This window comes from Bacillus sp. FJAT-53060 (assembly GCF_037104745.1).
GTDB lineage: Bacteria > Bacillota > Bacilli > Bacillales > Bacillaceae > Bacillus > Bacillus stratosphericus_B.
Map to the genome: position 1 here is coordinate 57672 of NZ_JBAWSW010000002.1, position 98787 is coordinate 156458.

The 98787-nt window shown below is 40.9% G+C and carries 87 protein-coding genes, 5 pseudogenes and 3 other annotated features (1 of these 95 cut by a window edge); of the genes and pseudogenes, 64 read left to right on the forward strand and 28 right to left on the reverse strand.

The annotated features are described in order from the left end of the window. On the forward strand, positions 1-240 hold the 3' portion of the coding sequence (gene ccpA, locus WAX46_RS01765; protein WP_226566520.1) for a catabolite control protein A. The gene continues 762 nt to the left of window position 1, outside the view; the window shows 240 of its 1002 coding nt (coding positions 763-1002); its start codon lies beyond the left edge, outside the window; the stop codon is at positions 238-240. Between the two features lie 44 nt (positions 241-284). On the opposite strand, the gene WAX46_RS01770 is transcribed toward ccpA, so the two are convergent. From WAX46_RS01770 to WAX46_RS01780, 3 genes are read right to left on the reverse strand one after another with little or no spacing between them, the layout of a single operon-like run. After that, a complete protein-coding gene (locus tag WAX46_RS01770) occupies positions 285-1445 on the reverse strand; it encodes an acetoin utilization protein AcuC (protein WP_336493267.1) in 1161 nt (386 codons plus the stop codon). Then, the gene (locus WAX46_RS01775; RefSeq protein WP_226566518.1) at positions 1442-2083 is read right to left on the reverse strand and encodes a CBS and ACT domain-containing protein; all 642 of its coding nucleotides are present in this window, start codon (positions 2081-2083) and stop codon (positions 1442-1444) included. The genes WAX46_RS01770 and WAX46_RS01775 overlap by 4 nt, the downstream gene beginning before the upstream one ends. Before the next feature lie 38 nt (positions 2084-2121). Beyond that, a complete protein-coding gene (locus WAX46_RS01780; protein WP_226566517.1) occupies positions 2122-2754 on the reverse strand; it encodes a GNAT family N-acetyltransferase in 633 nt (210 codons plus the stop codon). Positions 2755-2909: 155 nt separating this feature from the next. Between WAX46_RS01780 and acsA the strand changes: the two genes are divergently transcribed. The 6 genes from acsA to WAX46_RS01810 all read left to right on the forward strand — a co-directional run bounded on the left by acsA (position 2910) and on the right by WAX46_RS01810 (position 12786). Then, positions 2910-4634, forward strand: a complete 1725-nt coding sequence (gene acsA, locus WAX46_RS01785) for an acetate--CoA ligase (RefSeq protein ID WP_336493268.1) — start codon at positions 2910-2912, stop codon at positions 4632-4634. Between the two features lie 58 nt (positions 4635-4692). Then, positions 4693-4930: a binding site (T-box leader), on the forward strand. Positions 4931-4983: 53 nt separating this feature from the next. After that, a complete protein-coding gene (gene tyrS, locus WAX46_RS01790) occupies positions 4984-6252 on the forward strand; it encodes a tyrosine--tRNA ligase (protein WP_336493269.1) in 1269 nt (422 codons plus the stop codon). A gap of 363 nt (positions 6253-6615) precedes the next feature. After that, entirely contained in the window at positions 6616-8208 is a 1593-nt protein-coding gene (locus WAX46_RS01795; protein ID WP_336493270.1) for a type I restriction-modification system subunit M, read from the forward strand. Further along, on the forward strand, positions 8198-9436 hold the full coding sequence (locus WAX46_RS01800; protein ID WP_336493271.1) for a restriction endonuclease subunit S: 1239 nt from the start codon (positions 8198-8200) through the stop codon (positions 9434-9436). The genes WAX46_RS01795 and WAX46_RS01800 overlap by 11 nt, the downstream gene beginning before the upstream one ends. A 19-nt stretch (positions 9437-9455) precedes the next feature. Continuing rightward, a complete protein-coding gene (locus tag WAX46_RS01805; RefSeq protein WP_336493272.1) occupies positions 9456-12614 on the forward strand; it encodes a type I restriction endonuclease subunit R in 3159 nt (1052 codons plus the stop codon). 19 nt (positions 12615-12633) lie between these two features. Then, the gene (locus WAX46_RS01810; protein ID WP_336493273.1) at positions 12634-12786 is read left to right on the forward strand and encodes a hypothetical protein; all 153 of its coding nucleotides are present in this window, start codon (positions 12634-12636) and stop codon (positions 12784-12786) included. A gap of 29 nt (positions 12787-12815) precedes the next feature. On the opposite strand, the gene WAX46_RS01815 is transcribed toward WAX46_RS01810, so the two are convergent. The 3 genes from WAX46_RS01815 to WAX46_RS01825 all read right to left on the reverse strand — a co-directional run bounded on the left by WAX46_RS01815 (position 12816) and on the right by WAX46_RS01825 (position 15022). Further along, entirely contained in the window at positions 12816-13367 is a 552-nt protein-coding gene (locus WAX46_RS01815; RefSeq protein WP_336493274.1) for a hypothetical protein, read from the reverse strand. Between the two features lie 250 nt (positions 13368-13617). Next, entirely contained in the window at positions 13618-14220 is a 603-nt protein-coding gene (gene rpsD / locus WAX46_RS01820) for a 30S ribosomal protein S4 (protein WP_226566509.1), read from the reverse strand. Positions 14221-14524: 304 nt separating this feature from the next. Further along, on the reverse strand, positions 14525-15022 hold the full coding sequence (locus WAX46_RS01825) for a GAF domain-containing protein (RefSeq protein WP_336493275.1): 498 nt from the start codon (positions 15020-15022) through the stop codon (positions 14525-14527). Positions 15023-15148: 126 nt separating this feature from the next. Between WAX46_RS01825 and refZ the strand changes: the two genes are divergently transcribed. Beyond that, the gene (refZ, locus tag WAX46_RS01830; protein WP_336493276.1) at positions 15149-15814 is read left to right on the forward strand and encodes a forespore capture DNA-binding protein RefZ; all 666 of its coding nucleotides are present in this window, start codon (positions 15149-15151) and stop codon (positions 15812-15814) included. On the opposite strand, the gene hisJ is transcribed toward refZ, so the two are convergent. Beyond that, positions 15784-16599, reverse strand: a complete 816-nt coding sequence (gene hisJ / locus WAX46_RS01835) for a histidinol-phosphatase HisJ (protein ID WP_336493277.1) — start codon at positions 16597-16599, stop codon at positions 15784-15786. The two genes, refZ and hisJ, sit on opposite strands and share 31 nt — an antisense overlap. Positions 16600-16939: 340 nt before the next feature. On the opposite strand from hisJ, the gene ezrA reads away from it, so the two are divergent. Next, the gene (gene ezrA / locus WAX46_RS01840; RefSeq protein ID WP_226566506.1) at positions 16940-18643 is read left to right on the forward strand and encodes a septation ring formation regulator EzrA; all 1704 of its coding nucleotides are present in this window, start codon (positions 16940-16942) and stop codon (positions 18641-18643) included. A 41-nt stretch (positions 18644-18684) separates the two neighbouring features. Here the strand turns inward: ezrA and brnQ (WAX46_RS01845) are convergent, their stop codons facing one another. Both brnQ (WAX46_RS01845) and brnQ (WAX46_RS01850) read right to left on the reverse strand, forming a co-directional pair. Next, positions 18685-20028, reverse strand: coding sequence for a branched-chain amino acid transport system II carrier protein (gene brnQ, locus WAX46_RS01845; RefSeq protein ID WP_226566505.1), 1344 nt, complete (start codon positions 20026-20028; stop codon positions 18685-18687). A 204-nt stretch (positions 20029-20232) separates the two neighbouring features. Continuing rightward, positions 20233-21576, reverse strand: a complete 1344-nt coding sequence (brnQ, locus tag WAX46_RS01850; protein ID WP_226566504.1) for a branched-chain amino acid transport system II carrier protein — start codon at positions 21574-21576, stop codon at positions 20233-20235. A 198-nt stretch (positions 21577-21774) separates the two neighbouring features. On the opposite strand from brnQ (WAX46_RS01850), the gene WAX46_RS01855 reads away from it, so the two are divergent. From WAX46_RS01855 to WAX46_RS01875, 5 genes and pseudogenes are all read left to right on the forward strand, one after another. Then, a complete protein-coding gene (locus WAX46_RS01855) occupies positions 21775-22917 on the forward strand; it encodes a cysteine desulfurase family protein (RefSeq protein ID WP_336493278.1) in 1143 nt (380 codons plus the stop codon). A gap of 4 nt (positions 22918-22921) precedes the next feature. Then, complete coding sequence (gene thiI / locus WAX46_RS01860) at positions 22922-24127, forward strand: tRNA uracil 4-sulfurtransferase ThiI (protein ID WP_336493279.1); 1206 nt, start codon at positions 22922-22924, stop codon at positions 24125-24127. An 89-nt stretch (positions 24128-24216) separates the two neighbouring features. Continuing rightward, on the forward strand, positions 24217-24429 hold the full coding sequence (locus WAX46_RS01865; RefSeq protein ID WP_226566501.1) for an alpha/beta-type small acid-soluble spore protein: 213 nt from the start codon (positions 24217-24219) through the stop codon (positions 24427-24429). 222 nt (positions 24430-24651) lie between these two features. Beyond that, entirely contained in the window at positions 24652-26229 is a 1578-nt protein-coding gene (gene mbcS, locus WAX46_RS01870) for an acyl-CoA synthetase MbcS (protein WP_226566500.1), read from the forward strand. Between the two features lie 136 nt (positions 26230-26365). Next, positions 26366-26625: pseudogene (locus WAX46_RS01875) on the forward strand (amidohydrolase family protein); the annotation flags it as partial. Positions 26626-26669: 44 nt separating this feature from the next. Here WAX46_RS01875 and WAX46_RS01880 read toward each other — a convergent pair. From WAX46_RS01880 to WAX46_RS01925, 10 genes and pseudogenes are all read right to left on the reverse strand, one after another. Further along, positions 26670-28610: an ABC transporter permease gene (locus WAX46_RS01880; protein ID WP_336493280.1), complete on the reverse strand. Its 1941-nt coding sequence runs from the start codon at positions 28608-28610 to the stop codon at positions 26670-26672. After that, complete coding sequence (locus WAX46_RS01885) at positions 28600-29361, reverse strand: ABC transporter ATP-binding protein (RefSeq protein WP_226566498.1); 762 nt, start codon at positions 29359-29361, stop codon at positions 28600-28602. The genes WAX46_RS01880 and WAX46_RS01885 overlap by 11 nt, the downstream gene beginning before the upstream one ends. A gap of 101 nt (positions 29362-29462) precedes the next feature. Continuing rightward, a complete protein-coding gene (locus tag WAX46_RS01890) occupies positions 29463-30467 on the reverse strand; it encodes a sensor histidine kinase (protein WP_226566497.1) in 1005 nt (334 codons plus the stop codon). Beyond that, complete coding sequence (locus tag WAX46_RS01895; protein ID WP_226566496.1) at positions 30467-31156, reverse strand: response regulator transcription factor; 690 nt, start codon at positions 31154-31156, stop codon at positions 30467-30469. Before WAX46_RS01895 ends, WAX46_RS01890 begins: the two co-directional genes overlap by 1 nt. Positions 31157-31266: 110 nt before the next feature. After that, positions 31267-31458, reverse strand: a pseudogene (locus tag WAX46_RS01900) (ABC transporter substrate-binding protein); the annotation flags it as partial. Between the two features lie 156 nt (positions 31459-31614). Further along, positions 31615-32214, reverse strand: coding sequence for a response regulator transcription factor (locus WAX46_RS01905; protein ID WP_226566495.1), 600 nt, complete (start codon positions 32212-32214; stop codon positions 31615-31617). Further along, positions 32211-33347 (reverse strand): sensor histidine kinase, encoded by a 1137-nt coding sequence (locus WAX46_RS01910; RefSeq protein WP_226566494.1) that lies wholly within the window; start codon positions 33345-33347, stop codon positions 32211-32213. Before WAX46_RS01910 ends, WAX46_RS01905 begins: the two co-directional genes overlap by 4 nt. Positions 33348-33474: 127 nt before the next feature. Next, positions 33475-34524 carry a fatty acid desaturase gene (locus WAX46_RS01915; RefSeq protein WP_226566493.1) on the reverse strand — a complete coding sequence of 350 codons (1050 nt, stop codon included), beginning with the start codon at positions 34522-34524 and terminating at the stop codon, positions 33475-33477. Between the two features lie 189 nt (positions 34525-34713). Next, positions 34714-36153 carry a DEAD/DEAH box helicase gene (locus WAX46_RS01920; RefSeq protein WP_226566492.1) on the reverse strand — a complete coding sequence of 480 codons (1440 nt, stop codon included), beginning with the start codon at positions 36151-36153 and terminating at the stop codon, positions 34714-34716. Positions 36154-36266: 113 nt separating this feature from the next. After that, the gene (locus WAX46_RS01925; RefSeq protein WP_226566491.1) at positions 36267-37070 is read right to left on the reverse strand and encodes an NAD kinase; all 804 of its coding nucleotides are present in this window, start codon (positions 37068-37070) and stop codon (positions 36267-36269) included. Between the two features lie 430 nt (positions 37071-37500). On the opposite strand from WAX46_RS01925, the gene sppA reads away from it, so the two are divergent. The 13 genes from sppA to WAX46_RS01990 all read left to right on the forward strand — a co-directional run bounded on the left by sppA (position 37501) and on the right by WAX46_RS01990 (position 50017). Further along, complete coding sequence (gene sppA / locus WAX46_RS01930; RefSeq protein WP_226566490.1) at positions 37501-38502, forward strand: signal peptide peptidase SppA; 1002 nt, start codon at positions 37501-37503, stop codon at positions 38500-38502. Positions 38503-38516: 14 nt separating this feature from the next. Next, complete coding sequence (locus WAX46_RS01935) at positions 38517-39041, forward strand: RDD family protein (protein ID WP_226566489.1); 525 nt, start codon at positions 38517-38519, stop codon at positions 39039-39041. A 116-nt stretch (positions 39042-39157) separates the two neighbouring features. Further along, on the forward strand, positions 39158-39847 hold the full coding sequence (locus WAX46_RS01940; RefSeq protein ID WP_226566488.1) for a DUF2953 domain-containing protein: 690 nt from the start codon (positions 39158-39160) through the stop codon (positions 39845-39847). 14 nt (positions 39848-39861) lie between these two features. Continuing rightward, positions 39862-40314: a GerW family sporulation protein gene (ytfJ, locus tag WAX46_RS01945; RefSeq protein WP_226566487.1), complete on the forward strand. Its 453-nt coding sequence runs from the start codon at positions 39862-39864 to the stop codon at positions 40312-40314. A gap of 110 nt (positions 40315-40424) precedes the next feature. After that, positions 40425-40925 (forward strand): thiol peroxidase, encoded by a 501-nt coding sequence (tpx, locus tag WAX46_RS01950; protein WP_226566486.1) that lies wholly within the window; start codon positions 40425-40427, stop codon positions 40923-40925. 87 nt (positions 40926-41012) lie between these two features. Continuing rightward, complete coding sequence (locus WAX46_RS01955) at positions 41013-41987, forward strand: class I SAM-dependent methyltransferase (protein WP_336493281.1); 975 nt, start codon at positions 41013-41015, stop codon at positions 41985-41987. 229 nt (positions 41988-42216) lie between these two features. Next, complete coding sequence (locus WAX46_RS01960; protein WP_226566484.1) at positions 42217-43404, forward strand: acetate kinase; 1188 nt, start codon at positions 42217-42219, stop codon at positions 43402-43404. A gap of 93 nt (positions 43405-43497) precedes the next feature. Beyond that, positions 43498-44013, forward strand: coding sequence for a MogA/MoaB family molybdenum cofactor biosynthesis protein (locus WAX46_RS01965; protein WP_336493282.1), 516 nt, complete (start codon positions 43498-43500; stop codon positions 44011-44013). A 169-nt stretch (positions 44014-44182) separates the two neighbouring features. Next, the gene (locus WAX46_RS01970) at positions 44183-45394 is read left to right on the forward strand and encodes an argininosuccinate synthase (protein ID WP_226566482.1); all 1212 of its coding nucleotides are present in this window, start codon (positions 44183-44185) and stop codon (positions 45392-45394) included. Next, a complete protein-coding gene (gene argH / locus WAX46_RS01975; protein WP_336493283.1) occupies positions 45391-46764 on the forward strand; it encodes an argininosuccinate lyase in 1374 nt (457 codons plus the stop codon). The genes WAX46_RS01970 and argH overlap by 4 nt, the downstream gene beginning before the upstream one ends. A gap of 282 nt (positions 46765-47046) precedes the next feature. Further along, on the forward strand, positions 47047-47802 hold the full coding sequence (locus tag WAX46_RS01980; protein ID WP_226566480.1) for an SDR family oxidoreductase: 756 nt from the start codon (positions 47047-47049) through the stop codon (positions 47800-47802). Positions 47803-47867: 65 nt separating this feature from the next. After that, positions 47868-48554: a metal-dependent hydrolase gene (locus WAX46_RS01985; protein ID WP_226566479.1), complete on the forward strand. Its 687-nt coding sequence runs from the start codon at positions 47868-47870 to the stop codon at positions 48552-48554. Positions 48555-48694: 140 nt separating this feature from the next. Beyond that, positions 48695-50017, forward strand: a complete 1323-nt coding sequence (locus WAX46_RS01990; RefSeq protein ID WP_226566478.1) for a CBS domain-containing protein — start codon at positions 48695-48697, stop codon at positions 50015-50017. A 37-nt stretch (positions 50018-50054) separates the two neighbouring features. On the opposite strand, the gene WAX46_RS01995 is transcribed toward WAX46_RS01990, so the two are convergent. Then, complete coding sequence (locus WAX46_RS01995) at positions 50055-50357, reverse strand: YtpI family protein (RefSeq protein WP_336493284.1); 303 nt, start codon at positions 50355-50357, stop codon at positions 50055-50057. Positions 50358-50503: 146 nt separating this feature from the next. On the opposite strand from WAX46_RS01995, the gene WAX46_RS02000 reads away from it, so the two are divergent. Beyond that, entirely contained in the window at positions 50504-51439 is a 936-nt protein-coding gene (locus WAX46_RS02000) for a DHH family phosphoesterase (protein WP_336493285.1), read from the forward strand. A 50-nt stretch (positions 51440-51489) separates the two neighbouring features. Here WAX46_RS02000 and WAX46_RS02005 read toward each other — a convergent pair whose 3' ends face one another. From WAX46_RS02005 to WAX46_RS02015, 3 genes are all read right to left on the reverse strand, one after another. After that, positions 51490-51675 carry a hypothetical protein gene (locus tag WAX46_RS02005; RefSeq protein ID WP_226566475.1) on the reverse strand — a complete coding sequence of 62 codons (186 nt, stop codon included), beginning with the start codon at positions 51673-51675 and terminating at the stop codon, positions 51490-51492. A 109-nt stretch (positions 51676-51784) separates the two neighbouring features. Further along, a complete protein-coding gene (gene ytrI, locus WAX46_RS02010) occupies positions 51785-52288 on the reverse strand; it encodes a sporulation membrane protein YtrI (RefSeq protein WP_336493286.1) in 504 nt (167 codons plus the stop codon). Continuing rightward, on the reverse strand, positions 52285-52626 hold the full coding sequence (locus tag WAX46_RS02015; protein ID WP_034320977.1) for a YtrH family sporulation protein: 342 nt from the start codon (positions 52624-52626) through the stop codon (positions 52285-52287). The genes ytrI and WAX46_RS02015 overlap by 4 nt, the downstream gene beginning before the upstream one ends. A gap of 137 nt (positions 52627-52763) precedes the next feature. On the opposite strand from WAX46_RS02015, the gene dnaE reads away from it, so the two are divergent. The 7 genes from dnaE to WAX46_RS02050 all read left to right on the forward strand — a co-directional run bounded on the left by dnaE (position 52764) and on the right by WAX46_RS02050 (position 63184). Beyond that, positions 52764-56096, forward strand: a complete 3333-nt coding sequence (dnaE, locus tag WAX46_RS02020) for a DNA polymerase III subunit alpha (protein WP_226566473.1) — start codon at positions 52764-52766, stop codon at positions 56094-56096. A gap of 141 nt (positions 56097-56237) precedes the next feature. Next, positions 56238-57470 (forward strand): NAD(P)-dependent malic enzyme, encoded by a 1233-nt coding sequence (locus WAX46_RS02025; RefSeq protein ID WP_226566472.1) that lies wholly within the window; start codon positions 56238-56240, stop codon positions 57468-57470. 305 nt (positions 57471-57775) lie between these two features. Continuing rightward, complete coding sequence (accD, locus tag WAX46_RS02030; RefSeq protein ID WP_336493287.1) at positions 57776-58651, forward strand: acetyl-CoA carboxylase, carboxyltransferase subunit beta; 876 nt, start codon at positions 57776-57778, stop codon at positions 58649-58651. Next, positions 58636-59613, forward strand: coding sequence for an acetyl-CoA carboxylase carboxyl transferase subunit alpha (gene accA, locus WAX46_RS02035; RefSeq protein ID WP_226566470.1), 978 nt, complete (start codon positions 58636-58638; stop codon positions 59611-59613). The genes accD and accA overlap by 16 nt, the downstream gene beginning before the upstream one ends. Positions 59614-59951: 338 nt before the next feature. Next, on the forward strand, positions 59952-60911 hold the full coding sequence (gene pfkA / locus WAX46_RS02040; RefSeq protein WP_226566469.1) for a 6-phosphofructokinase: 960 nt from the start codon (positions 59952-59954) through the stop codon (positions 60909-60911). A 27-nt stretch (positions 60912-60938) separates the two neighbouring features. Then, on the forward strand, positions 60939-62699 hold the full coding sequence (gene pyk / locus WAX46_RS02045; protein WP_226566468.1) for a pyruvate kinase: 1761 nt from the start codon (positions 60939-60941) through the stop codon (positions 62697-62699). 98 nt (positions 62700-62797) lie between these two features. After that, positions 62798-63184 carry an FxsA family protein gene (locus WAX46_RS02050; RefSeq protein ID WP_226566467.1) on the forward strand — a complete coding sequence of 129 codons (387 nt, stop codon included), beginning with the start codon at positions 62798-62800 and terminating at the stop codon, positions 63182-63184. Positions 63185-63208: 24 nt separating this feature from the next. On the opposite strand, the gene ytvI is transcribed toward WAX46_RS02050, so the two are convergent. Further along, positions 63209-64327, reverse strand: coding sequence for a sporulation integral membrane protein YtvI (gene ytvI, locus WAX46_RS02055; protein ID WP_226566466.1), 1119 nt, complete (start codon positions 64325-64327; stop codon positions 63209-63211). Positions 64328-64427: 100 nt separating this feature from the next. Here ytvI and WAX46_RS02060 point away from each other — a divergent pair, with 100 nt between their 5' ends. From WAX46_RS02060 to WAX46_RS15700, 20 genes and pseudogenes are all read left to right on the forward strand, one after another. After that, positions 64428-64892 (forward strand): DUF441 domain-containing protein, encoded by a 465-nt coding sequence (locus tag WAX46_RS02060; protein ID WP_099681438.1) that lies wholly within the window; start codon positions 64428-64430, stop codon positions 64890-64892. Between the two features lie 374 nt (positions 64893-65266). Next, positions 65267-66385, forward strand: a complete 1119-nt coding sequence (gene citZ / locus WAX46_RS02065) for a citrate synthase (protein WP_226566465.1) — start codon at positions 65267-65269, stop codon at positions 66383-66385. 147 nt (positions 66386-66532) lie between these two features. Further along, the gene (gene icd / locus WAX46_RS02070; protein ID WP_226566464.1) at positions 66533-67804 is read left to right on the forward strand and encodes an NADP-dependent isocitrate dehydrogenase; all 1272 of its coding nucleotides are present in this window, start codon (positions 66533-66535) and stop codon (positions 67802-67804) included. A 34-nt stretch (positions 67805-67838) separates the two neighbouring features. Continuing rightward, positions 67839-68777 carry a malate dehydrogenase gene (gene mdh, locus WAX46_RS02075; protein ID WP_226566463.1) on the forward strand — a complete coding sequence of 313 codons (939 nt, stop codon included), beginning with the start codon at positions 67839-67841 and terminating at the stop codon, positions 68775-68777. Between the two features lie 187 nt (positions 68778-68964). Continuing rightward, entirely contained in the window at positions 68965-69693 is a 729-nt protein-coding gene (locus tag WAX46_RS02080) for a response regulator transcription factor (RefSeq protein WP_226566462.1), read from the forward strand. Further along, a complete protein-coding gene (gene pnpS / locus WAX46_RS02085; RefSeq protein ID WP_336493288.1) occupies positions 69686-71428 on the forward strand; it encodes a two-component system histidine kinase PnpS in 1743 nt (580 codons plus the stop codon). Before WAX46_RS02080 ends, pnpS begins: the two co-directional genes overlap by 8 nt. Positions 71429-71684: 256 nt before the next feature. Then, positions 71685-74312, forward strand: a complete 2628-nt coding sequence (polA, locus tag WAX46_RS02090; protein ID WP_226566460.1) for a DNA polymerase I — start codon at positions 71685-71687, stop codon at positions 74310-74312. 27 nt (positions 74313-74339) lie between these two features. After that, a complete protein-coding gene (gene mutM, locus WAX46_RS02095) occupies positions 74340-75173 on the forward strand; it encodes a DNA-formamidopyrimidine glycosylase (RefSeq protein ID WP_226566459.1) in 834 nt (277 codons plus the stop codon). A gap of 175 nt (positions 75174-75348) precedes the next feature. After that, positions 75349-75981, forward strand: coding sequence for a sporulation membrane protein YtaF (gene ytaF / locus WAX46_RS02100; protein ID WP_226566458.1), 633 nt, complete (start codon positions 75349-75351; stop codon positions 75979-75981). Positions 75982-75994: 13 nt separating this feature from the next. Then, positions 75995-76597 carry a dephospho-CoA kinase gene (gene coaE, locus WAX46_RS02105; RefSeq protein ID WP_226566457.1) on the forward strand — a complete coding sequence of 201 codons (603 nt, stop codon included), beginning with the start codon at positions 75995-75997 and terminating at the stop codon, positions 76595-76597. Positions 76598-76768: 171 nt separating this feature from the next. Then, the gene (locus WAX46_RS02110) at positions 76769-77791 is read left to right on the forward strand and encodes a glyceraldehyde-3-phosphate dehydrogenase (protein ID WP_336493289.1); all 1023 of its coding nucleotides are present in this window, start codon (positions 76769-76771) and stop codon (positions 77789-77791) included. 235 nt (positions 77792-78026) lie between these two features. Next, the gene (speD, locus tag WAX46_RS02115; RefSeq protein ID WP_226566455.1) at positions 78027-78407 is read left to right on the forward strand and encodes an adenosylmethionine decarboxylase; all 381 of its coding nucleotides are present in this window, start codon (positions 78027-78029) and stop codon (positions 78405-78407) included. Positions 78408-78591: 184 nt separating this feature from the next. Continuing rightward, a pseudogene (locus tag WAX46_RS02120) lies at positions 78592-78954 on the forward strand (cytosolic protein). A 4-nt stretch (positions 78955-78958) separates the two neighbouring features. Further along, complete coding sequence (gene nrdR, locus WAX46_RS02125; RefSeq protein ID WP_003216720.1) at positions 78959-79417, forward strand: transcriptional regulator NrdR; 459 nt, start codon at positions 78959-78961, stop codon at positions 79415-79417. 102 nt (positions 79418-79519) lie between these two features. Next, positions 79520-80950: a replication initiation and membrane attachment family protein gene (locus tag WAX46_RS02130; RefSeq protein ID WP_226566454.1), complete on the forward strand. Its 1431-nt coding sequence runs from the start codon at positions 79520-79522 to the stop codon at positions 80948-80950. A gap of 17 nt (positions 80951-80967) precedes the next feature. Beyond that, the gene (gene dnaI / locus WAX46_RS02135) at positions 80968-81897 is read left to right on the forward strand and encodes a primosomal protein DnaI (protein WP_226566453.1); all 930 of its coding nucleotides are present in this window, start codon (positions 80968-80970) and stop codon (positions 81895-81897) included. Between the two features lie 33 nt (positions 81898-81930). Continuing rightward, the gene (locus WAX46_RS02140) at positions 81931-82569 is read left to right on the forward strand and encodes a TVP38/TMEM64 family protein (protein WP_226566452.1); all 639 of its coding nucleotides are present in this window, start codon (positions 81931-81933) and stop codon (positions 82567-82569) included. 60 nt (positions 82570-82629) lie between these two features. Continuing rightward, positions 82630-83499: a putative sporulation protein YtxC gene (ytxC, locus tag WAX46_RS02145; protein WP_336493290.1), complete on the forward strand. Its 870-nt coding sequence runs from the start codon at positions 82630-82632 to the stop codon at positions 83497-83499. 43 nt (positions 83500-83542) lie between these two features. Then, positions 83543-83791, forward strand: a binding site (T-box leader). A 45-nt stretch (positions 83792-83836) separates the two neighbouring features. Continuing rightward, on the forward strand, positions 83837-85777 hold the full coding sequence (thrS, locus tag WAX46_RS02150) for a threonine--tRNA ligase (RefSeq protein ID WP_226566450.1): 1941 nt from the start codon (positions 83837-83839) through the stop codon (positions 85775-85777). 162 nt (positions 85778-85939) lie between these two features. Beyond that, positions 85940-86591 (forward strand): annotated as a pseudogene (locus WAX46_RS15700) (methyl-accepting chemotaxis protein). 51 nt (positions 86592-86642) lie between these two features. Here WAX46_RS15700 and WAX46_RS02160 read toward each other — a convergent pair. Next, on the reverse strand, positions 86643-87422 hold the full coding sequence (locus tag WAX46_RS02160) for an HAD family hydrolase (RefSeq protein WP_226566449.1): 780 nt from the start codon (positions 87420-87422) through the stop codon (positions 86643-86645). A gap of 422 nt (positions 87423-87844) precedes the next feature. Continuing rightward, positions 87845-87977: a sequence feature (ribosomal protein L20 leader region), on the forward strand. A 71-nt stretch (positions 87978-88048) separates the two neighbouring features. On the opposite strand from WAX46_RS02160, the gene infC reads away from it, so the two are divergent. The 4 genes and pseudogenes from infC to WAX46_RS02180 form a co-directional block, all read left to right on the forward strand. Then, complete coding sequence (infC, locus tag WAX46_RS02165) at positions 88049-88564, forward strand: translation initiation factor IF-3 (protein WP_226566546.1); 516 nt, start codon at positions 88049-88051, stop codon at positions 88562-88564. A gap of 24 nt (positions 88565-88588) precedes the next feature. After that, complete coding sequence (rpmI, locus tag WAX46_RS02170; RefSeq protein WP_003216324.1) at positions 88589-88789, forward strand: 50S ribosomal protein L35; 201 nt, start codon at positions 88589-88591, stop codon at positions 88787-88789. Positions 88790-88820: 31 nt separating this feature from the next. Then, entirely contained in the window at positions 88821-89180 is a 360-nt protein-coding gene (rplT, locus tag WAX46_RS02175; protein WP_007501659.1) for a 50S ribosomal protein L20, read from the forward strand. A gap of 61 nt (positions 89181-89241) precedes the next feature. Then, a pseudogene (locus tag WAX46_RS02180) lies at positions 89242-89453 on the forward strand (DUF1294 domain-containing protein); the annotation flags it as partial. A 45-nt stretch (positions 89454-89498) separates the two neighbouring features. Here WAX46_RS02180 and WAX46_RS02185 read toward each other — a convergent pair. After that, a complete protein-coding gene (locus tag WAX46_RS02185; RefSeq protein ID WP_226566448.1) occupies positions 89499-89903 on the reverse strand; it encodes a sigma-w pathway protein ysdB in 405 nt (134 codons plus the stop codon). A 175-nt stretch (positions 89904-90078) separates the two neighbouring features. Between WAX46_RS02185 and WAX46_RS02190 the strand changes: the two genes are divergently transcribed. Together WAX46_RS02190 and cstA are read left to right on the forward strand one after the other, a co-directional pair. Next, the gene (locus WAX46_RS02190) at positions 90079-91167 is read left to right on the forward strand and encodes a M42 family metallopeptidase (RefSeq protein ID WP_226566447.1); all 1089 of its coding nucleotides are present in this window, start codon (positions 90079-90081) and stop codon (positions 91165-91167) included. A gap of 271 nt (positions 91168-91438) precedes the next feature. Next, positions 91439-93235 carry a carbon starvation CstA family protein gene (gene cstA, locus WAX46_RS02195; RefSeq protein ID WP_226566446.1) on the forward strand — a complete coding sequence of 599 codons (1797 nt, stop codon included), beginning with the start codon at positions 91439-91441 and terminating at the stop codon, positions 93233-93235. Between the two features lie 48 nt (positions 93236-93283). On the opposite strand, the gene sspI is transcribed toward cstA, so the two are convergent. Continuing rightward, positions 93284-93505: a small acid-soluble spore protein SspI gene (gene sspI / locus WAX46_RS02200; RefSeq protein WP_024425725.1), complete on the reverse strand. Its 222-nt coding sequence runs from the start codon at positions 93503-93505 to the stop codon at positions 93284-93286. A gap of 113 nt (positions 93506-93618) precedes the next feature. Between sspI and WAX46_RS02205 the strand changes: the two genes are divergently transcribed. The 3 genes from WAX46_RS02205 to pheT all read left to right on the forward strand — a co-directional run bounded on the left by WAX46_RS02205 (position 93619) and on the right by pheT (position 98198). After that, positions 93619-94362 carry a TrmH family RNA methyltransferase gene (locus WAX46_RS02205; protein WP_226566445.1) on the forward strand — a complete coding sequence of 248 codons (744 nt, stop codon included), beginning with the start codon at positions 93619-93621 and terminating at the stop codon, positions 94360-94362. A 371-nt stretch (positions 94363-94733) separates the two neighbouring features. Beyond that, a complete protein-coding gene (pheS, locus tag WAX46_RS02210) occupies positions 94734-95768 on the forward strand; it encodes a phenylalanine--tRNA ligase subunit alpha (RefSeq protein WP_226566444.1) in 1035 nt (344 codons plus the stop codon). 15 nt (positions 95769-95783) lie between these two features. After that, positions 95784-98198, forward strand: a complete 2415-nt coding sequence (gene pheT, locus WAX46_RS02215) for a phenylalanine--tRNA ligase subunit beta (RefSeq protein WP_336493291.1) — start codon at positions 95784-95786, stop codon at positions 98196-98198. A 107-nt stretch (positions 98199-98305) separates the two neighbouring features. Here pheT and WAX46_RS02220 read toward each other — a convergent pair. Further along, positions 98306-98787 (reverse strand): IS3 family transposase (locus WAX46_RS02220; protein WP_336493292.1); only part of this gene is annotated, 482 nt, incomplete at its 5' end.

Genomic DNA, 98787 nt, shown 5'->3' on the forward strand with positions numbered 1-98787 from the left:
GTTATTCACGGAGCGCAGGACAGAGGTGTATCGATTCCTGAAGACCTAGAAGTCATTGGCTTTGATAACACAAGACTTTCCCTTATGGTACGTCCTCAGCTGACAACAGTTGTTCAGCCGACATACGATATTGGGGCTGTCGCAATGAGACTGCTCACGAAGCTGATGAACAAAGAACAAGTGGAAGATCAAATTGTCGAACTGCCACACAGAATTGAAGAAAGACAATCAACAAAATAAAAACAAGAAAGCAGGCTCACCTTATCAGTGAAGGCCTGCTTTTCTTATGCATTTTTCTTTTCTCTTCTAACAGGCATGAGTGCTTTTTCTACCGTTTGTGTATTTTTTTCTGTGATTTCTGCTCTTCTTGGTATCGGTGGATATAAATCTGCAGGATCTGACCATGTCGATGGAAGGGTGACAGGTGATTGCTTATTCCATGCTAGAATCCAGTCCTGTGGAAGCTCAGCTGGCGGTGTGATGCCTTTCATCTCAAGCCAAATGCGGCTCCATGCCCTTGGGACAACGCGCCAAATATCATACCCACCCCCGCCAACAGCAATCCATTTTCCGTCACAATATTGATGAGCAAGCTCATGGGCAAGTCTAGGAATTTCCTCATATATTTTCATGGTGGCAGATAAATGGGTTAAAGGATCATAATAGTGAGCATCCGCCCCATTTTGCGTTAAAATCACGTCTGGATTAAAAAAAGTAGCAATCTCAGTTACTGCTGTTCGGTATGCTTCGAGGAACGATTCATCTTCTGTAAATGCATCGAGAGGGATATTATACGCATAGCCATAGCCTTTATCGTGGCCTCTTTCCTGTACTTGTCCAGTTCCAGGGAACAAGTAGCGACCTGTTTCATGAATGGATACAGTACATACCTCTGGATCGTCATAGAAGCTAAACTGCACACCATCCCCGTGATGAGCATCAGTATCGATATATAAAATCCTTGCGCCATATGTCTTTTGAATGTATTGAATGGCCACAGAGCTGTCATTATAAATACAAAAGCCAGAGGCACGCCCTTTAAATCCGTGGTGAAGCCCGCCGCCAAGGTTGAGCGCATGATGCGAATGACCCAGCATCACTTGATCAACTGCTGTTAATGTTCCGCCGACAAGGAGAGAAGCCGCCTCGTGCATCCCTGCAAACATCGGTGTATCCTCAGTGCCAAGGCCATAGCGTTCGCCCTCTGCTGTAGACAGCTTTCCTTCACTTGCCCGCTGCACAGCTTGAATATAATCTGCCGTATGAACAAGCTTTAATTCATCGAGCGTCGCCATACGCGGTGCGATGATCTCATCATTCGTTAACGCTTTCATTTTTTGAAGAAGATCGTATGTTAAATAGACGCGAAGCTGATTGAAGGGATGATCTTGATGAAACTGGTACGTTTGAAAAGATGGTGAAAAAACAAAGGTCGCTTCTTTCATTTGATTGTCTGCTCCATAGGCCAAAGCACCTTGTAGCCTTTTGCTCGAATCAGCTTCGTCACATGATCTGCATGAATGGTTTGAAGGCGGAATACGAGCACTTTAGAGGCTTCATTTGCATGTGGGTACACAAGCACACTCAGCATTTGAATATGCTGCTCCTTTAAAATGGCCGTAATATCTGCGAGCCCCTCTGTCATTTGCTCCACTTCCACTTCTAAGTGTGACCCAGGCTGATCTGCACCTGTCAGTCTAACAAACGTACGAAGTAAATCTGTCTTCGTGATAATGCCTACAAGCTTGCCGCGTCTAACAACTGGAAGACAACCAATTCCGTGCTCAAAAAAGACACTTGAAATCTCCTCAACGAAATCAAGCGGGTGAGCGGTGATCGTCTCTAGCACCATGATCTCTTCAACCGGACGCTGAATAAAAAGCTGTCTTTTTTCTGTTTCGAAAATACTTGGACTGGCGTTTTTAATATCCCTATCTGTCACCATCCCAATGACAGATCCTTGATCAGATACGATGGGAATATGCCGAATGTGATGAGCACTCATTTTTTGAATGGCTTCTTCGATCGTATCGGTTTTTCGCAGCGTGATCACATCACGCTCCATAATTTGTTCAATCATCATGTTTACCAATCCCCTTTGCCAAAAAAACGAATTGAACGTTAATACATAAAGCGCTGATGGAAGCGAAGACGATCAAAACGCTCGATCGAATCAGGACTCACATTTTTGCCGATTCTCGCCATCAAACAATTGGCAGGATGTGAGCTGATCTCTGGCTCGTCTGTTGCAAACCAGACAAGACCACCTGCGTTCATCATTTTCTCCATCATTTTGCGGTACTCCCAAACGTTTTTCTTTGTCCCCTTTAAATCCCAATGCCAGTAATATTCAGTTGTCATGATGATGTAGTTCTCCATTTGCTCATCCATCATGCTCACATTCAGTAAATGCTTGCCGAGTGAGCAACCTCTAAATGGAGGAGCGACTTCAATGGCACCAAGCTCAATTAAATTGTCCATGTTGCCTTCTGACCAGCGCTCAAGTGGATCAGGATACAAATACGTGACATAGCCTGCGACAAGCTCATCCACTCTTGCAATGATCACACGTCCTTCAGGTAGATCTGCTATTTCAACAAGTGCTTGTTTCTGTTCCTCAGGCGTGCGAAATGCCGTTAGTCCTTCATGAAACGTGTAGTTCGCAAGCTCTGATGCAGGTACTGGGCCTTCAATAAGGATGTTACCTGTTTCTCGCTCAATTGTTTTTGAATAATAAGTTTTAGGATGCTCCACGTATCCACCGCCTCAAATTCTAGTGAGTCGTTTCTATTTTATCTTAAATCTTGAAAGAATTAAAATGGTTTCATTATAAGTTTTTTAAAAATTGAGAAAAAAAGTCATCTATACTATAATGATCATTGTAAACGTATGCAAAGGGGGACTGTTTGATGCAAGTGGAAACGCTACTATCAGTAAAAGGGAACTATCATTTAAATGATTATGAGCAGGCATACAAAGAATTCACATGGGAGGAAGCGAGAAAAAACTTCTCCTGGTATGAAACAGGAAAAGTAAATGTATCCTATGAAGCGATTGACAGACATGCGGACTCGTTTCGTAAAAACAAGGTGGCACTTCACTACAAAGATTCACAGAGGGATGAAAAGTATACATTCAGGGATATGAAAATCAACACAAACAAAGCGGGAAATCTATTAAGAGAAAAAGCGCATGTGCAAAAAGGGGATCGTGTCTTTATCTTTATGCCAAGATCACCTGAGCTCTATTTTCTTCTGCTTGGCGCTGTCAAAATTGGTGCGATCGTTGGCCCGTTATTTGAGGCATTTATGGAGGGAGCCGTCAAAGATCGTTTAGAAAATAGTGAGGCAAAAGTGATTGTGACGACGCCTGATTTGCTGGAGCGGATACCATTTGCAGACCTTCCAAAACTTGAATCTGTCATCATTGTCGGCGGTGACAAGGAAGACGTGGATGGCGTGCGGACGATTCACTACGAAGAATCGTTTAAGCAGGCAGCAAAGGAACTCGACATTGAATGGATGGATGAAAAAGACGGCTTCCTGCTTCATTACACATCAGGGTCAACCGGTACGCCAAAAGGTGTCCTGCATGTCCATGGCGCAATGGTGCAGCAAGGCCAGACCGGGAAATGGGTACTTGACCTGAAAGAAGATGACGTCTACTGGTGTACAGCTGATCCTGGCTGGGTAACGGGTACGGTGTACGGCATTTTTTCACCATGGTTAAATGGGGCGACGAATGTCATATTAGGTGGCCGGTTCAATCCTGATACGTGGTATGAAACCATTGAATCACTTGGTGTGACTGTTTGGTACAGTGCGCCGACAGCCTTCAGAATGCTGATGGGGGCAGGGGACGACTTCATTCAAAACTATGACCTCAGCTCGCTCCGTCACGTTTTAAGTGTAGGGGAGCCTCTTAATCCTGAAGTCATCCGTTGGGGAGACGCTGTGTTTGGCAAACGAATTCATGATACATGGTGGATGACGGAAACAGGAGCACAGCTGATTTGTAATTATCCATGCATGGACATCAAACCAGGTTCAATGGGGAAACCAATTCCAGGCGTAGAAGCAGCGATTGTGGATAATGCCGGGAATGAACTTCCGCCATACCGAATGGGGAATCTTGCAATTAAAAAAGGCTGGCCATCCATGATGCATACGATCTGGAACAATCCTGAAAAATATGAATCTTACTTTATGCCGGGAGATTGGTATGTTTCAGGAGATTCAGCTTATATGGACGAAGACGGATACTTTTGGTTCCAGGGACGTGTCGATGATGTCATCATGACATCAGGAGAGCGAGTCGGTCCATTTGAGGTTGAAAGTAAGCTGGTTGAACATCCGGCCATTGCAGAGGCTGGTGTCATTGGAAAGCCAGATCCAGTCCGCGGTGAAATTATCAAAGCATTCATTGCTCTCAGGAGCGGATATGAGCCAACAGATGAGCTGAAAGAAGAGATTCGTACATTTGTGAAAAAAGGACTCGCTGCACATGCAGCACCGAGAGAAATCGAGTTTAAAGAAAAACTACCAAAAACGCGAAGCGGAAAAATTATGAGACGTGTGCTAAAAGCGTGGGAGCTGAATTTACCTGCTGGCGACCTTTCGACAATGGAAGATTAATTTCTCCGTCAGTTGACTTGAAATCAAAAGTATGTTAAAAATGACCTTAGTTGAATATGAAAAGGTTTTGACTGAGATTCAGTAGAATCATCTTTCCCTGTTTAAGAGAGCTGACGGCTGGTGCGAGTCAGTACAAAGAGATATTCGAATTACCCTCACGAACCGCTTTTACGAAAAGGAGCATAAATGCTGCCTCATTAGTGAAAGAACGGATCTGTCCGTTATCAGTGTAAGTGAAAAGACGTGATGTGTTGTCTTTTAAGCAGGGTGGTACCGCGATATATATCGTCCCTTCGTTCATACGAAGGGGCGTTTTTTATGTTGAATCGTAAAAAAAGGAGATTTGGATATGAGCGAATTGATGGAAGATTTATCGTACAGAGGTTTAATTCAGCAGCAAACAGATGAAGAAGGTTTGACAAAATTACTAACAGAAGAAAAAATCAAGCTATATTCCGGCTTCGATCCAACAGCTGACAGCTTGCACATTGGTCATCTCTTGCCAATTTTAACATTGCGCAGATTCCAAGAAGCAGGCCATCACCCGATTGCACTTGTTGGGGGCGCAACTGGACTGATCGGCGATCCAAGCTTCAAAAAAGCAGAACGCTCTCTAAACCCAGCAGAAATCGTGGAACAGTGGTCAGAGAAAATCAAAGGCCAGTTGTCTCAATTTCTTGATTTTGAAGCAGGTGAAAACCCAGCAGTTATCGTCAATAACTATGACTGGATCAGCCAAATGAATGTCATCACGTTCCTTCGTGATATTGGAAAGAACTTCGGAGTGAACTTCATGCTGGCAAAAGATATCGTCAGCTCTCGTATGGAGACAGGGATTTCGTACACAGAGTTCAGCTACGTGATCCTACAATCTTTAGACTTCTTAAACCTTTACAGAAATGAAAATTGTAAGCTTCAAATCGGTGGAAGTGACCAGTGGGGAAATATCACCTCTGGACTTGAGTTGATCCGTAAGTCTGAGGCAGAAGGTGAAAAAGCATTTGGTCTCACGATGCCGCTTGTCACAAAAGCAGATGGCACGAAGTTTGGGAAAACAGAAGGAGGCGCGATCTGGTTAGATAAAGAAAAAACGTCACCATATGAATTCTACCAATTCTGGATCAACACAGATGACCGTGACGTCGTGAAATACTTAAAATACTTTACGTTCTTATCAAAAGAAGAGATCACATCGTATGAAGAAAAAGTGCAAACAGCCCCTGAAAAGCGTGAAGCGCAGCGCCGTTTAGCAGAAGAAGTTACAACGCTTGTACATGGCCGTGAATCACTAGAACAGGCTGTGAACATCTCAAATGCGCTATTTAAAGGCGAGATCAAATCTCTTTCACCTGAAGAAGTAAAAGTAGGCTTTAAGGATGTCCCTTCGATGGAAAAAAGCAGCACAGAAGAGCTGACACTTGTCGATGTACTTGTTGAATCAAAGCTGTCTCCTTCAAAACGTCAAGCGCGTGAGGATATTACAAATGGTGCAGTTTACATCAACGGAGAGAGACAAACCGATAAAGACTATGTTCTTTCAGACGAAGACCGAATTGAAAACCAATTTACCGTCTTAAGAAGAGGGAAAAAGAAATACTTCCTTGTCACTTACAAGTAAGACTCAATGTGTAGCCGGGCTGAGAGAACCGGCTGCATTTTTTTATGACAAATAAGGTCACAGAGTCTAACAGACTTTTAGCAGAACGAATCTCTAGTCTTTTGGCATCGGCTCATACGAAACAAACAGTACCTTGTTCACTTTTATCATATTTTTTTTGAAATAGAGTCTAGATAGATTTTTAATGAAGAAACATGCCAGTATCTATTGAGTATGTTCTATAAATTAATAGTAATTCCTGTGAATACTTGAAATGATTGTCGATGAAATAAGACTATGATACGATGAATTCGTATGATAAAAAGTAATTCATACGGAAGGATTAAAACAACATGATCAATAAAGAAAAGCGAGGAAATAACGATGGCTGTATTACATACAAAATTATTTAGTGCCGCAGATGATCTTAGAAGCAAAATGGACGCTTCAGAGTATAAAAACTATTTATTAGGTTTGATTTTCTATAAGTATTTATCTGACCAATTATTAGAAAAAGTCATCGAAGTTGCATATGAATCGCCGGAAGTATACGATACACAGGATAAACAAGCGCAATTATACAAAGAGTTATTATCAGATGAGGATATTCAAAAAGACTTAATCGAAACATTAGTCGATACGATAGGATATGATATCGAGCCAGCGTATTTATTTAGTGAGTTAGCGAGTCAGGCAAAACAGAATACCTTTCAATTAAATGATTTAAATAAAGCATTTATTGATTTATCGACGAAATATCTTCAATTTAGTGGCTTGTTTGATGATGTGGATTTGAAATCGAAAAAACTAGGATCAGATGATCAGCAGCGAAATATCACGATAACAGAAGTATTGAAAAAGTTAAATGATGTGGATGTCATTGGCCATAATGGAGATGTCATTGGAGATGCCTATGAATATTTAATCAGTCAATTTGCCTCAGAAGCAGGGAAAAAAGCGGGAGAATTCTATACACCACATGAGGTGTCTATCATGATGGCTCGTATTGTGGCAATGGGACAAGAAGAGAAAAAATTATTCAGCGTGTATGACCCTACAATGGGTTCTGGTTCTTTAATGTTAAATGTTCGTAATTATATTAAATATCCAGAAAGTGTGAAATATCACGGGCAAGAACTGAATACAACGACTTATAACTTAGCAAAAATGAACTTGATCTTGCACGGTGTTGATTACGAAGACATGCGCCTGCGTAACGGGGATACATTAAATAAAGACTGGCCGACCGATGAGCCATATACATTTGATTCAGTTCTAATGAATCCGCCATATTCAGCCAAATGGTCAGCAGATGATACATTTTTAGATGATTCACGTTTCAATCGCTATGGGAAATTAGCACCGAAATCAAAAGCGGACTTTGCTTTTCTATTGCACGGCTTATATCACTTAAAAGATTCTGGAACCATGGCGATTGTCCTGCCACATGGTGTTCTTTTCAGAGGCGCAGCAGAAGGTGTCATACGTAAAAAATTACTAGAAGATGGACACATTGATACGGTGATCGGTTTACCAGCAAACTTATTCTTTGGTACAAGCATTCCAACCACTGTCATCATTTTAAAGAAAAACCGTACAACGCGTGATGTACTATTTATTGATGCCAGTAAAGAATTTACCAAAGGAAAAAATCAAAATAAATTGTCTACAGAAAACATTGATAAAATCGTAGAGACATATCAAAAACGAGAAGATGTAGAAAAGTATGCACATGTCGCAAGTTTTGAGGAAATCAAAGAAAATGACTTCAACTTAAATATCCCAAGATATGTCGATACATTTGAAGAAGAAGAGCCTGTCGATATGGCCGCCATCGGAGCAAAAATTCAAGAGATTCGAAAAGAAAAAGAAGAGCTAGAGTCTAATTTATATGACATGATTTTTTCCATGAATTTTGATGAAAAAGACGCAGAATGGATGAAAGGTGCGTTAGAGGTGTTTAAGCGTGGGAAGTAAAAGAGTGCCAGAAGTGAGGTTTAAGGGATTTAGTGGGGAGTGGGAAGAACGGAAGTTAGAAGAAGTTGCAAATGTATATGATGGTACACATCAAACTCCAAAATATAAAAATGAAGGCGTTATGTTCTTAAGTGTTGAAAATATAAAAAACCTTAAGTCCTCAAAGTATATAAGTGAAGAAGCATTTAACAAAGAGTTTAAAATTAGACCTGAAAAAAATGATGTGTTAATGACTAGAATAGGTGATATAGGAACAGCGAATGTCGTAGATGAAGATATTCCTATCGCTTATTATGTTAGTCTTGCTTTATTTAAATCCCAATTATTAAATCCATATTTTTTACAAGCCAATATTCATGCTCCAACAATGCAAAAAGAACTATGGAGAAAGACACTGCATATTGCTTTTCCTAAAAAGATTAATAAAAACGAAATCTCCAAAATCCCATTCCTATTTACATCTTTAGAAGAACAAATGAAAATAGGATACTTTTTTAAGAAGTTAGACGAAACAATTGCTATTCAACAACAAGAACTAGACATCTTAAAACAAACGAAACAAGGATTCTTACAAAAAATGTTTCCAAAAGAAGGAGAGTCCGTACCGGAAATTCGTTTTTCTGGATTTAGTGGGGAATGGGAAGAAAGAAAATTTTTTGATAACATTAATAGTATAATTGATTTCAGAGGAAGAACGCCAAAAAAACTTGGGCTTGATTGGAGCAAAAGTGGCTATTTAGCTTTATCAGCTTTGAATGTGAAAAATGGATATATAGATTTAAATGTAGATGCCTATTACGGTGATGAGGAACTTTATAAAAAGTGGATGGGGGATAAGGAGTTAAAACAAGGGCAAGTATTATTCACTACGGAAGCACCCATGGGAAATGTGGCTCAAGTACCTGATAATAAAGGGTATATTCTTAGTCAAAGAACAATAGCTTTTGATGTAGACGGTGCTAAGATCACGGATGATTTTCTTAGTACATTGCTTCGGTCGCCCATTGTTATTAATAAACTATATTCAATGTCCAGTGGGGGAACAGCTAAGGGTGTTAGTCAAAAGTCTCTTTCAAAATTTAAAATAGTAGTGCCTAAATCATTAGATGAACAAACCCAAATCGGCAACTTCTTCAAACTACTAGACAAAACAATCGCTTTACATCAAAAAGAACTAGATATTCTAAAACAAACAAAAAAAGCCTTTTTACAAAAGATGTTTGTCTAGCAAAAAGGGGAGAAATATGATGGTCAAGAATGGTCATAGAGATGAATCAGAAATAGAACGTCAGTTAATTGACGTACTTGGTGAAGAGAGTAACCAATGGAACTATCGGCCTGATTTAAAATCAGAAGCGGATTTATGGCAGAACTTGCGAAAAATCATCACACAAAACAACTTATCAGAAATTGGGGAACATCCGATTTCTGATAAGGAATTTGATAAAATTAAAACGGAAATTTTAAAAAAAACGCAAACACCTTTTGATGCAGCAAAGTGGCTAAAAGGTGAAAATGGGATTGCTCGCATTATGATTGAACGAGATGATGTAACGCTAGGTTCGATGTCTCTCGTTCTTTATTCAAATCATGATATCGGTGGAGGCATTTCTACATATGAAGTAGTTCATCAAATAGCGAAAAAAAGAGAGAGCATTGACGAACGCGACCGTCGTTTTGATGTGACGTTATTAATCAATGGGTTACCCATTGTGCAAATTGAATTAAAAAAGGTTACGGCAAAAGATGGTGTGTTTCAAGCATACAATCAAGTGAAGAAGTATACAGAGGAAGGGCTATTTCGTAATAATATTTTTTCTACTCTTCAGTTATTTGTTATTTCAAATGAACAAACGACTCGTTATTTTGCCAATGCTCTGCCAAAAGAGATGCATAAGAAGTTTGTCTTTAGTTGGCGGACAAAAGATAACCGAAAAGTCAACAACCTCTATGAATTTGTGAAACAAGTACTCAGAATTCCAAATGCACATCGTCTAATCGCTCAATATACCGTTGTGAGCGAAGAAAATGATCAAAAAGCGTTAATGGTTTTACATCCATATCAAATACACGCAATTGAAGCATTATTTACGGCGGCGATGAAGCATCAATCTGGATATGTATGGCATGCAACAGGGTCAGGAAAGACACTAACGAGTTTTGTTGCGACCAAATTATTAGCAAGGAAACCTGGCGTTGACCGAACGATTATGCTCATTGATCGAAAAGATTTAGATAATCAAACAACGACAGAATTCACAAGGTTTGCGTCTGAATTTAATACAGGTAACTCTTCAGGTAAGGCAAAGTCTAATAGTTTAATCGTTGGAACTGGCAGTGCAAAAGAACTGAGTGAGACATTATTAGCGGATGCCAATTCAAATACCATTATTATTACGACTCGTCAGAAGCTAGAGAATGCTATCAATTATGCAAAAAAACAAGAAGCGCAGGAGGGAAAGAACCGATTTCAAAAACTGATCGGACAACATATTGTCTTTGTCGTTGACGAATGTCACCGAGCATTAAGTGCAGAGGGGATGGAATCCGTGAAGAAAACGTTCCCTAATTCTACTTGGTTTGGCTTTACTGGTACACCCATTTTCGATGTTAATAAAAAACAACCAAAAGGGCAGCTAGCACGTACGACTCGTGATCAATATGGTGAAGAGCTTCATACATATACGATTAAAAATGCTTTAGACGATGGTGCAGTTCTAGGATTCCAAGTAGAACATGAAGATACGATTGAACCAAACTCTCTTAGCAATCATATCTTTTCTCAGCTTCGTCAAAGTGACAAATACGCTCATCTCAGTGATGATGAATTAAATACGTATATTGATCAAATGGATGGGATGGAGAAGGAATCCCATTTGCCATCCACTATCTATGAAAGTGATGAGCATATTCAAAAGGTCATCTATAAGATGTTTCGACCGGATAATGCTTATACAAAGTTTGATTTCAAAAACGGCCGACCGCAAAAGTCCGCTATTTTGACAACAAACTCTATTGCGATGGCCAAACGATATTATGATGCGATAAAAAGAATGACGAAAGATCTTGATTGGATGGTAAAAGAGTTTAAAGGTCATCCGATTCGTAAAGGGCGAACGATCGAGGATGAGGATTTTCCTAGAATCGCCATCACCTACTCATTAAATGATAATGAAGAAACTTCAAAAATAGATCAAGAAGATATGTTAAACATCATCAAAGACTATAATCAATCCTATGATACCGCTTGGTCGATTCAAGATATTGAGCGGTATAATGGGGACATTAACAACAGATTAGCCCGAAAAAAAGCGGAGTTCAAACAATTTGGAAAGCATATAGATTTAGTGATTGTGGTTAATCGTCTATTAACTGGATTTGATGCGCCTACCATACAAACTCTTTTTGTGGATCGGCATCTAGATTATGCGGGTTTAATTCAAGCATTCTCGCGAACAAATCGTACATATCCTGGTAAAACAAAAGGACTCATCATGACGTTTAGAAAACCTTGGACGATGGAATGGAATGTAGAGGAAGCGACTAAGACATATTCTAACGAACAGGAAGAAACGAATCTTGTGTACCCAACATATGGAGAATCGTTGAAACGATTTAAAAAGGCACATAAAACCTTAAAGTCACTGGATATCGATCCTTCTGAATTGGACGAGCATTCTCCAGTAGAGGAACGCGTTGAATTTGTCAAAGCATTTCAAGAGCTGAATAATGCTTATGAAGCTCTCGTGACGTATGACAATTACAACGACGATATGGAAGCATCGAAAGCCCTGCAAGAACAGGTGATGACGATTGAAGAAAACATCGGGATATACAATACAATCAAAGGCTCACTCTTAGAAGAAGGAACGAAAGAAGAGGAAACACCAAACTTCTCGGATATTGAATTTTATGGTGAAAATTCTGTTAAGTTATACGACATAGACTCTGCCTTTATTGATCAACTATTAGGAAATTACTCTGCCAATAATCAGGATATCCGTCAAGAAATCGAAAAAGCACTTCAAAAATTGAAAAAAGCTGAAGTGGTCAAAGAGGTATATCGTGCGATCCTCAATGAAATGGATAATAAACAGGTGAATCCAGATGAAGACATATTAGTAGTCAAACGAACATTCTTTACAAAAACGAAAAATCTCCATATAAAAGAGTTTGCTAAAACATGGTTTGTGGATGAGAATGAACTTCATTTATCATCTATTCAATATATGATAGGAACTGATCCTATTCCGAATATTGGGAACATCATTGATAGTAAACAGTTTGATCAATACAAAGCAATTCATCCAGAAGCTAAACCATTAAAATACGGACCTGAAATGAAACGAGCGTGGAGAACATTGTTAGATGAAGTAATTGTTCCTTTGGATGATGAATTAAGATAATCTTAATAAGGAGTTTCAAATGACGCAAAAGCTTTATGATTTCGAAACGATACATCGACTCTCATTTGCAACACTGCATGGTGAATTTGCTGCTGTCATGACAACAGAGCAGCTAATGACAAAATGGGCAAACCATGAAAGAACGATTGAAAGCTCCTTGAATGACATCTAGGAGCTTTTCGTCATGTGCTCGTGGATAGGTTAAGTATGCTCTTGAGTGTTCTGATGTCTTTGCTCAAAAGCTGTGAAAACATAATCAATCCCAATAAATAAAAAGCTGACAAAGAAAGATAAAATCAATGTACCGTTGTCCCAAATAGAGACGTTTACTATTTTCATATTGAGCACAAGCTTGATTGAAAGGTGCACAACAATCCATGAGAGGATAAATTCTAAAACAAACGTGAGCCATTTAGGGAATCTTAGTAAAGAGGATATTCCTTTCCCGATGAATACTAAAAAGATCGACCAAAAAAGAACAAAGCCACTGACCAATAGAGAGAACGTCAGTAATGAAAGAAGTGAATCATAGGTGATATATTCCCCAAAAAGAAAGTTCACTCCTAATGAAACGACAGAAAGTACGGCACTTGGAATGATGATTACGAAACTAAGTGAAAAAAAGATGAGGAAAATGAGGAAAATTCCAGCAATTGCACCAGGCGGTTCATCTACAACATCTGTCTTTCTTAAAATCGTGTAAATGACAATTGAAATAAACAGAAGCACTAACATGAATGAGAAGATAGACAAATTGTTTCCCCCCTATAGTTTCCTTGCATCATTGTTTTAAGCTTTAAAATCTTGAACACATGTCATTATAAGGAAAAAAGGAGAGAGAGTAAAGTCTGACCGAAGTTCTTCTTGCTTGTTTGAAAATCAACGGAAGGTGTTCGTAAAGAGTATCTTTTTCGGAGAAACCCAAACAAAAAACCCCAGTAATCCTTGAAGAATCAAGATCTCTAGGGTTTATTTGATCTCTCTCTTTGAGAGAGTAATAAAATTAACGAGAGTAGAACTCAACGATTAGTTGTTCGCTGATTTCAGGCGCTAATTCAGAACGCTCTGGAAGACGAGTGAAAGTTCCTTCAAGCTTTTCAGCGTCGAAAGAAAGGTATTCAGGAACGAAATTGTTTACTTCAACTGATTCTTTCACCACTGCAAGGTTTTGAGATTTTTCACGAAGAGAAATTGTTTGACCTGGTTTCACAGAGAAAGATGGAATGTCTACACGGCTTCCATCAACAAGGATGTGACCATGGTTGACTAGCTGACGAGCTTGGCGGCGGGTACGTGCAAGGCCAAGACGGTATACAAGGTTGTCAAGGCGAGTTTCAAGAAGGATCATGAAGTTTTCACCTTGTTTACCAGGAAGTTTAGCAGCTCTGTTAAATAATGTACGGAATTGACGTTCGTTGACACCGTACATGTGACGAAGCTTTTGCTTCTCTTGTAATTGTAAACCGTATTCAGATAGTTTTTTGCGTTGTCCTGGACCATGTGGGCCTGGAGCGTAAGGACGTTTTTCAAGTTCCTTACCTGTTCCGCTTAATGAAATGCCTAAACGGCGGGAAATCTTCCAACTTGGACCTGTATAGCGAGCCATAATGTGACTCCTCCTTATTGTTTTTATTTGTGAAAAATAAAAACCGTCTGTTCTTCCTCTTTTTCGTCATTATGTTTTCATGCATCCTCGCTCCAGCAGCAGGGAGTTACAAGATGCACCTCCAAAAAGAAGGAACAAAATGATACAAAAAAGCCGAACAAAAAGGCTGCCATATTTCACACAAAGTCTATTATATGATGCTCAATGGGAGAAGTCAACCTATTTAAAGGGAAAAAGTCAAACGTGGCGACTTTCCCCATTAGACGAAGAAAAAAGCAGACAATATGCCTGCTTTTCTAAATGATTACGCATCAGTAGAGGCTGATAAAGCGTGTTGCAGCACCTCTGTAAATTGAACTAAGTAGGTCTCATCTACTTCACTGAAACGATCTTTCACTGGGCTGTCAATGTCGAGAACCCCAATGATTTGTCCATTGACCTTAACCGGAATCACAATTTCAGATTCCGATGCTGCATCACATGCAATATGCCCAGGGAATGCATGGACATCTGCGATACGCTGCACATCACCTGTGGCAAATGCTGTACCGCAAACGCCTTTTCCAGAAGGGATACGTACACATGCAGGCAGTCCGTTAAATGGACCAAGCACAAGCTCTCCGCCTTTTGCCAAATAAAATCCTGCCCAATTGACTTCAGGAAGTGAGTGATACAATAATGCCGCAGCATTTGCTAGGTTGGCAATCAGATCTGGTTCACCGTCCGTCATCGCTTCTACTTGCTTGATGAGTAATTGATAGTCTTTCGATGGATCGCCAGACTGTTTTTCGACATGAAACATGAAAATCTCCTACTTTCTATCTAAAAAATACATAATGTACGTCTCGCATGTGGGATTTGTCGAGCGATTGAAAAAGGAACTTCCACCTTCATCTTGAAGTATGTACACATGAAGAGGGGTGAGCGGATGAAAACATCAACAACCGTGCAAACAAAAGACCGTATTATTGAAGCTGCCATCAGACTTTTTAACCAAAAAGGGTTTTCTGGAACCTCTGTCCGTGAGATTGCGAAGAAAGCAAACGTCAACGTTGCCCATATATCTTATTACTTTCAAGGAAAGGGAGGGTTGCTAGAGCAGCTCGTATCCGATTTTTATGAAGGCTATATTCATATGATTGAATCGCACATTCATCACATGGAAACCCGTCACGCAAAAGAGTGTTTACTTCATGTGGTTTTTAATATTTTATCTTATCAGCATGAACACCGTCAATTAACCCGTTTCGTTTATCGAGAGGTGACCATTGATTCAACGTTGATCAGAGAAATCATGTCAACGTATTTAACGAAAGAAAAGTATTTGTTTCAGCTCATGATCGAAAAAGGAAAAAGCACCCACGTTATATGTAAGCGGCTCTCACTCTCATCATTTATGATTCAGCTAAAATCACTTCTGATGATGCCATATTTGCAGCCACAATATTTAACAGAGGTGCTTTATTTGAACCCAAGCGAGCCTTACTTCTTTCAGACGTACTTTAAGGAACTGAGCCGCTCGCTTGATCATTTACTAGAACCAAAAGAGATGAAACTGGATACTCACCTGAAACTCATCATGTCTTCAAACTGATCATAGGCATACCCGAGATCTTCCGCTTGATGGGCATCAGACCCGAAAATAAGCGGAATTTTTTTCTGTTTTGCAAGGTTAGTCATCCAGTGATCTAAATAGATACTTCTGGCATATGTTTTACGAAGACCAGATGTATTAAAATCTAAGGACATGCCTTTTCTTTCCATTTCTTCAAGACAAAGGGTGACCCTTTGTCGAAGTTCAGGGGACATCACATATGGGAAAAGCTGCTTGAATTTCTGGACAAGGGTGATATGACCGATTCTCTTTGGCTTATAGTTACCTAAAGATGATAGAATAGAAGAATGAATTTGGTCATAGTAGCTTTGATAAACCTGTTCGATGCTACCATAAATGCTTATCAACTGCTGGAAGGCATGCTCGTCAAAATCAAGGCAAATATAATCATCGCCAGCAGGAAGAAAATGAACAGATAAAATGCCGTCATCTAATTCTGGCCCGTAGCAGTCTAAAAAGGCACTTGTTTCCTCTTCAAACGCTTTGATATAGTCAACCTCAAGCCCAGTTTTTACTATTAATTGTCCTTTGTATTCTTGCTTCAGCTGATCCAGAGCCGTCAAATACGCTTCAAGGGCTTGGAGCTTCATAGCACTATCCTTTTGAGGCGTTGGATCTCGAAACGAAGGAGGCAGCGGTGCATGCTCGGTAAAGGTGATGGAATCAAATCCCTTTTTTATGGCTTTTTCAATATAAGCATGAAAAGGATCAAGCGAGCCGTGCGGGCAAAACGGTGTATGTAGATGTGCATCTTGTTTCACCATGTCGTCACCTCTTGTTGATATTTTGAAAAACGTGATGTTTATCAGTGAAAATAATGAAAAATCATGACCAAAATGCTGGTTACATGGTATCATAATAACAATGAAAACGACAACTTCCGCATACATAAAAGCAGGTAACATCAATATGTGTGATCGAATCATAGAAAGCACTGAATCACTTTTTTGAAAAAACATACATAAAACCGTGAATGGATGGTAATGGAAAACATACGATACTGCTTATAAAAAACAAATGCAAAGCGGACACGAAAAGGGTTCTCAGGTCTACTTGGGACACTTAAACCCTGACAGCACTTAGATCACAACAAGGGGGCTCATTATGGAGTTAATCATCGGTTTAATTGTCATTTTGCTTGCTTTGTTTTCAGTCGGTTATTTCCTGCGAAAAAATATATATAAAGAAATTGACCGATTGGAAGCATGGAAAATTGAAATTTTGAACAGATCAATTGTAGAAGAAATTTCAAAAATCAAACATCTAAAAATGACCGGAGAAACAGAGCAATTTTTTGAAAGATGGCGTGCAGAGTGGGACGATATCGTTACAGCCCATCTTCCAAAGGTAGAGGAGCTATTATATGATGCAGAAGAGTATTCTGATAAATATCGATTCTCCAAAGCCAAGCAAGTTCTTGCGCATACTGGGGATTTGCTGACTGCTGCTGATTCAAACATTGCAGACATTTTAAAAGAGATTGAAGACCTTGTCACAAGTGAGGAGCAAAACCGCAAGGACATTGAAAAGGTCAAAGAGCAATACCAAACGGTTCGAAAAAATCTGCTTGCGTACAGCCATTTATATGGAACCCTTTATGACAAAATGGAGCAGGACTTAGATGAGGCCTGGGAAGGAATCAAGCAGTATGAAGAAGAGACAGAAAACGGAAACTACATGAAAGCAAGAAAAATTCTGCTTGAGCAAGACCGAAGACTTGATCAGCTTCAATTGTATATCAAGGATATACCGAAACTCATTGCCGACTGCAAACAAACCGTACCAGGTCAGCTGACTAAGCTGAAAGACGATTATCAAGAAATGACAGACAAAGGCTACAAGCTAGAGCATATCCAGATCACAAAAGAGCTGGAGAACTTAAACAAACAGCTAATCCGTGCGGAAAAACTGCTCATTGATGAACTCAATTTAGATGAGGCACCAAGCATTCTGCAAATGATCGATGATGCGATTCAGACGCTGTATGATCAGCTAGAAGCAGAAGTAGAAGCAGGTCAGGAAATCAAAAGCAAAATGCCTGAGCTTACGGAAGCATTCGAAAAGCTTGAACAAGATCACACACAAACAAAGGCAGAAACGGCTCTTGTGAAAGAAAGCTACAAGCTGACAGCAGGAGAGCTTGATCAACAGAAGGCATTCGAGAAACGCTTAGAAGAAATTGAAAAGCTTATGAAGCAAATATGTGAGAAGCTTGATCGTGAGCATGTGGCATATTCGATATTAATGGACGAAATCAATCAGTTGGAGACCTTTATCAATGAGGCAAAAGCATTGCATGAAACGTTTAAAGATCATCTTCAGTCATTACGAAAAGAAGAATTACAGGCGAGAGAAACATTGGCTGAACTCAAAACAATGCTGGCAAATACAGTTCGCCAACTGCAAAAAAGCAATATTCCAGGGATACCTGCTGACATCACGAACTGTGCTGGAAAAGCGCAGGAGATGATTCAGCAAGTTCACGAACAACTGGAGAATTCGCCTCTGAATATGCCAGCAGTAAATCAACAATTAAAAGAAGCCTCTGAAACAGTGAGAAGTGTCGCTCATGAGACACAAGAGATGCTCAGTAAAGTGGATCAAATTGAACGGATTATTCAATATGGCAATCGTTTCAGAAGTCAAAACCATATCTTATCAAAACAGTTAAAAGAGGCAGAACGAAGATTTTATGCCTATGATTATACCGGTTCATTTGATGTGGCAACAGCGGCTGTCGAAAAGGCATCACCTGGAGCCGTCCAGAAGCTTTTGGCCCAGCAAGAAAAAGAATATCAGCACCAATAAAAAAGCTGAAGTCCAGTTACAGGACTTCAGCTTTTTTTAAACTATGATGCTTGTTTCTGGCACTCGTCTGAAGAAGAAGAAGTGAAAAGAGAAATCACAAATCCAACAATTACTCCGATTAAAGCTGGCACAATCCAGCCAATCCCAAGATCATATAAAGGTAGTAACGTGTGAAAGATGTCTTTCACCGGACCAATTGGAAGCTTCGCGGCTGCTATGCCGTCAAATAAGCTCACACAGCCCGTTAAAATTAAAGAGAGTACATAAACAGGTTTTCTATGTCCAAGCCATTTATCTGCAAGTGATAGAACAATAATCATAATCGCTAGCGGGTAAATCGCTGTTAAAACAGGCACAGAGAAAGCGACAATGTGAGCAAGTCCAAAGTTTGAAATGATGAAACTAAATAATGTCACGAGTGTGACGACCATTTTATAAGAAAGTTTAGGTAATAAATTTGAAAAATATTCCCCGCACGATGTGACAAGACCAATACTCGTTGTTAAACACGCTACTGTAATGGCAGCACCTAACACAATATTTCCTAGGCTGCCGAAAAGGAATTGAGAAGACTGGGCCAAGATTTTGCTTCCATCTCCAACGAATCCAATCGCCTGTGTACTAGAAGCGCCTAAATAAGCAAGTGATAGATAAACAAATGTTAATCCGCACGCTGCAATCAGCCCTGCTTTGATACAAGCAGAAGCTAGAGCCTTTTTACTTGTGATACCGCGTCCTTTAATCACGTTGATTACGACAATTCCAAAAACAATCGAAGCAAGGGCATCCATTGTTTTATAGCCTTCTAGAAACCCTTTAAAAAAGGAACCATTGCTATAGGATGCATCAGGCGTTCCAACCGCACCCATTGGCGTCAATATCGCTTTGACAATGATGACAAAAATAATCGTAAGTTTAATCGGTGTTAACACTTTCCCTACACGATCCACAATCTTCGTTGGATTTAAAGCAAGATAATACGTAATACCAAAAAAGACAAGTGTAAATAGAAGTAGTGACAACCAAGCTGGTACACCTGTTAGAAAGGGTAATGCACCAATTTCATATGAGACCGTTCCTGTACGAGGAATGGCGAAAAGTGGTCCGATGGATAAATATAAAATGACAGTAAACACTGTACCAAAAGTTGGATGTGCTTTATCTGCAAGTCCTTTTGCATCTCGACCTGTTAAAGCAATCGCAATAATCCCAAGAAGGGGTAAACCGACACCTGTTAATAAAAATCCGCCCATTGCTTTCCACACATTTTGCCCAGCATATTGACCAAGCTCTGGTGGATAAATCATATTACCAGCGCCGAAGAATAGAGCAAATAACATAAAACCTATAATTACCGTATCTTTTGTCGACAAAGTTGCCTTCATTGAATAAAGCCTCCATTATTATGTTGAAATATTCTGTCAATTAGTTGCTAGAACCGATCATCATGAACATTCACTAATTATAAAGGATGTACGATTGATGTCAACATGTGTTTTCATACAAAAGTCATAAATTTTTCTATTTTAGTATATGAAGAACAATAAAAAAGCATCCCCTTCATCGTTGGAAGAGGATGCTTAGGCTCACTACGATGCGAGCTGTTTAGGTGGGCTAGTGAACATGGAAATAAGTAAACCAACACCTGCGCCGATCATAGCTGGTATGACCCAACCAACGCCTAAATTGTAAAAAGGAATGAATGACCCCAAGATGTCAGGTAACCCACCGAGATTGATTCCGGCAGCCAATAAGCCGTCGATAATAGCAAAAAATCCAGTAAAGATGAGGGATACGACATAAATCATGCGTCTACCGTTAATCCAGCGATCAAGGAACGACAATAAAATAATCACAATTGCCAATGGATATATCGTCACTAGTACCGGGACTGATAGCGAAATAATTTGTGCCAGTCCAAGGTTTGCAACCAATGCACTAAATAAAGAAATAATGAGAACAACTGTACGATAAGAAAGTGCTGGGAAAAGCTTTGAAAAATATTCGCCACAAGATGAGATAAGTCCGACACTTGTGGTTAGACAAGCGAATAAAATCGCTGTGCCAAGTACAATGTTACCAATAGAACCGAATAAAAAGTTAGCAGATAGTGAAAGCAGTTTACCACCTTCATTTGCTCCAACCATTCCGGTTGCATCGGGACTTGAAGCACCGACATAAGCAAGAGAGATATACACGAGTGCTAGTCCAGCAGCCGCGATAAGGCCAGCTTTTATACATGCAGCCGCAAGAGGTTTACGCTCCGTGATGCCTCTTTCTTTAACAGCTGTCACAACAACGATTCCAAATACGATAGAAGCGAGTGCGTCCATTGTTTTATAGCCCTCTAAAAACCCAGTGAAGAGTGGGTTTGCTTCATATGTCGCATCAGGCTTACCGATGATTCCCATCGGCGTAGCAATTGCTTTAACAACAATCATTGCAATCACTGTTAATAAAATAGGTGTTAATACTTTTCCAATTCGATCAACCAGCTTTGAAGGATTTAAAGCGAGCAGATACGAAATCGTGAAAAACACAAGGGTGAATAAGAATAGCGGTACCCATGAAGAAGATTGTGCTTCTGACAAAAATGGAGCTAATCCAATCTCGTAAGAAACCGTACCTGTTCGTGGGATAGCAAAAAATGGTCCAATGGATAAATACAGAATGATGGTGAAAATTGTTCCAAATTTAGGGTGAGCTTTATCCGCAAGCCCTTTTGCACCGGTACCTGTAAGGGCAACTGCAATCACCCCTAGAAGCGGAAGACCTACTCCTGTTAGTAAAAAGCCACCGATGGCGAGCCATACATTCTCACCCGCATATTGTCCAAGGACAGGTGGAAAAATCATATTTCCTGCGCCAAAGAATAATGCAAAAAGCATTAGACCAATGGCCAACGTCTCTTTTATACTTAAACTATTTTTCAAAATAGTCCCTCCTCAACAGTGTATTGTGCTAAATATAAATATTCTGACAATTAACATTTTTATGTGACAATTGCACTATGGATGATATAGTGAAAATGGAAAGTTGTCAACAGCCATTTTCAGAAAATTCTCTGTTTGACATCAATATGGTAACATATAAATGCAAGTATTTTATTAGCTTTTTTAAGGAGTTCCGATATGATTTATCTTGATAATAGTGCAACAACAAAGCCTTACCCAGAGGTTTTACAAGTATATGAGCAAGTGAGTGAGCGTTTTTTTGGAAATCCGTCTTCGCTTCACCAGCTCGGAATTGATGCGAGCCGTCTGCTAAGTGAAACGCGCAAACAAATGCTTCACTATACAGGCTTTAAACAATATGAGATTATTTTTACATCTGGCGCAACAGAAGCGAATAACATTGCCATTAAAGGGGCTGCTCTTGCTAAAATGAACCGAGGCAAACACATTGTCACAACAGCGATTGAGCACCCTTCTGTCTTTGAATCGTTTGAACAGCTGAAAGACTTATTTGGTTTTGACATCACTTATATTCAAGTGAGTGAGCATGGCCATGTAGATATGACTCAATTAAAAGAAGCCCTTCGACCTGATACAGTGCTTGTCAGTATGATGCACGTAAACAACGAGACAGGTGCTGTCCAGCCGATAGAAGAAGCTGCCGGCATCATTCGTGAATATGCAAAAGATGCACTCTTTCATGTCGACGGGGTTCAGGGGATCGGCAAGGTAGCCTTCAATAAGCAGATCGACGTGGATCTCTTGACAATGTCAGGTCACAAGATTCATGGCTTGAAGGGGACAGGTGCTCTCTTTTTAAAGAAAAATGTAGTGCTTGCACCATTCATCACAGGAGGAGAGCAGGAATTTGGTCTGCGTTCAGGTACAGAAAACCCTGCTGGTGCTGTCAGCTTAGTAAAAGCCATGAAACAATCATTTGAACTTCTTGAAAAGCATCATGATCAGATGCTGGCGTTAAAAACGGAGCTGCAAAAGCAGCTTAGAGAAATAGAAGGTGTCGTTATCAACACACCACTGATGCATAGTGCGCCGCACATTGTGAATTTTTCAGTGCCAGGTATTCAAATTGAAGTTCTTCTCCATATGCTTGAAAAAGAAGGCATTTACGTTTCTACGACATCTGCCTGTTCAGCTAAGAAAAAAGAACCAAGCCGTGTACTGCTAGCGATGGGGAAATCAGAAAAAGTCACTAAAAGCAGCATGAGAATCAGTTTGACGTATGGACAAGGTCCTGATCTTGCGCCGCACATCATCACAACTATTGCACAAAGTGTGAAAAAATTAAAAGGAATGAGATAACAATATGAAGTATGATTATATTTTAGTCCGTTTTGGTGAAATCTCAACAAAAGGGAGAAATAGAAAGAAGTTCATTGAAAAACTAAGACAGCATATACGATTCGTATTAAAAGATTTTGAAGCGTTAAAATACACATCTGACAGAGACCGCATCACCATCATGCTGGACGGAGAAAATCCTGAACCGATTTCAGAACATCTCAAAAATGTGTTTGGGATTCAGAGCTTTAGTCTTGCAGTGAAATGTGAAACCAATATGGACGCAATTAAAGAAGCGGCGCTAACGGCTGTGAAGGAAGTATACGAAAAAGGGAATACATTCAAAGTCACAACGAAGCGGTCTTACAAACAATTTGAGCTTGATTCAAATGAAATGAACCGTGAAATTGGCGGACATGTCCTCAGAAATACTGAAGGCTTAACGGTCAATGTGAAACAGCCAGTTGTTCATTTGCGAATTGAAATTAGAGAACATGCGACGTACATTACTTTTAAAGATGTAAAGGGTGCAGGCGGTTTGCCAGTCGGTTCAAGCGGGAGAGCGATGCTCATGCTCTCAGGTGGCTTTGACAGCCCGGTTGCCGGATATCAGGCTATGAAACGAGGAATTCAAATTGAAGCGGTTCACTTCTTTAGTCCGCCTTATACAAGTGAACGTGCCAAGCAAAAGGTCATTGATCTTGCTGGTTGCCTAGCTGCCTATGGAGGCGAAGTGAAGCTTCACATAGTTCCTTTTACCAAAATCCAAGAGCTGATTCACAAACAAGTACCAGAAAACTATACGATGACGTCAACAAGAAGAATGATGCTGAAAATAGCTGATAAAATAAGAGCGAAGAAAGATGCCCTTGCGATTATTACAGGTGAAAGCCTTGGCCAAGTTGCTAGTCAGACACTTGAAAGCATGTATGCCATTAATCATGTGACAAACACGCCGATTATTCGTCCCCTAATTGCTGTTGATAAAAATGACATTATTGAGGAAGCGAGACGAATTGGCACATATGATACAAGCATTCAGCCTTTTGAGGATTGCTGTACAATCTTTACACCGCCATCTCCAAAAACTAAGCCAAAGCTTGAAAAAGTAGAACGATACGAAAGCTTTGCTGATTTCGAGCCAATGCTCGACGAGGCAGTTGCGCAAATCGAAACCATCATTGTCACAAATGAAAAGAAAGCGGCAGACGAATTCGCTGATTTATTCTAAATTAAACATTTCATAATAATTACCATAAAATCAATCGCATGAAGTCATGTGTTTCTACACATTCTATATTCACAAGGAGGTGAGAACACATGGCTCAACAAAACAGACAAAGCAGTTCTAATCAATTAGTCGTTCCAGGCGCTGCACAAGCGATCGACCAAATGAAGTATGAAATCGCTTCAGAATTTGGTGTAAACCTTGGACCAGATACAACATCTCGCGCTAACGGATCAGTTGGTGGAGAAATCACTAAACGTCTTGTATCTTACGCTCAACAACATATGGGTGGCGGATCTTTCTAAGACACACAATTTAAAAGCTATGGCTTATGAGCGGGTTCATCCCCGCTCTTTTCTTTTTGTACATATAAATTGTTAGAATATTTTTAAAAAAGGAAGACGGATTGAAAAAATTATGGCATAATACTAGGAGTAGGTCCTAATTCAAGCGTTTTTCAGTGATGAGTGAATAGGTCATTTGAAACATCATTAATTTCATAGAAAGAGGCTAAAAGGAGCTGTACCATGAAAAGAGAAGACTTAATTGCACCAGAACAATATAACTTAGTCAGTGAGATTGAAGCGTTTAGTCATGACCGGAAAAAAATGGCCCTGCACTGGCAGGACGGAAATGGTGATGAGGCGCATGTGACTTATGCAGCATTAGTGGAAGAGGCGAATAAAATCGGTCATGCTTTGTTACATGCAGGCTTTAAGAAAGGCGATAAAATCATTGTGATGGTGCCGCGCATGCTAGAGGCATACAGCATTTATTTAGCTATTTTGAAAACAGGGATGGTCGTCATTCCTTGCTCAGAAATGCTTCGTGCGAAAGATTTAGATTACCGGATTGAACATGCAGAAGCAAAGGGAGCGATCGTTTACGCTTCATTCATTCAATCGTTCGATGGAACGAATCAACCAAAAGGTTTTAAAACATTCTCGATTGGCGAAAACGATCATGGCTGGGCAAACATTTTAGCTCAGAAAGAACAACAATCAAGCGAGCTTCAAATGGCACAAACAGAACGGACTGACATGGCGTTTTTATCCTATACATCAGGCACAACAGGTAATCCAAAAGGAGTTGTTCATACTCATGGGTGGGCTTATGCTCATTTACGCACAGCTGCTAAAGCATGGCTCTCGATCGATGAAGGAGATAAAGTATGGGCGACAGCAGGACCAGGCTGGCAAAAATGGGTGTGGAGTCCACTCTTATCTGTTTTGGGAAGTGGAGCGGAAGGCTTTGTATACGGAGGTAAATTTCATCCAAATACGTACTTAGAACTGCTTCAAAAAAATGAAATCAATGTCTTATGCTGTACACCAACAGAATATCGATTTATGGCCAAAGTAGATGACTTGAGTCAATATCAACTGCCAAAGCTACATAGTGCCGTTTCTGCAGGAGAGCCGCTAAACCGTGAAGTCATCGATACATTCAAAAAACATTTCGATATAGAAGTTCGAGATGGCTACGGTCAAACAGAAAGTACACTGCTAGTAGGTTTATTAAAAGGAATGAATATCAAGCCAGGCAGTATGGGAAAACCAACTCCTGGTAACGAAGTGGACATCATTGATGACGACGGCAGCATTTGTGCTCCAGGAGAAATTGGTGACATTGCCGTTCATCTCGAAACACCTGCTCTATTTAAGGAATACTACAAAGATGAAGAACGGACAAAGGCGCAGCGACGCGGAAATTACTTTATTACCGGTGACCGTGCGAAAAAAGACGAGGACGGGTATTTCTGGTTTGAAAGCCGCAGAGATGACATTATTGTCAGCTCAGGCTATACCATTGGGCCGTTTGAAGTAGAAGATGCGCTCATCAAACACCCAGCAGTGAAAGAATGTGCTGTCGTGGCAAGCCCTGATGAAATCAGAGGATCGATCGTCAAAGCATACGTCGTCCTGCGTGATGCATCTGCACAAAGTGATGAGCTCATCAAAGAGCTGCAATCACACGTGAAAAATACAACAGCACCATATAAATATCCAAGAGAAATCGAATTCATTGACGAACTGCCAAAAACACCGTCAGCGAAAATTCGTCGTGTAGAGCTGAGAGAAAGAGAGCTTGAGCGAAAAGCATAATCATGAATGAAACGAGAAGCGTTTGGATGGAAAACATCCAGCGCTTTTTTGTAGCCCGCATGAAAAAAACGCACTTTCAATCATCAGATCAGCTGTTGACTGCGTTATGTAGTATGCACATTTTAAATGTTGTCACATAGGGGACGATGCCAGGAAAATGCTTGAAGCAGCAACTATAAACGGAGCTCATGCATTGCAGCATGAATCTTCTTCGGATGACAGATCCAGCTGGGGCGGTTGTCCAAACGGCACACCCTTTAAATGTTGATTCCGTCTATATTGCTGGAAAGGCAGTGAAACGGGATGCTTGTTGGAGTGAACCGAGAAGAGGTCAAACAAAAAGCATATTCTGCTAGTGATCATATTTTATCGCACAAGTTTGAATCAACACCATTAAATAAAGTACAAAATCCCCATAAGCAGAGGCCTATGGGGATAAATTACAAGGATTCTTTAATGACTTTTTTATAATACTGGACAGACAGGAATCCAAAGACAGAATACAAAACAGTATAAATCGACATGACGATCAGCATTGGTGTCCACAGCTCCCCGCCGAATAGAAACCAGCCTGATTGAATGGCAAAGTAACTGTGCAGCAAACCGACTAGCAGCGGAATGCCAAAGTTAAATAGCTGTTTGAGTCGAATGCCTCTTAATAGATCTTTTTCAGTAAAGCCAAGCTTACGTAAGATCGTGTACGAGCTTTGTTCTTCTTCACTTTCATTCATTTGTTTGAAATATAAAATACAGCCTGATGTGACAAGAAAACTCAGTCCTAAAAAGCCTACAACAAACATCAGCAGTCCTGTCGCTTGTTTTTGCTGCTGACTCTCCTCTAAACGAGACATGCTTCCATCACTCATTTTTAAAGAAGTAAACACGTCATTGCCTTGTTCTATTTGTTTCTCATCTTTTACATTGATCGCGATATATTGGTTATTCTCAAACTGAAGCTTAGGATCTTTCTTTTGATCCAGCTGTTCAAAAACCTCTTGACTAACCACTGCAACAGGGAGGGAGCCGCTAAAAGTGAACCTGTAAGAGATTAAATAATCTCTTTTCATATCAATGACTTTTAAAGTAAGCGGCTTCTTTATTAGAAGTTGCACATCACCTGAGCTTTTAATGGGCATGAATTTTCTCATTAAATCATTGTAGCCGCTTAGTATGACTTCGTCGTTCTCTACATGAAAGTTGGGTGCATTCTTCTCACTGATCACTGGTAGTGTCAACACTCCTGGATTCTCATCCAGACTAATTAACTCTGTATCAATGATCTTCTTTACATCAAAATCGGCTTGAATGACCTTGAACTGTTGTTCTTCATAAGCAATATGCTTGTCAGAAAGTGCACGAGTGAAGGTAGCTGCTCCCTTTTCTGAACCCATGACGAAATGAGCCGGAATGTTTTGTTCTGCTGTTTTTTCTGCTGAGTAATACGAAATGTAGCTGAATGATAACAAACCAATTGCAAGTGCAGAAACTGTTGTAATAATGGTTAAAAGCAGTGCATTTGATTTTAGGCGGAACATAATCGATGACAGTGACAAGACTTCATGAATGGCAAGGTAGCCATTTTTTCTTTTTCTTACGATATTGGCAATGAATGAAACAGAGCCTTTATAGAAAAGAAAGGTACCGATAATGACAGAACCTAGAATAAAAATCATGGCTAAAAATAACGAAGGCATCGATGTGAATGAGCCATTAAAAAGCTGAGAAGAAATGTAATAGCCTGAGCTGATTGAGACAATACCCATAACCCCAATGATGATTTCAAACACAGAGATTTTTTTGACGCGCTGTTCTGTAGAAGACGTTGTTCTAAATAAAGCTAGGATCGTTTGCTTTTTAATAAAACGTCTATTTCTCAGCATAATCAGTACATAAATCAATAGAAAGACGATGATCGTTTGCAAAAGGGCCATGCCTGAGAAATGAAGGTTGGCAATGGCGTTAACGCCTGTCACTTTGAATAGCACCATCAGCATCAGCTTTGAGCCGATAAATCCGGCGAATATGCCGATAGCCATGGAGATCATGTATAGGATAAAGTTTTCTGCATTGAGAAGCTTGGTAATTTTTTGTTTCGTCATCCCTATGAGCTGCAGGAGGCCAATTTCTTTTCCTCTGCGTTTAATGAATATGCTATTTGCATATAGCAGAAAGATGCCTACGATGACAATGATTAGGATAGAAGCGGTTTTAATAGAAGCACCGCCTTTAATGGACCCTTTCACCTCATCAAGTGCTGGTGAATACTGCAAGGTGACAAAAGAAAAATAGAGTGCCACACTAAACACAAGAGCAAACACGTATAAATAGTAATTCTTCAAATTTTTCTTCAGGTTTCGGAAGACGAGCTGATTAATGTTCATGCTTCACACCGCCTAAGACACCTTGCGTTTTCATAATATCTTCGAAAAACATCTTTCTCTCTAAAGCGCCTTTATTCAACTGTGTATAGATCTGTCCGTCCTTGATAAAAATGACTCGTCTTGAATAGCTGGCTGCGACAGGATCATGTGTGACCATCACAATGGTCGCTTTTCGTTTGCGATTGAAATCTTGCAGCTTGTTGAGTAAATCAGATGCAGATTTGGAATCAAGTGCGCCAGTTGGTTCATCAGCGAAAATGAGACTAGGCTCATGAATGAAGGCACGAACCGCCGATGTCCTCTGCTTTTGTCCCCCAGACAATTCATTCGGATATTTATCTCGAAGTTCATAAATCCCCATATCCTCAGCGAGCTGTTGAAAGCGTTCAAAGGCTTCCTTTTTAGGCGTTTTGGAGATCGATAATGGTAAAAGGATGTTCTCTTTGACGGTCAGTGTATCAAGTAAGTTATAATCCTGAAAGACAAAACCAAGCTGTTTTTTTCTGAATTCAGCGAGCTGCTGATCCTTCATTTGAGTCATTTCAGCTTCTGCGATACGAATCGATCCACTAGAGACATGGTCGATAGATGACAATACATTCAGGAGTGTTGTTTTCCCTGATCCTGATGGCCCCATAATGCTGACAAACTCTCCTGTTTCTATGGTTAGATCAATGCCTTTGAGCACCTCTTGTTTATTGAATTTATTTCCATAGCTTTTATATAGCTTGCGAGCTTCTAAAATATTCATATGATGAACTCCTTTTTCTTTTGATAACTTTAGTATAAAAAGAAGCCGGACTGACTTCCTTCGATTTGGCGAACAAAACAGACGAGCATGTGACAATATTGTCACATGCTCGCAATATGAACAAATTCATTCTTTTTCGGAAAGATAAAGGTGAAGGTTGTACCTTGATCCATTGTGGAGTTGACATCGATTGTCATATGAAGAGCGTCTGTTCCTTTTTTGGTTAAATACAGCCCCATTCCCGTGGAGGCGGTGTCATTGTGATGTCTTGTGGAGGTAAAGCCTTTTTCAAAGATACGAGACAGGTCTCTCGGATCAATTCCTCTGCCTTGATCTGTAATCGTGAGAATCACTTGTTCATCCTTTTTTCTGCTTTTGATGACAATATCAGATGAATGGCTGTACTTGACTGCATTTGTCAGCACTTGTCTCATTATAAAGGATAACCATTTTGAATCACTTAATACGTCTCGTTCTTCTAATGCTAGTTCAAAGCCAATCCCTTTTTGCATGCACCATGATTGGAGCGCTTTGATTTCTTTCGCTATGATGTTTTGCAGATCCAGCTTTTCAATCAATAAATCATTTTCAATATGACGTATTCTGCTTTGGTGCAGCTGTGCATCAAGTAATAAATGAATTCTGAGCCACTCGTACGTCATATTCGATTTCAGGGGCTCCTCTGTTAAGCGGTCAATCATTAAGTGCATCGCTGTTAGAGGTGTTTTGACTTCATGTATCCATGAAAGCAGTTCATCTTTTTCTTCTTCAAGAGCGCTTTTTTGCTCAGCCGCCATCTGCCGGTAGCGGGCGATTTGCTCTGACGTTGCATCATGTACGATCTGTTCAAATGGGGAAGAGGGGCCCATCCGCATTTGAGGATCAATGTGTTCGTCCCATTCTTTCAGGCTTTGATAATAATCTGTTTCTTTTCGGTAACGGAAAAAAAGAAAGACGATCATGAGTAACGTAGACAATAAAACGATATAAAAAAGAGAAGCTACTGGAATTGTCGTATCCAAATAAGCAACAAAAAGAATGAGTGGCTGTAGGCTAAGGAAGAACAGAATCCAGCTTCTTCGTTCTTTTAAAAATGCTTGCAGCATCATTGATCATCCTTTTCCTTTGCGAGATACCCTTGACCCACTTTTGTTTCAATAAAGGTACCGAGAGAGATCTCGTCTAGTTTTTTTCTAAGGCGATTGACATTTACAGTCAGCGTATTGTCACTTACAAACCGTTCATCCTCCCATAACGCTTGGATGAGTGATTCCCGGCTGACGATATGATGTTTATGCTGAACCAATTCCTTGAGAATAAATAATTCGTTCTTCGTTAATTCAATCTCACCATGTTCATTGGTCACGGTGTTTTTTTCTAGATCAATGGTAGCGCCGCACCATACCTTTAGGTTGGCCGGTTCTGCATTATAATCATGGACGCGGCGAAGAACCGCACTTACTTTGGCGATGAGGACGTCAAAGTGAAATGGCTTCTGCACAAAATCATCGGCACCGAGCTGCATAGACATCACCATATCAGCAGGGTGGTCTCGAGAGGAGAGGAAGATGATTGGAACATTTGAATGATGCCGAATCATCCGGCACCAATGAAAACCATCGTACTTTGGGAGCTGAATGTCAATAATGACTAGATCCGGCTGAACAGAAGTGAATTCCTTCATGACCTGATGAAAATCGTGTATCCCATAGACATCATAGGACCAGTTGATTAAACGTTCTTTGATTTCTTGGAAGAGGGTTGTATCATCCTCAATCAGCAAAATTTTAAACAAAACCAGCACCACACTTTATGAATTAGCTTGTATGTAATTGTAGCGGAAAAAAGGCGTTGCCGCTAGAAGCAGACAAGAAAAAAGCAAGGGAAGAGGTCCCTGGCTTCAGCTTATTTACCTAAAAAATGCTTTTTAAAGAATGATCGTTGATATTTCAGTTTGAGTGAATCATTAAAGTAAAATTCTTCAGCATTTGCTTCGTACACTTTCACAGCAGGAATGGATTTATAGATTTCACTGTTTTGATAGGAATTGTCCATTTCGCTGTCTTTGCTAATGATCATATAGTCTCCGGAAAATTCATTTCTTCATACAGGATTTCTGTTCAATGCAAGGACAAAGATGAGCATCAGGGAATATATATCATAGGTCTGTTGTCAATTACATTTTGCCAGTTGGTGATAAAAAATAACGGAATTTTTTAGAAAGTAAAAAGGCATATGACTTGATCTTTTTTCCTATTTTAACCAGCCTTTTTCTTTTGAGCGTGTGATGGCTTCAATTCGATTTTTGACTTCTAGTTTATCTAAAATAATGGATATGTAGTTACGGACAGTGCCGCTTTTAATGCTGAGTTCCTTTGCGATTTCTTTTGTGTTTTTGCCGTGTGCGACGAGTTCAAGTACGGATTTTTCTCGTTCGGTTAAAGGATTTTCGTCGCTATATAAGTCTTCCATCAATTCAGGGGCATACACCTTTTTCCCTTTCATCACACTGCGAATGGCACTTGCCAGCTCTTCGCTTGGGCTGTCTTTCAGCATATAGCCGCTAACGCCAGCTTTCAGCGCTCTTTGGAAATAACCAGAACGGGCAAAGGTCGTTAAAATGATGATCTTTACATTTGTTTCTTTAAGTTCTTCAGCTGCATCAAGCCCAGATTTACCTGGCATCTCAATATCCATTAAACAAATATCAACTGAGTGTTTTCTGGTAAAATCAATGGCATCCTGGCCATTTGTGCCTTTCCCAACAACCTTCATATCGTCTTCTAAATCGAGAAGTGAACCGAGTGCACCAAGCAGCATTTGCTGATCTTCTGCGATAAAGATGTGAATCATTTCATCCCCTCCTTTTCTTTTGCTGATGAATCATTTGGTATGCTCATAATCAGCTTTGTCCCGTCTTTTGCCTCAATGTGCAGACGTCCATTTGCAAATTCCAATCGTTCTCTAATCCCTAAAAGACCATGCCCTTTCGTCTGAAAGGGTGGATGATCGCCTTTAAATGTTCCATCATCCTCAACTGTGATGACGGCTTCTTTTGACTTTTGGTGAATGGTGATTTTACACACAGTGGCGTTACTATGTTTGACGACATTCGTCACGGCCTCTTTGATGCACATGCTCACAATGTTTTCGTTGAGAAGAGAGATGTGTTTCGGCGCTTCCTTTTCATCATAAATCAATTCAATATCAGCCGCTTCGAGTATTTGTTTTATATTCAATATTTCATCCTTGATTCGAATGCCTTTCATGGAGGAAACAATTTTTCGGACTTCATTGAGAGACGTTCTAGCGGTTTGCTGGACGCTTTTTAGTTCGGCACGAGCCTGTTCAGGATCTTTATACACGAGTTTTCGGGCAAGGTCACTCTTTAAACCGATAAGGGAAAGCTTTTGTCCCAGGGTGTCATGCAGATCTCGTGCAATGCGCTGCCTTTCTTCAAGCTTCACAAGATCGGCGAGCCGTTCATTGGCATATTCTAATTTTTCTTCGAGCCGTTCACGTTCCTTTCTGCTCCTAATGCTTAGAGGGAGGAGGATGGCACTAATGAGTGTGATCACGACAAAAGGAATTTGTGTGAGAAACCAGCCCTTTTTTAAGATCAGACTAAAGTTCACCGCAACGGCGGCGCTTGCTAGATGGATATAGTATAAGATATAGAAAGGTACTTTTCTTTTTATATGCCCATTGAAATAGGCAATGCAAAAAGCAAAATAAATGTAGCTGTAGAGCATGACATAACCAGTAGAAATGGCGATTAATAGAAGGCCGAATACATATAACGACCAGCTTTTTGCGACAAAGGCAAAACGGTAGACAGAGAAAAAGACGACGTTCAATATAATGCCGATCACAATGCCTAAAGTCGAAGGTGTCTTAAAGATAAAATAAAAGGGTAGGATGAAAAAAATAGCCCAAATATATGGGGAAATCCCATTCAGTTTTTGAATTTTAAGTTGTTTTTTCATCCGTGATTCACCTTTTCCATTTTTTCATTCTTTTTCACTACTTTATCAAATTGAACACGTTACCGCATCTTGCAAATACAACAAAATACAACAAGCTCCTTCTATTGTAAGAAAGAGCCTGGGCTGTTTATGCATTCTTCTTGAGAATGTCTCCTTTAATGACAGGGGTAATTCTCGTCTGACGTGCTTCTTTAAAGGTAACAAATGCCTTCGTCTCTTCATCCCATAGTCTGAATTTCATTGACTCAATACTAGTTTTCAAAGTGATGGTTGGAACATTTTGAAGCGGTTCACTTTGCTGATGGGCATGCTCTAAATGATAATTTGGTACCCGTGGGCTTAAATGATGGACATGGTGGTAACCGATATTGCCTGTTAACCATTGAAGGAGTTTTGGTAATTTGTAAAAGGAACTGCCTTCTACAGCTGCCTGCACATAATTCCAATGTTCATCTGCTTCAAAGTAAGAATCCTCAAACGTATGCTGCACATAAAACAGCCACACACCAATTGATCCAGAGATGAGAAAAATCGGCCCTTGAACAAGCAGGAAGCCTTGCCAGCCAAAGAGGAGACATGTGGCTGCTGCAAATAAAATAATCGTCACGTTTGTGAAATACGTATTCCAGCGCTCTTTTTTACGAGCACTCTTGACGTTGAACCGATTTTGAATGAGAAACACAAAGATCGGCCCCAAAATAAACATCACAAAGGGATTTCGGTATAATCTGTAGCGAATTTTCGTCCATACAGCTGCTTCTTCATATTCTTTCACTGTCAGGAGCCAAATGTCACCTGTGCCGCGTTTATCTAAATTACTGCTTGTGGCATGGTGAATGGAATGACTTCTTTGCCATTGAAGATAAGGGAAAAGGGTGAGTACACCCGTTAAGAAACCGAACAGGTGATTCAGCGGCTTCTGTTTAAAAAAGGATTGGTGGCAGCAGTCGTGAAAAATAATAAAGACACGAACTAAAAAACCAGCTGCAATGACCGCAAACAAGAGGGTGAGAAGGTAGGAGATGTTCAGGCTATAATAGGCTAGAAACCAAAGTCCTAAAAATGGAATAAATGTATTGAAAAGCTGCATGATACTTTTTTTTGAATCAGCACCAGAAAATTGACCTACTTGTTTCCTTAAAGTTGCTTGCTGCTGCTTGTTTGTTGAAATCGTCATGAAAGTTCAAGTCCTTTCCGTTTCTTTCTACTTCACAGTATAGAAGGAAAGAGATCATGCTCATAGTAGCACCCATCATATATTCAATATGACAAATGTCATATTGAGCATCATAAAGGCTGATGGTACCACGGTTTGTGACCTTGTATCATCATCAATAAAAAAGTGAAGGCGCTTTGCCTTCACTTTTTATGAGCGTGCTTTGTGCACTTTTAGCTGCTTGCCTTTAATCGTTGTGTGACGCATGGCTTTTATCACAAGAGGGCCTTTGCCATTTAAAATATCGACATACGTTTTCGTTTCATGAATCGTAATAATTCCAATGTCATCAAATGCAACGTCTTCTATTTTGGCGATGGTCCCAACGAAATCAACAGCGCGCAGTTTTTTTTTCTTCCCACCGTTAAAATAGAGCTTCATAATATCCTTCTCTACACCTGCCTGCTTATTTTCCTTCTGAATAGGTGTTTCAATCTTCTCTTCGAAGCTTGCTACATGTTGCTCCGCTTCTTCCTTAGTAGGATAAGGATGAGTTTCAAAATCAATACCGGCCTGCTGCTTTAATTCATCAATAAACGGCTGCGTGTGCTTGGTCATAAAGGCAATCGTTTTCCCGCTTTTACCCGCTCTACCCGTTCTTCCAGTACGATGAATATAACGTTCTTTTTCATAGGGCAGGTCATAATGAATCACATGTGTCATATCGATTACATCAATTCCCCGAGCTGCAATATCTGTTGCGATCAGATAGCGGAACTCGCCGTTTTTGAATTCATCCATGACGTCAAAGCGATCTTCCTGCCTCATACCCCCATGAATTTTGTCGCAAGGAACATCCCAATCGTCCAGCTTCATGGTTAGTTCATTCACTCGTTCCTGCGTATTGCAGAAAATAATACAGCTATCTGGATTTTCGATAACGATCGTTCGTTGGAGAAGTGAGAATTTGGCTTCTTCCTCTGTTTCAATCACAGTGTGGGTAATTTTTTGTACAGGGATTTCCTCACGCATCTCAATCACTCTTGGCGACTGTAAAAATTGCTCACTCAGTTCCTTCATTTCAGTAGACATTGTTGCTGAAAAGAGTATTGACATGCGTTTAGGCGGCAGATGCTGAATAATGGCAGAGACTTGCTCAATAAACCCCATGTTCAGCATTTCATCTGCTTCATCTAACACAAAAAATGTGAGGTTTTCTAAAGAAAGAGTGCCTTTTTCAAGGTGGTCCAATATTCGCCCTGGTGTTCCGCACACAATATGGTTTTTTTGCGCAAGCTCTACTTTTTGTGTTTGAAAAGAGGCTTTTCCATAAATGGCTACGGCTTTGATTCGTTTAAATCGTCCAAGGCTAGTGAGGTCCTGCTTGACTTGAATTGCTAATTCTCGTGTTGGAACGAGGATGAGGGCTTGAGGTTTATTTTGGGCCCAATCCACCATTTCACAAATTGGCAAACCATAGGCGGCTGTTTTGCCGCTGCCTGTCTGAGACTTGACGATCAGATCTTGCTTTGAAAAAGCAACTGATAATGTCTCGTGCTGAACGGGTGTAGGTGTATGGAAGTGAAGCGCTTTTAACGCTTGTTTCAATTCATCGCTTAATGGATATTGATCAAAATGTTGTAATGGCATCGCGTTCTCCTTTTCGTACACTCATACTTGTGACATCATACCATATCTTTTCAAAGACAGCATGATTGTGAATGAGAAGACATGAAAAAAAGCCCCGTATAGGAGCTTTTTGATTAAAGGAATCTGCGTTTGACTTTTTCCCAGTAGGAGTTGTCTTTTAATTTAACCGTTTTAATCACTTTGCCTGAAAGACCAATGTCAATTTGGTTTACGTGTTTTGTGCCGAGTGCTTCGTTATCAAGCCCGATAATTGGATGATCGTTTCCGTCCTGCACGACCTTCAGCGACAACTTGCGGTCACTGCTTAAAATGAAAGGAGCACCAAGTGTACGGTACGAGTTGTTATTTAATGATGCAAGCTCTGTCACTTGCATACAAGGGAGCATCGGATCAACCACGGCGCCGTTAACGGATTTATTGTAGGCCGTTGAGCCGGTCGGAGTGGAAATAATTATCCCGTCGCCTCTAAAGGTTTCAAAGTGAAAATCATCTATATACACATCGATGACAAATGTTTTAATGATGCTAGAGCGGATGGACAGTTCGTTTAAGCAATGGAATTGATTGGTACTGTCGATGCTTACATCAATGATCGGATATTTTCTCACTTCAATCTGTTCGGAGTTCATGGCATCAATCATTTTATCAAAATGCTCTAATGAAAAATCGCAGTATAGATGCGAATTCTCTGTTTTTGATACCCCTACGTACAAGCAGTCATCACGGAACTTTGTTTTGCGAACTGCTTGAAGAAATGTGCCATCCCCGCCAATTGAAGCAATAATATGGGCATCCTCTGCACGATTTACGACTTGAAAGCCTTGATCGGAAGCGAGCTTCTCCAGAGAAGAAATGTGTCCATCCAATTCATGATCTTTTTTGTAAAAGAAAAATACATTGCGACGTTTGTCTGTCATTGACGTTCTCCCCTTTGTTGTCAAAAATAGATTTCCAATAGTAAAGGGCTTACATGTAAACCCTTGCTCACATTTTACACTTTTTTTATATGAAAAGTAAAAAATTTAGAAAGACGCACATAGAGATAGAAAGTTAGAAGTGATTCGAAATCGCTGACTTTGAGCATAATTTAAACGCTGTTTTTTTATTGAAGAGAAGTTAAAAGGTGTTTGTTTCGTTGCGTTGAACACCTGTGCTGTTAGACGTGGGGAGAGGAAAAAAGACAATTTCTCGTCATGGGATTCTGAGATCGAAGAGGTAAAGTTGTTCGTCTTTTAAGATCGATGCTATCATATGTTGAAATGAAATGTAAAAAAAACAAAATTCCTATGAAACATTTCATGTATGTATTCGTATGAATGAAGTGAGATAAAAAAGGAGGAGAAAGAGATGAATGCGAAAAGATGGGTAGCCTTAATCATTGCACTTGGTGTTTTCGGATTTTCAATTGTGATTAGTGTTACGATGGCCTTGTTTGAAAACTTCAATGACAATAAAATGAGCTATCAATTCGGGGATGAAATCGAAGAGAAGGTACTAGAGGATGGCAGCGGAGCGAGTAAAATTGCTGTTCTTGAGATTAATGGAACCATTCAAGATAACGGCGGTGCATCAAGCCTCTTAGGCGGAGAAGCGTATGATCATCGTGCGTTCTTAAAAGAATTAGATAAAGCAAAAGATGATGCTTCTGTAAAAGGTGTATTGCTTCGCGTCAACTCTCCTGGCGGTGGTGTTTACGAAAGTGCTGAAATACATAAAAAATTAGAGGAAGTGAAAAAAGCGAAGAAGCCAATTTACGTATCAATGGGATCAATGGCCGCTTCTGGCGGCTACTATGTGTCGACTCCAGCAAAGAAAATCTTTGCTTCCCCTGAAACATTAACAGGTTCTCTAGGCGTGATCATGCAAAGTTTGAATTATTCAAAGCTAGCGGATAATTTAGGCATTAAATATGAAACCATTAAGAGTGGAAAATATAAAGACATCATGTCTCCAGATCGTGATATGACAAAGGCTGAGCGCGACATCATGCAAAGCATGGTAGACAACTCCTATGAAGGGTTTGTCAAAGTCATCTCTGAAGGACGCGGCATGTCTAAACAGGACGTCAAGAAAATTGCCGATGGCCGAGTATATGATGGAACGCAGGCGAAGTCCAACGGATTAGTGGATGAGCTTGGATACTATGAAGATGCAATAAAAGCGATGAAGAAAAATGAAAAAGGATTAAAAGGGGCAAAGGTTGTCAGCTATTCTCAAAGCTTTGGCTGGAACTCTCTCTTGAATATGAGCGCAAGCAAGCTCTTTAAAAGCGAAATTGATTTTCTGAATTTAAAAGAAACACTGGCTGGATCAAACGGGTCTAAACCGATGTATCTCTATTCAAAATAAAGGAGGGATCATAGATGGATTCTACATTCGATGAAGTAAGCGAAAGCCGCAGCCAAGAGGAAGAATCGCAGCCGGCCCTTGGGAAGCGCGTTTCAATTGAAGCACAGGCCTTTGCAGGTTTTTGGATTAGATTTTGGGCGTTTATCCTTGATTGGCTCGTCGTCTGGGGTGTTAACCATTTGACGGTTTCTCCCATCTTTAGTCTGTTTGGCTGGTCAAAAGGAGGAGGATGGTTTTCTCCAATTTCAGTCACTACGACGATTGTCTTCCTGCTTTATTTCGCCATCATGACAAAAATTTTTCATCAAACACTCGGCAAGATGGTGTTTGGGATCAAAGTTGTCTCACTTCAGCCTGAGAAGCAGCTGACATGGGATGTCATTTTCTTTAGAGAAATCGTTGGCCGATATATTAATACGCTTTTTGTTCTCTATGCTGTTGTTGGGTTCTCACCGAAAAAGCAAGGGGTTCATGACTACTTTGCTGATACGGTGGTCGTCCATGAACATTTGTATGAAAAAAAAGAATCAAGCATGTAATCAAAGGGAGTTTGACCGAGGCCGGTCAAACTCTTTTTTTATGATTGGGTATAAAATCCAGCATGAGAGCCATAATCGTAAAGGAAGCATCATTTGTTATAGAGGAAGTGAGAACAGTGCTTTACGTTTGGATCGCAGCTATTTGTCTCCTTGTGATCTTATTGATCTTCATGAAAGTGACTATATCACTTGAGTATTCACATGCAAATGACAAAGACTATCTTGCACTGAAGGTCATCACCTTATATGGAATTGTCAGGCTCAAAAAAGAGATTCCGATGGTGAGAGTGAATAAGGAAGATCAAACAATTGATATTCGTGAAAAGAATATGGACAGCTCCAAAACGCCTAGTAATGAAAAAGAATCTATCCATAAAAAAATAGACAAAGGTGATATGAAGCAAATTCTTCATCAAATTGAGCGGATCGCAAAAGAGATTGTCGATCTAAACCGAATCATGCGCCAATTCTTTATTCATATGAAAATTGTATCTTTTCACTGGTCGACATGGATCGGTTTTCATGACGCAGCTTTAACAGGTGTAGCAGCAGGCGGTGTGTGGTCAGTCAAAGGAGCACTGCTTGCCTTTATGCAGGAGCACCTTACTTTTAAGCATAAACCTGTATATGAAGTGATTCCTGCCTTTCAGCACAATGTGTCACAGATACATTTTACATGTATAGCTTATTTTCGTATTGGACATGCTATGCTTGCAGCCATTCGATTACTTGTCCATTGGTTAAAAGGAAGAAAGGCAAGAAAAAATGCCTCTCTTCAAGCAACGAAGAATGAATCATCTGTTTAAGGAGGAACATGAAAATGGCAGATCATCCAATCCAAGGTCTGATGAAGACAGCGATGGAAAACTTAAAAGAAATGATAGATGTGAATACAATTATCGGCGATCCAGTGGAAACCCCTGACGGCAGCGTCATTCTCACTGTATCAAAGGTCGGTTTTGGATTTGCAGCCGGCGGCAGTGAATTTACCGGTAACCAAAAGAAAGAAAACCGTTCTGATGAACAAGAACGAAAAGAACCGAGACTCCCATTTGGTGGCGGAAGTGGTGGCGGGGTATCCATTACACCAATTGCCTTTTTAATTGTGGGAACAAACGGAGTTCGAATGCTTCATTTGGATGAACACACACATTTGCTTGATAAAATATTGGATTCTGCTCCTCAAGCAATTGACCGTCTTAAGCACATGTTTAAGAAAGATGAACAGGAGCATTGCCACAAAGAACGAAAACTAGATGACATCGACCTGTAAAAAGTTAGCTGCGCTGCAGTTAACTTTTTTTAAAATGGACGATTAGGCTTTGCAGTTTTTTAATTTCTCTACTAGAATAGAAGCATACATTTGATAAGGGGGGAATTGTTTTGGCAACGATCACATTTAAAGGAAGCCCTGTAACGCTTGTAGGAAATGAAGTGAAAGTAGGTGAACAGGCCCCAGATTTTACGGTATTAACGAACTCACTCGGAGAAGTTTCACTTTCTGATTTAGCAGGAAAAGTGACGATCTTTTCAGTGATTCCTTCTATTGATACAGGTGTGTGTGACGCACAAACAAGACATTTCAATGAAGAGGCAGCCGATTTAGGTCCGGTCAATATTTATACGATTAGTGCGGATCTTCCATTTGCACAAGCACGCTGGTGCGGAGCAAACGGAATTGAAAATGTAGAAACATTATCTGATCACAGAGATATGTCTTTTGGTGAAGCGTTTGGTGTATGTATCAAAGAATTGCGTTTATTGGCGCGTGCAGTTTTTGTATTAGACCCTAACGGTAAAGTGGTTTACACTGAATACGTAAGGGAAGCAACGAATCATCCAAATTATGAAAAAGCCATTGAAGCTGCAAAATCACTGTTATAAAAGCAGCATTGAAAAGAGCTCCGGCTTCGTACTGGGGCTCTTTTCAATGAAAACATATAGCTTTAACAAAGCGAGGAGAGAAAAGCATTGCAGAAAGATCAAGTGAGTACTATTTTTGAGCTGCTCGATACAGCCTCCAATCGATTGAAAAAGAAACAGAGCTTTTCCTATATTGAAGCATTGGCAGAGGCAGGTGAGGCCTTCTTTCAGGCAAACGATCGAAACTGTTTATTAAAGGACTTAATAGAGAAAGCAGATTTTGCCTCTTATGATCATGAGCAGATTCGAAAGGCGTTTCAGCTCGCCGTACTGAAAGGACAAAAGGAAATTTCACATCCAAACCGTCAAATGACGCCAGATACGATTGGGCTATTTGTCAGCTATTTGGTCAATAAATTGTTAGAAAAAAAAAAAGAGCTTGTTGTCTTTGATCCAGCAGCGGGAACAGGAAACTTACTCCTTGCTGTCTTAAACAATCTCACTGCAGAAACAAAACGCGGCTTTGCCTCTGATATTGATGATGTCCTCATTAAAATTGCTTGGGCACAGGCGAATTTAGAAGAAAAAGAAGTCGAGCTTTTTCATCAGGACAGCCTTGATCCGCTTCTCATCTCACCGGCAGATGTCACCGTATGCAGTCTTCCAGTTGGCTATTACCCAAATGATGAGCGTGCAGCAGACTTTGAATTAAAGGCAAAAGAAGGACATTCCTTTGCGCATTACTTATTCATTGAACAAAGTCTTCGTTACACGAAAGAAGGCGGTTTCTTATTCTTCATCATTCCTAACGACTTGTTTGAAGGAAAAGAAAGTGTGCAATTAAAGGATTTCATCAAAGATCACGCATATATGAATGCTTTAATTCAACTGCCAGTCTCCATGTTCAAAGACAAAAAGCACGCCAAAAGCTTATTTGTCATGCAAAAGAAAAAAGAGGGGCTAGAAGCGCCAAAACGGATGTTGTTTGCCAATCTGCCATCTTTCTCACAGAAGGAAGCGATGGTCGGCGTGATGAGAAAATTAGACCAGTGGTTTATAGAAGAAAAAGAAACGAAAGAATAGCCAGAATGATTTCTGGCTATTCTACTTTTCAGAAAATAACGACTTATTGATGTAAGCGATAACAGTTCAAAGGTGTACTTGAAATGCAAAGTTTTCAATGTTTAAATGAAAAAGTCAGATATTTTTCGGACTTATCGTTAAACTATAAAAGACCCGCCAAACAGGTTGAATATAGCACCGGAAAAAACGTGAAATTTTATATAACAACTGAGTAAAAGGAGCGACAAGAATGTCCAAAATTATTGCAATCAACGCAGGAAGCTCATCCCTTAAATTCCAATTGTTTGACATGCCAGAAGAAAACGTTTTAACGAAAGGTCTTGTTGAAAGAATAGGAATGGACAACAGTATCTTTATGATTTCTGTAGATGGAGAAAAGAAAAAAGAAATCACTGATATCCCAGATCACGCAGTAGCTGTAAAAATGCTGCTTGAAAAATTAACTGAATTCCACATCATCAAAGACTTTAATGAAATTGATGGCGTAGGACACCGTGTCGTTCACGGGGGAGAGAAGTTCAGCGACTCTGTTCTATTAACAGATGAAGTCATCAATGACATTGATCAGCTTTCTGAGCTTGCACCACTTCACAACCCTGCAAACGTTGTAGGAATCAAAGCATTCAAACAAATTCTGCCTGACGTACCAGCGGTCGCTGTGTTCGATACAGCCTTCCACCAAACAATGCCAGAGCAGTCTTATCTATACAGCCTTCCGTACGATTACTACAAAAACTTTGGTATTCGTAAATATGGATTTCACGGGACAAGCCATAAGTTTGTCACAGAGCGTGCATCAGAGCTATTAGGTCGTCCTCTTGAAGAGCTTCGTTTAATTTCATGTCACCTAGGAAATGGTGCGAGTATCGCAGCAGTAGAAGGCGGAAAATCAATCGATACATCAATGGGCTTTACACCACTTGCTGGTGTTGCGATGGGTACACGTTCAGGTAACATTGACCCTGCCCTCATCCCATTTATTATGGAGAAAACAGGACATACTGCTGAAGAAGTACTCTCTACTTTGAATAAGAAGAGTGGTCTTTTAGGCGTGTCTGGTCTTTCAAGTGACCTTCGTGATATAGAAGAAGCAACAGAAGAAGGAAACGACCGTGCAGAAGTAGCCCTTGATATCTTTGCTAGCCGTATTCACAAATACATCGGATCTTATGCAGCGAGAATGAATGGCGTAGATGCGATCATCTTCACAGCTGGAATTGGTGAAAACAGTTCAGAAGTGAGAGCACGTGTACTTCGTGGGCTAGAATTCATGGGCGTTTATTGGGATCCTTCTCTAAACAACATGAGAGGCGAAGAAGCATTCATCAGTTACCCCCACTCTCCTGTTAAAGTCATCGTGATTCCAACGAACGAAGAAGTGATGATTGCAAGAGACGTTATGCGCTTAGCGGAATAAAGATTGAGAAGTTCTTTTCCAATAAGGAAGAGAGCTTTTTTTTGAAATGCTATAATGGGTCCAATACGAAAACGAAAGGGAGCGGTACGGAAGATGAGCGTTGAAGAACATAAACGAGAAGCGAAAGCGAGGCTGCACTTAAAAGTCGTTACGGTCAGTGATACAAGGACGAAAGAAACGGATAAAAGCGGCCGTCTCATGATTGATTTGCTTAAAGAACAGGGACATCTGATTTTTGCATACGATATTGTGAAAGATGAAATTGGAGCGATTCAAGACGCCGTATTAGAAGGAACAAGTGAAGTGAAGATTGATGCCGTCTTGTTAAATGGGGGGACAGGTATTGCCGCAAGGGATGTAACCATTGAATCCATTACTCCCCTTTTTTCCAAAGAGCTGCCAGGCTTTGGCGAAATCTTTCGCATGCTAAGCTATACAGAAGACATTGGTTCAGCGGCTATCTTGTCTAGAGCAACGGCAGGGGTTATCAACCAAAAAGCTGTCTTTGCCACACCAGGCTCTATCGGAGCGGTTCGATTAGCGATGACCAAACTCATTATGCCAGAGCTCCCTCACGTCTTGCGTGAGCTTGTAAAAGATCAAAAATAGCCCAAAATGACTCTGCCAAGAAAAATTGGCAGAGTTTTTTTCATAAAGGGGTTGAAAAAACAATTTTTCCTTGTTACAGTATATACATACTAAATGCATGTTTATAAATTAAAACTTATTTTTATGCAAAAAACAGTCGCAGAATCAAAACAATTGAGAGGAGCTCTTCATGTCACAAAATAAAAAAGTCGTATTAGCATATTCCGGAGGCCTTGATACCTCTGTTGCAGTTAAATGGTTACAAGAGCAAGGATACGAAGTTGTCGCTTGCTGCCTGGACGTAGGTGAAGGAAAAGACTTAGCATTCGTTCAGCAAAAAGCACTTCAAGTCGGAGCAGTTCAATCCTACATGATTGACGCAAAAGAAGAATTTGCCAAAGAATTTGCACTTACTGCATTACAAGCACACACAATGTATGAAGGTAAATATCCTCTTGTATCTGCACTATCTCGTCCACTTATTGCAAAAAAATTAGTAGAAGTAGCAGAGAAAGAAAATGCAGTAGCAGTGGCTCACGGATGTACAGGAAAAGGGAACGATCAAGTTCGTTTTGAAGTATCCATTAAAGCATTAAATCCAGAACTAGAAGTACTTGCACCAGTACGTGAATGGAAATGGTCTCGCGATGAAGAAATAGATTATGCACAAAAGCACGGTATTCCAATTCCAATTAACTTAGACAGCCCTTATTCAATCGACCAAAACCTTTGGGGCAGAAGTAACGAATGCGGCATTTTAGAAGATCCTTGGGCTGCGCCGCCAGAAGGTGCATACGATCTGACAAATCCACTTGAAAAAACACCTGACACACCTGATGTCATTGAAATTACGTTTGAAAAAGGAAAACCAACGGCAATTGACGGTATTCAGTATTCATTGTCTGATTTGATCCTTCATTTAAATGAAGTAGCTGGACAGCATGGCATTGGCAGAATCGATCACGTTGAAAACCGTCTTGTTGGAATCAAATCTCGAGAAGTGTACGAGTGCCCAGGTGCAGTCACACTTTTAAAAGCGCATAAAGAGCTTGAAGACTTAACGCTTGTTAAAGAAGTAGCGCACTTTAAGCCAATTGTTGAACAAAAAATGGCTGAATTAATATACAACGGCTTATGGTTCTCACCACTAAAATCAGCACTAGATGCATTCTTACAAGAAACTCAAAAGAACGTAACAGGTGTTGTACGTGTGAAACTATTTAAAGGCCATGCCATTGTAGAAGGACGTAAATCACCATATTCACTTTATGATGAAAATCTAGCGACATACACAAAAGCAGATGAATTCGATCATGATGCAGCTGTAGGATTTATTAACCTTTGGGGTTTACCAACAAAAGTAAACAGCATCGTGAATAAAAAGGAGCAGGTTAAAGCATGAAAAAGCTTTGGGGAGGCCGATTTCAAAAAACACCAGAAAAATGGGTCGATGAGTTTGGCGCGTCCATTCATTTCGACAAACAATTAGTCAAAGAAGATCTGACCGGCTCCCTTGCCCATGCAAGTATGCTGAATAAATGCGGTATCCTAGACGATGAGGAGGCCACTGCGATCAAAGACGGACTGAATACGCTCATGAAAAAGGCAGAGGCGGATGAACTAGATTTCTCAGTGGATTATGAGGACATTCATTTAAACCTTGAAAAAATGCTGATTGATGAGATTGGTCCGCTTGGCGGGAAATTGCACACAGCGAGAAGCCGGAATGATCAGGTCGCAACCGATATGCATTTATATTTGAATAACCAAGTAGAGCATATCATTGAGCTGATCTCTTCTTTTCAAAAGGTGCTTGTAGAGAAAGCCGAACAGCACGTTGAAACGATTTTTCCAGGATATACGCACTTACAGCGTGCACAGCCGATTTCCTTTGCTCATCATATGCTCGCCTACTTTTGGATGCTTGAGCGGGACAAAGCGCGCTTTCAAGATTCCTTGAAGCGAATTAACGTCTCTCCACTTGGATGCGGGGCGTTAGCAGGAACAACATTCCCAATTGATCGTGAATATACAGCAAAGTTGCTTGGTTTTGACCATATTTACGAGAACAGCCTTGATGGCGTGAGTGATCGTGACTTCATTTTAGAGTTTATTTCTAATAGCAGCCTTGTGATGATGCACCTTTCACGTCTTTGTGAGGAAATGATCTTATGGTGCTCTCAAGAATTCAAATTCATTGAACTTGATGACACGTACGCAACAGGCAGCAGCATGATGCCGCAAAAGAAAAACCCTGATATGGCTGAATTGATCCGAGGGAAAACAGGCCGCGTATATGGCAACCTGATGGGTCTTCTCACCATTATGAAAGGCTTGCCGCTTACGTACAACAAAGACCTGCAAGAAGATAAGGAAGGTATGTTTGATACAGTGAAAACCATTACTGGCAGCTTGCAAATTTTCACAGGCATGATTCAAACAATGACTGTGAACGAAGATGTCATGAAAAAAGCAACGAAAGAAGATTTCTCAAATGCGACAGAGGCGGCAGATTACTTAGCGAAAAAAGGAATGCCGTTCCGTGAGGCTCACGAAATTGTTGGAAAGCTTGTGTATACGTGCATTCAAAAAGGCATCTACTTAAGTGATCTTCATTTCGAAACATTCACAGAAGCAAGCGACCTCTTTGAACAAGACATTTACAGGGTTTTTGATCCGTATGTCGCTGTTGAAAAAAGAACAAGTGCAGGTGGAACTGGATTCAAACAAATTCAGTTCGCTTTAGAAAAAGCAAAAGCCTGCCTAGCGTAACGTTTAAAAAACCATTCGTATGAGACGGATGGTTTTTTTGCTGTGATGCAGAAAGGAGATCCATTCTTCTTGGAGAACATGAAAGCATATGATGTTTTAAGCCTGAAGAAGGGGAATTGATCGTGGGATTTACAAAAGTGGATAACTCATCCTGCGTTTTTTCTTCCGCATTATGAATAGCAGACAAAGGGTTCAGAAGTGCGCCTGGTGCTGGTTTATAGTAAAGTAAAGATAGGATGAGAAACATATGAACTTGCAACCTTTGCTTTAGGAGGAGATTGTGTGCGACACGCATTAATAACAGCGGGTTCTAAAGGGCTTGGCCGGAAAGTAACCGAGTCTTTACTGAATATGGGGTATTCTGTGACAGTAAATTATCGAAGCGATGATGAAGCTGTTCGGCAGATGAAAGAAGAATTACAGCAATACGAAGAAAAGCTTCAATTTGTCCAAGGTGATGTGACAAACAAAGAAGATTTAAAAAACATGGTGGAGCTAGCAGTTGAGCGATTTGGGCGCATCGATGCCCTGATCAATAATGCGGGTCCTTATCTTTTTGAACGAAAGAAACTGGGGGATTACTCCGAAGATGAATGGTATCAAATGATGGAAGGAAACCTATCAGCTGTATTCCATTTATTCCGAATGGTCATCCCAATGATGAGAAAGCAAGGCTTTGGCCGTATTATCACGTATGGCTTCCAAGGGGCAGACCATGCACCAGGCTGGATGCACCGATCAGCCTTCGGAGCGGCAAAGGTAGGACTGGCGTCATTGACGAAAACCATAGCGATTGAAGAAGCTGAAAATGGCATCACGGCCAATATGGTTTGTCCAGGCAAAATCGTGGGTGACATGAAAGAAGCCACGATAGAGGAAGCACGCCAGATCAAAGACGATGAAACACCAATTGGCCGATCTGGTACAGGAGAAGATATAGGACGCATTATCTCATTTTTATGCGATGATCGATCAGACCTGATGACAGGGACTGTTATTGAAGCAACAGGTGGTCTGAACGTGATTCATAGGCATTAAGTTTTTCAGCTTTTTATACAGGGAATAGATGATATGAGATCAAAATCGAAAGGTGGATATACTACATGAAAGCTACATATCATGGACATTCAGTCGTACACATTGAAACAAACGGACACCATATTTGGATTGATCCATTTTTAAATGGAAATAAGCACACAGAGATCAAACCACAAGATGTCAAAGCAGATGTGATTTTGCTAACTCACGGACATGGAGATCACCTCGGTGACACTGTTGAGATTGCCAAAAACAATGATGCCCTCGTTGTCGCACCAAATGAGCTTGCCGTCTATTTAAGCTGGCAAGGGGTGAAAACGCACCCGCTTCATATCGGCGGCGGCCGTGAGTTTGATTTTGGTAAAGTCAAACTGACGCAAGCGTTTCATGGCTCAGCTGTAATTGATGAAGAATCTAAAACGATTACGTATACAGGCATGCCATCAGGTATTTTATTTACCGCAGAAGGCAAAACGATTTATCATGCTGGAGACACTGCGCTCTTTTCGGATATGAAGCTGATTGGTGAGCTGAATCATATTGACCTTGCATTCCTTCCAATTGGTGATAACTTCACAATGGGACGAGAGGATGCAAGAATGGCAGCAGAATGGCTTCGAGCAAAGCAGGTTGTTCCGATTCACTACAGTACATTCCCACCGATTGAGCAGGATCCTCATGCATTTGCAGACAGCTTGCATGGCGGAGTGGGTCACGTATTAAACAGCGGAGAATCCATCGACATTTTATAATCATTCAGATTAGCCGGTACACATGTCGGCTTTTTTTATGGCCTAAATCACGATGACGTAAAAGACAAATTGCTATTAAAAGCCTCCTGCCTTTATAATGAAACATATGAAAACGCTGAAAACAAAAAGGGTGAACGGCATTGGCGACAAAGCATGAGCAAATTTTATCGTATATTGATTCATTAGATGTCGGCGAGAAAATATCTGTCCGGCGCATAGCGAAAGAAATGAAAGTGAGTGAAGGTACCGCTTACCGGGCCATCAAAGATGCTGAAAATAAAGGGTTCGTTAGTACCATTGAACGAGTCGGTACCATTCGAATTGAGCAGAAGAAAAAAGAAAATATTGAAAAATTGACATATGCGGAAGTTGTCAATGTCATTGATGGACAGGTGCTTGGAGGACGGGCCGGCTTACATAAAACCTTAAATAAATTTGTCATCGGTGCGATGGAGCTTGATGCGATGATGCGATACACGGCAGCTGGAAACCTGCTGATTGTTGGAAACCGGATCAATGCCCACAGGCAAGCATTAGAGGCAGGAGCAGCTGTGCTGGTCACAGGCGGATTTTCAACAGATGAGCAAATCATTCAGCTCGCAGACGAGCTTGAGCTGCCGATTTTATCGACAAGCTACGATACATTTACCGTTGCGGCTCTCATTAACAGGGCCATTTATGATCAGTTAATTAAAAAAGAGATTGTGCTTGTGGAAGATATTTTAACGCCGATTGAACGGACTGTATACTTATCGCCAGAGGACAAACTTGAGAAATGGTATGAGAAGAATTATGAAACAGGACACGGCCGCTTCCCGGTAGCAGATGATCAAATGAAAATTCACGGCATTCTCACCTCAAAGGATATTGCGGGTCATGACCGCTCCACACCGATTGAAAAGGTGATGACGAAACAGCCGCTCACAGTGATTGGCAAAACATCTGTTGCCTCTGCTGCACAAATGATGGTGTGGGAAGGCATTGAGGTGCTGCCAGTTGTAGATGATCATGCGAAGCTGATTGGGATGATTAGCCGTCAGGATGTGCTCAAGGCGCTGCAAATGATCCAAAAGCAGCCGCAGGTCGGGGAAAAGCTGGATGATGTTGTCTCGAGAGGATTTAAAGAGACCGATACAGAAAAGCCAAAAACAGATGCGGTTTATCAATATGAGGTCACACCACAAATGACGAATCAGCTTGGAAATATTTCATATGGTGTGTTAACACAAATTTTAATTGAATCAGCCAATCGCTTTTTAAAGTCTCATAAAAAAGGTGAGCTGATCGTGGAAAGTCTCTCTGTCTACTTTTTAAAACCGGTTCAAATGGAATCCACGATACAAATTAAGCCGAATATTTTAGAAGTAGGACGCAAGTTTGGAAAGCTGGAAGTTGAAGTTTACCACCAATCGAATATTGTAGGAAAAGCGATGCTGATGGTACAGTTGATGGAGAGAGGATAAAGTACAAAAAAGGGCAAAATGACTTCGCCCTTCTCTATTAAGCGTGATCTTTTTCGCCTTTCTTTAAAAAGAGCGGAAGATAGTGCTTGTAGGCTTTATATCCAGCCCACGTACTGCCGATACCGACAGCAACAAAAATAAACCCAATGACAAATGCGAGTGACGAGCGGTTTAAAAATAATTGATTCACACCGAAGAGCAGGACAAAGCAGCCAAGTGCCATACTGGATTTGGCAGACCAGAATTTCTTCTCGACTGGCCGGTTCGTACGGACATTCTTTACTTTGTAGTATAAATAAAACATGGCAGAACAAATAATAAACACAACCAAAACAAGCATGTGCCAAGCCTCCATTGTAAGTGGTTACAACCCTATTTTAAACGTAAATAGGCTTGCTTACTAGAATAAATTGTCTATTCCTCACTTTTCCGTAAGGATAGATTATGATTTATAATAAAAGAAGTTTCGCATAAGAAGGAGTTTTTATGAAAAAAGAACTGATTAGAACCATATCATTATATGACACCATCATCATTCATAGACATGTAAGACCAGATCCTGACGCATATGGATCGCAGTGCGGCCTTACGGAAATCTTGCGTGCCACCTATCCAGAAAAAAAAATTTATGCGACAGGAACCCCTGAGCCATCCCTTTCATTTTTATATGAACTCGATGAGGTACCGGACGAAGCGTACAAAGGTGCCCTTGTCATTGTCTGTGATACGGCCAATCAAGCAAGAATTGATGATCAGCGCTATTCAATGGGCGATAAGCTGATGAAAATTGATCATCATCCGAATGAGGATCCTTATGGTGACTTGCTTTGGGTTGATACAGAGGCAAGCTCTGTCAGTGAACTGATTTATGAGCTGTATTTAGAGGGAAAAGAAGAAGGATATCAGCTGAATGCAAAGGCGGCTGAACTGATTTATGCCGGTATTGTAGGAGACACAGGCCGCTTCCTTTTCCCAAACACAACGAAAAAGACACTTAAATATGCAGGGGAACTGATCGAATATCCGTTTTCCTCATCAGACCTTTTCAATCAATTGTATGAGACGGATTTGAATGTCGTGAAATTAAATGGCTATATTTTTCAACATATTTCTTTGTCAGAGAATGGGGTGGCATCTGTTTTTATTAAGCGTGACATTTTGGAATCGTTCCAAACAACGGCGCAGCAAGCCTCTGAGCTTGTTGGGACACTTGGAAATATTGCAGGCATTAAGGCTTGGGTCTTTTTTGTGGAAGAAAACGATCAGATTCGTGTCAGATTCCGCTCTAAAGGCGTCGTCATTAACACAATTGCTAAAAAATATCATGGCGGTGGTCACCCGCTTGCAGCCGGTGCGTCCATATATGATTGGGTCGTGGCAGATGAGATTTTACGTGATTTAGAAGAAGTATGTAAATCGTGAGAGAGGGAAGCTTCAATTTCCCTCTCTCTTTTTGGTTATGGAGAAAAGGATTATTTGGATACAGGGATAAACCAGCAGCCGATGTCAGTTGAATCTTCATAGGCTTGGAGATTTTGATGCTTTAATTCTTTTTTGATTAAATGAGCCATCATTTCTGTTTCAGCATAAGCACACATGCCCTCTTTGATCCGGCTTGCTTTGTCTCGAGCCATTTGACGATAGCTGTAAACCTCCATTGTCCTCACCTCTTTCTATTTAAGATCTCGTTCTTCTTTTAGTGTATAAAAATTAGGAGTGAAAAGCGATCATTGAGAGCAGAAATTCATAAAAATTCCACATCATCATTTATTCAGCAAATGAAATACGTACTTCAAGTGAAAGCTTCGTATAAATCGTCAGCTCTGTGACTTTGGCGCGATATGCTTTTTCCTTAATCGTATACTCTTTGTTTTCCACTGTCCTTTTTAATAATTCCTTTGTTTTATAGACACTTTCAATATCCTTTGTGATGACCTCTGAGATATCCTCTTTGACCTGGTCTTCAAACTTTAGTGTATCTGGCTCAGGAATTTTATATTGCTCACGATTGACGAGATGAACATCTATGCTTTGGATCAGCAGCCGCTGCTTATTATCCTCATTTAACTTATGCAAATCTTCCCGATAGAGTGTGATTTGTTCTTTCAGACTATCCATATGGTGCTGCTGGCTTCTCAGCAGTGTCACCTGCTTTTCCTGAAAGGTTCCGTATGTAAAGAGGAAAATCAGCCAGCTAATGATCGCGCCGAACATCATGCCAGCAAAAAAACGCTGCCAGCCTGGGCGTTTATACAGCTCCGGCACCCTCATGAGGACACATGCTCCTGAGTGAGCCACGTAATAATGAGATATCCCGTTTGTGCACCGCCCATGGCTGAGATAATTAATAAAATTTGCTTGAAAATATCACGCGTGTTTCCTTCGAAAATGCCTCTTTCAAAGCTATAGACCGCATCGAATGTTCCGCCAATTGCGGCCACAAGCGCCCAAATTTTTAAACGGTTGGCAAGACTTGAAATAATCGATAGAGGCGGCTGGCCGGATAAATAAGCACCTACACCACCTATAATGGCACCGCCCAAAATTACCCCAAGTGCGATAAAGTAACAACTGATAAAGTTTGGAATAAAGGCTTCCTTCACATCCATTTTTTCCACCTCACTCTATTTAATATATGGCGTGTACTGGACAAGTATGAACAGGCGGAAAAGAAAGAACATTTGTTTCTTATCGCATCGCGTTTTATAATAAAAGAATGAATTTAGACGAAAGGAGTGGGTTAAGCATGTCTTATGTTCATCTTCAGGTCCACAGTGGATACAGCTTGTTAAGCAGTGCAGCTAAGGTCAAGGAGCTCGTGCAAAAAGCGAAAGAACTTGGCTACAAAGCGCTCGCTCTTACCGATGACCATGTGATGTATGGAACGGTTGAATTTTATAAGGAATGTAAAAAACATGGCATCAAACCGGTGATCGGTTTAACAGCTTCTGTCTTCGATGGACAAGAGTCAGAGGCTTATCCCTTGGTGCTCCTAGCAAAAAACAATGAAGGCTATCAAAACCTGATCAAAATTAGCAGTGTGCTGAAATCAAAATCAAAAGCGGGTCTGAAAGAAAAATGGCTGAAAAGCTATCATCGTGGGCTTATTGCTATTACGCCAGGTGCATCCGGCTATATTGAAACGCTGCTGCAAAACGATCAGCTAGCCGAAGCGCGCGAGGCTGCAAGTCATTTAAAAAACATATTTGGAAAGGGACATATATTTATATCAGTTCAGCCATTTCAGCAAGATGAGGTGCTCATCAGTAAGCTACGAGTTGTCTCACAAAGTACGGATATTCCTCTTGTAGCGACGGGTGACGTCCACTACATCAATCTAGAGGACAAAACCGCCTATACATGTTTGAAGGCCATTAAAGCGGGACAAAAGCTTTCAGAGATAGAGGAAGACCGAGGAGACAAGCATTTCAGAGCCATAGAAGAAATGATGAAATGGCATCAGGACGCCCCTGAACTGCTGACAAGAACAGGTGAAATTGCCGATCGCTGTGAAGTAGATTTAAATCTTGGACAGACAAAACTTCCGTCCTATCAGACGCCTGATCAATCAACAGCCGATCAGTTTTTACGAAGGGTTTGCTCGGATGGGATGAAACAAAGAAAGATCGCTTCAAATGAAACGTATATCAAAAGGCTTGAGTATGAGCTTAGCATTATACAAAAAATGAATTTTAGTGATTATTTTCTCATTGTGTGGGATTTTATGAAATATGCTCATGACCATGGCATTGTCACAGGTCCAGGACGGGGATCAGCAGCAGGCTCTCTTGTTGCTTATGTTCTGTTTATTACAGATGTCGACCCAATCCGTCACGGTCTTTTATTTGAGCGTTTTTTAAATCCTGAACGAATTAGCATGCCGGATATTGATATAGATTTTCCGGACACGAGAAGAGATGAAATCATTTCATATGTAAAAGACAAATATGGGGACATGCATGTGGCTCAAATTGTCACGTTTGGTACGCTTGCAGCAAAAGCAGCCTTACGGGATGTTGGACGTGTGATGGGGATTGATTCAAAGGCAGCGGACCGTCTTGCAAAGCTCATCCCATCAAAGCCAGGGACGACGCTGAAAGAAGCGGTGGCCGCCTCTTCTGAATTAAAAACGCTGCTTCAACAATCTGAAGAGCTTCGAATGGTCTTTCAAACAGCTTTAAAGGTAGAAGGCTTGCCAAGACACACGTCGACACATGCAGCTGGCGTTGTATTAAGCGAGGAGCCGCTGACGCAGGTCGTTCCCATACAAGACGGCCACGATGGTGTGTATTTAACGCAATATGCCATGAATTATTTAGAGGATCTCGGACTGTTAAAGATGGATTTCTTAGGTTTAAGAAACTTAACATTAATTGAATCCATTAAAAACCAGATTGAAAGACAGGAAAACGTCCACATTAACTTTAGTGACATTTCGTATCAAGACCAAAAAACGTTTGATTTGTTATCAGCGGGAGATACAACAGGGATTTTCCAGCTTGAATCACAGGGGATGCGACAGGTGATAAGGCGGCTGAAACCTTCTAGTTTAGAAGACATCGTGGCAGTCAATGCCCTCTACCGGCCAGGCCCAATGGAGAATATTCCGCTCTTTATCGACCGAAAGCATGGCAGAGTCAAGGTCTCTTACCCGCATCCAGATTTGTATGACATTTTAAAGGACACTTATGGGGTTATTGTTTACCAAGAGCAAATCATGCTGATCGCAGCAAAGATGGCAGGCTTTCAGCTAGGAGAGGCTGATCTGTTAAGAAGAGCCGTTTCAAAGAAGGATAAAAAGGTACTTGATGAGGAGCGAATCCATTTTGTTGAAGGATGCCTAAAAAAGGAGTATCCTGTTAACATTGCAAATGACGTTTATGACTTAATCGTCAAATTTGCAAACTATGGTTTTAATAGAAGCCATGCTGTCGCATATAGCATGATTGGCTTTCACCTTGCTTATTTAAAAGCGCATTATCCGTTATATTTTATGTGCGGACTTTTAACTAGTGTGATTGGAAATGAAGATAAAGTCGCTCAATATTTCTATGAGGCAAAGGAAAAAGGGATCTCTGTGTTAAAGCCTTCTATTAATAAGAGTGAATTTCCATTTACGGTTGAAAAAGGGGAGATCCGCTACAGCTTAAGAGCGATTAAAAATGTTGGAGTGTTAGCTGTAAAGGATATATACAGAGCAAGGCAGGAAAAGCCATTTGAAGATTTATTTGATTTTTGCGCAAGGGTATCACCAAAGAGTGTAAACCGAAAAACGATTGAAGCACTCATTTTTTCAGGGGCGATGGATGAGCTTTATCCAAATCGTGCTTCGTTATTAGCATCGATAGATATTGCGTTAGACCACGTGTCATTTTTAACACCTGAGGATCAGCTAGACTTTCTTGGGGATACAACCTTCTCCATTAAGCCAAAATATGCTGAGATAGACGAACTGCCACTTGTCGACCTCTTGCAATTGGAAAAAGAGACACTCGGATTATATTTATCAAATCACCCAGTACAAGCGTATCGTGATCGCTTAAGAGAGAAGGGCGCAGTGGAAATCATCAGACTTTCTACCTGTATTAAGGGAAAGATCTCAATAGGTGGCCTTTTAACAAAAGTGAAATCGATTCGGACAAAAAATGGACAATCAATGGCATTTGTCAAATTTGGGGATGAAACGGGAGAAATGGAAGGCGTCGTCTTTCCAGAGCAATTTAGAAAGCTGTCCCCCTTACTTGAGGAGGGCGCAATGCTTTATGTTGAAGGCAGAATAGATATCAGAAATGACAGCAGTCAAATCATCGTGCAAGAAGCCGTTCTGCTTGAAGAGATGAGCACAAAAAGAAAAGAGTCTGTCTACATTCGGGTGAAAGAAGAGAACCATACGCAGGAGCTACTTGAGCAAGTAAAACGAGTGATCTCTTTGCACAGCGGAGAAGCATATGTCTATTTGTATTATGAAAAGCAAAAAAAGACGATTAGACTTCCAGATGCATACAAAGTTCATCCAGATCATGCCGTGATCTTCCAGCTAAAAGAACTGCTTGGTGAACAAAACGTTGTGATTAAATGATGACAAATCGTCTGAATATGTTTTACAAATTCACCTATTATGTTATCATTTTAAAGATTCTGTGTATTTAAAACTGCCAGTATGTGCTTATCAACTTAGCAATTCATTAAATCATTTGCCACTTGAAGGAGTGTTCATCACATGTCATTAAGAGAAGAAGCATTACATATGCACAAAGAGAATCAAGGCAAACTCGAATCAAAATCAAAAGTACAAGTGAAAAATGCGAAAGACTTGAGCTTGGCTTACTCACCTGGTGTTGCAGAACCATGTAAAGATATTTATGACGACACAAGCAAAGTTTATGATTATACAATGAAAGGCAATATGGTCGCTGTAGTCACAGACGGAAGCGCTGTTTTAGGGCTTGGAAATATTGGTGCCGAAGCATCTCTTCCAGTAATGGAAGGTAAAGCGGTATTATTCAAAAGCTTTGCGGGCGTAGATGCCTTTCCAATTGCGCTAGCGACAAACGATGTAGACAAAATCGTTGAAACAGTGAAGCTCCTTGAGCCTACGTTTGGCGGTGTCAACCTTGAAGATATTGCAGCTCCTAACTGCTTCATGATTGAAGAGCGTTTGAAAAAAGAGACAAACATTCCTGTTTTCCACGATGATCAGCATGGAACAGCCATTGTAACAGTTGCAGGACTTGTCAATGCCCTTAAACTGTCTGGAAAATCAATGTCTTCAATCAAAGTGGTTGCAAACGGCGCTGGTGCAGCAGGTATTGCAATTATCAAACTTCTATATCATTTCGGTGTACGTGATATCATTATGTGTGACACAAAAGGCGCTATTTACGAAGGCCGCCCGAATGGGATGAATGTAGTGAAAAACGAAGTAGCTAAATTCACGAACCAAGACTGCAAAGAAGGTTCATTAGAAGAAGTCATTGAAGGCGCAGATGTCTTCATCGGGGTTTCAGTAGCAGGTGCTTTAACAAAAGAGATGGTTGGGAAAATGGCAAAAGATCCAGTGATCTTCGCAATGGCTAATCCAAATCCAGAGATCATGCCAGAAGATGCACATGCAGCAGGTGCAAGTGTTGTAGGAACTGGCCGTTCAGACTTTCCGAACCAAGTGAATAACGTACTTGCATTCCCGGGCATTTTCCGCGGAGCACTAGATGTGCGTGCAACACATATTAACGAAGAAATGAAAATTGCAGCTGTCGAAGCGATTGCTTCTCTTGTATCAGATGAAGAATTGACAGCAGAATACGTCATTCCTGCACCGTTTGATGCGCGCGTAGCACCAGCGGTAGCAAAAGCAGTAGCAAAAGCAGCGATGGAAACTGGCGTTGCAAGAATCAAAGTCGACCCAGAAGCTGTTGCAGAAAAAACAAGAAAAATAACGATTATCGGTGAATAATCAACTAGAAAAAGTGTGCACTTTCTTTCTGCATTTGGAGGAAAGACGTGCACCATTTCCTCTCTCACTTGAATATTTTTTTATCCGGAATGAGATTTTTTTGTAGACGTTCACAATCCAAATATATCAACTGCTCAGCGCCCCAAACTCATACTGATTTCTCATCAATTCCTCACTGAAAAAATTGAATGAAGGATGACAGCGTTTGACAAAAAAAGTACAATAGTTTCGGTACAGTTATGACATGTCCTATAATAGTGGATGTGCGTGTAAAGAAAAAAACCTTCAAAAAGGGAGGTAATCATTTGTCAATCAAGAACATTTTCAGTAAAAAGAAGAAATATGCATCTGTACCCTCTGAACAGGCAAGTCAAGATGTGCCTGAAGGCATCATGACCAAATGTCCGCAATGTAAAAAAATTATGCTCACCAAAGAACTAGATAAAAATTTACGTGTTTGCATGAATTGCGGCAGACATTTGCAAATGAATGCAAAACAACGTATTGAAAGCCTTGTAGACGAAGGCACATTTGAAGAATTTAACGGGCACCTCATTTCTGAGAACCCGCTCGGTTTCCCAGGCTACGAAGAAAAGCTTGAGAAAGACAGAGAAAAAACATCTTTGAATGAAGCCATTGTCACAGGTAAAGGTGAAATTGAAGGACAAAGTGCTGTGATCGCTGTCATGGATGCCACGTTCCGTATGGGCAGCATGGGCTCGGTCGTTGGTGAAAAGATCACACTGGCTATCGAGAAAGCAAAAGCGGACAAGGTGCCATTTATTATCTTTACTGCATCTGGCGGAGCAAGAATGCAAGAGGGGATTCTTAGTCTCATGCAGATGGCGAAAACAAGTTCAGCATTAAAGCTGTTTAGCGAGGATCAAGGCTTGATTATCTCTGTGATGACCAACCCAACAACTGGTGGTGTATCAGCTAGTTTCGCGTCTCTCGGTGATTACAACTTTGCAGAACCTGGTGCATTAATTGGTTTCGCAGGTCGCAGAATCATTGAACAAACCATTCGTGAAGACTTGCCAGAAGACTTTCAAACGGCTGAATTTTTAATGAAGCATGGTCAGCTCGATGCGGTGATCTACCGTGCAGACATGAAAGAAACATTAGGCCGAATCTTAGCATTACACAGCACAGGAGGTGAACGAGAGTGGCTGGAGAACTAGAATTTGAAAAACCTGTCATCGAACTTCGAGCGAAAATTGATGAATTGAAAAAGTTCACACAAAACTCAGAGATGGATTTAAGTGCAGAAATTGAGCGGCTTGAAACACGTCTGAGTAAGCTTGAAGCGGACATTTATACAAATTTAAAGCCATGGGACAGAGTACAGATTGCTCGTCATGCGATGCGTCCAACCACTCTGGATTACATTCAGGAGCTGTTTGACAACTTTTTCGAGTGTCACGGTGACCGTTTTTATGGCGATGATGAAGCCATCGTTGGAGGAATTGCCACGTTTAAAGGGCTTCCTGTCACAGTCATTGGTCATCAGCGCGGAAAAGACACAAAAGAAAACTTGCGCCGCAATTTCGGAATGCCTCATCCGGAAGGTTACCGTAAAGCATTGCGATTGATGAAACAAGCAGATAAATTTAACCGTCCAATCATTTGCTTTATTGATACAAAAGGAGCTTATCCTGGTAAAGCAGCTGAAGAACGTGGACAAAGTGAAGCAATTGCTAAAAACTTATTCGAAATGGCAGGACTTCGTGTACCCGTTGTCTGTATTGTCATTGGAGAAGGCGGAAGTGGCGGGGCACTAGGTTTAGGCGTAGGAAACCATCTATTCATGCTAGAGAACTCGACGTATTCAGTGATTTCACCAGAAGGTGCAGCTGCACTGCTCTGGAAGGACTCATCACTTGCTAAAAAAGCTGCAGAAACAATGAAAATTACCGCTCCAGACCTAAAAGAATTAGATATTATAGATGATGTTATTAAAGAAGTTCAAGGTGGGGCACACCGAGACGTAAAACAACAAGCAGCCTACATGGAAAGAACATTAACACAGTCACTTACATCTTTGCTCAAACGATCGCCAGAAGAATTAGTCGAACAAAGATATCAAAAATACAAAGCCATTGGGAAAGTATCGATTGAAAATCAATATATTGGGGTAAACTAAATAAACGTACAGCCTTATTGGCTGGCGTTTATTTTTTTATGAAAAACTCCTCATGTAAGTGTTTGTAAGTGCTATTTGAAAATAATTTTCTTTTGTTTTCATAAAATTTTACACATCTAAAAACCTTGATATGAAAAGGTTTAGAGCACTTAAACAACAGGTTTTTGACAGATTTGCTTTCATGACTATCTTAACTTTTGTTTAAAAACGGTTTATTTAATTGTATAATAAGTACGGTTTTATAAATTCGTATTGAAAACACCCGTTTTTGCTTATAATTGTTTTCAAGCAATGGGAATGGTATGTTTAATTCATATATGATCTCTGAGGTGAAAAGGATGAAGCGTATAGGAGTTTTAACGAGCGGTGGGGATTCCCCAGGAATGAATGCAGCTGTGCGCGCAGTTGTAAGAAAAGCAATTTACCATAATGTGGAAGTATACGGTATTTATAATGGATATTCAGGTCTAATTAACGGTAAAATTGAGAAACTCGAAATAGGTTCAGTAGGCGATATTATTCATCGTGGAGGAACAAAACTTTACACGGCAAGATGTCCTGAATTCAAGACAGTTGAAGGTCGTGAAAAAGGAATTGAAAACTTAAAAAAATTCGGTATCGAAGGACTTGTTGTCGTCGGTGGAGACGGCTCATTCATGGGAGCGAAGAAATTAACAGAGCTCGGTTTTCCATGTGTCGGTGTCCCAGGTACAATTGATAACGATATTCCAGGTACTGATTTCACAATTGGCTTTGATACATCACTGAATACTGTCATTGATGCCATCGATAAAATTCGTGATACAGCCACATCTCATGAACGTACATACGTAGTGGAAGTAATGGGAAGACATGCCGGTGATATTGCACTTTGGTCAGGTCTTGCGGGGGGAGCCGAATCAATTTTGATTCCTGAAGCAGACTATGACATGGACGAAATTATTGCCAGATTGAGAAGAGGGCATGAGCGCGGCAAGAAGCATAGTATCATCATCGTAGCAGAAGGTGTCGGCAGCGGTGTTGAATTCGGTAAGCGAATTGAAGAGGAGACAAGCCTTGAAACACGTGTATCTGTCTTAGGACATATTCAGCGTGGAGGTTCTCCAAGTGCGTTTGACCGAGTGCTAGCAAGCCGCTTAGGAGCGTATGCAGTCGAGCTTCTACTTGAAGGAAGAGGCGGACGCTGTGTGGGCATTCAAAGCAATAAACTTGTTCACCACGATATTTTAGAAATCTTAGATAAAAAACATACAGTCGATCAAAATATGTACCGACTTTCACAAGAGCTCTCTATATAAAACGAGAAGACCTTAGGAGGAACAGTGATGAGAAAGACAAAAATCGTTTGTACAATCGGTCCAGCAAGTGAAAGCATTGAAAAGCTGACTGAATTGATTGAAGCAGGAATGAATGTAGCCAGACTAAACTTCTCTCATGGAGATTTTGAAGAGCATGGTGCACGTATTGAAAACATTCGAAAAGCAGGTAAAGCGTTAGGCAAGGACATTGCGATCCTTCTTGATACAAAAGGTCCAGAGATCCGTACACGTACAGTTGAAAACGGCTCAATTGAGCTAGTAGCTGGTGCAGATCTCATCGTCAGTATGGAAGACATTATTGGGAATACTGAAAAAATTAGTGTGACGTATGAAGATTTAATTCATGATGTAGAAGTGGGCTCAACGATTCTATTAGATGACGGTCTCATTGGTTTAGAGGTGAAAGAACTAAACATGGACCGTAAAGAAATCGTTACGAAAGTCATGAATACAGGCACATTGAAAAACAAAAAAGGCGTAAACGTTCCAGGTGTGAGTGTGAACCTGCCAGGTATTACAGAAAAGGATGCCAAAGATATTCTGTTCGGAATTGAACAGGGTGTCGATTTCATCGCAGCTTCTTTTGTCAGACGAGCTTCTGATGTACTTGAAATTCGTGAGCTTCTTGAAAAGAACAATGCGGCTAACATTCAAATCATTCCTAAGATTGAAAACCAAGAGGGCGTTGATAACATCGTTGAAATCCTTGAGGTATCAGACGGTCTAATGGTTGCGCGTGGAGATCTTGGTGTAGAGATCCCAGCAGAAGAAGTACCGCTTGTTCAAAAAATGCTGATCAAAAAATGCAATCGTTTAGGCAAACCTGTCATCACAGCTACACAAATGCTAGACAGCATGCAGCGTAATCCTCGTCCAACACGTGCGGAAGCAAGTGACGTGGCAAATGCCATTTTTGATGGCACAGATGCGATTATGCTTTCTGGTGAAACAGCAGCAGGTACATACCCTGTTGAAGCTGTGCAAACGATGCACAACATTGCGTCACGTTCAGAGGAAGCATTAAATTATAAAGCGATTCTTTCTCGCAGAAGCGAAGAAGTAGAGGTCAGCATTACAGATGCAATTGGTCAATCTGTTGTTCATACTGCAATGAAGCTTGACGTGGCAGCGATTGTCACACCTACTGAAAGCGGTCATACAGCGAGAATGATTTCAAAATATAGACCAAAAGCACCAATCGTCGCTGTAACAGCAAACGAATCGGTTGCTAGAAAGCTATCTCTCGTATTCGGTGTTTTTGCTAAGAGCGGATCAAATACGACATCTACAGATGAAATGCTTGAGAATGCGGTAGAAAAATCAATTGAAACTGGCTATGTAAGACGTGGCGACTTAATCGTCATTACAGCAGGTGTGCCAGTTGGTGAAACGGGGACAACGAACTTAATGAAAGTGTATGTTGTCGGCGATATTATTGCGAAGGGTCAAGGAATTGGCCGTAAATCTGCATTTGGACCAGTTGTCATTGCACAAAGCGGAAAAGAAGCAGACGGAAAAATGTATGATGGTGCGATTCTCGTAGCGAACTGCACAGACCGTGATATGATGGGCGCTCTAGAAAAAGCATCTGCTCTTATCACAGAAGAAGGCGGTTTAACAAGCCACGCAGCAGTCGTTGGACTAAGCCTTGGCATTCCAGTAATTGTTGGTCTTGAAAACGCAACAACACTTTTAAAAGAAGGCGAAGAGATTACAGTAGATCCAGCACGCGGAGCGATCTACAAAGGTCGTGCAAGCGTCCTTTAAATTACACAAGAGGGAGTTGTCTGACTCCTTTCTTTTTTTATGTTACACTAAAAAGAGTAAGACAGTTTTTGTGAAAGAACCATCATGAGGTGATATGGTTGAAATATTTTCTACTATTACTGATTCTGTTCCCTGCAGTGGAAATTGGTTTATTTTTAATCTCAAGTAAAATCATTGGCATTTTGCCAACGATGTTATTTATTGTGCTTACGAGCGCACTAGGTGCTTATTTTGCGAGAAAGCAAGGAATTGAAGTGTTTCAAAAAGTACAGCGAGATTTACAATATGGCAAAATGCCAGGGGCAACCATTGTAGATGGCTTTTGCATTCTAATCGGCGGCTTGCTTCTGCTCATTCCAGGGTTTTTATCGGATCTGATTGGGGCTTTGCTGCTCATCCCGATGTCAAGAAACCGAGTCAAGCCACTCTTTGAGTGCTGGCTAAGAAACATGTCCAATCGCAAACGCTATACCATTATACGCTAAAGAGACCTTTAGATGAGGTCTCTTTTACTTTTGCACGCCATACATAATGTACTGATAAATATCCCTGAAAATACCCGCATTACGAAACGCCTGCCAAACGACAAGAGAGGCAGGACCAAGGGCAAGTCCGAGAAAACCAAACCATTTGAAACCGACAAATAGCGCCACAAGTGTTGCTAAAGGATTAAGCCCAATGGATTTGCTTAAGACTTTCGGCTCTGATATTTGTCTTTGAATTAACACCACGATATACAAAATACCTAGCCCAATGGCAAGTGAAAGATTCCCTGTCATAGCTGAGTAAATGATCCATGGTAGAAAAACGGTGCCGCTGCCGATATAAGGAAGTAAATCGACAAGTCCAATACATAGAGCGATCACCAGGGCATGCTCGACCTTTAAGATAATCAGCCCAATGAGCACGATGCCGATGGTCATGGCAACGAGCAGAAGCTGTGCCTTTATAAAGCCAGTAATGGCTTTTTTGATTTCAGATAAAATGGCGCGTGAATGCATCATCCATTTTGTGGGGAAAATACGTGAACCATATGTTTTTAATATAAACCAATCTTTTGTGATAAAAAAAGTCGCAAGGGCAGAAAATAAAAGAGTTGCTGCTGCATCGGGCAAAAGACCTAAAAAAGCCGGAATAAGTTCGAGTGTTTTTGAAAGAAAAGTTCCGATTTTCGCCGCTACTTCGTCACCAAGTGCTTGAATTTGTCCCAAAATCGATTCCTTTTGTCCTGCTTGAAGTGTATTAAATTGGGCAGTCAAATCATGATATAAAGGCAGAATCTTATCCGTGAAAAACCGTTCCACAATACTGATCATTTGATCAAGGTGGTCTGGCAGTACCTTTGCTAAATAAGCACTTCCTGAAATGATTTCCGCCACTAAAAGCGTCATGAACCCAGCTGCTGCAATGAAAAAGAGAAATAAGACAATGATCACGACAAAGCCTCTTGGCATTCCGGTCCATTCTTCAATTTTGCATACCGCAGGATGAATCAAACAGGACACAACAAGTGCGATCCAAAATGGATATAAAAGCGGAAAAGACTGACATAAAAAGACAACAGCAAAAACGGTAATGCTGATAATCATCAAACTTCGCAGAAAAATGGCCACATAGGCGTGATTCACACAATCCCCTCCAAAAAACAAGCATGTCCGATACTTCATTTTATTCAAAAAAATGAGTAATATGAAAAGGTCGCAATAAAAAGAAAGGAAGGGGCGGCGTATGTTTACACAAGCAAATTTATTTTTAGTTCTTTTACTCGTTATTGCACTCATTGCGAAGAACAATTCGTTAATTTTAGCGGTTTCTGTGTTGATTGTGATTAAGCTCATTGGACTCGATCAAAAAATCTTCCCGGTTCTGCAATCAAAAGGCATCAATTGGGGGGTAACCGTCATTACAATTGCTGTGCTTGTGCCGATCGCAACAGGTGACATTGGATTTAAACAGCTTGGAGAAGCGATGAAATCCTCCTATGCTTGGATTGCACTTGGAGCGGGTATATTAGTAGCACTTATTGCAAAAAACGGTATTGTGCTACTCGAAAATGATCCTCATATTACGGCTGCGCTTGTGTTTGGCACGATTTTGGCAGTTAGTTTATTTAAAGGTGTGGCTGTCGGCCCGCTAATCGGTGCAGGAATTGCCTACCTAGCGATGCAAGCTGTGAAATTTTTCAGCGGATAAAAAGCGAGTGGCTCATGCCACTTTCTTTTTTTATGTTTTCTTAAGCGAGCTTTTGCAAAAAAACATAATTAAATATATTAAAAGAAGCAAAATCCCTTCATTCCATGCCCTAAACGGAAGGCTAAAAAAAAAAATATCAAAAAAAATTATAGTTAAACATTTAACAAATGTCTGATTATTGTTTATAATGGGAATAGGCTTAATTTTGAACTCATTGATCACACAAGAGAAATGAGGCTAAAAGCGCTCTAACCGGATAGGTAAATGTAAGCATTTTCTTTTCTAAACCTGCTAACGTATTCGGATTGGATAGCGCTTTCAAAAACCGAGAATTTTGCAACGAAGGGGAATTTTTTTAAAAGGGGAGATTGAACATGACAGCAACAAGAGGTCTTGAAGGTATTGTGGCAACCACTTCATCCGTAAGCTCAATTATTGATGATACTCTTACTTATGTAGGGTACAATATCGATGATTTAACTGAAAAAGCTACATTCGAAGAAATTGTCTACCTGTTATGGCACTTAAAGCTGCCGAATGAGAAGGAGCTGAGTGAATTAAAACAGCTGCTCAATGAACATGCTCATATTCCACAGGAAATCATTGAGCACTTTAAATCTTATTCGCTGGATGGGGTTCATCCAATGTCTGCGATTCGTACAGCAGTATCCTTACTAGGTTTACTCGATGACGAATCAGAGACTATGGACAAAGAAGCGAATTACAGAAAAGCCATTCGATTACAGGCGAAAATTTCTGGACTTGTCGCTGCATTCTCACGCATTCGAAAGGGATTTGAGCCTATACAGCCAAAAGAAGAATACAGCTATGCTACGAACTTCTTGTATATGCTAAACGGCGAAGAGCCATCTCCAGTAGAAATTGAGGCGATTGATAAGGCACTCATTCTACATGCCGATCATGAATTAAATGCGTCAACATTTACAGCACGTGTATGTGTTGCTACACTATCAGATATTTACTCTGGTGTAACAGCAGCCATCGGCGCTTTGAAGGGACCACTTCACGGCGGTGCCAATGAAGGCGTGATGAAGATGCTTTCAGAAATTGGTGGAGTTGAAAACGTAGATTCCTATATTCATGGTAAGCTAGAGAAGAAAGAAAAAATTATGGGCTTTGGCCACCGTGTATACCGTCAAGGTGACCCGCGTGCAAAGCATCTGAAAGAAATGAGCCAGCGTTTAACAAACCTTACAGGCGAGCCGAAATGGTATGAAATGTCTGTTCGCGCAGAGGAAATCGTGACATCAGAGAAAAATCTTCCACCGAATGTTGATTTTTATTCTGCATCTGTATATCACAGTCTTGGTATTGATCATGACTTGTTTACACCAATTTTCGTGATTAGCCGATTTTCCGGATGGATTGCTCACATTTTAGAGCAATATGACAACAACCGTCTTATCCGTCCAAGAGCTGAATACATTGGACCTGATCTTCAAACGTTTGTTTCGATCAGTGAAAGAGACTAATGTTTATAGAATAAGCGGGGGCTGATCCAAACAAACCAATCAGCCTCCATATCAACAAAAAACGAATCATGTGAAAAACATCTTTCCTTGCAGACATCAAGTTAAGAAGTTTCAAATATTCACTACATAACCTGGGAGGTAATATCATTGTCACAAGGCGAAAAAATTACAGTTACTGGCGGCGTATTGAATGTGCCAAATAATCCAATTATCCCGTTTATTGAAGGGGACGGAATCGGTCCTGACATTTGGAAAGCAGCATCAAGAGTGCTTGAAGCAGCTGTAGAGAAAGCATATAAAGGTGAAAAGCAAATCACTTGGAAAGAAGTTTATGCAGGAGAAAAAGCTTACAATAAAACTGGAGAGTGGCTTCCTGAGCAAACGCTTGAAGACATTCGTGAATACTTAATTGCGATTAAAGGTCCACTTACAACACCAATTGGTGGAGGAATCCGTTCATTAAATGTGGCACTTAGACAAGAGCTAGATTTATTCACATGCTTACGTCCAGTTCGCTGGTTCCAAGGCGTACCATCTCCTGTGAAACGTCCACAAGACACAGATATGGTCATCTTCCGTGAAAACACTGAAGATATCTATGCAGGAATCGAGTATGCAAAAGGATCAGACGAAGTGAAGAAGTTAATCGACTTCTTGAAAAACGAACTAGGTGTGAACAAAATCCGTTTCCCAGAAACATCAGGTATCGGTATCAAGCCAGTTTCTAAAGAAGGAACATCTCGTCTTGTCAGAGCAGCAATCCAGTATGCGATTGACCAAGGCCGTAAATCTGTGACACTTGTTCACAAAGGAAATATCATGAAATTTACAGAAGGTGCCTTCAAAAACTGGGGTTACGAAGTGGCTGAAAAAGAGTTTGGCGACAAAGTCTTTACATGGGCACAATATGATCGTATTGTAGAAAAAGATGGGAAAGATGCGGCAAACAAAGCGCAAAGTGAAGCAGAAGCTGCTGGCAAAATTATTGTCAAAGACAGCATTGCAGATATTTTCCTTCAACAAATTCTAACTCGTCCAGCTGAGTTCGATGTTGTTGCAACAATGAACTTAAACGGAGACTACATCTCTGATGCACTTGCAGCACAGGTTGGTGGAATTGGTATCGCACCAGGTGCGAACATCAACTACGAAACAGGACACGCTATTTTTGAAGCGACTCACGGAACAGCACCGAAATATGCTGGACTTGATAAAGTGAATCCATCATCTGTTCTTCTATCAGGGGTGCTTTTACTTGAGCACCTTGGCTGGCAGGAAGCAGCGGATCTAGTGATTCAATCTGTTGAAAAAACAATTGCATCAAAAGTTGTCACGTACGATTTTGCTAGATTAATGGATGGCGCAACAGAAGTGAAATGTTCTGAGTTTGCAGACGAGCTCATCAAAAACTTGTCTTGATTCTTAAACTTTAAAGTTAAAGGGGAAAAAAGAAATGGCAAATAAGCGTAAAAAAATATCTGTCATCGGAGCAGGCTTTACTGGAGCAACTACAGCATTTTTAACGGCTCAAAAAGAATTAGCGGATGTCGTATTAGTCGATATCCCGCAGCTTGAGAACCCAACAAAAGGGAAAGCACTTGATATGCTGGAAGCAAGCCCTGTTCAAGGCTTCGATGCGAACATTACAGGAACTTCTAACTACGAAGATACAGCCGGTTCTGATGTAGTAGTCATTACGGCAGGAATTGCAAGAAAGCCGGGAATGAGCCGTGACGACCTCGTGTCAACAAATGAAAAAATCATGCGCAGTGTGACACGCGAAATCGTCAAATATTCTCCAGAAGCGATCATTGTTGTATTAACAAACCCTGTTGATGCAATGACATATGCAGTTTATAAAGAATCAGGATTACCAAAAGAAAAAGTCATTGGACAATCTGGTATTCTTGATACAGCACGTTTCCGTACGTTCGTTGCGCAAGAATTAAATCTATCTGTGAAAGATGTGACGGGCTTTGTGCTTGGTGGACATGGCGACGACATGGTTCCGCTCGTTCGTTACTCTTATGCAGGCGGTATACCGCTTGAAACATTGATTCCAAAAGATCGAATCGATGCGATTGTTGAAAGAACAAGAAAAGGCGGAGGCGAGATTGTCAACCTATTAGGTAACGGTAGTGCATATTACGCACCTGCTGCTTCACTAGTTGAAATGGTTGAGGCGATCTTAAAAGATCAGCGCCGCGTTATCCCAACGATTGCATACCTTGAAGGTGAATATGGCTACGAAGGCATTTATCTTGGTGTTCCAACAATCGTAGGTGGAAACGGCCTTGAGCAGATCATTGAGCTTGAGTTAACAGAAGAAGAAAGAAGTCAGCTTGACCGCTCTGTTGAATCTGTTAAAAACGTGATGAAAGTATTGTCTTAATCTGAATAAAAAGAAGGCTTCTCTTAAGAGGGGCCTTCTTTTTATTTACAAAACATATATAGTCGAAATTATAAATTGTCCTCTTGTTTAGCTTTCGTTAAAATGAAAGAGAAAGCATGAATTCTTGCTTTTAGCATAAGATACAAAAAAACCGGATGTAGGGGAAATCACTAATTGGAGGCACAACATGAATAAAAAAATATTAGTTGTGGATGATGAAGAATCGATTGTAACACTTCTAAGCTATAACCTTGAAAGGGCGGGCTATGATGTCGTCACAGCAAGAGACGGGGAAGAAGCGCTTGAAAAAGCAGCAAGTCAACAACCTGATCTTATTGTATTAGATCTAATGCTTCCGAAGATGGACGGCATTGAAGTGTGTAAACAACTGAGAATTCAAAAAATGATGTTCCCTATTTTAATGCTGACAGCAAAGGACGATGAATTTGATAAGGTGCTCGGCCTTGAACTTGGAGCCGATGATTACATGACAAAACCTTTCAGTCCTAGAGAAGTGGGTGCTCGGGTAAAGGCCATTTTGAGAAGAGCACAGCAATCTCAGCCTGCTTCTTCGCAAGAGATAAAAGAAGAGATCATAGCAGACCAAATCAAAATTGGTGACCTGCACATTTTACCTGAACACTACGAAGTCTACTTCCAAGAAGAACGTCTAGAGCTCACGCCAAAGGAATTTGAGCTGCTGCTTTATTTGGCCAAGCATAAAGGTCGTGTCCTCACGCGTGATCTATTGTTAAGTGCGGTTTGGAATTATGACTTTGCAGGTGACACACGTATTGTGGATGTACATATCAGTCACTTGCGAGACAAAATTGAAAAGAACACAAAAAAACCAACATACATTAAAACCATTCGCGGCTTAGGCTACAAATTGGAGGAGCCAAAGTCAAATGAGTAAAATTACAATCCGCCTGTTTTCTGGGCTCATCTTTCTCCTTTTTATAGTGTTTGTCGGACTTGGTCTTTTCTTAGATCACATGTTTCATGTTTTCTATGAAACAAAATTAACGGAACGAATGAAAAAGGAATCGAGTTTTCTCCTTTCTTCAGTGAATGGTGACGATTTGAAGGCAAAGGAAAACAAAGAGATCCTCGGTCAGGCAAAGCAGCATCTCGATATGAATGCGTCGATTGTGGACATGAAGGGGAATATTATACATACAACGGGTCCAGCAGAACAAAGACCCAGCATTCAAAACATGCTGAAAAATGAGCATCTCCAGACAAAAGGAACGGTCATTGATGATGAGAAGGATGCATTATTTTATTATGCAGTCCCTATCATGAAGCAAAACGAACCGGCTGGATATCTATTTCTCCATGCTTCATTCCAGCCTTTAAATAAATTTGACGGCCAGCTCTGGCTCGCATTAGCCTTTTGCCTTGGCTCGGCCATCATTATTATTGTCTTTTTTGGCTACCGCATGTCGATGAAGTATGTGAAACCGATTGATTATGCCACAAAGGTGGCCAAACAGCTTGAACGTGGTAACTATGATACCAACAATTATGAAGAGCTGATCATTGAAACAAGTGAGCTCAACACGTCCATAAAGCGCCTAGCAGAAAGCCTTCAAGAAATGACAAGTGCTGGTGAAATGCAGCGAGACCGTCTGCAAACGGTCATAGAAAACATTGGAGCGGGTATCATTTTGATTGATAAAATGGGCTATATCAACTTAGTCAATCGAACATTCCGCAAGCAATTTCAGGTGCAAAAGCACATTTACATGCACACGCTGTATCATGAAGCTTTTACACATGAAGAGATTATTGAGCTAATTGACGAAATTTTCATGACAGAAACCAAGGTTCGGAAGTTTTTACGTCTAGCAGTCGAGATTGAACGCCGCTACTTTCAAGTCGATGGCGTCCCGATCTTAAGTACGGATGATGAATGGAAAGGAATTGTCCTTGTGTTTCATGATGTAACAGAAACAAAGCAATTAGAGCAGATGCGTAAAGACTTTGTCGCCAACGTGTCCCATGAATTAAAGACACCGATTACGTCAATTAAAGGTTTTTCTGAAACCCTTCTTGATGGAGCGATTGATGACAAAGACGCGCAGAAAGAATTCCTTTCGATCATTCTAAAAGAGAGTGTCCGTTTAGAAACACTTATTCAAGACTTACTCGATCTCTCTAGAATTGAACAGCAGCATTTTAAGCTGAATATTCAAGAAGCCAATGCGACAGAAATCATTCAGGAGATTGAAGTGTTGCTAAAACAAAAGGCCGTAGAAAAAGGCATTCGACTGCACGTGCGTGTTCCGAAAGAACCGGTTTATGTCTTGGCGGACCCGCTGAGATTAAAGCAAATTTTTCTTAATCTCGTGAATAATGCTCTCACCTATACTCCAGAGGGGGGAAGTGTCACGATCTCGGCAAGGGTGCGGAAGGACAGCTATGAATTTGATGTGGTGGATACAGGAATCGGAATGAAAAAAAGTGAGATTCCAAGAATATTTGAGAGATTCTATCGAATTGATAAGGATAGAAGCAGAAATTCAGGCGGTACCGGGCTTGGCCTTGCTATTGTCAAACACCTTGTCGAGGCGCATGAAGGAACGATTTCTGTGCGAAGCAAACAAGGCAAAGGGACGACTTTTACAGTGAGTCTGAAATCAAAATAGAGAAAAAGGAAAGTGCCGTTAAAAATTTACATGATCTTAACAATAAATTCATGTTTTGTTAAACAATTATTGGTAGGATGAATAGGAACCCCTTCATCCAAGGAGCCAATTTTGGAAGGACGAAAACACTTGTTGTTTTCGTCCCTTTTTTATTGCAGGGTCGTCTATTTTCTTTTCAAAATAAACTTTGATAAAATGAACATACAATGTGTGAAAGAGACGATTGAGACGACTCAGTCGATGGAGGATTAAACATATGACAGACAAAAAGAAATTAGTACTTGTGGATGGAAACAGTCTCGCTTATCGAGCTTTTTTTGCTTTGCCGCTCTTATCCAATGATAAAGGGGTACATACAAATGCCATTTATGGCTTTGCGATGATCCTAATGAAGATGCTGGAGGACGAGAAGCCAACCCATATGCTTGTTGCATTTGATGCGGGTAAAACAACCTTCCGTCATGAGACATTTAAGGAATATAAAGGCGGAAGACAAAAAACACCGCCAGAACTATCAGAACAAATGCCATTCATCCGTGAGTTATTAGATGCTTATCAGGTGAAAAGGTACGAGCTGCCGCAATACGAGGCGGATGATATTATCGGTACACTGGCTGTAGAGGCAGAAAAAGACGGCTTTGAGGTCAAAATCTTTTCAGGAGATAAAGATTTAACGCAACTTTCAACAGACCATACGACGGTAGCCATTACGAAAAAAGGTATCACAGAAGTAGAATACTATACACCGGCCCATATTGAAGAAAAATATGGCCTGCGACCAGATCAAATCATTGACATGAAGGGGCTGATGGGAGATTCATCAGATAATATCCCAGGCGTGCCTGGCGTGGGTGAAAAAACGGCGATTAAATTATTAAAGCAATTTCAAACAGTTGAAAATCTACTTGAACATATTGACGAAGTCAGCGGGAAAAAGCTAAAAGAAAAGCTTGAAGAACATAAAGAACAAGCGGTGATGAGTAAAAAGCTGGCGACAATTCTCGTAGAGACACCAATAGATGTGTCAAGCAAAGATCTCGCTTATGAGGGCCCTTACATCGATCAGGTGATCTCTCTTTATAAAGAACTGGGCTTTCAAACGTTACTAGAGCGTTTAGGAGAAGGTGAACAGGTCGAAGTAGAAGAGTTAGAAGTCACAAAAATCACCGATATAACGGATGACATGCTGACAGATCATGCTGCGCTTGTGGTAGAACAGCTGGGAGATAATTATCACGAAGCAGATTTGATCGGTTTTGCAATCCATAATGAAAATGGTGCGTTTTTTATCACAAAGGAAGATGCTCTTCAGTCAGAAGCGTTTAAACTATGGGCTCAGGATGAAACGAAGAAAAAATGGGTATTTGATTCAAAAAGAGCAGTTGTTGCCCTCAGATGGCATGATGTCGATTTAAAAGGTGTCGATTACGATGTTCTGCTCGCTACATATGTTGTCAACCCGCAGAAATCCTACGAGGACGTTGCAAGTGTGGCGAAGGAATATGGTCTGAATATTGCTCTTTCAGATGAAAAAGTGTACGGAAAAGGAGCAAAGCAGGCAGCTCCAACCGAAGATGAGTTAAAAGATCACCTTGGACGTAAAGCAGCGGCGATCTCTGCCCTGCATGATTTGACGCTTGAAGCGTTAGAAAAAAATGATCAGCATGAACTGTATGAAGATTTAGAGCTGCCGCTTGCGCTCATCTTAGGTGAAATGGAATCTCTAGGGGTAAAGGTGGATATTGAACGCCTAGAGAGGATGGGTGAAGAACTGACGAAGAAGCTGAAGGAATATGAAGAAACCATTCACCGTTTAGCGGGAGAAACGTTTAACATCAATTCTCCTAAACAGCTCGGTGTGATTCTGTTTGAAAAATTAGGTCTGCCGATTATCAAGAAGACAAAAACAGGCTATTCTACGTCTGCCGATGTTCTTGAAAAGCTTGAAGACAAGCACGAAATTATTCGCTCGATTTTGCATTACCGTCAAATTGGAAAGCTGCAATCTACCTATGTAGAAGGCTTAATGAAAGTGACGCACAAAAATACCCATAAAGTTCATACAAGATTTAATCAGGCACTCACGCAAACGGGAAGGCTAAGCTCAACGGATCCAAACCTTCAAAATATCCCGATTCGTCTAGAAGAAGGCCGGAAGATTCGTCAAGCGTTCGTTCCATCAAAAGAAGGCTGGCTCATGTTTGCAGCTGATTATTCTCAAATCGAGCTGCGTGTGCTCGCTCATATTTCTCAAGATGAGAACTTGATTGAAGCCTTCACCCAAGATATGGATATTCACACAAAAACAGCAATGGATGTGTTCCATGTATCTGAAGAAGAAGTGACTCCCTCTATGAGAAGACAGGCCAAGGCTGTGAACTTCGGAATTGTTTATGGGATTAGTGACTATGGACTTTCTCAAAACCTTGGGATTACAAGAAAAGAAGCAGCTGCATTTATTGAACGTTATTTAACAAGCTTTAAAGGTGTGAAAACATATATGGAAGACATCGTGCAGGAAGCAAAACAAAAAGGCTACGTCACGACGCTCCTAAAGCGTAGACGATATATTCCAGATATCACAAGCCGTAATTTTAACATCAAAAGCTTTGCTGAAAGAACGGCGATGAACACACCGATTCAAGGCAGTGCCGCAGATATCATTAAAAAAGCAATGATTGATATGGTGCAAAAGCTAAAAGAAGAGAACCTGCAGGCTAATCTTTTATTGCAGGTGCACGATGAACTGATCTTCGAAGCACCGAAAGAAGAAATCGCCATACTAGAAAAAATTGTCCCTGAAGTAATGGAAAACGCACTTCAGCTCGATGTACCGCTAAAAGTCGATTTTGCTTCAGGCCCATCTTGGTACGACGCAAAATAAATAGAGAGAGAAAAAGGAGCGAGGAGCATGCCGGAATTACCAGAAGTTGAAACCGTCCGGCGCACTCTTAATGGGTTAGTCAAAGGAAAAATGATTGAAACGGTCGATATCAAATGGCCAAATATCATCAAACGTCCTGGGGAACCGGAGGAGTTCGCAAGAAGGATGGTAGGAGAAACCATACAAACCATTGAAAGAAGAGGGAAGTTTTTACTCTTTTATTTAGAACATTACGTAATGGTCTCCCATTTAAGGATGGAAGGAAAATACCGTGTTCATGAAGCAAATGAGCCTTATGATAAACACGTACACGTTGTCTTTACGTTTACAGATGGTACAGAGCTTCGGTACCATGATGTACGTAAATTTGGCACGATGCATTTATTTCACTCAGGTGAGGAAGAAAAAGAACTCCCACTATCACAGCTGGGATATGAGCCTTTTTCAGAATCATTTACACCAGAGTATTTATGGGAGCAATTGAAGAAGACCTCCCGCGCTGTCAAAACGGCTTTACTTGATCAAAAGATTGTTGTGGGGCTTGGTAATATATATGTAGATGAAGTCCTTTTTAAGTCAGGGATATACCCAGAAACAAAAGCCAATCAGCTAAGCCTTGAATCTTGCAAGGTGCTCCACAAGCATATTATTGACACGCTTCAAGTGGCAGTTGATGCGGGAGGAAGCACGATTCGCTCCTATATTAATTCACAAGGCGATATTGGAACATTTCAATTGCAGCTTCTCGTATATGACCGGCGGGGAGAGCCTTGCCAGACATGCGGAAGTATCATTGAGAAAACGGTTGTTGGAGGGCGCGGGACCCATTTTTGTGTGACCTGCCAAAAACAGCCTCTATAAAGGAGAACCTATCAGCATGCTTCCTTTTTGTCATGCATACGATAAAAAACATTCTTTTTTCAGCAAGGTGTAGACTGACACACAGCCCACCTGCTCTTCATATAGTGAAGAAGAGTCTGAGAACGCCTAGAGACTCTTGATCATTGTTGCATGAACAGAAAGGAAGAGTTCAGGTATGATTTCGTTTTCGCTTCTGTTTTTAGCTATTGCAGTCAGCATTGACAGCTTTTCTGTCGGCTTTACGTATGGTCTTCGAAAAATGAGAATTCCATTTAAAGCCATTGTCATTATTGCATGCTGTTCAGGGATTGTGCTGCTCATTTCCATGCTGATTGGTAGCCTGCTTACAACTTTCCTCCCTGTCTCAGTGACAGATAAACTTGGTGGAGGGATTTTGATCGCCATTGGTCTTTGGGTCTTGTATCAATTTTACAAACCAGCAAAAGATCGTGACATGCTCCTTCATGAAAAAACACTGCTCAATGTAGAAGTGCAGTCTCTCGGGCTTGTCATCCAAATTTTACGTAAGCCTACAAGTGCAGACATTGATCGTTCTGGTACAATTAATGGAATAGAAGCGGTGCTCCTTGGGATTGCTTTATCCATTGATGCATTTGGCGCAGGGATTGGCGCAGCGATTCTAGGCTTTTCTCCAATTATGATGAGTATCACGGTGGCAGTGATGAGCTCCCTTTTTGTGTGTATTGGGCTGCGTGCTGGACATTATTTGTCAAACTGGCGCTGGATCGATAAACTCGCATGCTTACCAGGGCTATTGCTCATTTTAATTGGCGTATGGAAGCTGTAGAGGAGGAAATAGATTGACGATCGTCATTGGTTTAACAGGCGGGATTGCTAGTGGAAAAAGCACAGTCTCGCAGGTGATAAAAGAGCAGGGCATCCGGGTTGTGGATGCAGATGTCATTGCAAAAGAAGCTGTTTCTAAAGGAACGCCAGCTCTTCAACATATCTTTCAAACCTTCGGTGAGGATGTCCTCCTGCCAAATGGTGAATTGAACCGGCAGCAGCTTGGAGCGATCATTTTTTCTGATGAAGAGAAAAGAAAACAGTTGAATGCCATTGTTCATCCTGAGGTGAGAAAGGAAATGCTCAAGCGGCGAGACGAAGGGATCAATCAGCAAGAAACCTTTATTGTGCTTGATATCCCGCTTTTATTCGAGAGTCAGCTGGAGAATCTCGTCGACCGGATCATCGTCGTGTACACAACGCCTGAATTGCAGCTATCACGACTCATGAAGCGAAACGACCTCAGCGAGGAAGAAGCGCTAAATCGTATTCGTGCCCAGCAGCCGCTTGAGGAGAAATGTAAAAAAGCAGACCGCGTCATAGTAAACACAAAAGACTTGGCTTTTATCAGAAAACAATTACAGAACATATTAAACGAATGGGAACATACAGAGTAAGAGTACATACACGTACTCTTCTTTTTTTATGCTTTTTCTTCTTTTCTTTGAAAAGATCAGCCCTTTTTAGAAAATATATGTTTATATACTGGCAATTACAATCTAATGTGATATACTAATTTCATATATGGATTTATTGAGTATAACATATAATAGAGGAGTGACCTGTTCATGAAAGTAAAAGCAGCGATCAATGGGTTTGGCAGAATTGGACGCATGGTCTTCAGAAAAGCAATGCTTGATGATCAAATTCAAATTGTAGCGATTAACGCAAGCTATCCTGCCGAAACGCTAGCCCATTTAATTAAATATGACACAAATCATGGACGTTACGAAGGCGATGTAACTGCAGAAGATGACGCTTTGATTGTGAATGGAAAAAGAGTGTTTTTGCTAAATAACAGAAACCCAAGGCAGCTTCCGTGGGGAGAGCTTGGAATTGATATCGTCATAGAAGCAACTGGTAAATTTAATTCAAAAGATCAAGCGATGGGCCATATAGATGCCGGAGCGAAAAAAGTCGTTTTAACAGCTCCAGGTAAAAACGAAGACATCACGATTGTTATGGGTGTGAATGAGGATGATCTTGATCCTGAAAAGCACGTCATTATTTCAAACGCATCTTGTACAACAAACTGTTTAGCTCCAGTTGTCAAGTTGTTAGATGATGAATTTGGTATCGACAACGGCTTAATGACAACAGTTCATGCTTATACAAATGATCAGAAAAATATCGACAACCCGCACAAGGATCTACGCCGGGCAAGAGCGTGTGCTCAGTCCATCATTCCAACAACGACGGGTGCGGCTAAAGCGCTTTCTTTAGTGCTTCCTCATATGAAAGGAAAACTGCATGGGCTTGCACTACGTGTGCCTGTCTCAAATGTGTCGATGGTTGATCTTGTGGTCGATTTGAAAAAAGAGGTCACAGCAGAAGAGGTAAATGCTTCCTTCTCAAATGCATCTAAAACATCTCTTAGAGGCATATTGGATTACACAGAGGAACCGCTTGTCTCAACAGACTTTAACACAAATCCTTATTCAGCTGTCGTTGATGGACTCACAACGATGGTGATGGAAGGTAGAAAAGTGAAAGTCCTGGCATGGTATGACAATGAATGGGGGTATTCATGCAGAGTGGTTGATCTTGTGAAGTTTGTTGGCTCGAAGATGAAAGAGCTATCTGCTGTTTGAAATGAAGAAGATGAACGTCCCTTTTCAAAGAAATGAGAGAAGATCCCACTAAAAACACAGGTTGCAAAATGGGTCTAAACAAAGTATACTATTTTTCGTGAACTTCTTGTTCGCAGACTCATTCGGGTATACTTAAAGGGTTAGGACCTCTTAGGACTAACTTTCCCCCGTGGTATATGTCCGGTCCGGCTGCTTAGAACTTCACTCTTTCATTCTTGTTTAAGGGGGGTCCATGATGGAAACAATCGGACGTCACGTTATCTCCGAGCTATGGGGATGCGACTGTGATAAACTCAACGACATGGATTTTATTGAAAAAACGTTTGTAAATTCAGCTTTGAAATCAGGAGCTGAGGTAAGAGAGGTTGCTTTTCACAAATTTGCGCCTCAAGGAGTAAGTGGAGTTGTCATTATTTCTGAATCTCATCTGACAATTCACAGCTTTCCTGAACATGGTTATGCGAGCATAGATGTTTATACTTGTGGCGACCTAGATCCGAATATTGCAGCAGATCATATCGGAGATGAACTAGGTGCTGAAACAAGGGAAAACATCGAAATTCCTCGAGGCATGGGACCTGTACAAGTGAAACAGGCGAAAGTCAAAGCACTGTAAACATAAAAAAGATTGCAATGGGAGCTGGCCAAAAGCATCGAATGCCTTTGTGTTATGCTCCTTTTTATATTTGTTTCATATACTACACCCAACATTCCCCTACTTGTCTATACTTTTGTTCTAGGAAAACAAAGGTTTTTTTTATAAAATAAAGAAGAGGCGTAAAGACAAAGTGGATACATGTATGACTTTAGGACAAAAGTTAAAGCAATTCATTTCAAATCATACGGAAACGTCTAACCATCATCCAGTGTCAGAGCTGAAAAGCCGTTACTACAAATTCACAAGTTTTCCAAGCGGTGGATCCCGAAACGTATCAAGTGACATCTGTTTCAGCAGAACGAGGTGAAATCAGCGCAAATATACGAATGCCGAAAAAAACCTTTCTCGTGGCGACTGTCATTTCAATTCGTCCTTTTGAAACAGCTGTTGATTTTAATGTAACAACAGAACGGCCCTGCCAACAGACTTTGGCTATAGTCAAAAAACCGTTATGTCCCTTTATGAAGAACTAGACAAACAACTTGCAAGAATAGATCGGAGCTGATGAAATGAAATGTCCTACATGTCAGCACCTTGGTACAAGGGTGCTTGATTCAAGACCAGTAGATGAAGGGAAATCCATCCGTCGTAGAAGAGAGTGCGAAAGCTGTCAATACCGCTTTACGACGTTTGAAAAATTAGAAGAATTGCCGCTTATTGTGGTCAAAAAAGAAGGTATACGAGAGGAATTTAGCCGAGAAAAGATGTTAAGAGGACTCATCAAAGCGTGTGAAAAGCGTCCTGTCGCCTTAAAGCAGCTGGAAGATGTCTGCTTTAACATCGAAAAAGAATTGCGTAATCAAGGTATGTCAGAAGTAAAAAGCGAGCTTGTTGGTGAAATGGTGATGGACGAGCTGGCGAAAATTGATGAAGTGTCTTACGTTCGGTTTGCCTCAGTATACCGGCAATTTAAAGATATCAATGTATTTATTGATGAATTAAAAGATTTATTAAAAAAAGAACGTTAAAAAAGAGCTGAAGATTCTTCATGCTCTTTTTCCTGCGTAAAGCGTAAAACGCAAAAAGAGTGTACAATGGAAACAATCGCATTCAGGGGGGAGGATCAGCATATGACAGAGCATTGGAAGGAAGTGCTAGCCGTCGATCCGTATGTCGTCAAAAGCGCTTCATTGCTCGGTGACATCGATCGACAGCTCATCACTCTTTTATATCAGCCGCTTATTGGCATGTCCGCTTTCAGCTTATACATGACGCTGTGGGGAGAGCTAGAACAAAATCGTATGTGGGGAAAGCCCGCACCTCATAGGCAGCTCATGGTGATGCTGCAAACGAATTTAAATGATATTTTTGAGGAACGTTTAAAGCTAGAAGCGATCGGCTTACTACGCACATATGAACAGGAAACGGAAGAGGGCAGACTGTTTACGTATGAGCTCGTGCCACCGCTAAGACCAGATGAGTTTTTCCAAGACGGTATGCTGAATGTCCTTTTATATCATCGTGTAGAGAAAGCAAAATATACACAGCTTCGTGATTATTTTTCTTATCCAGGTGCTCCTGCAGAAGCTAAAAACATTTCACGGTCGTTTGAAGAAGTCTTTCACGTATTGCAGCCAAGCGAACGCAAGATGACAGAAGAAATCAATCAAGCATCATCGCTTGAACAGGGCTATGAATATGTGACCGTTGGATCTGCTCAGCCGGCACCGCTTTCAGACGAATCTTTTGACTTTGATCTATTGTTAGCGGGCATGTCTAACATGATGATTCCAAGAAAGGCTTTGACAAGGCAGGTGAAAGAGACGATTAAGAAGTTAGCCATTGTATATGGCATCACCCCGCTGCAAATGCAAAATATTGTAGCAAGCGCTTGTGGACCGGATCAGATGATCTCAACAGAAGATTTAAGAAAAGCAGCGAGAGACTGGTATCAAATTGAATACAGAGGGAAACAGCCGAAGCTGATTGATCAAAAACAGCCAAGACATTTATGTCACAATGCTTCGGAGCATCCGTCGCAAGAAACACCGGATACTAAACTAGTTGAAAAGCTTGATCATATTTCGCCTAGAGAGCTTCTAAAAGATATGGCAGATGGCATTGAGCCAACGTATGCCGACTTAAGAATTGTCGAAGATATTATGCTCGAGCAGCAGCTCAAGCCAGGTGTCATGAATGTCCTGATTTACTATACACTGCTGAAAACAGATATGAAGCTGTCCAAAACATATATGCAAAAAATTGCTGCGCACTGGGTGAGAAAGAAAATCAAAACCGTTGCGGCTGCCATGAAAATTGCCAAAGAAGAGAACAGGCAAATGACAGAGTGGGCGCAGCAAAAAAAGCAGCGAAGCTCATATGGATCAGGAAAAGTCGTTCGCGAGGAAAAATTGCCTGACTGGATGAAAGAAACTGAAATGAAAGAAGAGCCGGCAAAAGAACAAGAGGACAGTCTGTCTACAGAAGATCTCGAACGAGAAAAAGAAAAACTGTTAGATCAGTTTAAAAATATGAAAAAGTACAATTACAATGCACACTAATGTGAGGTGAGATGGAGATGAAACCGATCGGTCGTTCATTTGAACAGCTAAAAAAACGAGTAGATTTTCGTGTGAGATACAATCAGATTAAAGAAAGTGTGTTGTCTGATGAAGATGTACAGGCCTTTTTAAAGGAGCATCAAGAAGAGATACAAGAAGACATGATCAATCGCAGCCTGAATCGACTCTTTGAATATGTTCAGCAATCGAAGGGCTGTTCCTACTGCTTAGATGAAGAGGACGTAAATGTCCTTTTAGACGGGTATCATCCGAAGCTTGTGATCAAAGGTCAGAGTATTGAAATTGAATATTCCCAATGTCCTGTTAAGCTGCGACTGGATAGACAGAAAAAACAGCAAGAGCTCATGAAAAGCATGTACATTCCGCAAAATGTTCTTCAAGCGACGTTTGCTGATTTGAATGTTGTTGGGAGACAAGGGGTCATTCAAAAGGTAGGACAATTCCTGCAAAGCTATGATGAGACTGGTAAGGGAAAGGGCTTATATTTACACGGAAAGTTTGGGGTAGGGAAAACATTTATTCTGGCAGCAATTGCGCAGCAGCTGGCGGTGAAAGAATACCCATCTCTCCTTGTATACGTGCCTGAATTTGTGAGAGAGTTAAAAAATTCGTTAGCCGATCATACACTAGAAGAAAAGCTGAATATGGTCAAATCAACCCCTATTTTAATGTTTGATGATATTGGGGCAGAATCGATGACAAGCTGGGTCCGAGATGAACTGTTAGGAACGATCTTACAATATCGCATGGCCGAACAGTTGCCGACCTTCTTCTCTTCTAATTTCTCACCGAATGAGCTAAAGCATCATTTTACGTACTCACAGCGCGGAGAAAAAGAAGAGGTTAAAGCGGCTCGTTTAATGGAACGGATTTTCTATTTAGCAGAGCCAGTTTTACTTGAAGGAGAAAATCGTCGCCATTTATAAAAATGTATATCACTTGAAGGAGGAGCTGATTAGATGAGCAATAGAAAATGGCTTTTCGTTCTCGTGATTGGCGTTCTGATTGCTGCACTATGGTGGCTGAACAAACAGCATCTTCAGCTAGCGCCGAAAGATGTAAAGAATTGGGTACTTCAATTTGGGATGCTGGCCCCCATTGTTTTTCTTTTCTTATCTCTTTTTCGTCCGTTTGTTCTTTTCCCTGTCACCGTCTTCTCCCTAGCAGCAGGTTTGGCTTTTGGCAGTGTACTTGGGACAATTTACGCCCTCATCGGTGCGACAGCGGGCGCAACGGGATCCTTCCTGATTGCTTCAACTTTTCGTTCAAACAAGCATGAAACGGAATCAATCAGCCGGAAGCTACAAGCGGTGACGTCCCGCATTCAGCAGCATGGGTTTCTTTATATTTTGTTATTGCGTATTGCACCCATTCATTTTGACTTTGTCAGCTATGCGGCAGCAGCCTCACATGCAAAATACAGGGCTTTTGCGGTAGCGACCTTTTTAGGGTTAATACCGGGTACGATTGCGTTAAATGTCTTCGGGTCAAGCTTTGTTAGCGGCAATTATGCCGCCTTATCAATCGTCTGCTTGATTTACCTGATCTTTATCTCGGTTCCACTGATTTTAAAAAGAAAGATGCCTGATTTATTTTAGGCGTCTATTTTTTATGTTCACCCCATATATATGTAACAGATGTCGTTAGGGGGGACAAACATGCTTGAAATAATCTTTGAAGATGAATATGATACCGCCGCTTTTTTACATCTTGCTGAACACTTGGACAGTCGGCATCACATTTCAATTCAACAAGGGAAAGACCGGCTTCTCATAGAGGCGAAGGAATCAGAAGAAGCACTTGAGCACATCGTGCGGCCATTACTGGTTGACTTTTTTTTGGAATGCAAAGAAAATGAGCGCATGCGCAGCATCCTTGAAAACACATACTTATTTAAAGATCCTGAAGAGCAGCACCAAATTCTTTCTATCGCCCATAGCATCATGAAAGGGGATATAGAGGATATTCCCGGGATTCATCAAGACCCATCAAGAGAAGCCCTTTTAAAAAAGGAGCTTGAGACGATCTCTTTACAGCAAGGTATTTTTTCAATTAGTTCATTTATGACATTTAGGCTGTCAGAGTATGATCAAAGGCTTAAGAATTATGTCGAGGTGTCCATTGAAGAGTACAAAATGGAACAAGAATATCAGAACTTTATTCAATCACTTCGAGACTATGTGATGGCAAGAGAGCCTAAGCTGGAAAAAGTACATGTCGTGCATCAGGATCGACTAGTGATTTGGGAATTTCGCTACGCTTCTGAGCGTGATCATAAACAATACATAGATAGACAGTTTGTAAGAGAGCATCCAATGTATATTGATTCGCAGCTAATTGCACCGCTTGTATCCATTGCCCCTCAAAAGATAGACCTATTTACAAATGACACAGGTCATTCGATGGTGCAAACCATTCAAAATATTTTTCAAGAAAGAGTTGAGGTGTTCCCGCCTCACTCATTTCAGGAGCAGAATGTCCAATTTGTTCATGACCATTTGCCAAAAAAAAGTGAAAAGCTTTCTTGATTTTCATGAAAAAACGTTTTATAATACGGTGTAACTTCATACAGAGACCGTATTGATAAGGACATGAACAAATGAACACTCGCTTAAAGAGAGGGAAGTTGCGGCTGAAAGCTTCCTAGCAGAGGATCATTTGCTTTACCACCTTTGAACATCAGCTGTGAACTTGTTTAGTAATAGCTGACGGGAATTCCCGTTATCGAACCACAAGCCGTATTTGCTTATCAAAAAGAAAGCTGCAAATACGGGAAAAAGGGTGGAACCACGATTCCGTTTATTCAACCTCGTCCCTTTCCAAGGGGCGGGGTTTTTATATTGTCAAAAAAAGGAGTGACCAGAGATGTCGGAACAAATTCAACTTACATTTCCAGATGGAGCAGTCAAGGAGTTTGACAAAATAACAACAACAGAAGACATTGCGGCATCAATTAGCCCGGGCCTAAAGAAAAAAGCGCTTGCCGGTAAATTAAACGGCAAAGAAATAGATCTGCGTATGCCGCTATTAGAAAGTGGAACAATTGAGATCATCACAGATAAAAGTGAAGAAGCTCTTGATATTATGCGCCACAGCACAGCACATTTACTAGCGCAAGCAATTAAACGCATTTATGGAAAAGAACATCACGTCCAGTTTGGCGTCGGCCCTGTAATCGAAAATGGCTTCTACTACGATGTGGATATCGATGTTGCCATCACGCCTGAAGACTTACCAAAGATTGAAAAAGAAATGAAAAAGATCATTAACAGCAATCTTCCAATTGAGCGTATTGAAGTATCAAGAGAAGAAGCGAAAAAACGCTTCGAAGCGATTGGTGATGAATTGAAGCTTGAACTGTTACAGGCAATTCCAGAAGGCGAAGCCGTCACGATTTATGAGCAGGGTGAATTCTTTGATCTATGCCGCGGGATTCACCTACCATCTACAGGGAAAATCAAAGAGTTCAAACTGTTAAGTCTAGCAGGTGCGTACTGGAGAGGTGACAGTAACAATCAAATGCTACAGAGAATTTATGGGACAGCTTTCTTCAACAAAGATGATTTAAACGAACATTTACGTCTGCTTGAAGAAGCAAAAGAGCGTGATCATCGTAAACTTGGAAAAGAGCTGAAACTGTTTGCGAACTCTCAAAAGGTTGGTCAAGGTCTTCCGCTCTGGCTGCCAAAAGGGGCAACCATCCGACGCGTAATTGAGCGTTACATTGTAGATAAAGAAGTGCGTCTTGGTTATGAGCATGTGTATACACCAGTTCTTGCGAGTGTAGACTTGTATAAAACATCAGGCCACTGGGCGCATTATCAAGAGGATATGTTCCCAGTCATGGAAATGGACAACGAAGAACTTGTCCTTCGTCCAATGAACTGCCCGCACCATATGATGATTTACAAAAATGAACCACATAGCTATCGCGAATTACCAATTCGGATTGCAGAGCTTGGTACAATGCACCGCTATGAAATGTCAGGCGCCTTATCTGGCCTGCAGCGTGTTCGCGGCATGACACTAAACGATGCACATATCTTTGTTCGTCCAGATCAAATCAAAGACGAGTTCATCCGTACAGTTCGCTTAATTGAAGAAGTGTATCAAGACTTCGGCTTAAATGACTACACATTCCGCTTATCTTACCGTGATCCAGAGGATACAGAGAAGTATTTCGACGATGATGGGATGTGGAATAAAGCACAGTCGATGCTGAAGGATGCAATGGACGAGCTTGGCCATGACTACTATGAAGCAGAAGGCGAAGCGGCATTTTATGGACCAAAGCTTGATGTACAAGTCAAGACAGCTCTTGGAAAAGAAGAGACTTTGTCCACTGTACAGCTTGATTTCTTACTCCCAGAGCGCTTCGACCTCACATATATCGGAGAAGATGGAAAGCACCATCGTCCAGTTGTTATTCATAGAGGGGTTGTCTCCACAATGGAACGCTTCGTTGCCTTCTTAATTGAAGAATACAAAGGAGCCCTTCCAACATGGCTGGCACCTGTACAATTCCAAGTCATCCCAGTTTCGCCATCTGTCCATCTAGACTATGCGAAAAAGATCCAAAAACGCTTGCAACTTGAAGGCTTACGTGTCGAGGTTGATAGCCGTGATGAAAAAATTGGGTATAAAATTAGAGAAGCCCAAATGCAAAAGATCCCATACATGCTTGTCGTAGGTGATCAAGAAGCAGAAAATGGCGCAGTCAATGTAAGAAAATACGGTGAACAAGATTCAGAAACAATGGATCTTGAAGATTTTGTCAAACATACAGTAGCAGAAGCGAAAAAATAATTTTTTCAATTAAGTAGCCAGTGTTCTTTCCCCTTGAGACCGCTGGCTTTTTTCTTTATGGAAAAAATCTTTCGCTGGGTGATCCAAGTCCTTGAATGATACGTTTAGGAGGTACAAAAGTACGGGTAAGTATGTACTATTGGTTAGAGAAGTATTGGGGGAATGAAAGCGGTAGCCGTTCTTCTTGCATTGGAGCACTCCCTTGTAATGATTGGATTTGATGTCAAGGTGAGGTACTATGGGTCAACGATATTTTTTCAAAAGCCATGGACGGTCTAAAGAGCATATTACACAAAATGCAAGTTATCAAATGTTTTGGAAGCGTTTAAAAGGGGGAAGTCTTTCAGGAAACAGTGCAGCGGGTTACTAAAACCGGGGATAGATTATACTTGTAGCGACGTATAACTTGTTCGCAATGAAAAGGGAAACCTAGTGGTTGTCGTGAAAGTGGCGACAGATATTACGGAGAGAGAAAATACGATTAACGGAGCAGGTAGAGTCTATTAGTTCAATTGCTACGTCCATTAATGGCATTGCCTCACAAACTCGGTTGCTCGCATTAAATGCAGCTATAGAAGCTGCACATGGGGGTTCCTGTGGAAATGGCTTTAGTGTGGTGGCGGCTGAAATTCCAAAGCTTGCCACAGATTCAAAAGAAGCCATTGTCAAGGTAGATCAATATGTGAAGGCAATTCATTTAGAAGTAGAAAAGGTCAGCGGGATCTCGTAAAGCAAGGGAAGAATTCATCAATGTAGGAGAAGCAGCTGCGGCTTAGACAGGCAAGCCCAAAGTAGTGTCAATTGTTTCTCTTGAGAACACAAAAACACCCGATCTCTTCAGGAGAAGGGTGTTTTCTCTATGAATTTACTTTAATATATCAAATAATTCATGCAAGTCTTTGATTTCATAATCTGGCGTTACGTCGGTTTCGTTTTTCTTGGCATGGCGATTGATCCAAACGGTTTGGATGCCTGCAAGGGATGCTCCTAGAATATCAGTTTTTGGATTATCTCCTACCATAATCACATCGTCTTTTGTTATGTTTAATAGCTCAAGGCAGTGCTCAAAGATGCTAGGATCAGGCTTGCCTTTTCCGTAATCTCCTGAAATGACAATTTCATTAAAATAAGGCGCAAGCTCTGGTACACCCGCAAGCTTTTCCTTTTGTAGACTAGGGTCTCCGTTTGTTAAAAGAAGTAATTCATAGCTGCCTTTCAGGCGATTTAAGACAGGATACGTTTCTTCATAGACGTACGGACGTTTTCTGCGCTCTGCTGCAAAGAAATCAGCCAGGTATTGTCCAAATGCCTCATCTTCAATTCCCGCTTTTTTTAGACTATTTGTCCAAGCGTTTTTACGATACTCTGGTGCAAGGGCGTTCAGCTTTTGAAAGCCTTCACTAATCGGTTCACTAAAATTGGACCACAGTCCTTCGAAAGGATTAATTCCGATCATGACAGTATATTCATATGTTTCATAGGAAGAGTACAGTTTTCTTGCTTCTTCACGTACAATCTGTTCAAACGTTTCTGGATCAAGTCCATATTTCTTTTCCGCCTCTCGGCATGTTTTCTGAAAAGTCGTGTGAATGCTTTTTTCATCCCAAAGCAAAGTATCATCTAAATCGAAAAATATGGCTTTCATGATCTTCTCCCTTATTATGTATATAGTTACCTTCAATGGCATGTGACAGGCTCATGTTCATTTTACAATAGAAGGTGAAGGCAATAAAGAAAAGATTTGAGAGATATTTGATCATTGACTGCACATGATAGAATAGAAAGGCAGTGGATATAACTTATATCTGAGGTGGCCGATTTGCTTCATTTAATTATTATGATGATTGAGCGACATGAAGCGACAATGGCCAGTATCGCCGTTGTGGTAGGCGTTGTGACCGTTATCGTCATTCCAATTTTTTTGCAATTGATCCTATAAGGACATGATTGCTTGAAAAGTCTTGCCCAAATCGGTTCTAGCATGTTAAAATGAAAAAGTTGTTTCAAGAGTTCGGTTACTTGACGGACAAATGAAAATTGTGTAGAATAGTTAACGAATTGAATAGATATCACAAGCAGAAGCACCCGCTTCTCACCTGATTGACACATGTTTGTAGTTGACAGGTTGACCGTACATTTATTTTTTCATGCAAATGTTCGCAGTGTGGGTGTTTTAATATGCCCACACTTTTTGTTTGCCTGTAAAACATACAACGAAATGGTCAAAATGAATTGTGAACTCAATTCAAAATCTCATGGAGGTGGCTCACTATTAGCAAAGATCAATTAGTTAATGAAGGTATTCGTGTACGTGAAGTTCGTTTGATCGGACAAAATGGCGATCAGCTTGGGATTAAATCCCGCCAGGAAGCTCTGGAAATTGCTGCTAAAGCTAATCTTGACCTTGTGTTAGTTGCTGCAAATGCAAAACCACCTGTTTGCCGAATCATGGACTACGGTAAGTTCCGATTCGAACAGCAGAAGAAGGAAAAAGAGGCACGTAAGAATCAAAAAATCATTAGCTTAAAAGAAGTTCGGTTGAGCCCGACAATCGATGAACATGATTTTAACACAAAGCTCCGTAATGCAATCAAATTCCTTGAAAAGGGAGATAAAGTGAAAGCTTCTATCCGCTTTAAAGGCCGTGCGATTACGCATAAAGAAATCGGACAGCGCGTGTTAGACCGTTTCTCTGAAGCTTGCGCTGAAGTAGCAACAGTAGAAACAAAACCTAAGATGGACGGTCGTAGCATGTTCCTTATGCTTGCACCAAAAGTTGAAAAGTAAAGTAACAGAGGGAGGAAACATTCAATGCCAAAAATGAAAACTCACCGCGGATCTGCTAAACGTTTCAAAAAAACAGGTTCTGGTAAACTTAAACGTTCTCATGCATACACAAGTCACTTGTTCGCAAACAAATCTACAAAGCAAAAACGTAAATTGCGTAAGAGCGCAATCGTAAGTGCTGGAGATTTCAAACGTATCAAACAACAACTTGCAAACATTAAGTAATTTGGAATAGGAATCATAGGAGGGAAATACAATGCCAAGAGTAAAAGGCGGAACTGTGTCGCGTCAGCGTCGTAAAAAGGTTCTTAAATTAGCAAAAGGTTATTTCGGTTCAAAACATAGATTATACAAAGTAGCAAACCAACAGGTCATGAAATCTGGAAACTACGCTTTCCGTGACCGTCGTCAGAAAAAACGTGACTTCCGTAAACTATGGATTACTCGTATCAATGCTGCAGCTCGTATGAACGGTCTTTCTTACAGTCGTTTAATGCATGGCTTAAAGCTTTCTGGTATCGAAGTCAATCGCAAAATGCTTGCTGACCTTGCTGTGAATGACCTAAATGCATTCAATCAGCTTGCTGATGCTGCAAAAGCACAACTAGACAAGTAAGTTATATAAAAGATCATTCCGTCGAGGGGTGATCTTTTTTCTCATATGTGAGGTAAAAAGAATGAATATCGGTCTGATTGTGCTGGTCATCTTGGTGTTGGCTATGTTTTTTTCCTAATGAGAGAGGATAAACGCCGGGCAAAAGCGCATAAATGGAGAATTTCAGAGGCACACTTATGGAGTGTTGCGGTGCTTTTTGGCGCTGCTGGATCGTTTCCTGGGATGCAGAATTTCCGGCATAAAACAAAGCATGCTGCCTTTCAAATTGGCATTTGTGCAGTTAGATCACAGTTGGATCTGAAAAAGGAGCAGACGCCATTAGGACGGCGTGTCTGCTCCTTTTTTTTGTTTGATTTTTTTGATTGGCTGATCCCAATCAATTTTTGTTTGAGGATACCGCTCGATAATGTTCTTCTCAAGTTTTTCAAAATCTTCTAATGTGAATTCACTTAGTTTCTTAGGTGACTCCGTCCATACGTAAATGGAGTGGACAAACAGAGGATGATCCTTAGAAGGAATATGCTTCTCCCCTTCAAACAAGACACCTTTATAGACGAAATTAAAATTTTTGCGCGCATTTTGTTGTTCGTCCATAAAATAAAAGCCTTCTTTTAATTGTGCTTGTTTCAGCTTTCTTCTCGGATTTGAGAAAAATCTTACCGCCATGTAGAAAATATAGACAAGCAGTGCAACAAGAGCGAGTCTAATGAGGATGACAAACATGACAGGATGCACCTCCAATACCGTTATCTGATGTACTACGAATGAAAAGGCAAAAGGTTTCAACTTTTTTAAAAAATATTTCATTAAACGAAAAATATTCATAAAAAGATCGTATTGAACGAAAGAGGTTTTGTATAATAAGAATGCACCATGAAGATAAAGGAGGATAAATGGAATGACAAAGCTAGATCAAACATTAACTATGCTGAAAGACCTAACGGATGCAAAAGGGATTCCAGGAAATGAACGTGATGTCAAAAAAGTCATGCAGACATACATAGAATCATATGCAGATGAAGTTTCTACAGACCGTCTTGGCAGCTTGATCGCTAAGAAGGAAGGAAATGCAAATGGGCCTAAAATCATGCTGGCCGGTCACTTAGATGAAGTAGGGTTCATGGTGACAAAAATCGATGACAAAGGCTATATTCGTTTTCAAACAGTCGGCGGCTGGTGGTCACAGGTCATGCTGGCACAGCGTGTAACCATTGTGACGAAAAAAGGGGAAATCACAGGTGTGATAGGCTCTAAGCCACCACATGTCTTGTCGCCAGAAGCCCGCAAAAAATCAATTGAGATCACAGATATGTTTATTGATATTGGGGCTTCAAGCAAAGAACAGGCGATGGAGTGGGGCGTGCTGCCTGGAGATCAAATCGTTCCTTACTTTGAATTTACGGTCATGAATGATGAAAAAATGCTCCTTGCAAAAGCATGGGACAACCGTGTGGGCTGTGCAGTTGCAGTTGATGTCATGAAGAATTTACATGATGCTCAGCATGAAAATATCGCTTACAGTGTTGCGACTGTACAAGAGGAAGTAGGATTACGCGGAGCCAAAACAGCAGCTGCTACGATCGAGCCTGAAATTGGATTTGCCATTGATGTTGGTGTAGCAGGAGATACGCCAGGCATCACTGAAAAAGAAGCGACAAGCAAACTTGGTAAAGGACCAACAATCGTAGTATTTGATGCGTCTATGGTATCTCATAAAGGACTTCGTGATTTTGTTGTTCAGACAGCGAATGAATTGAATATCCCTTATCAATATGATTCAATGCCCGGCGGGGGTACAGATGCTGGCGGTATCCATTTAACAGGTCATGGTGTTCCTTCACTATCAATCGGGATTCCAAGTAGGTATATTCATACCCATGCAGCGATGATTCATCGAGATGATTATGAAAATGCAGTGAAGCTTTTAACAGAAGTTATCAAAAGGCTCGATCAAAAAACTGTCGAGCAGATTACGTACGGTTCTTAGTACGAAGGCGCCTTTCCTCAGCATAGAGGAAAGGCCTTTTTGTTACATATGAATTTCCCAGGAAATGAACTCCAGTATTTGGTTGAGTCAAAATAACTTTTTTGACAAATAAAGAAAAATTTTCATTATAAAAATTTTATGGAAGTAGGTAAAGCACCTAAACATTAAATTCTCTATTTTTTGTCAAATTGATTTTAAAAATTAAGAAAAATCAATAAATTTATGCTATATTTATATCATATTATTTTTACAAAACAAAGGGGATGGTTGAATGAATGCGATTACAATTGTGATAGGATCTATGTGTATTTTAGCGATTGCCTATCGTCTCTATGGCACATTTATGATGGTCAAGGTGTTAAAGGTAACAGATGATCATCCTACACCGGCTCATACACTTGAGGACGGGAAAGACTATGTGCCAACAAATAAATGGGTCACCTTTGGACATCACTTCGCTGCGATTGCAGCTGCCGGCCCGTTAGTTGGTCCGATTTTAGCCGCACAATTTGGGTATTTACCAGGTCTCCTTTGGCTTTTAATTGGAGCTGTGATTGGCGGAGCTGTGCATGACCTTGTCGTGTTGTTTGCTTCTATGCGAAAAAAGGGGAAATCACTATCAGAGGTAGCGAAGGAAGAGCTAGGACCTGTTGCAGGATTTTGTACAGGGCTTGCTATGCTATTTATCATTACGATTACGATGGCAGGACTGTCAATGGTTGTGCTTCATGCTTTAGAAAGAAACCCTTGGGGAACATTTGCAGTCGGAATCACCATTCCAATTGCAATGGGGGTAGGTCTTTATTATAAAAAGACAGGCAATTTAAAGCTGGCCACATCTGCGGGATTTATTTTGCTTATGATGGGTGTATTTCTTGGACCAAATATTCAAGGAACGGCACTTGGTGATTTTTTAACACTTGATACAAAAACGCTTGCTCTCGCCCTGCCAATTTATGCATTCTTTGCTGCGGCGCTGCCGGTTTGGCTGCTTTTGGCACCAAGGGACTATTTAAGCAGTTTTATGAAAATTGGTGTCTTCATCGCTCTGATTGCTGGAATCTTTGTCGTCAATCCGACGATTCAATTTCCTGCGTTTACAGAGTTTGTAAATGGAGGAGGGCCTGTTTTAGCTGGTCCTGTCTGGCCATTTATTTCAATTACAATTGCTTGTGGTGCTATTTCTGGTTTCCACGCATTTGTTGGATCAGGGACAACGCCTAAGATGCTAGACCGCTGGAGTGATATGAAGCCTGTAGCGTTTGGTGCAATGTTAGTAGAATGTTTGGTTGGAATTATGGCATTAATAGCCGCCACAGCCCTGCATCCAGGAGATTATTTTGCAATTAACAGTACACCAGAAATGTTCCGAACGCTTGGTATGAGTGTCGAAAGCCTTCCGCAGCTTAGTAAAGAAATTGGACTTGATTTAGAAGGAAGGACAGGTGGAGCCGTTACATTAGCTGTAGGGATGGCGTATATTTTTACGGGAATTCCATTCTTTAGCCATTTGGCGTCTTATTTCTTCCAATTCGTCATTATGTTTGAAGCTGTCTTTATTTTAACAGCTATCGATGCTGGAACGCGTGTGGCACGATATTTGATTCAAGATTTCTTTGGAGAAGCATATAAACCGCTGAAACGAAATGACTGGGTACCTGGTTCAGTGTTTGCAAGTGCGCTTGCCTGTTTTATGTGGGGATACTTGCTTTATTCTGGTGATATCGGATCCATTTGGGCACTGTTTGGGGTCTCAAACCAATTAATGGCCTCAGTAGGCTTAATCATTGGTGCGACGGTTGTTTTGAAAATTGCTGATAAAAGGCGATATATGCTGACTTGTTTAATTCCGCTCGCTTACTTATATGTCACGGTGAATTATGCGGGCTATTGGATGGTGGCCAATGTGTATCTCAATCCTGATGCATCCGGCTACAGTGTACTGAATGCGGTGCTGTCAATTATCATGCTGATCTTAGGATTTGTGATTATTGTGTTTGCGATTAAAAAATGGACCGAGATCTGGCGTAATCCATCGCTAAGGATGGAGGCACCTATCTCTGGGTAAATGAAAACAAAAGCCGGCTTGCTGTGTCACATAGCAAACCGGCATTTTTTATTGCTGTTGCTGAGGCTTTAATCCTTGCTCTAATGTTTCAAGGATTTCATTTTTTTCGTTTTCTGATGCCTCTTGCCAAAGAACCTCGAACAAAACGCCAAGACCTGGCAGCATTTTTTCCTCGCCACTTTGAATGGCATCTAAAATCGTATGTTCAAGCTGCTCTTGATTATGGCCAGTGATGTTTTGAATGACTGCGCCTCTTAAATTGAAATCCATTGCCCACACTCCTTTTTTGATGATAATAGCTCTATTCTGTCTCAAAGACAGGTTTATTATGTAGTGTGCATGAGATATAATAAACTCATGATGTTTAAAGGAGTTAAAGTCGTTTGAAATATATAGAATCAGCTAAAAATGTAAACATTAAACAATGGAAAAAGCTGCATACAAAAAAAGAACGAACAAAAACGGGGCTATTTCTCGTTGAGGGAAAACATTTAGTAGAAGAAGCATTAAAAAGTGGAATTGTGAAGGAGTTAATGGTTACAGTGCCTAACATGCTCCCAGCCGACATCGAGCTTGACATTGATCTGTATGAACTTAGTAAAGAGGCTTTCTCTGTAATGACAGAAACAGAGACATCTCAGCATATCGCAGCGGTTTGTACACTTCCAGTATTTGAAGAAAAGAAGTATGAGCGAATTCTTCTGTTAGATGCAGTGCAGGATCCGGGAAATTTAGGCACACTGATTCGGACAGCAGATGCTGCTGGTCTTGATGCTGTGATCTTAGGAGATGGAACCGTTGATGCCTTTAACGGAAAAACGCTTCGATCAGCACAAGGCTCTCATTTCCACATGCCCATTTTAAAGCAAAGACTTCAACAGGCGATTTCAGCATTCAAGGAGCAAGGTATACCAGTATACGGAAGTGCCTTAAAGGATGCGAAGGAGTATAGACACATAGCGCCAGAAGGTTCGTTTGCGTTAATTGTTGGCAACGAGGGAGCAGGCATTGATCCAGAGATTCTGCAAATGACAGATCAGAATTTATATGTTCCGATGTATGGGAAAGCAGAATCATTAAATGTTGCCGTCGCAGCAGCGGTTCTTGTCTATCATTTGCGTGGATAGTGTTGCATCATCCGCTGAGTTTCATTATAATGAAACTAATATTTTAAAAACGATGATAGAGGAAGATTGTTTCAAGGAGCGGCCTTATAGGGAGAATGCATCGTAGACTGAAAGTGCATTTAAGGAATGCTGAAACAGGAATTCACCTCTGGAGTTGTCACCGGGACTGCAAAATTTGCGTAAAGGTGAACCGGATTCGTTTGATTCCGTTATGTCAATGAAGCTTATTCGCACATGTGTGCTTAACAAGGGTGGTACCGCGACCACAACTCGTCCCTTCTTTATGGAGGGGCGAGTTTTTTTATTGTCTTCAAACGATCAAACAGCCGTTTATCCAGGCGGTTTTGTATATCAAAAGGAGGATTACACTCATGCAAGAAACGTTAAAACAGCTTGAAACAGAGGCGATAGCGAAGGTAGAAGCAGCTCGCTCGCTCAAAGAGGTCAATGACATTCGTGTTCAATATTTAGGGAAAAAAGGGCCAATTACGGAAGTGCTTCGCGGAATGGGCAAACTCTCCGCTGAAGAAAGACCAAAAATGGGTGCACTTGCGAACGAAGTGAGAGAGCAGATTGCGAATGCCATTTCTGAAAAAAATCAACAGCTGGAAGCAGAAGAAGTGAAAAAGAAGCTGGCTTCTCAAACCATTGATGTCACATTGCCAGCAAGTCCAATCAAAACGGGGGCAAGACACCCACTCACGATTGTTGTAGAAGATATTGAAGATTTATTTATTGGAATGGGCTATACCGTTGAGGAAGGCCCTGAGGTGGAAACGGATTACTATAACTTTGAAGCGCTCAATCTTCCAAAGGAACATCCGGCACGTGATATGCAGGACAGCTTCTATATTACCGGAGATACACTGATGAGAACACAAACGTCGCCAGTTCAAGCGCGTACACTTGAGAAATATAAAGGCCAAGGCCCTGTGAAGATCATCTGTCCTGGTAAGGTATATAGACGTGACAGCGATGACGCCACTCACTCACATCAATTCATGCAGATTGAAGGACTAGTGGTGGATCACAATATTAGCATGAGTGATTTAAAAGGAACGCTAGAGACGGTCGCTAAAAAAATGTTTGGTGAGGATCGCGAAATTAGACTGCGCCCAAGCTTCTTCCCATTCACAGAACCCTCTGTTGAAGTAGATGTTTCTTGCTTTAAATGCGGCGGGAAAGGCTGTTCCGTATGTAAAGGAACAGGCTGGATTGAGATTTTAGGTGCAGGGATGGTTCACCCGAATGTACTGAAAATGAGCGGATTTGATCCAGATACTTACCAAGGTTTTGCTTTTGGAATGGGTGTTGAACGTATTGCGATGCTGAAATACGGCATTGATGATATTCGCCATTTCTACACAAATGATATTAGATTCACGAAGCAATTCAAGCAGGACTAAGAGGAGGAAATCAACATGTTTGTTTCATATAGATGGTTAGAAGACTATGTCGATTTAGAAGGCATGCAGCCGGATGAATTAGCAGAGAAAATCACAAGAAGCGGTATTGAAGTGGAAGCAATTGCGTATAAAGGTGAAGGCATCAAGGGTGTTGTCGTTGGACACGTCATTGAGCGTGAACAGCATCCGAATGCGGATAAATTAAACAAATGTCTTGTTGATATCGGAGAAGACTCACCTGTGCAAATTATTTGCGGGGCTCCGAATGTGGATAAAGGACAACATGTCGCAGTTGCAACTGTTGGAGCAGTCCTGCCAGGGAACTTCAAAATTAAAAAAGCAAAGCTGCGCGGCGAAGAGTCCCATGGCATGATTTGCTCTCTGCAAGAATTAGGAGTAGAAAGTAAGCTCGTATCGAAGGAATATGCAGAAGGGATTTTTGTTTTTCCGAATGATGTGAAACCAGGAGAAGATGCCCTTCAGGCGCTTCAATTAGATGATGCGGTACTGGAGCTTGGATTAACGCCAAATCGTGCCGATGCCCTCAATATGCTAGGTGTGGCTTATGAGGTAGCAGCGATTTTAGGGAGAGAAATCAAACTGCCTGATACAACACATGAAGCTTCTTCGGAAAAAGCAGCAGACTATATTTCTGTCAACATTGAGGACCAAGAAGCGAATCCGCTTTACGCAGCGAAGATCATTAAACATGTAAAAATTGGGCCTGCTCCGCTTTGGATGCAAACAAGACTGATGAATGCAGGCATTCGCCCAATTAACAACGTCGTGGATATTACGAACTATGTGCTGCTTGAATACGGTCAGCCTCTTCATGCATTTGATTATGACCGCTTCGGTTCAAAGCAAGTGGTCGTACGTAAAGCGGCTGAGAACGAAGTGATTCAAACACTGGATGATCAAGAGCGCACATTGTCATCAAAGCATCTTGTCATTACAAATGGCACGAAAGCACACGCTGTAGCAGGTGTCATGGGCGGTCTTGAATCAGAGGTGTGCGATGAGACAACGACGATCCTGTTAGAAGCGGCTTATTTTAATGGTCAAACAGTCCGTCAAGCATCTAGAGACTTAGGGCTTCGCAGTGAATCAAGCACACGATTTGAAAAAGGACTAGATCCGCAGCGTGTAAAGTCAGCAGCAGAAAGAGCAGCACAATTGATCAGCGTCTATGCAGGCGGTGAAGTGCTAAGTGGCACTGTCGAGGAAAATCACATTGAAGCAAGCATGAATGTGATCCATGTATCAACTGATCGTGTAAACAAAGTGTTAGGAATGAGCATTTCAAAAGAAGATATGATTCATATTTTCAATAAGTTAGGCTTTACAGTAGGTGAATCAAATGACGTTCTTGTCGTGACGGTTCCTTCTCGCAGAATGGATATTACGATTGAAGAAGACCTTATTGAAGAAGTGGCACGATTATACGGCTACGATAATATTCCTTCTACACTACCTGCGACAGCTGGCACAGTTGGTGGCCTCACGTCATACCAAGTGAAGCGCAGAAAGGTGAGACGTTTCTTAGAGGGGGCAGGGCTTTCACAAGCGATTACATATTCATTAACGAATCAGCATAAGTCCACAGCCTTTGCATTGCATCCAGCTTATGAAACAAGGCTTTCACTGCCAATGAGTGAAGAACGCAGTGTGCTAAGACAAAGTCTTTTGCCGAATTTACTCGATTCTCTTGCCTATAACTTGGCGAGACAAGCTGATTCCTTTGCATTTTATGAAACGGGTTCTGTTTTCTTAGCAGAAGCTGAAGGCACCAAGCCAGTGGAGAAAGAGCATGTGGCTGGTGCGATTACAGGCCTATGGCATAAAAATATTTGGCAGGGTGAGAAAAAAGCCGTTGATTTTTATGTAGCGAAGGGAATTGCGGAAGGGCTGTTTGAAAAGCTTGGTGTAGCAGAGCAAGTCACATATGTTCAAGCAGAGCGTGAGGGTCTTCACCCAGGACGTACAGCAGATGTTCACTTAAATGGAAAGGTGATTGGCTTTGTTGCGGCACTCCACCCGATCGCTGAAAAGGAATTAGATCTAAAAGAAACGTATGTATTCGAATTTGATTTAACAGATGTTATGACGTCTGAAACAGAGGATATGAAATATACGGCGATTCCAAGATTCCCTGCTGTGACAAGAGATATTGCGCTTGTCGTCGATCAGCATATTTCAAGTGGACAGTTGGAGCGGGTCATCTATGAAGCAGGCGGCCGTTTACTGACAGACCTTTCCGTCTTTGACGTGTATGAGGGGGAACATATGGAAGAAGGCAAGAAATCTGTTGCATTCTCTCTGCAATATTTAAATCCAGAACAAACATTGACAGAGGAAGAAGTCACGGCTGTTCATACAAAAGTATTAAAAGCATTAGAAGATACGTATCAAGCCGTCTTGCGCAGATAAAGAAAAGCTATGGCCTCGGGACGGGACTGACCCCCGTTTTTGAGACAGGGATCAAAACACCTTTATGAAACAGCCAGTTGTCGAAACTCTTTCGGTGACTGGTTGTTTCATTTTAATTGAATTCGGATATTGTTATAATAATTAATATACTCCCTGACCGTTTTTTCTACAATGGCTGTTGTAGTGTTTGTCAGGTGGTGGAGATAGAATCCTTCTGATTTTAAACTGGAGTGGAAGGATTCGATGGAGGCATTATCAGCGGGTGTCCCTTTACGGGACATGCTCATGGTAATGCCTTTTATATGAACAGCTTTCTGATACTCGTAAGATGTATACACAGAACCTTGATCGCTATGTAACACACAGTTCTTAGGCAGTGCTGGGAGCTGATCAAGTGTGTTTAAGATAAAGTCTGTGTCCTGCTTATCACCAATATTAAAAGCAATCACTTCTCCATTATATAAATCCAATATACTGGAAAGGTACAATTGTTTCTGTCCATAAGGCAAATATGTGATGTCCGTTACTAGTTTTTCAAGAGGACGATCAGATTGAAAGTTCCGATCCAGTATGTTACCGGCCACGGCAT

Excerpts from the sequence above, each read along its gene's own strand:
- WAX46_RS01770 (WP_336493267.1), bottom strand. The coding sequence starts at position 1,445 with ATGAAAGAAGCGACCTTTGTTTTTTCACCATCTTTTCAAACGTACCAG.
- WAX46_RS01775 (WP_226566518.1), bottom strand. The coding sequence starts at position 2,083 with ATGATGATTGAACAAATTATGGAGCGTGATGTGATCACGCTGCGAAAA.
- acsA (WP_336493268.1), top strand. The coding sequence starts at position 2,910 with ATGCAAGTGGAAACGCTACTATCAGTAAAAGGGAACTATCATTTAAAT.
- tyrS (WP_336493269.1), top strand. The coding sequence starts at position 4,984 with ATGAGCGAATTGATGGAAGATTTATCGTACAGAGGTTTAATTCAGCAG.
- WAX46_RS01795 (WP_336493270.1), top strand. The coding sequence starts at position 6,616 with ATGGCTGTATTACATACAAAATTATTTAGTGCCGCAGATGATCTTAGA.
- WAX46_RS01805 (WP_336493272.1), top strand. The coding sequence starts at position 9,456 with ATGGTCAAGAATGGTCATAGAGATGAATCAGAAATAGAACGTCAGTTA.
- WAX46_RS01810 (WP_336493273.1), top strand. The coding sequence starts at position 12,634 with ATGACGCAAAAGCTTTATGATTTCGAAACGATACATCGACTCTCATTT.
- rpsD (WP_226566509.1), bottom strand. The coding sequence starts at position 14,220 with ATGGCTCGCTATACAGGTCCAAGTTGGAAGATTTCCCGCCGTTTAGGC.
- WAX46_RS01825 (WP_336493275.1), bottom strand. The coding sequence starts at position 15,022 with ATGTTTCATGTCGAAAAACAGTCTGGCGATCCATCGAAAGACTATCAA.
- refZ (WP_336493276.1), top strand. The coding sequence starts at position 15,149 with ATGAAAACATCAACAACCGTGCAAACAAAAGACCGTATTATTGAAGCT.
- hisJ (WP_336493277.1), bottom strand. The coding sequence starts at position 16,599 with ATGGTGAAACAAGATGCACATCTACATACACCGTTTTGCCCGCACGGC.
- ezrA (WP_226566506.1), top strand. The coding sequence starts at position 16,940 with ATGGAGTTAATCATCGGTTTAATTGTCATTTTGCTTGCTTTGTTTTCA.
- brnQ (WP_226566505.1), bottom strand. The coding sequence starts at position 20,028 with ATGAAGGCAACTTTGTCGACAAAAGATACGGTAATTATAGGTTTTATG.
- WAX46_RS01855 (WP_336493278.1), top strand. The coding sequence starts at position 21,775 with ATGATTTATCTTGATAATAGTGCAACAACAAAGCCTTACCCAGAGGTT.
- thiI (WP_336493279.1), top strand. The coding sequence starts at position 22,922 with ATGAAGTATGATTATATTTTAGTCCGTTTTGGTGAAATCTCAACAAAA.
- WAX46_RS01865 (WP_226566501.1), top strand. The coding sequence starts at position 24,217 with ATGGCTCAACAAAACAGACAAAGCAGTTCTAATCAATTAGTCGTTCCA.
- mbcS (WP_226566500.1), top strand. The coding sequence starts at position 24,652 with ATGAAAAGAGAAGACTTAATTGCACCAGAACAATATAACTTAGTCAGT.
- WAX46_RS01880 (WP_336493280.1), bottom strand. The coding sequence starts at position 28,610 with ATGAACATTAATCAGCTCGTCTTCCGAAACCTGAAGAAAAATTTGAAG.
- WAX46_RS01885 (WP_226566498.1), bottom strand. The coding sequence starts at position 29,361 with ATGAATATTTTAGAAGCTCGCAAGCTATATAAAAGCTATGGAAATAAA.
- WAX46_RS01890 (WP_226566497.1), bottom strand. The coding sequence starts at position 30,467 with ATGCTGCAAGCATTTTTAAAAGAACGAAGAAGCTGGATTCTGTTCTTC.
- WAX46_RS01905 (WP_226566495.1), bottom strand. The coding sequence starts at position 32,214 with ATGATTCACATCTTTATCGCAGAAGATCAGCAAATGCTGCTTGGTGCA.
- WAX46_RS01910 (WP_226566494.1), bottom strand. The coding sequence starts at position 33,347 with ATGAAAAAACAACTTAAAATTCAAAAACTGAATGGGATTTCCCCATAT.
- WAX46_RS01915 (WP_226566493.1), bottom strand. The coding sequence starts at position 34,524 with ATGACGATTTCAACAAACAAGCAGCAGCAAGCAACTTTAAGGAAACAA.
- WAX46_RS01920 (WP_226566492.1), bottom strand. The coding sequence starts at position 36,153 with ATGCCATTACAACATTTTGATCAATATCCATTAAGCGATGAATTGAAA.
- WAX46_RS01925 (WP_226566491.1), bottom strand. The coding sequence starts at position 37,070 with ATGACAGACAAACGTCGCAATGTATTTTTCTTTTACAAAAAAGATCAT.
- sppA (WP_226566490.1), top strand. The coding sequence starts at position 37,501 with ATGAATGCGAAAAGATGGGTAGCCTTAATCATTGCACTTGGTGTTTTC.
- WAX46_RS01935 (WP_226566489.1), top strand. The coding sequence starts at position 38,517 with ATGGATTCTACATTCGATGAAGTAAGCGAAAGCCGCAGCCAAGAGGAA.
- ytfJ (WP_226566487.1), top strand. The coding sequence starts at position 39,862 with ATGGCAGATCATCCAATCCAAGGTCTGATGAAGACAGCGATGGAAAAC.
- WAX46_RS01960 (WP_226566484.1), top strand. The coding sequence starts at position 42,217 with ATGTCCAAAATTATTGCAATCAACGCAGGAAGCTCATCCCTTAAATTC.
- WAX46_RS01965 (WP_336493282.1), top strand. The coding sequence starts at position 43,498 with ATGAGCGTTGAAGAACATAAACGAGAAGCGAAAGCGAGGCTGCACTTA.
- WAX46_RS01970 (WP_226566482.1), top strand. The coding sequence starts at position 44,183 with ATGTCACAAAATAAAAAAGTCGTATTAGCATATTCCGGAGGCCTTGAT.
- argH (WP_336493283.1), top strand. The coding sequence starts at position 45,391 with ATGAAAAAGCTTTGGGGAGGCCGATTTCAAAAAACACCAGAAAAATGG.
- WAX46_RS01985 (WP_226566479.1), top strand. The coding sequence starts at position 47,868 with ATGAAAGCTACATATCATGGACATTCAGTCGTACACATTGAAACAAAC.
- WAX46_RS01995 (WP_336493284.1), bottom strand. The coding sequence starts at position 50,357 with ATGCTTGTTTTGGTTGTGTTTATTATTTGTTCTGCCATGTTTTATTTA.
- WAX46_RS02000 (WP_336493285.1), top strand. The coding sequence starts at position 50,504 with ATGAAAAAAGAACTGATTAGAACCATATCATTATATGACACCATCATC.
- WAX46_RS02005 (WP_226566475.1), bottom strand. The coding sequence starts at position 51,675 with ATGGAGGTTTACAGCTATCGTCAAATGGCTCGAGACAAAGCAAGCCGG.
- ytrI (WP_336493286.1), bottom strand. The coding sequence starts at position 52,288 with ATGAGGGTGCCGGAGCTGTATAAACGCCCAGGCTGGCAGCGTTTTTTT.
- WAX46_RS02015 (WP_034320977.1), bottom strand. The coding sequence starts at position 52,626 with ATGGATGTGAAGGAAGCCTTTATTCCAAACTTTATCAGTTGTTACTTT.
- dnaE (WP_226566473.1), top strand. The coding sequence starts at position 52,764 with ATGTCTTATGTTCATCTTCAGGTCCACAGTGGATACAGCTTGTTAAGC.
- WAX46_RS02025 (WP_226566472.1), top strand. The coding sequence starts at position 56,238 with ATGTCATTAAGAGAAGAAGCATTACATATGCACAAAGAGAATCAAGGC.
- pfkA (WP_226566469.1), top strand. The coding sequence starts at position 59,952 with ATGAAGCGTATAGGAGTTTTAACGAGCGGTGGGGATTCCCCAGGAATG.
- pyk (WP_226566468.1), top strand. The coding sequence starts at position 60,939 with ATGAGAAAGACAAAAATCGTTTGTACAATCGGTCCAGCAAGTGAAAGC.
- WAX46_RS02060 (WP_099681438.1), top strand. The coding sequence starts at position 64,428 with ATGTTTACACAAGCAAATTTATTTTTAGTTCTTTTACTCGTTATTGCA.
- citZ (WP_226566465.1), top strand. The coding sequence starts at position 65,267 with ATGACAGCAACAAGAGGTCTTGAAGGTATTGTGGCAACCACTTCATCC.
- mdh (WP_226566463.1), top strand. The coding sequence starts at position 67,839 with ATGGCAAATAAGCGTAAAAAAATATCTGTCATCGGAGCAGGCTTTACT.
- WAX46_RS02080 (WP_226566462.1), top strand. The coding sequence starts at position 68,965 with ATGAATAAAAAAATATTAGTTGTGGATGATGAAGAATCGATTGTAACA.
- pnpS (WP_336493288.1), top strand. The coding sequence starts at position 69,686 with ATGAGTAAAATTACAATCCGCCTGTTTTCTGGGCTCATCTTTCTCCTT.
- polA (WP_226566460.1), top strand. The coding sequence starts at position 71,685 with ATGACAGACAAAAAGAAATTAGTACTTGTGGATGGAAACAGTCTCGCT.
- mutM (WP_226566459.1), top strand. The coding sequence starts at position 74,340 with ATGCCGGAATTACCAGAAGTTGAAACCGTCCGGCGCACTCTTAATGGG.
- ytaF (WP_226566458.1), top strand. The coding sequence starts at position 75,349 with ATGATTTCGTTTTCGCTTCTGTTTTTAGCTATTGCAGTCAGCATTGAC.
- WAX46_RS02110 (WP_336493289.1), top strand. The coding sequence starts at position 76,769 with ATGAAAGTAAAAGCAGCGATCAATGGGTTTGGCAGAATTGGACGCATG.
- speD (WP_226566455.1), top strand. The coding sequence starts at position 78,027 with ATGGAAACAATCGGACGTCACGTTATCTCCGAGCTATGGGGATGCGAC.
- nrdR (WP_003216720.1), top strand. The coding sequence starts at position 78,959 with ATGAAATGTCCTACATGTCAGCACCTTGGTACAAGGGTGCTTGATTCA.
- WAX46_RS02130 (WP_226566454.1), top strand. The coding sequence starts at position 79,520 with ATGACAGAGCATTGGAAGGAAGTGCTAGCCGTCGATCCGTATGTCGTC.
- dnaI (WP_226566453.1), top strand. The coding sequence starts at position 80,968 with ATGAAACCGATCGGTCGTTCATTTGAACAGCTAAAAAAACGAGTAGAT.
- WAX46_RS02140 (WP_226566452.1), top strand. The coding sequence starts at position 81,931 with ATGAGCAATAGAAAATGGCTTTTCGTTCTCGTGATTGGCGTTCTGATT.
- ytxC (WP_336493290.1), top strand. The coding sequence starts at position 82,630 with ATGCTTGAAATAATCTTTGAAGATGAATATGATACCGCCGCTTTTTTA.
- thrS (WP_226566450.1), top strand. The coding sequence starts at position 83,837 with ATGTCGGAACAAATTCAACTTACATTTCCAGATGGAGCAGTCAAGGAG.
- WAX46_RS02160 (WP_226566449.1), bottom strand. The coding sequence starts at position 87,422 with ATGAAAGCCATATTTTTCGATTTAGATGATACTTTGCTTTGGGATGAA.
- rpmI (WP_003216324.1), top strand. The coding sequence starts at position 88,589 with ATGCCAAAAATGAAAACTCACCGCGGATCTGCTAAACGTTTCAAAAAA.
- rplT (WP_007501659.1), top strand. The coding sequence starts at position 88,821 with ATGCCAAGAGTAAAAGGCGGAACTGTGTCGCGTCAGCGTCGTAAAAAG.
- WAX46_RS02185 (WP_226566448.1), bottom strand. The coding sequence starts at position 89,903 with ATGTTTGTCATCCTCATTAGACTCGCTCTTGTTGCACTGCTTGTCTAT.
- WAX46_RS02190 (WP_226566447.1), top strand. The coding sequence starts at position 90,079 with ATGACAAAGCTAGATCAAACATTAACTATGCTGAAAGACCTAACGGAT.
- cstA (WP_226566446.1), top strand. The coding sequence starts at position 91,439 with ATGAATGCGATTACAATTGTGATAGGATCTATGTGTATTTTAGCGATT.
- sspI (WP_024425725.1), bottom strand. The coding sequence starts at position 93,505 with ATGGATTTCAATTTAAGAGGCGCAGTCATTCAAAACATCACTGGCCAT.
- pheS (WP_226566444.1), top strand. The coding sequence starts at position 94,734 with ATGCAAGAAACGTTAAAACAGCTTGAAACAGAGGCGATAGCGAAGGTA.
- pheT (WP_336493291.1), top strand. The coding sequence starts at position 95,784 with ATGTTTGTTTCATATAGATGGTTAGAAGACTATGTCGATTTAGAAGGC.